Below are 113,196 nucleotides of genomic sequence, written 5' to 3' on the forward strand. Positions count from 1 at the left end.
GCCTTGGATGGGCGCAGTATCGGCGCTTGATTACCTGCTGATAAGATGGCAATCACTATCAGCAGAGTAAACCTTTGGTTGCCAATCATGGCCATGGAATCATTCAACGCGTTGGAATGCTTCATCCGCAGTGCCGAAGTCGGCAGCTTTGCCGAAGCCGCCAGGCGCCTCAGCATTACCCCGGCTGCCGTGGGCAAGCATGTTGCCCAGTTGGAAGCACGCCTGGGGGTGCGGTTGTTCCAGCGTAGTACCCGCAAGCTGACCCTGACCGAGGCAGGGCAGCGATTTCTGGGGGAGGTCAGTGACAGCTTCCGCACCATCCAGTACGCCGTGGCCAACCTGGCCCGCAGCGAAGGCCAGCCGGCCGGGTTGTTGCGGGTAAGCATGGGCACGGTTTTCGGGCGCTTGTATGTGTTGCCATTGCTGGGTGAGTTCCTGCGTCGCTACCCGGCCATTACTCCGGACTGGCATTTCGACAACCGCCAGGCCGACCTGATTGGCCAGGGCTTCGATGCGGCGATTGGCGGAGGTTTCGAGCTGCCGCCGGGGGTGGTGGCGCGCAAGCTGACCCCGGCGCACCGGGTGCTGGTGGCGGCGCCGGCGTACCTGGGGCGGCACGCGCCGATCGACGACCCGCAGGTATTGCAACGGCATGACGGTATCCTGATCCGCTCGCCGCAGACTGGGCGGGTGCGGTCATGGCCGTTGACCAGCCGTTGGCAGGTGCAGCAGCCATTGCAGTTGCGCCAGACGATGACCATGAGCGATTCGGATGCGGCTTGCGCGGTGGCCGAGCAGGGCTTGGGAATTGCCTTGGTGAGCCTGCCGTTTGCCGTGCCGTACCTGGAAGGCGGGCGGCTGCGGCGGGTGCTGCCGGACTGGTATGTGGATGATGGGCATATCAGCCTGTATTTCGCCGAGCACAAGCTGTTGCCGGGCAAGACCCGGGCGTTTGTCGATTTTGTGGTGGAGCAATTCGAGGAGCAGGGGCTGGCGCGGCGGTTCGATGCCTTGCAAACCCTTTAGAAGTGTATTGCCTGTAGCGGCCCTATCGCCGGCAAGCCAGCTCCCACAGTTACCCCGCAGTATTTGGGCTTGTGGTAATCCTGTTGGAGCTGGCTTGCCGGCGATAGGGCCGGTTCAGACAACATCAACAATGAACAATGCCTGTGCCCCCAGGTTTACCTCATCATCAACCTTCTTGCCGACCAGTTGTTGCCCCAGCGGCGAGCGCGGGGTAATCACCGTCACCAGCCCATCCCCCTCGCCAATCTTCAACCCCGCCGCCTCGGGCCCGAGGAACAGTTGGCGCTGCCCGCCATCTTCATCCTCCAGCGTCACCAGGTTGCTCACCTGCACCCCGCGTGCCGGGTCGTAATCGCGCAGCAGCAGTTGCTGGTAGGTCAGCAGCGCCTTGCGGATCTCGGCGCTGCGGCGGGCCTGGCCGGTGGCCAGGTACGAGGCCTCCAGGCCCAGGGTGTCGTACTTGTTCTCGGCGATGTTCTCTTCGGCAGTGGCGGCTTCGTACGCAGTTTGCGCTGCGCGGGTCAGCACATCCAGGTCATGTTCGAGGGTGGCGACGATCTGTGCCAGCAGGCTGGGCTTGTCCATGGTCAGTAACAGAACTCCAGCACGTTGGCCTGGCTTTTGTCGGTGGGCGCGGTGCGGTTCTGCTGCAGCCAGAACTGGCACTTGGGGCTGTTGAGGTTGCGCGGGCTGCCCTGGGCGGCCTCGGCGGCCTGTTGCAGCTCCTGCTTGTGCAGGATGTCCTTGTAGCGTTCGAACATTTCCGCCTGGGCATCCGCCGCAGGGGCTGGCGCTGGCGGCGCGGCAGGCCGGTACGCGGCGGGGGCCACGGTTTGGGCCAGTGGCTGTACCTGCTGTGGCCACAGTTGCAGGGCCAGCCACAGGCTGGCGGCGATCGCCACGGCGCCCAGCCACAGGCCAAAGGCAACGCACACGATCAACGGCAACGGCTTGAGGGTGATTTTCAATTCACGGTGGCGCGCCATGGCAGCCTCCTGGCAGGGTGTTCGGGGTGCATTGTCGCATGCGCCTGGGCATTTTTCCGCGCAGGTGCTTTTGTCAGCGACAATTTATACGCAGAATGCGCGGTTTTTCCGCTGGGCGAGGGCAGGGCACATGAAAGCCACTTGGGACATCTTCTGCAGCGTCGTCGACAACTACGGCGATATAGGCGTGACCTGGCGCCTGGCCCGGCAGCTGGTGGCCGAGCACGGCCTGGCTGTGCGCCTGTGGGTGGATGACCTCAATGCATTCACGCCCATGTGCCCCGGGGCCGATGCCACCGCCCCGCAGCAGTGGCAGCACGGTGTGGATGTGCGCCAATGGCCGGTAGCCTGGTTGCCGGTGGCGCCGGCTGATGTGGTAATCGGTGCCTTCGCCTGCCAATTGCCAGCAGCCTATGTGGAGGCAATGCGTGCTCGTGTCACGCCGCCGCTGTGGCTGAACCTCGAATACCTCAGTGCCGAGGACTGGGTGGAAGGTTGCCATGGCTTGCCTTCGCCGCAGCCCAATGGCTTGCGCAAGGTATTTTTCTTTCCGGGCTTCACCAAAAAAACCGGTGGCCTGCTGCGCGAGGGCTCGCTGCTGGCGCGGCGTGATGCGTTCCAGCAAGGCGCACGGCAGGCCTTCTTGCACGGGCTTGGCGTAAACCCTGAAGCGGGGGCGTTGCTGATTTCCCTGTTCGCCTACGAAAACCCGCAATTGGGCAACTGGCTTGAGGCCCTGGCCTCAGGCGAGCAACCTTGCCACCTGCTGGTGCCGCAAGGGCGCGTTGTCGCGGGGCTCGGCCAGTGGCTTGGCGAGGCTTCACTGCAAGTGGGCAGCGTGCGCAAGCGCGGGGCGCTGACCCTGCAGGTGCTACCTTTCGTCAGCCAGGACGACTACGACCGGTTGCTGTGGAGCTGTGATTTCAATGCCGTGCGCGGCGAAGACTCGTTCGTGCGCGCGCAGTGGGCCGGGCAGCCGATGCTGTGGCACATTTACGTGCAGGACGAGAATGCCCATTGGGAAAAGCTCGAAGCGTTTCTCGCGCATTATCGACAGGGGTTGTCAGGCGATGCCGATGCCGCCCTGCTTGGCCTGTGGCGTGCCTGGAACATGGACCGCGACATGGGCCAGGCCTGGCAGGCAGCCCGTCAGCACTGGCCGGAACTGCAGCAGCATGCCCGGCTTTGGGCGGCGCGACAGGCCGCTCAGCCGGACCTTGCCACAGCGCTAGTACACTTTTACCGAAATTCGCTATGATACGCGGCCTCGATTTTTATAAATCCATCCAGATTCGGATACTTCGTAATGAAAACTGGTAAAGAACTGAAACCCGGTACCGTCCTGCGGATCGACAACGACCCGTGGCTGGTTCAAAAAGCTGAGTTCACCAAGTCGGGCCGTAACAGCGCGATCATGAAGACCAAGCTGAAGAACCTGCTGACCGGCTACAAGACCGAAACCGTCTACGGTGCAGACGACAAGCTGGACGACGTGATCCTGGATCGCAAAGAAGCGACCCTGTCGTTCATCAACGGTGACGAATACACCTTCATGGACACCACCGACTACACCATGTACGAACTGAACGCCGAGGACATCGAAGCCGTTCTGCCGTACATCGAAGAAGGCATGGAAGACGTCTGCGAAGCCGTGTTCTTCGAAGGCCGCCTGGTATCGGTTGAACTGCCGACCACCATCAGCCGCCAGGTTGTCTACACCGAGAACGCTGCACGCGGCGACACCTCGGGCAAGGTCATGAAGCCTGCCAAGCTGAAGAACGGTACCGAGATCTCGGTTGCCGACTTCATCCAGATCGACGAGTGGATCGATATCGACACTCGCGACAACAGCTTCAAAGGCCGTTCCAAGAAGTAATCCTTCTTGTGAAACGCAAAAAACCCGGCCTAAGCCGGGTTTTTTGTGCCTGCGATTCCTGCAGATCTCGATGCGTGCTCTTGCTCTTGCTTTTGTGGGAGCGGCCTTGTGTCGCGAAAGGGCCGCAAAGCGGCCCCGGCAATATCAAGGTGTACCCGAGATTCCGGGGCCGCTTCGCGCCCCATCGCGACGCAAGGCCGCTCCCACAGCCTTACACGGTCACGTGCAGGCGCACATCCACGTTGCCGCGGGTGGCGTTGGAGTACGGGCACACCTTGTGCGCCTTTTCCACCAGCCCTTCGGCATCGGCCTGGGCCAGGCCCGGCAGGTTGATGTGCAGGTCGATGTCCAGGCCGAAACCACCTGGAATCTGGCCAATGCCCACTTTCGCGGTGATCGAGGCGTCCGCCGGCAGGGCTTTTTTCTCCTGCCCGGCCACAAACTTCAGGGCACCGATGAAGCATGCCGAGTAACCGGCGGCGAACATCTGCTCGGGGTTGGTGCCGTCACCGCCTGCGCCTCCCAGTTCCTTCGGGGTGCTCAGGCTGACTACCAGCTTGCCGTCACTGGAGCGGGATTTGCCGTCGCGCCCACCGGTGGAGGTAGCTTCTGCGATGTACAGCGGAGTGACCTTTTGCATCTTGAGCCTCGCTAATGTGCTGTGCGCTCCCCGTCTGGAGGAGGGCGCGGGTTGGTGTGGGATTTAAATTAGCGCGCAATTAGTTAGTGCGCAAGATAAATCATCACCGTTCATCTGAACGGCCATCGCACAGCATAGCTGTCAGAGGGTTTTCTGCAGGTTCTCGCGCAGCGCCAGCAGGTCGGCCTGCAGTTGTTGCAGCTGTTCCAGGCTGCGCCCGCTGGCCTTGAGGATGCACTGCGGCACTTCTTTGGCCTGCTGCTGCAAGGCGCGGCCCTTGTCGGTCAGCTGCACCAGTACCACCCGTTCGTCCTCGCGGCTGCGGTTGCGCTGCAGCAGGCCTTCGCTCTCCAGACGCTTGAGCAGCGGTGTCAGCGAACCGGGGTCGGTGAGCAGGTGCTGGCTGATCTCGCCTACGGTCAGGCCATCGTGCTCCCAGAGCACGAGCATGGCCAGGTACTGCGGGTAAGTCAGGCCCAGTGCCTGCAGCAGCGGTTTGTAGACCTTGGTCATCAGCAACGAGGTGGAGTGCAGGGCGAAACAGACCTGGTTTTCCAGCAGCAGCTCGTCACAGGAGGCTTGGGTGTCGGCGTTCATGCAGGTCCTTGAAGGTAATCAATGGGAAAGTCTGGCACGCGGATCGTTAGTGCGCGCTTTATTCGCGCAGCTCACTGCGCAAGGCCAGGTCCCAGGGTGGAATCGGGCTGAAGCGGCTCTTGAGAAATTCGAGCAGCAAACGGCTGCGAGAGTTCGTTTCATGTTCCAGGCGAAGTGCGTAAATACCGCTGGTTTCCGCTTTGGGCAAGCCACCGTCGCAAAACAACGGTATCAACTCGCCGCGCAGCAGGTATTCGCTGATCAGCCAAGTAGGCAGGTGGGCTATGCCTAAGCCTGCGAGCGCACCGAACAGCAGGGTTTCGGCGTTGTTGGCGGCCATGCGCATGCGTGAGGGGCGGTACAGGCGGGTTTGCCCGGCCACGTTGAAACGCCAGGCGAATGGTGGCGCAAGGCCGTCCCAGTCCAGGCCGTCGTGCCCTGGCAGCTCGCTGGGGCAGCTGGGCATGCCGCGGCTGGCCAGGTAGGCCGGGCTGGCGCAGGCGATGCGCACCATGTAGGCCAATGGCGTGGCGACCAGCCGGGTGTCGGCCAGGGGGCCGGCGCGCAGCACCAGGTCGACCTCGCCCAGGTGGCTGCCATGCAGGTCGACGAAGCTGTCGATCAGGCGCAGTTGCACATCCAGGCCCGGGTAGGCGACCAGGAAATCGGCGATGGCCGGGGCCAGGTGACGGCGGCCGAATGCGGCGGGGGCGTCGATGCGGATCAGGCCTTCGGGGGCATTGCTCAGCGACACCGCTTCAGCGCGGGCCAGGCGCAGTTCCTCGATGATGCGCCTGGCCCGTTCGGCAAAGGCGTTGCCGGCAGGCGTGGCGCGCACGGCGTGGGTGCTGCGGGTGAACAGGCGGCTGCCCACGGCGCTTTCCAGGTTGTCGATGCGGCGGGCCACGGCGGAAGGCGTCAGCGGGTGGCGGCGGGCGGCGGCAGAAAAACTGCCGGTTTCCAGCACATCGAGGAACAGGCTTAGCTGGTCGGTCAGGGTATCGGGGCTCATGGCTGCCTTGCTTTTGCGAAAAACGCATAGCCATTGTGCGCTGCTGTGCGTTTCCCCACCAGCCCGCAATCGATAGCATGCTCGCATTATGTGTACAGGTGGATGAGGCCCCTGATGATCGAGTGGTTGTTGTATATCGTGTTGGGCGCAGCCCTGGGGACCATGGGTGGCCTGTTCGGCATTGGCGGCGGGCTGATCGCGATTCCGGCGCTGGGCGTGCTTTTCGGCCTGGACCAGCAGTTGGCGCAGGGCACTGCGCTGGTGATGGTAGTGCCCAATGTGCTGCTGGCGCTGTGGCGTTATCACCAGCGTAATCGCATCGAGTTGCGCCATGCGGTACCGCTGTCGCTGTGCAGCTTCGGGTTCGCCTGGCTGGGGTCGATCTGGGCGGTCGGGCTGGATGCGTATTCAATGCGCCTGGGCTTCGTCGGCTTCCTGGTGGCCCTGGCGGTGTGGAACGTTGCGCGGATGTTCATGAAGGTAATGCCGCCCAGCGCCGAGTTGCGCTATGCCTGGCCTTGGCTGGGTGTACTGGGCAGCTTTGCCGGGACCATGGGCGGCTTGTTCGGGGTGGGTGGGGCCGTGGTAGCCACGCCGATTCTGACCAGTGTGTTCGGTACCACCCAGGTGGTGGCGCAGGGGCTGTCGCTGGCGCTGGCGGCGCCGAGTACCTTGGTAACCCTGGTGACCTATGGGGTGCACCACAGTGTTGACTGGGGGGTGGGGGTTCCATTGGCGGTGGGCGGCCTGCTGAGTATCAGCTGGGGTGTGAAATTGGCCCATGCGTTGCCGGAGAAGGTGTTGCGGGCGATGTTCTGTGTGTTTCTGGTGGGGTGTGCGGTGATGCTCGGGTTCGAGCTTTGAGATTTTGGGGCCGCTTTGCGGCCCATCGCGACACTAGTTACTTGAACCCTTCGACAATGTAGTCGGCCATGCAATCGGTAATCGGCGAAGGGTTCTGGGTACTGCGCACCAGCATCACATTGGCCACCGGTAACTGCGGCAACCCTTCGTTTTCGCCCAGAATGCGGATATTCCCGCCAATCAGGCTCTGCAACTGTGCGGTCACCGCCAACCCTGCGGTGACGATGGCAAAGATCGCTGCCAGGCTCGGGCTGGTATAGGCGATGCGGTAGTCGATGCCCTGGGCCTCCAGGGCATTGCAGGTCCAGGCCCGGCAGAAGCAGTCGGTGTTGAACAAGGCTACCGGCATGGGGCGTTGCTCCTGCGGGCAGAAGCCTTCCGCGGCGGCCCAGACCAGGCGTTCCTGGCGCAGCAGCTGGCCAATCTCGTTACCCGGCTCACGGGTGACGATGGTCAGGTCCAGGTCCTGGCGCAGCATCAGTTGTTTGGAGGAGTCGCAATGCACCTCCACCTGTACCAGCGGGTAGGCCTGGGCAAAGCTCGACAGGATGGTCGGCAAAAAGCGCATGGCATAGTCGTCCGGCGTGCCGATGCGTACTACCCCGACCATGTGCGGCATGCGCAGGGTGTTGAACACTTCCCCATGCAACTTGAGGATGCGCCGCGCATAGCCGAGCAGCACCTGGCCCTCGGCGGTCAAGCGCACTTGGCGGCCATCGCGCTCGAACAGCTGGCGCTGGAGGATGTCCTCTTCCAGGCGTTTCATCTGCATGCTCACCGCCGACTGGGTGCGGTTGACTACCTCGCCGGCGCGGGTGAAGCCACCCTGCTCGGCGATGGCCACGAACGTGCGCAGTACGTCCGCGTCGAGGCTCTGGTACTGGGACATTGCATCAATCTCCGAGATGCATGGCATCAGAAACATTCGTTGGATTGATCTTATGCCTGGCAGGAGACTGGAGCCATCAACACGGAGGGCTTCACGATGAAAGGTCATGTCAGCAGCATCCAGCAACCTGCCTTTTCCCTGAACCACCTGTGGCATGCCGCCCTGCAGCGCCCTGCGCGATGGCTGCAGCTATACCGCCAGCGCCAGGAACTGGCCAGCCTGAGTGATGCGACCCTGCACGACCTGGGGTTGAGCCGGGCGGATATCCAGCAGGAGGCCGAGCGGCATTTCTGGGATGATCCGTTGCGGAAATAGGCTAAGTTTGTCGGTGGAACCACTGACCTCTTCGCGGGTGAACCCGCTCCCACAGGAACTCCACATTGCCCGAGACCAATGGGATCCCTGTGGGAGCGGGTTCACCCGCGAAAGGGCCGGAACAGACACTACAAGGAGTTCAGGCTTGCCCCTCAAGCTGTCCATCAACCAGGCCCGCCGCCTGGCCCTTTCTGCCCAAGGTTTCGGCAAACAGCCAGAAACGGCGCCGACCCTGCCGGCACTCAAACGCATGCTGCAACGCCTGGGCGTGTTGCAGATCGATTCGGTCAACGCCCTGGTCCGCTCCCACTACCTGCCGCTGTTCTCCCGGCTGGGCAGCTACTCGCCTGCCGCCCTCGACCAGCTCGCCTGGGGCCGTGGTCGCCAACGCCTGTTGTTCGAGTATTGGGGGCACGAAGCCTCGCTGCTGCCGCTGAGCCTGTACCCACTGCTGCGCTGGCGCATGGCCCAGGCCGCCGATGGTCGTGGCATCTATCGCCAGCTCGCGCAGTTTGGCCGTGAACGCCAGGACGTTATCACTCGGGTACTGGCAGCGGTCCGCGAACAGGGCGCCCTTGGCGCGGGCAGCCTGTCCACCCGCGAGGAGCGGGCTGGCCCTTGGTGGGACTGGAGCGAGGAAAAGCACGCGCTGGAATGGCTGTTCGCCGCAGGGGAGGTGACGGTCGCTGGCCGGCGCGGCTTCGAGCGGCTCTACGATGTACCGGAAAAGGTCCTGCCGAGGTCGATCCTCGACCAGCCACTGCCCAGCGAGACCGAGGCGCATCAGGGCTTGATGCTGCACGCCGCCACCGCCCTGGGCGTAGCCACCGAGCGCGACCTGCGCGACTACTTCCGCCTGGACCCGGGGCAGGGCAAAGCGGCACTGGCCGAACTGGTGGCTGATGGCCGCCTGCAAGCGGTCGAGGTGCAGGGTTGGAAGCAGCTTGCCTACTGCGCCGGCGCGCCGCGCATCCCCCGGCGCATCGAGGCCAGCGCGCTGTTGTCGCCGTTCGATTCACTGGTCTGGGAACGCAGCCGTACCGAGCGCTTGTTCGACTTCCGCTACCGCCTGGAAATCTACACCCCGGCGCACAAGCGGGTGTACGGTTACTACGTGCTGCCGTTCCTGTACCGCGAACGCATCGGCGCGCGCGTGGACCTGCGCGCCGAGCGCGCCCAGGGGCAACTGGCAGTGCACGCCGTGCATGTCGAGGCAGCGGGCCTGGACGAAGAGGGTTACCAGGCCTTGGCCGGCAACCTGCTGTGCCTGGCCAGCTGGCTGGGGCTGGAGAAGGTGCAACTGAACTGCCCGCGTACCGAGGGCAGCCAGTTGCGCCAGGCGTTGCTCAGCGCCGCACCTGCTTGAGGGTTTCGGCAATCAGGAACGCCAGCTCCAGCGACTGGTCGGCATTCATCCGCGGGTCGCAGTGGGTGTGATAGCGGTCGGACAGCGCATCCTCGGTGATCGGCCGGGCGCCGCCGATGCATTCGGTGACGTTCTGCCCGGTCATCTCGATGTGGATGCCGCCGGCGTGGCTGCCCTCGGCCTGGTGCACCTGGAAGAACTGCTTCACCTCATCCAGGATCTGCGCAAAATCGCGGGTCTTGTAGCCGCTGCTGGCCTTGATGGTGTTGCCATGCATCGGGTCGGAGCTCCACAGCACCTTGCGCCCTTCGCGTTCGACCGTGCGAATCAGCCCCGGCAGGTGGTCGCCGACCTTGCCGGCACCCATGCGCACGATCAGGTTCAGGCGCCCGGGGTCGTTGGCCGGGTTCAGCGTGTCGATCAGGCGGATCAGTTCTTCGGGGTTCATGCTGGGGCCAACCTTGACCCCGATCGGGTTGTGCACGCCGCGCAGGAACTCCACATGGGCACCGTCCAGCTGGCGGGTGCGGTCGCCGATCCACAGCATGTGCGCCGAGCAGTCGTAGTAGTCGCCGGTCAGGCTGTCCTGGCGCACGAAGGCTTCTTCATAGTTCAGCAGCAGTGCTTCGTGGGCGGTGAAGAAGCTGGTTTCGCGCAGCTGCGGCGCGCTGTCCAGGCCGCAGGCGCGCATGAATGCCAGGGTTTCGTCGATGCGGTTGGCCAGCTGGTGGTACTTGTCGGCCAGCGCCGAATTGGCGATGAAGTCCAGGTTCCACTTGTGCACCTGGTGCAGGTCGGCGAACCCGCCCTGGGCGAAGGCGCGCAGCAGGTTGAGGCTGGCGGTGGCCTGGTGGTAGGCCTGCAGCAGGCGTTCCGGGTCGGGGATGCGGCTTTTCGCGTCGAAGCCGATGCCGTTGACGATGTCGCCACGGTAGGCGGGCAGGGTGATGTCGCCGATGGTTTCATCGCCCGATGAGCGCGGCTTGGCGAACTGCCCGGCCATGCGCCCGACCTTGACCACCGGGCAGCCGGCGGCGAAGGTCATGACAATAGCCATCTGCAGCAGCACCTTGAAGGTGTCGCGGATCTTCGCCGCCGAGAACTCGGCGAAGCTCTCGGCGCAGTCGCCACCCTGCAGCAGGAAGGCGCGGCCTTCGGTGACCTCGGCGAACTGCCGGCGCAGCTCGCGCGCCTCGCCCGCGAACACCAGCGGCGGGTAGCTGGCCAGGGTCTGTTCGACCTTCAGCAGGTGCGCGGCATCGGGGTAGGTCGGTTGCTGCTGGATCGGCAGGGCGCGCCAGCTGTCGGGGCTCCACGGTTGGTTCATCTCGGGCTCGGTCTTGTCGGTTGTAGGCTATGGGCCATGGTAACAGTTGGCGCTGCGCTTGTTGCATCGAGGGTGTTGGCGGACAATGCGCGTTTTTGTGCGGGTAGGTGGTGAGCATGGCGGCGGAACGGGAAGAGCGGCTACTGGCACGGGTGCAGGACGCCTTTGGCGTCATCAGCGTGTATGAAGTCGACGACTACCGCTTTCTGGAATTCGGCGATGCGATCGAGCAGAGCTGCGTGTTCACGGCCGACCCCAGCTGGCTGGAGTACGACTATACCCGCGCCATGCTGGTGGGGGCGCTGTGCCACGAGCAGCCGGAGAGCGCGCTGTTTCTCGGCCTGGGTGCCGGCACGCTGACCCAGGCCTGCATGAAGTTCCTGCCGCTGGACGACATCGAGGCAATCGAACTGCGCCCGGACGTACCGCGCCTGGCCATGGAGTACCTGGGCCTGGACGACGACCCGCGGCTGTATGTACGCATCGGCGATGCGCTGGAGCTGTTGCCCACGGCGGAGAAGGCCGACCTGCTGTTCGTCGACCTGTACACCGACCATGGGCCGGGGGTGGGCCACCTGGCGTGGAACTTCCTGGAGAACTGCCAGCAGCAACTGAACCCGGGTGGTTGGCTGGTGATCAACCAGTGGGCCACCGACGACGGCAAGCCGCTGGGCGCGGCGTTGCTGCGCGGGTTGTACCACCGGCATTACTGGGAGCTGCCGGTGAAGGAGGGCAATGTGATCCTGCTGGTGCCGGCGGACCTGGAGCAGACGCTGGACCTGGATGGGCTGAAAGCCCGGGCCCAGGCGCTGGCGCCGCGCCTGGGGTACAGCCTTGAGGGGCTGATCCGCGAGATTCGGCCGGCTACCTGAGTTGGCTTCTTCGCGGGCACGCCCGCTCCCACAGGAATATCATTGTGCTCAAGGGCGGTGAGTATCCTGTGGGAGCGGGCGTGCTCGCGAATCAGACGACGCGGTATCGCAGGCAGGAATCGTTTCAGCCGCACATTGCTGATGGCCCGACAATGGCCAGGCACCCTGAAAATATTCCTCACGTCTGCGCACGATTTCGGGTATAGTACGCGCCGGTCTTTTAGCGGACCGCAAAATCAGGTGGTGCAAACCCTCCGAGTCCAGCTTCGGCTGCACGTCCGCTAGGCGGACTTTCCCACGTTTTCTTTTTCAATCGTTTTCGCAAATCCCCGCCGCCAAAGCTGCCTGGGTGACCTGTCGGTCTTTCATGGCTTGTGCAGCTTTGGAGCATGGGTCTTTGCGGATGCACCTAGAGGCAGACCCATGACCCAGGAAACCGGCGGCTTCGCCGCTCTCGATCTCAATCCGAATATTGTTGCTGCCGTTCTGGCGACCGGCTACGAAGAGCCGTCCGCCATTCAGCAACAATCGATCCCGATCATCCTCGCCGGTCACGACATGATCGGCCAGGCGCAGACTGGCACCGGCAAGACCGCTGCCTTCGCCCTGCCGATCCTCAACAAGATCGATGTGAGCAAGCGCGAACCGCAAGCCCTGATCCTGGCGCCAACCCGTGAGTTGGCGCTGCAAGTTGCTACAGCTTTCGAAACCTACGCCAAGCAGATGCCGGGCGTGAACGTGGTCGCCGTCTACGGTGGTGCCCCGATGGGCCCACAGTTGCGTGCGATCCGCAACGGCGCGCAAATCGTCGTGGCCACCCCTGGCCGTCTGTGCGACCACCTGCGTCGTGACGAAAAAGTCCTGTCGACCGTGCAGTACCTGGTACTGGACGAAGCCGACGAGATGCTCAAGCTGGGCTTCATGGACGACCTCGAAGTGATCTTCGATGCCATCCCGGCCAGCCGCCAGACCGTGCTGTTCTCCGCCACCTTGCCGTCGTCGATCCGCTCGATCGCCGAACGCCACCTGCGCGAGCCCAAGCACGTCAAGATCCAGAGCAAGACCCAGACCGTTACCGCGATCGAGCAGGCCCACCTGATGGTCCACGCCGACCAGAAGATCCCGGCTGTGCTGCGTCTGCTGGAAGTGGAAGAGTTCGACGCGCTGATCGCCTTCGTGCGTACCAAGCAAGCCACCCTGGACCTGGCCTCCGCGCTGGAAGCCAAGGGTTACAAGGCTGCCGCGCTGAACGGCGACATCGCCCAGAACCAGCGTGAGCGCGTGATCGACTCGCTCAAGGATGGCCGCCTGGACATCGTTGTCGCTACCGACGTCGCTGCCCGTGGCCTGGACGTACCGCGCATCACTCACGTGTTCAACGTCGACATGCCGTACGACCCGGAGTCCTACGTACACCGTATCGGCCGTACCGGCCGTGCTGGTCGCGATGGCCGTGCACTGCTGCTGGTCACCCCGCGTGAGCGCCGCATGCTGCAGGTGATCGAGCGCGTAACCGGGCAGAAAGTTGCCGAAGCCCGCCTGCCGAATGCCCAGGCCGTGCTGGACGCCCGCATCAAGAAGCTGACCTCGAGCCTGGCGCCGCTGGTTGCCGAAGCGGAAGCCACCCACGGCGAACTGTTCGACCGCCTGACCGCCGACCTGGGTTGCAGCGCGCGTGCCCTGGCTGCTGCCCTGCTGCGCAAGGCCACCAATGGCCAGGCGCTGGACCTGGCCGCGGTAGAGCGTGAGCAGCCGCTGGTGCCGAGCTTCGCCCCGCGTGGTGAGCGTACCGAGCGTGGTGAGCGTGGCGAGCGCTCGGAGCGTGGTGACCGCGAGCGCCGTGCGCCGATGCCGCTGGCCGAAGGCCGTGTGCGTTGCCGTACTGCCCTGGGTGCCCGTGACGGCATCGCTGCCAAGAACCTGCTGGGCGCGATCCTCAACGAGGGTGGTCTGGCTCGTGACGCCATCGGCCGCATCCAGGTGCGCGACAGCTTCAGCCTGGTCGAGCTGCCGGAAGATGGCCTGGAGAAGCTGCTGTCCAAGCTCAAGGACACCCGCGTGGCTGGCAAGCAGCTGAAGCTGCGTCGCTACCGCGAGGATTGATCCTGGCGCAATGAAAAAATCCCCGGCTTTGGCTGGGGATTTTTTTTGCCTGTGCCGGCCTCTTCGCGGGCTTGCCCGCTCCCACAGGTGCATCACAGCTCTCAAGGCCTGTGGAGGACCTGTGGGAGCGGGCATGAACTGGCCTAATGATCCCGGACACCTCTTAAGGGCGATATGATTCGCCCAATCAGGAGGTTCCATGCAAGAACGAAAGACCTACACCCGCGAGTTCAAGCAACGTGCTGCCAGCATGGTCCTTGATGACCACTGCTCGATTCCCGACGTCTGCGCCTCAATGGACGTCGGCCCTACAGCCCTGCGCCGCTGGGTTGATCAGGTGCGTAAAGAGCGACACAAGGGCCAGCCAGTAGCCGGTACCAAAGCGATCAGCGACGAACAGCGCGAGCTCCAGCAGCTGCGAGCCAAGATCAAGCGCCTGGAGACCGAGGCTGAAATCTTAAAAAAGGCTACGGCTCTCTTGATGTCGGATCCCGATCGTTTTTCCTGATTGAGGAACTGAGAGAGTCAGGCTCGTATCCGACCAGCCTTCTTTGCAGTGCGCTGAGCGTATCCCGTAGCGCGTTTTATGACTGGCTTCGCCGTCGTTCAACACCGAATACCAAGCGTGACGAACTCAGAGAGAAAGTAGTTCAGCTGCACGTCGAAAGCAGGGGAAGCGCGGGCGCGAGAATGATCTCTGAGTACCTGAAGGCCCAGCAGCTCAAGGTGGGACGGTATCTGGCCGGAAAACTCATGGAGGAGGCAAATCTGGAAAGCAAGCAGCGTCGTCCTCATCGGAATCGCTCCAAAGGTGTTGAAGCGTTTGTGGCCAAGAACCTGCTCGAACGCAACTTTGAGCCAACAGCAATTAACCAGGTCTGGTGCGGTGACGTGACCAGTTTGATGGTCGGGAAGCGCTGGTATCACCTGGCAGTAGTGATTGACTTGTTTGCGCGTCGGATCGTTGGCTGGGCGTTTTCCCTGATCAACGACGCCAACTTGGTTAGCAAGGCACTGAGGATGGCAGTAGGGGTTAGGGGCAAGCATACAGGCTTGATGTTTCACTCGGATCAAGGCTGCCAATACACCAGCCAGCGCTTCCAGTCCGAGCTGCTTGAGCATGGCATAACGCAGAGCATGAGTCGCAGGGGACAATGCTGGGACAACGCACCAACAGAGCGTTTCTTTGGAACGCTCAAGTCAGAATGGGTGCCGCCCAAGGGCTACAAGGAAATTGAAGAAGCCAAGCAGGACATGACCAGCTTCTTCATGCGATACAACCGAATCAGGCTCCACAGCTACAACGACTACCTGTCACCAATAGCTATGGAGCAGCAGGCGGCTTGATCACCGTAACCGGTGTCCGGAAATACTTGACCAGAACAGCAAGCCCGCGAAGAGGCCCTTCAGTCGAACCGATAAATGTCCATCCCCAACGCCCCCAGGGTAAACCCCTGGTGCACCACCCCGAACTTGCCGCCAGCCCCCTGTGCAAAGAACAGCGGCAGGAAATGCTCATCACTGGGATGGTTACGCACCGCAAACGGCGCCTGCTGCCGATAACCCAGCAACGCTTCCTGGTCATTCGCCCGCAGCTTTTCCACCACCCAATCCCTGAACGCCAGTGCCCAAGGCTCGATCACATCCGGCCCGGCATGCCAGTCCAGTTCGCCCAGGTTGTGGGTAATGCTGCCCGAACCGATCAACAGCACGCCCTGATCGCGCAAACCCGCCAGCGCCTGGCCTACCTTGACCTGCAGCGCCGGCCCCATGTGGCTGGGCAGTGAAACCTGCACCACCGGAACACCCGCATCCGGGTACATCAGCGACAGCGGCACCCAGGCACCATGGTCGAACGGCCGCTGCGCGTCCAGCCGGGCTGGCAGCCCGGCAGCCTGCAGCAGTTCACTGACCTGGCCGGCCAGGGTGGGGTCACCCGGCGCCGGGTACTGCACCGCATACAGCGCCGGTGGGAAGCCGTAGAAGTCATGCCAGGTCTCTGGTTGTGCGCTGCCGGTAACCAGCAGTTCGCGGCTTTCCCAGTGCGCCGACACCACCACGATCGCTTTCGGCCGGGGCAGGGCATTGGCAAGCCCTGCCAGCGCAGGCCCGCTGGCGCCGGGTTGCAGGGCAAGCATGGGAGAACCATGGGAAATGAACAGGCTGGGCAGCATGGCGGGGTCCTGACGGTTAAGATGCAATCATCTTCGATCAACTACAGATCGAAATCCAAACCAACTTTTACCGACAAACCATCTAAAAATCAGGAGTGATCATGGAGCCAGCGTTCTGGCAGCAGAGGTGGGCCGACAACCAGATCGGCTTTCACCAGGCGCAGGTGAACCCCTATCTGCAGAGGTACTGGCCAACGCTTGGCCTGGCGCCGGGCAGCCGCGTGCTGGTGCCGTTGTGCGGCAAGAGCCTGGACCTGGCCTGGCTGGCCGGGCAGGGGTATCGCGTGTTGGGCGTAGAGTTGTCGCGGCAAGCGGTGGAGGCATTCTTCCGTGAGCATGGGCTTGAAGCCGAGGTGCAACAGCGCGGGGTTTTCGAAGTTTGGCGCAGTGGTGACGTTGAGCTCTGGTGTGGGGATTTCTTTGCGTTGAAGGTCGAGGATATTGGCGATTGCGCGGGGCTGTATGACCGGGCGGCGTTGATTGCCTTGCCGCCGCAGATGCGTGTGGCTTACATGCAGCTGTTGTCGGGCTTGCTGCCGGCGGGTTGCCAGGGGTTGGTGGTGACTCTGGATTATGACCAGGCTTTGCTGGACGGACCGCCGTTTTCGGTCGGGGATGAAGAGCTGCGGCAGGGGTTTACCGGGTGGCAGGTGGATGAGCTGGAGGCTGTGGAGGTGATTGAAGAAAGCCCGAAGTTTTCGCAGGCCGGGGTATCGAGTTTGTTGGAGCGGGTGTACCGGGTTAGCCGATGACAGGTGTGTAGCCTGCACCGGCCCTTTCGCGGGTGAACCCGCTCCCACAGGTACTGCACAATCCTCAAGGTGTGTGGTGAACTTGTGGGAGCGGGTTTACCCGCGAAGAGGCCGGCACAGGTGTACAAAAAAAGGCGACCGCAGTCGCCCTTTTGTTTTACCGATTGGATCAACCGCGACGGCGCAGGGCCTCGATACGGTCTTCCAGCGGCGGGTGGCTCATCAGCAGCCCGGCCAGGCCGTGCTTCAGGCCACCATTGATGCCGAAGGCCTTCATGGTGTCGGGCATGTGCACCGGCAGGCCTTGCTCCACGCGCAGGCGCTGCAGGGCGCCGATCATTGCTGCGGTACCGGCCAGCTGTGCACCGGCTTCGTCGGCGCGGTATTCGCGGCGGCGCGAGAACCACATCACGATCATGCTGGCCAGAATGCCCAGGATCAGCTCGGCAACGATGGTCGCTACGTAGTAGGCAATGCCCTGGCCTTCTTCGTTCTTGAAGATCACCTTGTCGACGAAGTTGCCGATGATGCGCGCGAAGAACATCACGAAGGTGTTCACCACGCCTTGCACCAGCGCCAAGGTGACCATGTCGCCGTTGGCCACGTGGCCGATCTCGTGGGCCAGCACTGCGCGCACTTCATCGGGCGAGAAACGCTCCAGCAGGCCCTGGGACACGGCGACCAGCGCGTCGTTGCGGTTCCAGCCGGTGGCGAAGGCGTTGGCCTCGTACGCCGGGAAGATACCCACCTCGGGCATCTTGATGCCCGCTTCACGGGACAGCTCTTCCACCGTTTGCAGCAGCCACTGTTCGTGGCGGGTGCGCGGCTGGCTGATGATCTGGGTACCGGTGGTCATCTTCGCCATCCACTTGGAGATGAACAGCGAGACGAGGGAGCCGGCAAAGCCGAACACGGCGCAGAACACCAGCAGGCTGCTGAGGTTCAGGTCGACCCCGTTGGCGGCCATGAACCCGTTGAAACCGAACAGGCTCAGGGTAATGCTTGCAACCAGCACCACCGCGAGGTTGGTGGCTACAAACAACAGAATGCGCATCATGGTTGTTACGTTCTCCTGACGGATGAGTTGTCGCTTACTGCGGGGTATATAAGGGGCCGGCCGTGCCGATTCAATCGGGCGACTATTTCAAACTGTGTACGGCGGAGTATGGCAGAGGATGGCGCGGGGGATGTGGGATAGAGCGTTGCAGGATGTAAGAAACATCCTGTGGGGTTTTGGGGGCTGCTTTGCAGCCCATCGCGACACAAGGCCGCTCCTACAACTGATCGCGTAACCCTGTAGGAGCGGCCTTGTGTCGCGAAAGGGGCGCAAAGCGCCCCCAGGGCCTTCACTTACTGCGAATAACCCTTCAGGAAATTCCCGATCCGGCCAATCGCCGCCTCCAGGTCATCCACCCGCGGCAAAGTGACAACGCGGAAGTGGTCCGGCCACGGCCAGTTGAACGCCGTACCTTGAACGATCAGCAGCTTTTCCGACAGCAGCAGGTCGAGCACGAACTTCTCGTCGTTGTGGATCGGGCAAACCTTCGGGTCGATCTTCGGGAATGCATACAGCGCACCCATCGGCTTCACGCAGCTAACGCCCGGGATGTCGTTCAGCAACTCGTAGGTGCGGTTGCGCTGCTCCAGCAGGCGGCCGGGCGGCAGCACCAGGTCGTTGATGCTCTGGTAGCCGCCCAGCGCGGTCTGGATGGCATGCTGGGCCGGCACGTTGGCGCACAGGCGCATGTTGGCCAGCATGTCGATGCCTTCGATGTAGCTTTGCGCGTGGTGCTTGGGCCCGGAGATGATCAGCCAGCCGGAACGGAAGCCCGCCACCCGGTACGACTTGGACAGGCCGTTGAAGGTCAGGCACAGCAGGTCGGGGGCCAGCGAGGCGGTGCTGATGTGCACGGCTTCGTCGTACAGGATCTTGTCGTAGATCTCGTCGGAGAACACCACCAGGTTGTGCTGGCGGGCCAGTTCCAGCATGCCCAGCAGCAGCTCTTTGGAGTACACCGCGCCGGTCGGGTTGTTCGGGTTGATGATCACCAGGGCCTTGGTGTTCGGGGTGATCTTGGCCTTGATGTCCTCAAGGTCTGGGAACCAGTCGGCCTGCTCGTCGCACAGGTAGTGCACCGGCTTGCCGCCGGCCAGGCTCACGGCGGCGGTCCACAGCGGGTAGTCGGGGGCAGGGATCAGCACTTCATCGCCGTTGTTGAGCAGCGCCTGCATCGACATCACAATCAGCTCGGACACACCATTACCCAGGTAGATGTCCTCGATGCCGACGCCTTCGATCTGCTTCTGCTGGCAGTACTGCATCACCGCCTTGCGCGCGCTGAACAGGCCTTTGGAGTCGCTGTAGCCCTGCGCGGTGGGCAGGTTGCGGATCACATCCTGGAGGATTTCGTCAGGCGCCTCGAAGCCAAACGGCGCCGGGTTGCCGATGTTCAGCTTGAGGATGCGGTGGCCTTCCTCTTCCAGGCGCTTGGCGTGCTTGAGCACTGGGCCGCGAATGTCGTAGCAGACATTGGCGAGCTTGTTCGATTTGCTGAACTGCATGATGGGATCCCGATTGAGAAAACGCGCTACGCCCCGCCGAAAGGTTTGAAAGGGCAGGAAGCGGGTGCCAGACTGAACGCCTGGCACACGAAGCCAACTAATATACGTGCCACCCGCGCCCCGGAAAAGACGGTGCGCAGTGAAATTCAGCCTGCCGAGGTCCCTACATGCAAAAGATCGAGAAAACCCTGGAGCAATGGCGGTCGATGCTCGACCCCGAGCAGTACCAGGTGTGCCGCCTCAAGGGCACCGAGCGGCCGTTCAGCGGCAAGTACAATAGCGAGCGCCGCGACGGCATCTACCACTGCATCTGCTGCGGCCTGCCGCTGTTCGATGCGCAGACCAAGTTCGATTCCGGCTGCGGCTGGCCGAGCTTCTACGCACCCATCGAGGAAGCCGCGATGATCGAGATTCGCGACACCTCCCACGGCATGATCCGCACCGAAGTTACCTGTGCCCGCTGCGATGCGCACCTGGGCCACGTATTCCCCGATGGTCCGCCACCGACCGGCCTGCGCTACTGCATCAACTCGGTGTGCATCGACCTGCGCCCGCGCGACTGACCGGAGCCCGACCATGGCTGGATCGATACTGGACATCCCCTGCGTGACCCTGGGCGGCGAGCACAAGAAGCTCGGCGACTTCCCCGGCAAGGCGCTGCTGGTGGTCAATACCGCCAGCCAGTGCGGCTTTACCCCGCAGTACAAGGGCCTGGAGCAACTGTGGCAGGCTTATCGCGCGCGTGGCCTGGTGGTGCTGGGCTTCCCCTGCAACCAGTTCGGCAAGCAGGAGCCGGGCGATGCACGGGAAATTGCCCAGTTCTGCCAGCGCAATTTCGGCGTGAGCTTCCCGCTGTTCCGCAAGGTCGAGGTCAACGGCCCCGGCAGCCATCCGCTGTTCGTCGAACTCAAGCAGCGCGCGCCGGGCATTCTGGGCAGCCAGAAGATCAAGTGGAACTTCACCAAGTTCCTGGTCGACCCGGCCTCTGGCCAGGTAACGCGCTACGCCCCCACCACCAAGCCGCAGGCCCTGGAAGCGGACATCGAGCGCCTGCTCAGCCGTTGACCGGCACCCAGTGGTCGACCAGCGCCAGCAACTCTTCACGGCGGAACGGCTTGGCCAGGTAGTCGTTCATGCCGGCTGCCCGGCAGCGCTCGCGCTCTTCGGGCATGGCGTTGGCGGTGAGGGCGACGATTGGCAGGTCGGGCCAGCGACCGCTTTGGCGGATACGCCGGCTGGCCTCGTAGCCGTCCATCACCGGCATGTTGCAATCCATCAGGACCAGGTCGAATTCGTCCTGTTCCAGTAGCTCCAGGGCCTCGGCGCCTTGGGTGGCCAGCTGTACCTGGCAGCCGAGCTTGGCCAGCATGCCCTTGGCCACCAGCTGGTTTACCGGGTTGTCCTCCACCAGCAAGATGCGCGCGCGGCCTTGGTCCAGTGTGATGGCCGGGGTAGCTAGCGGGTGTTCGGGCTCATGGCCCTGCAAGGTGCGGCGCAAGGTCTGGTACAGGGCGTTGCGCGCCAGCGGCCGGGCCAGTTGGTGCAGGGGGGCGAGGGCGACCGACTGTTCGCTGGGCAGGAAGTTGCCGTAGGCGGTCACCAGCAAGATCGGTGTTTTCAATGCCGGGCGCAGTTCGAACAGGTGGTCCAGGCTGTCGGTGATCAGCAGGTCGATGGCCGTGGCGTCGAGCCCCGCGCAGCTGTCATGGTGCTGGTAGGCAAGGCCCCAGGCAGGCAGCAGGTCCTGCAATAGTTCATCGAGCCCGCTGCCGGCCGTGCTCAGCGCCGCCACGCGCCCGTGCAACGGTGCTGGCGCAATGGCCTCGGTGTGCACGGCCAGTGGCAGTTCGGCGGTGAAGCGGCTGCCGAAGCCAGGGTCGGACTTGATGTGCAGGTGGCCCTGCATGGCCTTGCACAGGTTGCGTGTCAGCGCCAGGCCCAGGCCGGTGCCGCCGTACTGGCGGGTGATGCCGGCGCCGGCCTGGGTGAATGGCTGGAAGATCCGTGCCTGGGCTTCTTCGGGGATGCCGATGCCGGTGTCGCGCACTTCCAGGCGCACACCGCCGACGATGGTCGACAGGCGCACATCCACGCGGCCGAAGCGGGTGAACTTGAGGGCGTTGGACAGCAGGTTGCTGACGATCTGCCGTACCCGCGTGGGGTCGCCAAGCACGCTGCTGGGGAAGTCGCGGGCGATCAGGCAGGTCAGCTCCACGCTTTGCGCGGTGTTCTGCGACAGCAGGTTGGCAGTGTCCTCGACCATCGAGCCCATGTCGAACGGAATGCGCTCCAGCTCCAGCTGGCCGGCATCGAACTTGGACAGGTCGAGAATATCGTTGAGCAGCTCCACCAGCACCTTGCCCGAGTCATGGGCAATCGCCAGCTGCTGGCGTTGCTCGCTGGGTAGCGGGCTGTCCAGGGCGAGGGCGATCATGCCGAGCATGCCGTTGAGCGGGGTACGGATTTCGTGGCTCATGTTGGCGAGGAAGGCGGCGCGCGCCTGGGCCATGTCCAGCGCCCGGCGGCGGGCTTCTTCCAACTCCTGGTTGGACAGGCTCAGGCTGCTGTTGCTGGCCTTCAGCTCGTTGGTGCGTGCCGAGACGATATCTTCCAGCTCGTTGAGGTACTGGGTCAGGCGGTTTTCTGCGGTGCGCCGCTGATCGATCTCGGTGGCCATGCTGACGAACTGCTGGTTGGCGACCCTTACCAGTACGCCGATTTCGTCATGTTCATGTCCGGGTGGGCATTGCAGGCGGGTTTGCGTGGGTTTGCGCGGGTCGCTGCCGCTGAGCGCACCAATTACCGTCACCAGCGGCTTGGTCAGCATCATGTAGAACAGCGCCAGGAGGATGCCGGTCAGCACCAGGCTACGGGCGAAGCCGTTGAGCAGGGTGATCCCGGCACGGTCGAGAAAGCGGCTGCCGAAGGCGTAGGTGTCCACCTCCAGGTAGAGGGTGCCGAGGTTTTCCTCGGGCATGTGGGTCAGATACAGGCGTTCCTTGAACTGGCGCTGATCGCCGAACAGGAAGTCGCTGAGTGGCCGGTAGCGGTCCTCCAGGCGCGGTCGTTCGACGTCGGCCAGTACCGTTTCGTTGTTGTCGATCAGCCGCGCACGGATGATGGCCGGCGACTCCAGCAGGCCGCGAGTCAGCTCCAGCGCCAGTTCCGAGTCGATGTTGTAGGCGATGCGCGAGGCCGGGTTGTGGCTGATTTGCAGCAAGGCGCGCACTTCACGGTTGATGGACGCGTCTTCGCTGGCATAATCGATGCCGATCTGGATGAGACTGAGCAATGTTCCCAGGATGAAGCCGACCAGGACTGTCAACCGGGCTTGCTTGTATGACAGGCGATTGGTGAACTTGATATCCATGTGTCCCGAGCCGGTTTCACGTCCCTTGCGCTGCGCAAGCATAGCCGAATAGCCCCGGCTGCTGGTGGGTCTGTCACACATTCAGCCTTGATTGCTCTACTGGCTGTGCCGGCCTATTCGCGGCTAAAGCCGCTCCCACAGGTTTATCACCGCCCTTGAGACCTGTGATGTGCCTGTGGGAGCGGCTTTAGCCGCGAAGAGGCCGGCACAGCAGCCCCGAATCTGAATTTGCAGGAGCCCTGATGGACGCTCGCTTGATTGCTTTCCTGGACCGCGCCGAATCGGTACTGGCCCGCCTCGAACCCCTGTTGCCGGCCCAGCGCCCGAACATCGACTGGGCCACTACCCTGGCCGCGCGCTGGCAGCGTGATGGCCGCAGCGGCTACCTGCTGCCACTGGAAGTCAGCCTGGACATTCGCCTCAGCGACCTGATCGGCGTCGACCAGCAGCGTGACCAATTGGGCCGCAACACCCATCAGTTCATCAACGGCATGCCTGCCAACCATGCACTGCTGTGGGGCTCGCGCGGCACCGGCAAGTCGTCGCTGGTACGTGCCCTGCTGGCCGAGCACGCGGGTGCCGGCCTGCGCCTGATCGAAATCGAACGCGACCACCTGGCCGACCTGCCACGGGTGGTCGAGCAGCTGCAGAAGCTGCCGCAGCGCTTCATCCTGTTCTGCGACGACCTGTCGTTCGAAGCCGGGGAGGGCGACTACCGGGTGCTCAAGAGCGTGCTCGACGGCTCGCTCGAGCAGGCTCCGGACAACGTGCTGCTGTACGCCACCTCCAACCGCCGCCACCTGGTGCCGGAAAAGGAGAGCGACAACGAGAACTGGAAGCGCGTGGACGGCGAGCTGCACCCCAGTGAAGCGGTGGAAGACAAGATTGCCCTGTCCGACCGTTTTGGCCTGTGGCTGTCGTTCTACCCCTTCACCCAGGAACACTTCCTGAACGTGGTCGAGCACTGGATCGGCCAGCTCGCGCAAACTGCCGGCCTGGCCTGGCAGCGCAGCGAAGAACTCGACATCCTCGCCGTGCGCTGGGCCACCGGCCGCGGTAACCGTAATGGCCGTTGTGCCTATCAGTTCGCCCGCTACTGGGTCGGGCTGCAATTGCTGGAGCAAAAGTAAATGATCGACCTCAATGCCAGTGGCGCCGGCCTCGACGGTTACAACCTGCTGGCGGCGCAAGTGCAGGCGCTGTTTGCCGACGAGCGTGACTTCATCGCCAATGCCGCGCAGTTTTCGGCATTCCTCTATAACCAGGTGGACGACCTCAACTGGGCGGGGTTCTACCTCAACCGCAACGAAGAACTGGTGCTGGGCCCGTTCCAGGGCCAGGTGGCGTGCGTGCGCATCCCGTTCAGCAAGGGCGTGTGCGGGGCGGCAGCGGCCACCCGGCAGACTCAGCGGGTAGAGGACGTGCATGCGTTCCCAGGGCATATTGCCTGTGACAGTGCGTCCAACAGCGAGCTGGTAATCCCGCTGGTGAAGGAGGGCAGGTTGATTGGTGTGCTGGACCTGGACAGCCCGAAGCTTGGGCGCTTCAGTGAGGCGGATCAGGTGGGGCTGGAGCGGTTGGCGGCGATTTTTCTGGAGCTGACCGACTGCTGATGGTCGCTGCCTGTACCGGCCTCTTCGCGGCTAAAGCCGCTCCTACAAGGATCGCACCAAGCCTGAGGGCGATGCGGTCCCTGTAGGAGCGGCTTTAGCCGCGAAGAGGCCGGTACAGGTTAAAGCATCAGTCGTACATCACCTTCTTCTTCCAGGTCTCTTCCTCATCGGTCTTGAGCCCCTGGGTCAGTTCATTCTGCTCGTCCTCCGCCGGGGCCAGGCGGTCCAGCACCTGGGCGTTGGCCCGAGCCAGCAGCTTCTCCAGGTACGTCAGCTGCTCTTCATACACCTTCGGTTCCGGCTGCTTGCGCAGGTACTGCACGCCGCGCTCGAAGGCCAGGCGCGCCTGGCCTGGCTGGTTCTGCTGCAGGGCCTGCTGGCCGAGGTTGTTGAAGAACTCGATATGCAGCAGCACCAGGATATGGCGGATTTCCTTGATCCATTGCTTGGCCTCGGGCGTGGGCAGGAAGCCCTCCTGGGCGGCTCGGGTCACCTGGTTGTGCAACGCCTCCAGCAGGAAACGCACATCCTTGGCCTTGATCTCGGTCTGGATCGGGTTGGGCGGGTTGTTCACCGGGATCTGCGTACCCTGGGCAATCAGGTTTTCCAGTTCGGCGATGCGCGCCTTGATCTCGGCATTGTGCTTGTCCATCGCCAATTGACGCTGGTTGAGGTTGAGCTCCAGGCGGGTCAGCAGCAACTTCAGCGCCGGGGTCATGAACTGGCCGGGGAAGGTCTCGGTGATTTCGCCACAGCGGCGCAGGCGGTCGGCCAGCTCGATCTTCATCCGGGCGCGCTCGAGCTTGCCGTTCTCGACCACATTGTTTAGGTAGCCGATCACGATCAGCAGCGCGATACCCGCCACGATGAGCAGGGTGATCAGAAGTGGTGTCACCGTTAATGCCTCATTGAAGAAGAATTACAGCTTTGAGTGTAGTGAGTTCGGTGTGGGACGAACAGCTGCTAAATCCCTGTGCCGGCCCTTTCGCGGCTAAAGCCGCTCCCACAGGTACGGCACTGCCTTCAAGCTGCGCACGGTCCCTGTGGGAGCGGCTTTAGCCGCGAAAGGGCCGGCACAGGATTGCTTCTCTCTATATCGGCAACCCATCCCGCATCTGCACCCCAACACACCCGGAAGTCATTGATTTAAATAAATTTCTACAAAGGGGTTGACGCCTGTCCGAACCATCCATAGAATGCGCGCCACTTGCAGCGTAAAGCACACAGCGAAACGCGGCAGGGAGTGAAAGCAGGCAGTAATGCCAGCAGCGTGTCCCCTTCGTCTAGTGGCCTAGGACACCGCCCTTTCACGGCGGTAACAGGGGTTCGAGTCCCCTAGGGGACGCCAAATTGCGGGAATAGCTCAGTTGGTAGAGCACGACCTTGCCAAGGTCGGGGTCGCGAGTTCGAGTCTCGTTTCCCGCTCCAGTTTCTCCGGCAACGCTTAACTGCGGGGCAGGAAAAGAAAATCCAGGCTGAATCGTGAGGTTCAAACCTGGTGCACTGAAAAGTGTCGTGTGTCCCCTTCGTCTAGTGGCCTAGGACACCGCCCTTTCACGGCGGTAACAGGGGTTCGAGTCCCCTAGGGGACGCCATTTGCGGGAATAGCTCAGTTGGTAGAGCACGACCTTGCCAAGGTCGGGGTCGCGAGTTCGAGTCTCGTTTCCCGCTCCAGTTTAAATACTGTGGCGTCTATGCGGTGCAGTGGTGGTGAAGGTCTTCAAGGCGCTTCACGCCGATAGTGGTAAAGCTTCAAAATGCGGGAATAGCTCAGTTGGTAGAGCACGACCTTGCCAAGGTCGGGGTCGCGAGTTCGAGTCTCGTTTCCCGCTCCAAACATGTAACCAGACGCCCCGACTTGTTCGGGGCGTTTGCTTTTGTACTGAAAAAAGCTCTCCAGCCTCTCATGGCTTCATTTTCCTGGCTCCCAGGACACGGATTGCCCGCTTGGGCTGTACGTGGTGGGCGCACCCTATAACGAGAAATGCTCCCCATCTTTCGATGCGGAGCATTTTTGCGTTTTTGCTTTTCCCAAACCAACAACCTGGCAAGCAAGTTGCCAGGCCGGGTGCAAATCAGCGATAAGTGACGGTGAAATTGAGTGCTCCATTGGCCTCGCCCGGGGTTACGGTGGGCGCGGTCTGGTAATAGCGGGCCTGGAAATTCAGGGTGAGGTCGCCGGGGCTCAGCGGCATCACGGCAACTTCTTCTTCCAGCCGAAAGGGGCTGCCGTCTGCGTGCAGCACCTGGATACCGATGCCAGTAGCCCCCGAACCGCTGGACAGGCTGAATACACCCTTGTCGACGTCTATCGGTTTCGACCCATTGGCTCCGTCGAGCCGTATATAGGCCTGGGTGCCGCCTGATGCGTCGCTTTCGCAGTCGTTGAGTGTGATCCTGAAGGGGACTGCTTTCGTGAAGTCATCAGGTTTGCCGAAGTCCTTCACGTCGTGGGTGCCCAGATCTACCGGGGCCGGGCTGACGGCGTTGGCCTTCAGCGTGCATTGCGCGGTGGTCACTGTGCCATGCAAGTGCGCACGCATCACGGTGCCGACATCGCTGTAGGTGCCACTGAACAGTTGAATACCGTTGAAGGAGTGGGGGCCGGGGGCAATCGGGCCAGTCTTGATCAGCGTGATGTATGCACGCAGGTTGTTCAGTTGGATGCCGGTGGGGCCAGGGTCGTGATCGGCGTAGCCTTGCCACGGGACCGACGTCCAGTTGATGTAAGTCCAGGCATTGCTGGGGCTGCCACCTTTGCCGTGATATGGTGCGACCAGGCGCACATGAATGCCGATACCATCCACGCCGGTCTGGATCACGCGGCCGGTGAGGTCTTCGCCGTTGATCGGCGGCAGCGAACCAGTGAACAGTGGCTGGGTGTTGTTCACGTTGGCCGTAAGGGTTGGGCCTTCGGCCATGAAATTGGTACAGATTACCTGGAGGCCAGCTTCGTTGGGCCGGTTGTAGTAAGTTTCGGCCTGGCCAATGACCGACCCGATTGGCGCATCGCGGCCTACCCATTGGTGTTTGAGATCGATGTTGTGCTCCAGTTCGCCGCTGATGCCGCCGCTCCAGTCGCAGGCCGATCGTGCAAAGACCTCGCCGCTGGCCAGCAGTGCCAGGCACAGGGAAGTCAACGAGACGCGGGTGGATGGTTTCATGGGTTCAGGTCCGGGGGCTGTCTGTCGAGGATTGCGGGCATTGCAGGGTCTGAAGGCGGTAGCCTTGTTCCTCGCGCATGCTTCGAGGGGCGATGGCCAACTGGCAGGTCTGGCCGCCCCACTGCACGTGCAATGGCTGTGGTTTGTCATCGGTGGCCACCAGCGCCTGGCCGGCCTGGCCGACCACCGCCAATACCTGGCCCTGCTCATCACTGACTTGGGCGCCAAAGGGCAGCGGCTTGCCGTTGGCCTGTAGCAAGGTCAGGATCAAGCGGCTGACATTGCGTGCGGCAAAGGTTGCTTTGACGATTGCGCCGCGGCGGGGGACAACCTGGGTGCTGCCGTTGTCTATCTGTACCTGTGGCGCCAGGTCGGCGGTGTCCAGGTGCAGCGGGTTGCTGCGATAGGGGCGCAGGTGTGGTGCGATCAGGTAGCCGGCGCTGTCGGTCCTTCCGCCAGGGGTGCTCTGCACACCGAGGCCTGGTGTGCCAGGGACCTCGACAAGGGCGTTGGTTTCGCCGAGTTGGCTGCCAATGGTCAGGCCGCCCGCGTGCAGCACCATGGCGCCACTGGCGTTGGCCGAGAATGACTGATAGTCGTTGCCCTGGGTGTAGCCGGCACCGACGTTGGCCCAGGCCCCTTGATAGCCGACCGACAATGCGCCGGATGTCTGTTGCTGGATATCGCGGGTGGTCGAGGCGGTATACCTTAAACGATTGTCCAGTGCGCCGCCGCTGAGGCTGGCGCGCTGGCTCTGGCGCCCGTTGCTGGCCTGGGTGCCGATCGTGGCACTGGCACCGTTGAACCAGTCCAGGGGCAAGGTAATGTTCAGGCCGATCAGGCGGTCCTGGTGGTTGTTGCGGGTCAGCGATTGCGAGGCGAACAGGTTGAAGTTGATGTTGCGGTACTGGGTGTTGTACTGCAGCTGGTACTGCCTGCGTTGCAGGTTGTTGCGCCAGTAGTCGTCCTGGGACAGCGACAGGCTCAGCGAGCCGTAATTGCCCAGGCTCTGGTATACCGACGCTTCGAGGCGGCTGCGGCGGTTGCCGAGGTAGCCGCTGTAGGCATTGCGTTCGCGTACGGCCTCGTCGTAGTCGCGGTAACCTTCGCTGGAGTAGCGGTAGCCGGCGAATCGCAGATTGGTACCGGTGGTGAACGCCTTGCCGTAGCGGGCGGAATAACTCTGGCCCTGCACTTGGCCGAGGCGCTGGCCCAGGTCGGCGCTGGCCTGGGTGACATCCAGCGACACCGCGCCCAGGTGCCCCAGGTCGCGGGCCATGCCGAGCAGTGCGGCGCGGTAGTAATCGCCGCCCTGCACGCCGCCATACAAGGTGCTCCAACTGCCGCCGCGGGCCAGGGTCGCCTGCCACAGCAATGGATTGTCGAGGTGTTCGGCGCCATTGTAGCGGCCCAGGGTGGCGCTGTAGCGCCATACGCCCTGGCGCAGCAGGTTGGTCAGGCTGGAATACGGCTGGAGGAAGCGCCGTACCTGGCCGTCGGCCTCGGTCAGCACCACTTCCAGCTCACCGCTGCCGCCGCCAACGCCAAGGTCATCGATCACATAGGGCCCTGGGGCGACGAAGGTGGTGTAGATCGGGTAGCCGTTGAGCAGCACCTCCAGTTTCGCCCGGGTCTGGGCGACGCCACGGATGACCGGTGCATAGCTTTGCATCACATCAGGCAGCATGCCCATGTCAGAGGCCACCTGCATGCCCTTGAACGGCAGGCTGCGGAAGACTTCGCCGTGGCTGAAGGTTTCGCCGAGGGTGAAGTTGCCGCGGTTGTCGGGCAGGTCGCGTTGCACATAGGTATTGCTGCGGGTCCAGCTGCGTTCCCCTTGGCCGTCGTCGCGTAGCGCCTGGCTGCTGCGCAGGCGCCAGCTGCCCAGGTTGACGCCGCTGTTGAGCAGCAGGTCGTGGCTGGCTTGGCTGCCGTCCCGGCGGTTGAGGGCCTGGGTGGCGACCTGGTAGTTGAGGAAGGCGGCGTTGATGCCGGCGTCCCAGCGCTCGGCCGGTACCGCACCGGCAATGTCGCGGCGCAGGGCGAATTGCGGGATCGACACGGCCAGTTGCAGCTTGCCGGGGTCCAGTTCGGCACGGGCATCAGGCAGCAGTTTGACAAGGTCCTGACAGGGCATGCTGTCATCCAGCGGCTGCTCCAGGGCCTCTTCGCGCAGCCCGAATTCGCGCAACAGGTCTGCCGAGAGGCAGGCTTGCAGGCCTTGTTGGTCCAGGCTGGGCAGGAAATCCAGCTCGTGCTCGCCGAGCAGAGCCAGGTTCAGGGTAATGCTCACACGGTAACGGCCGGGTGCCAAGGCTGCACTGGCAGCGAGTGATTGTAGTGCCAGTTGTGCGGCGTCGGCCGACTCGCCGGGCGCCTGGCGCATGAAGCTGGCGTTGAACACCGGTGATGGCGGGCTGGCCTGTACCGGCCGGTAGGCACACAGCAGCAGGCTGGTGCCACCCAGCGCCAGCAACGGCGCAAGGCGCAGGCGGGATGGCATGCGTGAGCGTTGGGGGAGGGGGGGCATGGGCGGTTACCTATCGGGGGCGACGGGCCTGGCCTTTGTGCAGGTTGGCCGTGGCAGCGAGAACGAAGGACCGCACGATAGGAATTAATGGAGATTCAGGATGTAGGTGATTTCTGTTTGAGGAGGGGAATAGTTTGCAGCGGGATGGAGTGAAAAATCAGGGCCCCGAAGGGCCCTGGAGAACAGAGGTAACTTGTATTGGTAATGAATGTAGGTGTGAACTAATTAATCAGGGCGTGGTATTGGGGATACACCGTGGAACTCTCTCCTATCGAAGTTCCTGGCTCGTATTGTACGTATGTCGACATGTCGGTCAAACTGTCTAAAGTTACGTATTTGACTCATAAGGTCTTCGAGGTTTTCAGTCGAAGCAGCCCGTTGTCTAGGAGGGGCAGGCGGTTGACTTCCAGTACTTTCAGGGCCTCCTTGGGGCGTTTGTTGGACTGGTTCCGTGGAACTTGCATTTGTCGATATCTCAGGCGCGCTTACTCTGCGTACCCTGCTGTTTTCGGTAGCCGTAGTGGCTAGAGAAATGTTTTCAGGAGCTACTTGGACAGGGTTAACGACGTTAACACTGTCATTATTTGCACCACTCGCTGTCTGGACCGAATCGCTCCTCGTGCGAACTTCTCCTGATACGCTTTTTCTCGGTGTTCTAAACGCTTCGCTAACTCTCGTCCCAACTGAAGCCAAGGACATCAAACCGCCACCGAGAGCTGTCAACCCAATGCCAGCTATGGCCATAGTATTGTTATCCGTCAGTGTACCGGCCACTGCCAGACCCAAGCCAGCAGCCGTAACAACACCGCCGGCCACGGCAAATACAATGCCGATGCCTGCAGGCGGGAAGGCAAACATGAAGGCCACGCCGACAACAGCGCCTATCAGGGCGAATCCCACGTTCTGCCACTTCTCCAGGAAATTCTGCTTGGGTTCCTTCATGGGGTCTATGACGGGCGGTAGCGGATCGTTGTTGCCCTCGGCGTAATGGCCGGTGGGGTCGCGCCAGTTGACCGGGTTGCCCAATACGTACAGGTAAGGGTTGAGCCCGGATTGCTCCGGTGCGAGCGAGTCCGGGCTGTTGAAGCACATCAGCCCTGGGCTGTAGGCGCGGTAGCCGCGGCCCAGCATATACCAGCCAAAGACGGGTTCGCGTACCTCGCCTTTGAACGCCACCAGGCTGGCCAGGGACTTCTCTTCCTCGTCGTCCTTGTCCAGCGTGCGCTCTCCGTAAACACTGTAGCGGGTATTGTGCAGGCCACTTTCGGCATACTCCCCGATCACGCTGTACGCCGCATCGGTAAGTAGCAGGCGGTTATCGTGCGGCTGCCCGTCCACTTGCATGGCCAGTGCTGCCTCACCGTCGTACAGATAGCGGGTCAACACGCCTTGCTCGAGGGTGGCACTGAGGCGATAGCCCTGGTAGCGGCGTTGCACCTCAGCGGCTTCGCCGTACCTGGTTCCGACCAAGTGATCATGGCCGTCGTAACGGTACCTGGCCAACACCTCTTTATCGTCGCTGGCGCGAACTTCGGTGAGCCGGCTGCGGTCATCGTAGTGCAGCTTCCGACCCCATTCATCGTTGCGCATGTTGCCGTCTTTGTCGTACTCGAAGACCTGGTCGGCGGGGTAGTCGGGCTGCAGGGTGTGGGTCACGCGTTGGAGCTGGCAACTGCCATCGGTTTTGTAGGTAAAGCGGGCGCTGTCCGTTTCGCCATCTGCGAAGCTGGTAGAGCAGCGGGTCAGTTGGTCCCTTTCATTGAAGCGCATTACCTGAGAGGTCATGGCACGCCCGGCCGTGTTGCGGGGCAGTTGCGAACCGCTGTAGTCCACACGTTCCAGGCGGTCCAGGTCGTCGTAGGCGAAGATTTCCTCAAGCAGCAGCACGCCGGACTGATGGCGGGTCCGGATGTGCAACTGGTCATCGTCACGCCATTTCTGCTCCAGCACCTCTACCGTTCCGTTGTCCAGTGTCAGGGTGCGTTGCACCTCGCGACCGAAGCAGTCGTACTGCTGTTCGCAGGTGACCTTGCGTTTGCTGTACTGGTCTACGGTTTCGGTTTTTTTCACTCGGCCATCTTCGTCGTATTCAAAGCTGGCTTCCAGCGTACCCTGCAGGATTTTTGCCACGCGCCCCTGCGGGTCATAGCGGTAAATGGTGTTCTCGGTGTCGTCGCTACTGCGTTCCAAGGTGCGGCCCAGCAGCGAGTGGCGGTAACGGATGGTATGGTCGTCGTTGATGCGGTTGTTCGCCGTTTCGCCTGTCCAGCTTTCCTGTAGCAGGTAGCCCTGGTCGGTATAGCGGTAGGTGCGTTTGCCCTCGGGGTTACTGGCCGAAGTAATGGAGGCATCCGGGCGCTCGAATGCAAAGCTTGGGTTGTCGAGGCTTGTCGTCAGCTGCCCTTGCTCGCTGGTGAGGGTGGTGCTGATCCTGGTGGGCAAGGTCGTGACTTCTGGCTGATAGCTGTAGGTATGGGTGCGCTTGCTGGTGCGGTGAGCCGACCGCGCCGAATTCATTGCACCTGGTCCACATCGAGAGTGGCGATGCTTCGTTCTCGTTGCTCAACGGGCCGGTGGACCTAGGCGCGTTTTCCTATGCCTTGGCACAGCGTGGCAACGATTGGTTCCTTGATGGCTCGAGCAAGGTCATCAGCCCTGGCACCGCATCGGTGCTGGCGTTGTTCAATACTGCGCCGACGGTCTGGTACGGTGAGTTGACCAGCTTGCGTGGGCGCATGGGCGAATTGCGCCTGGACGAGCGCAAGGCAGGGGCCTGGGCCAGAGCTTATGGCAACCAGTACAACGTCGGCGAGCAGGCAGGTTACAAGCAGACGCAACAAGGGTTTTCCCTGGGGGCGGACACGCCGTTGCCTTGGGGCGACGGGCAGTGGTTGGCGGGGGTCATGGCCGGGCACAGTTCGTCCGATCTCAACCTGACCCGTGGCGGTTCTGCCGAAGTCAAAAGCTACTACCTCGGCCTGTATGCCACTTGGCTCGATGCAGGTAGCGGCTATTACTTCGATGGCGTGGTCAAACTCAACCGCTTCGACAACGATTCAAAGGTGACTCTGAGCGACGGCGAGCGTGCCAAGGGCAGCTACGACAACCTGGGCGTCGGTGGATCTGTGGAGTTCGGCCGTCATATCGCCTTGGGTGACGGTTACTTCGTCGAGCCATATACACAGTGGTCGGCGGTGAGCATCGCGGGCAAGGACTACAGCCTGGACAACGGTCTCAAGGCACACGGTGACGACACCCGATCACTGCTGGGCAAGGCCGGCGCCACCCTGGGGCGTACGTTCGACCTGGGTGAGGGGCGTTTCGCCCAGCCCTATCTTCGCGTCGCGTATGCCCATGAATTCGTGAGCAGTAATGAGGTGAAGGTCAATGATCATCGTTTCGACAATGACCTGGCCGGTTCGCGTGGTGAACTGGGGGTCGGAATAGCGGTGGCGCTGGACGAGCGCCTGCAAATGCATGCCGATTTCGATTACAGCAACGGTGAGCGGATCGAGCAACCGTGGGGTGCGAATATCGGCGTGAGCTATCGCTGGTAACGTTGGCAAGGGTGAGCGAGTGCTCACCCTTGGCGTTTTGGTTTTGGAGGAAGGCATCATGCCTATGGATTCATCACACGGCGCCAATTTTCTCGACCCTCCTTCGACACCAGCGGCGTTGGAGGACATCCCGGATGGCGCGCCTGGGTTGTTGCCGGTTGCAACGCTGGGCCTTCCCTTGCGGATCGAGGTTCCAATGTGGCCGATTTCCAATCCTGGGCCCGGTGGCAACCGGGAAACTCTCTCTCTTTTCTGGAATGGCGACTTCATTGATGACAAGACCTGGTACGCCGAGATCGATCCTGCTGAGTTGTTCATCGATGTACCGGCCGACTACCTGCTCAAGGAAGGCGAGGTTCTGGTTACCTATTGCGTTCGGGGCTATAACGGAATGAAGACTGAATCCAGGGCCCTGACCTTGACCATCGATCGCACTGCACCGATTCTGGGAGGAGACAGAGGACGGCTTGAATTTCCTGACCTGGGCTCACAGCCGGTAACTGACAAGTTTCTCAAGGACCATGGCGAAGTGTTGCGGGCGAGCGTGCCGGACTATCAGGGATTCATGCCGGGCGACACGATCGTCTACTACTGGGATGACGAGCCGCTGGACAACACCCAGGTAGGCGAACGCACCTTGACCGCTGCGGATGCCGGCCAGCCGGTGCTCATTGAATATGACGGCAAGATGATCCGGGAGCGCGGTGATGGTGGCCGCTATGCGCAGTATCTGCTGCGTGATCGTGCCGGAAACACCAGCATGACGTCTGTGCCCAAGGCCGTCACCGTCGATGCCAAACCTGTACCTCGTGTATTGCCCTGGCCTGAAGTGCCGCTGGCGGCTGGCAGTCAGGAGCAGGTGGTTCTGCAACTGAGCGACATGTATGAGCCACTGGAAATACGGATACCCGATTCGGCTGTCATTCATCCGGGCGAGCCGTTCACGGTGGAATGGGCACCTGGATTTTTCGGTGAGCAGTTGCTGCCGGGTGTGGAGGGGGGGCGTCGCTACTGCATTGGCGAGCGTCACGTAGTTGCCATGAGCGGCAAGACGGTACCGCTGCGTTACAAGGTAGACGCAAGCGATGGCCCTTGGGTATCGGCTGTCAGGCAGGTCATGGTACAGCCGTTTCCACGCAACATGATGACTATCCCAAAGCTATCGGGTACCGAAGGTAATACCTTCTCATTGAAGGAGCAGGCGCAGAATCCTGCGATTACCCTGGCGCCCTGGAAACTGATCGGTCTGGACCAGAGGGTTCGCATCGACGTTACTGGGGTATCCGCTGAGGGTGCCGGTAGTGCTCTGCCAGTCATGCACGATCATGCGATCACCGAGGAAGAGGTGACCTCAGGGATCGGTGCAAACGGTGATGTAACGGTGCCACTGACATTCTTGGGCAGTTTGCAGCTGGGGCAGCAATTCTCGGTAGAGGTGAGGGTCAGTTTCGACGCCGGCCAAACCTGGCCGGACTTGCCGAATTTCGAGCCGCTACATATCACCTTGCAGCCTTGAGAGTCAGTGGCTGCCGGATGACGGCAGTAGAGGCACCATAGTCGTTGAGGGTATTGAAAGTTACCTGCAGCCCTTGCAGCCTGCGGATTTGCGTCAGCCGGTAGGACTGTTGGGCGAAAGGAAGTGCCATGGCCATGGCGCTGGGTTTTTCCGATTGCCCGGCACCACTGACTTCCAGTTGGTCGAAAGTGAAGTGAAATGGTGTCGGGTTGTCGACCACCAGATACAGGGCGTCATCGCGTTGCTGCAGAAACCAGTTCAGTTGCTTGACGTTATCCTGCGGCAAGCCCTTGAGTTGGGTGGGGCGATAGAACAGCTTGATGCGGGTACGCATGGCGACGTTCAACTGGTTCCGGCCAGACGTTTCCTGCTGCGGAATTTCCTGGACATTGAAGAAGAACAGCGACTCACGGTCTTGCGGAAGGTCGTTGGGCAGTCGGTTGATCTGCACCAGTTGGTCTTTGCCAGGGTCCAGGCGGAACAGCACCGGGGTTGGCACCAACGGTACGGCGGTGAGTGTATCGTCCGCCTGGGTATTGACCCACGTCTGCACGGCGAAAGGCCTGTTGGTCGGGTTGGCGACCACGACCGAAGAGCTGCGAGCGTCGCTGGCGTGAATCACCCGGGTAGCGTTGATGGTCAGCGCGGCTTCGGCGGCTGGCAGTGAAAGGGCCAGGCACAGAGGGAGCAGGGCGCGTCGGAGGCGTTGGTATCCAGTGTTAGACATGATTTGCACAGGGCGTTGTGAAGTAGGGGCCGCGCCGCGCTCGGCGCGGCCAGGGGGCTATTTCAGGTCGAACACGAAAGGAATCGTGGCGTTGACTGGCCCGGCGGTGACAACGGCTGCGGTCGAGCGCAGGTTGGCGTAGAACAGCATGTTGCTTTCGCCGGTGTCGTTCAGGTCATATTCCTTGGATTCGGCTCCCCAAGGGATGATGGCGCCGGTGTTGTCCTTGATTGCCAGCGCTACGCCAGCGGCGCTGCCAGGGTGCAGTGCATGCAGAGCGTCGCCCGTGCCTGCCGGGCCGTCTTTGCCAGCGAAGGATACGACACCTTTCTTGCCGGTCGGGTCGCAACCGGTTCCGGCAGTGATGCTAATGCCAAAGCCCAGAGGGGTCGACTCTTTGTCAATGGCGCCCGTGAGCTTGGAAGCTTCAGCCTCAGGCAACACGATTGGGTTCAGTGTCGCACCGCTATAAGGGTCGACAATCTCGATGGAGCAGGTGTTGCCGTTGACTTTGCCGGTGAAGAGGATGGTGTCGCTGTCTGGCAAGGCATGGGCCGTACTGGCGGCCACGGCCAAGCCGAGGGCGATCAAGGTCTTTTTCATTGGAAATACCCGTTGGTCAGTTTTGAGTCCTGGTCAGCGCTGGTCAGCAATTGCAGGGCCGCATGCAGGTTAAGCAGGCCGGCACCGAGCGTCTGTAAGGCGAATCAACATGAGCACGGGGGATTGCGGTTGGCTACAGCGTCAAGTCGCGCCTCGATCAGGCGCGACTGTCGAGGTGGTCAGTGGCTGGCAGAGTCGCCTGGTAACGAGAGCAGTTGTTTTTCCTGGTGCCAGTCGAACGGCTCGTCGTTCTGCTCCGCTTCGTAGCGGCGCTCTTCAAGGCGCTGGTACAGGTCCAGCTCCTCGTCAGGCATGTAGTGCAGGCAGTCTCCCCCGAAGAACCACAGCAGGTCGCGTGGTACCAGGTGCGCGATTTGCGGGTAGCGCTGGATCACCTGGCAGATCAGGTCCTGGCCCAGATATTGGCTTTCCAGCGGATTCTGCGGCAGCAGGCTCAGCAGTTCGTCGAAACGCTCGAGGAACAGGGCGTGGCTTTCCTCTGGTACCTGCTCGGCGTCACCCAGGGCCACCAGGATGGTACGCAGGTGGTTAAGCAGTTGCAGGTGATATTCCAGGTGGGGGTTGGCCATTGGGGCGGTCCTCGGGGTGGTTGAAACGGGGGCGGAGTATACGCGGGTTACAGAAGGGGCCGCAAAACGGCCCCCTGGCTCAGCGTACCTTGCCTGGTTCGGGCAGCAACTGTGTCTTGTCGAAGGCATCCACATCGATCACTGCCCGCCGGGCGTGCTCTGCCTCCTGCAGTCGTTGCCCCTCACCAGGCTGTAGCGCACCGCTTTCCACTGCCGCATCGATTATCGACTGCCCCGTTGCAGGCCGAACCTTGCCTTCCTTGATAGCCTGGTGCAGTGCCTTGTGCAGTGGGGCCGCCCCATCCAGCAAGTCGGCGGCCCGCTGTAGTGCCGCTACCGGGTCGCCTTCGGCCTGCGGGCGGAAGCAACCTGCAAGCAGCTCCTCCAGGGCTGGGTCGCCCTTGCTGCGACCGATCAACGCCGCCACTTCGGCATCCAGTTCATCGCTTGGGCCGGTGTGGCGGCGGCCGAAGGGGAACACCAGCACGCGCAACGCACAGCCGACAAAGCGGTTGGGGAAATTGTCGAGCAACCGATCCAGGGCTGTTTCTGCCTGGCCCAGGCTTTCTTCCATCGCCCAGCGCAGCAAAGGTTGCATATGTTCCGGTGAGCCCAGGTCGTGATATCGCTTGAGCGCAGCGCTGCCCAGGTACAAGTAACTCAGCACATCCCCCAGCCTTGCGCTCAGCCGTTCGCGGCGTTTCAGTGCGCCGCCCAGCAACATCATCGACAGGTCAGCCAGCATGGCGAAGGCCGCTGCCTGGCGGTTGAGTGCACGGAAGTAGCCTTGGCTCAGGGCATCGCCGGGCACGGATTCCAGTCGCCCCAGCCCCAGGCTGAGTATCAGTGTGCTGGCCGCATTGCCGGCGGCGAACATGATGTGTTTCATCAGCAGGTCATCGAATTCCCTCAATGCCTGGTCACCGTCCTCGCGCCCGGCCAAAGCCATTTCCTTGAGCACGAACGGATGGCAGCGGATGGCGCCCTGGCCGAAGATCATCAGGTTGCGCGAAAGAATGTTGGCGCCTTCGACGGTGATGAAGATCGGCGCGCCTTGCCAGTTGCGCCCCAGGTAGTTGTTCGGGCCCATGATGATGCCCTTGCCGCCATGCACATCCATGGCGTGCTGGATGCACTCGCGGCCACGCTCGGTGAGGTGGTACTTGAGGATCGCCGACAGCACCGAAGGTTTTTCGCCCAGGTCCACGGCCTTGGCGGTCAGCAGCCGCGCGCTGTCCATCAGCCAGGCATTGCCGCCGATGCGTGCCAGCGACTCCTGGATGCCTTCGAAGGCGGCCAACGGAACATTGAACTGTTCGCGGATATTGGCATATTGGCCGGTGACCAGGCTGGTGTATTTGGCAGCGCCAGTGCCTACGGCCGGCAGGGAGATGGAGCGGCCTACCGACAGGCAGTTCATCAGCATCATCCAGCCCTTGCCGAGCATGGCCTGGCCACCGATGAGGAAATCCAGCGGCACGAATACGTCCTTGCCGCTGTTGGGGCCGTTCATGAACGCGGCGCCCAGTGGCAGGTGGCGTTTGCCGATTTCGACGCCGGGCGTGTCGGTAGGGATCAGCGCCAGGCTGATACCCAGATCTTCCTGCTCGCCGAGCAGGTGGTCCGGGTCGTAGGCCTTGAACGCCAGGCCCAGCAGGGTGGCGACGGGCCCGAGGGTGATATAGCGCTTTTCCCAGTTCAGGCGCAGGCCGATGACCTCTTCGCCGTCCCATTGCCCCTTGCAGACCACGCCGGTGTCAGGCATGGCGCCTGCGTCGGAGCCGGCCAGCGGGCCGGTGAGGGCGAAGCAGGGGATTTCATCGCCACGCGCCAGGCGTGGCAGGTAATGGTTGCGTTGTTCGTCGGTGCCGTAATGCAACAGCAGCTCGGCCGGGCCGAGCGAGTTGGGCACCATCACGGTGGAAGCCAGGTCGCCGCTGCGGGTGGCCAGTTTCATCGCCACCTGGGAGTGGGCGTAGGCTGAAAAGCCCTTGCCGCCATATTCCTTGGGGATGATCAGGGCGAAGAAGCCATTCTGCTTGATATGTGCCCAGGCTTCGGCCGGCAGGTCCATGTCCTGGCCGATCTGCCAGTCGCTGACCATGGCGCACAGTTGTTCCGTCGGGCCGTCGATGAAGGCCTGTTCTTCTTCGGTCAGCTGCGGAGCCGGGTAGGCGAGCAGGGTGCGCCAATCGGGACGGCCGCTGAACAGTTCGCCGTCCCACCATACGGTGCCTGCGTCGATCGCCTCGCGCTCGGTCTGCGACATAGGAGGCAGGGTGCGCTGGAACCAGTTGAACACGGGGCCTGTGAATACCTTGCGGCGCCATTCCGGCAGCGCCACCAGGGCGACTTTCAGGGCCAGCACTATCCAGATCAGTGTCAGCAGCCAGCCGGGAGCACTGCTGAAAATGCCCATCAGCAGTACATAAGCCGCCATGATGCCAAGAATCTGCAAGGGCGCCAGGCGCCGGTGCGTGAGGTACGCCGCGCCGATCACCAGCACTACCAACCACAACAGCAACATAATCGGTCCTCCTTGGAACCAGGGGGTAAGCCGTCCCAGACAGCTTAGACGCAACGCTGCGAACGGCCGGGTCAGAACAGTGACAGGGTATGGCGGTGGGAGTTTCAGTCCGGTGTTTGTCTGTACCGGCCTCTTCGCGGGTGAACCCGCTCCCACAGGTACTGCATCACTCTCAGGTCTGGCGCAGAACCCTGTAGGAGCGGGTTTACCCGCGAAGAGGCCGGTACAGGCGACGAAAGTCTGGAGTAGACTGCACCACCTCCGCATTCATAAGGACGTTGCCATGCTGAAGATCTGGGGCCGCAAGAATTCGAGCAATGTGCGCAAGGCGCTATGGATCGCCCACGAACTGGGCCTGGATTTCGAGTCGATCGACGCCGGCGGCGCCTTCGGCGTGGTCAACGAGCCGCACTACCGTGCCCGCAACCCCAACGGCCTGGTGCCGATGCTGGAAGACGGCGACCTGACCCTGTGGGAGTCCAATACCATCGTCCGCTACCTGTGCGCCGAGTACGGTGCGGAGCAGGGCTGGTACCTGGACGACCCGCGTCAGCGCGCCCTGGCGGACAAGTGGATGGACTGGACCACCTCGTCCTTCGCCACGCCATTCCGCCCACTGTTCTGGGGCCTGTTGCGCACCCCGGAAGACCAGCGCGACTGGGTGGCGATCAACGCTGCGCACAAGCAATGCGCCCAGCTGCTGGCCATTGCCGACGAGGCCCTGGCCAAACAGCCGTACCTTTCCGGTGACCAGATCGGCATGGGCGACATCCCACTGGGCAGCTTCATCTATGCCTGGTTCGAAATGCCCATCGAGCGCCCGGCCATGCGTCACCTGGAGGCCTGGTACGAGCGCCTCAAGGCCCGTCCTGCCTACCAGGCAGCGGTAATGACTGCGCTGACCTGATCGAACACCACGGCCACTTCGATAGTCATTATCAATACACATGACTGTACTTGTGCGGCCAGGCCAAGCACCATTGGCCGCACTCACTGCGCCAGTGCCTTTACCTGGCGTGTCCTGCACCTTTTTCTCGGTAAGTGACCCGCTATGAGTTCCGCCCTGTCCATCCGACAGCTGACCAAGACCTACGGCAACGGCTTCCAGGCCCTCAAGGGCATCGATCTGGATGTTGCCGAAGGCGACTTCTTCGCCTTGCTCGGCCCCAACGGCGCGGGCAAGTCCACCACCATCGGCATCCTCTCCACCCTGGTCAACAAGACCAGCGGCACGGTCAACGTGTTCGGCCACGATCTGGACCGCGAGCCGTCGGCGCTCAAGCGTTGCCTGGGCGTGGTGCCGCAGGAGTTCAACTTCAACCAGTTCGAGAAAACCTTCGACATCGTCGTGACCCAGGCCGGTTACTACGGCATCCCGCCCAAGGTGGCCAAGGAGCGTGCCGAGCAGTACCTGACCCAGCTCGGCCTGTGGGACAAGCGTGACGTGCAGTCGCGTTCGCTGTCGGGGGGCATGAAGCGCCGCCTGATGATTGCCCGCGCGCTGATCCACGAGCCGCGCCTGCTGATTCTCGATGAGCCCACCGCCGGTGTGGACATCGAACTGCGCCGTTCGATGTGGAGCTTCCTCACCGAGCTGAACCAGAAGGGCATCACCATCATCCTCACCACCCACTACCTGGAAGAGGCCGAGCAGCTGTGCCGTAACATCGGCATCATCGACCACGGCACCATCGTCGAGAACACCAGCATGCGCCAGTTGCTGGGCAAGCTGCATGTCGAAACCTTCGTCCTCGACCTCAGGCAGGACCTGGCCACTGCACCGGTGCTGCAGGGCTACCCGTGCCGGTTGCTGACCCCGCACACCCTGGAAGTGCAGGTGGACAAGGACATCGGCATCACTGCGCTGTTCGGCCAGCTGGCGCTGCAGAACATCGAGGTGCAGAGCCTGCGCAACAAGACCAACCGACTCGAGGAGCTGTTCGTGTCCCTGGTGGAAAAAAACCTGTCGAAGGTGGCCGTATGAGTGTGGAACTGCGCACCAACTGGGTCGCCCTGAACACCATCGTCTACCGCGAAGTGCGGCGCTTCCTGCGTATCTGGCCGCAGACCCTGCTGCCGCCGGCGATCACCATGGTCCTGTACTTCGTCATCTTCGGTAACCTGATCGGCCGGCAGATCGGCGACATGGGTGGCTTCACCTACATGGAATACATCGTGCCGGGGCTGATCATGATGTCGGTGATCACCAACTCCTACGGCAACGTGGTGTCGAGCTTCTTCGGCAGCAAGTTCCAGCGCTCCATCGAAGAGCTGATGGTGTCGCCGGTATCGCCACACACCATCCTCGTCGGTTATGTGCTGGGTGGCGTGCTGCGTGGCTTGGCGGTGGGCGTGATCGTGACTTTCCTGTCGCTGTTCTTCACCCACCTGCAGGTGCACCACCTGGGCGTGACCGTGGTCGTGGTGCTGCTGACCGCCACCATCTTCTCGCTGCTGGGCTTCGTCAACGCGGTGTTCGCGCGCAACTTCGACGACATCTCGATCATCCCGACCTTCGTGCTGACGCCGCTGACCTACCTGGGCGGGGTGTTCTATTCGATCAACCTGCTGCCGCCGTTCTGGCAGACCGTGTCGTTGGCCAACCCGGTGCTGCACATGGTCAACTCGTTCCGCTACGGCATCCTAGGGGTGTCGGATATCAGCATTGGCACGGCGATTACCTTCATGCTGGTCGCCACCGCGGTGCTCTACCTGGTGTGCGTTCGCCTGCTGGTCAGCGGCCGCGGCATGCGTGCCTGAAGCCTTGCACCGGCATTGGCGCAGACGCCACTGCCGGCCCACCCACCAGCGCCAGTAGAGCATGGTGGTGAAGTAGCCAAGGATGCCCAGCACCACACCGCACACTACCGAGCCGAGCAGGAAGGGTTGCCACAGCGTCGACAACTGGTCGGTGATCCACTGGAAAGTCAGTTCGTCGGGCAGGGTGCGCGGCGGTACCTGCATCAGCCAGGCGCCGGCCATGTAAGTGACGAAGAACACCGGTGGCATGGTCAGCGGGTTGGTCAGCCAAACCAGGCTGACCGCGATCGGCAGGTTGCCGCGTAGCGGAATGGCCAGCGCGGCAGCCAGCAGCATTTGCGCCGGCATCGGGATCAGCGCCGCGAACAGGCCAACGCCCATTGCCCTCGCCACCGAATGGCGGTTCAGGTGCCAGAGGTTCGGGTCATGCAGCAACTTGCCGAAAAAGCGTAAGGACTTGTGTTCCCGAATACTGGTCGGGTCCGGCATGTAGCGTTTGAAAAGTCGGCGCGGCATGTAGGCTCCCGGAGCGTTGATCCGGGCAGTATGCCCTGATTCCCGCTCAGTCTCGTTTAGAGTTTGTGACAATTGTTGAGCAAGCACTGGCGGCAATTGGGCTATGCCTCAGAAGGTGATTTCGCTTCTGGAGCTCTACTTCATGCGCACAGGGATGTTTGCGCTCGCGCTCGGGCTGTTGTGCCTGGGCTTTCTCCCCGCATTGCCATCTGTCGGATGGCTAGTGCTGCTGGCTGTAGCCGGTGGCCTCGGCCTGTTCACGCGGCTGTGGCCGCTGGGCTGTTTTCTGTTGGGCCTGTGTTGGGCCTGCTGGTCTGCGCAGCAGGCCCTGGATGACCGCCTGGCCACCGGGCTGGATGGTCGCACCTTGTGGCTTGAGGGCCGGGTGGTCGGCCTGCCGACCCGGACTGCGCAGGGTGTGCGCTTCGAGCTGGACGCGGCCCGCTCGCGGCGGGCAGAGCTGCCGCAGCGCCTGCAACTGAGCTGGTTCGACGGCCCGCCGCTGCGCGCGGGCGAGCAGTGGCGGCTGGCGGTGACCTTGCAGCGCCCGGCCGGGCTGCTCAACCCGCATGGGCCGGACCGTGAGGCGCAATTGCTGGCGCGGCGGGTCGGTGCGACCGGTACGGTCAAGGCCGGGCAGTTGCTGGCGCCGGTTGCCGGCGGCTGGCGCGACACGCTGCGCCAGCGCCTGCTGGCAGTGGACGCCAATGGCCGGCAGGCAGCGTTGGTGGCGCTGGTGCTTGGCGACGGCGCGGGCCTGGCCCGGGAGGACTGGCAAACGTTGCAGGCCACCGGCACGGTGCACCTGCTGGTGATCTCCGGCCAGCACATCGGCTTGGTTGCCGGCTTGCTGTATGGCCTGGTTGCCGGGCTGGCGCGTTGGGGGCTGTGGCCCGCTCGTCTGCCGTGGCTGCCCTGGGCGTGTGGCTTGGCCATGGCTGCTGCACTGGCCTACGGTTGGTTGGCTGGTGGCGGTGTACCGGTGCAGCGTGCCTGCCTGATGCTGGCCGTGGTGTTGCTCTGGCGCCTGCGTTTTCGCCAACTGGGTGCGACCTTGCCGTTGTTGCTGGCGCTGGTTGCCGTACTGTTGCTGGAACCGTTGGCCGCGCTGCTGCCCGGGTTCTGGCTATCGTTCGCGGCCGTGGCCACGCTTGTCTATTGCTTCAGTGCCCGCCTGGGCAACTGGCGGCCCTGGCAGGCCTGGACGCGGGCGCAATGGGTGATTGCGATCGGCTTGTTGCCGGTACTGCTGGCTACGGGCTTGCCGGTGAGCTTGAGTGCGCCGCTGGCCAACCTTGTTGCGGTGCCGTGGGTCAGCTTGGCAGTGCTGCCATTGGCGTTGCTGGGCACTTTGCTGCTGCCGTTGGGCGGGGTAGGGGAGGCGCTGCTCTGGCTGGCGGGTGGTTTGCTTGATGTGCTTTTCCGGCTGCTGGCGCTGGCGGCCCAGCAGCCGGCGTGGCTGCCACCAGCCGTGCCGTTGTGGGCCTGGCTGCTGGTGTGCCTGGGTGCGCTGCTGGTTTTGATGCCCCGTGGCGTACCACTGCGCGGGTTGGGTGGCGTAATGCTGCTGGCGCTGTGGGTACCCCGGGAGACGGTGCCGTTCGGCCAGGTCGAGGTCTGGCAGCTGGACGTCGGCCAGGGGCTGGCGGTGCTGTTGCGCACTCGGCATCACAACCTGCTGTACGACGCCGGGCCGGCCAGGGGAGAGAGCGACCTGGGCGAGCGGGTGGTGTTGCCGACCTTGCGCAAGCTGGGGGTGGGCAGCCTGGACTTGATGCTGGTCAGCCACGCCCATGCCGACCACGCCGGTGGTGCTGGTGCAATCATACGTGGCCTGCCGGTCAAGCGGGTAATCGGCGGCGAAGTGCTGGATGAAATGCGACTGCAACCTTGTGCCAGTGGCGAGCAATGGACGTGGGATGGCGTGCGCTTTTCGCTGTGGCGCTGGGCTGATGGACAGAGCAGCAATGACCGCTCCTGTGCGTTGCTGGTCGAGGCGCAGGGTGAGCGGTTGTTGCTGGCGGGAGATATGGAAGCCGGTGCCGAACGGGCCTGGCTGGCGGCCACAGAAGCGCCGCGGATCGACTGGCTGCAGTCGCCGCACCATGGCAGCCGCAGTTCGTCCAGCGAGGCCTTCATCCGCGCCACGGCGCCGCGCGAGGTACTGATTTCGCGCGGGCGCAACAACAGCTTCGGGCACCCGCATGCGCAGGTGGTCGAACGTTATCGGCGGCATGGGGTGGTGATGCATGACACGGCGGAGCAGGGGGCGTTGCGGTTGGTGCTGGGGAGGCTGGGGGAGGTCGAGAGTGTGCGCCGACAGCGGCGTTTCTGGAGGGATGCGGGCGGTGGCTGAGCAGGCCCTTTCGCGGGTAAACCCGCTCCCACAGGTACTGCACTGAACCTGAGGATGGTACAAAACCTGTGGGAGCGGGTTCACCCGCGAAAGGGCCAGTTCAGCCACCCGACAGCTCAAGGTTGAAACCGGGGTAGGCCAATTCCCTGACCTCCGGCAGATGAGCCCCCGGCGCGCCTATGGTAGAGTGGCGGCCTTTTTCCGAAGGGGCGTTTACTGTGTGGGAATTGGTCAAGTCCGGTGGTTGGATGATGCTGCCGATCATTCTGAGCTCCATCGCTGCCATGGCTATCGTCGTCGAGCGCCTGTGGACCCTGCGCGTCAGTCGCGTCACCCCGCCGCACCTGCTCGGCCAGGTGTGGATATGGATCAAGGACAAGCAACTGACCAGTGACAAGCTCAAGGCCCTGCGTGCTGATTCGCCATTGGGCGAAATCCTTGCCGCCGGCCTGGCCAACTCGCGCCATGGTCGCGAAATCATGAAGGAATGCATCGAGGAGGCCGCCTCGCGCGTCATCCACGAACTGGAACGCTACATCAGCACCCTCGGCACCATCGCCGCCATGGCCCCGCTGCTGGGCCTGCTGGGCACCGTGCTGGGCATGATCGACATCTTCAGCGCCTTCATGGGCTCGCAGATGACCGCCAACGCCGCAGTGCTGGCCGGTGGTATCTCCAAGGCCCTGGTCACCACCGCGGCCGGCCTGATGGTCGGTATCCCGGCGGTATTCTTCCACCGCTTCCTGCTGCGCCGTATCGATGAGTTGGTGGTGGGCATGGAGCAGGAAGCGATCAAGCTGGTGGAAGTGATCCAGGGCGACCGCGAAGTGGAAGTGGCCGGAGGCAAGGCGTGAAGTTCCGGCGCAATCGCCAGCGGGAGAACGTCGACATCAACCTGGCGTCGCTGATCGACGTGGTGTTCGTCCTGCTGCTGTTTTTCGTGGTCACCACCACCTTCACCCGCGAGACCCAGCTGCGCGTCGAGCTGCCTGAAGCCGCCAGCGCCGAACCGGCGGCGCCCGACCAGGGCAAGCTCGTGGAAATCACCATCAGCGCCGAAGGCGTGTACTCGGTGAACAACCACCTGCTGCCCAAAAGCGACCTGGCCACCCTGAGCGAAGCGATCGAGCGTGAGTCGGGCGGCGACAACAAGCTGCCGCTGGCCATCAGCGCCGACGGCAAGACCCCGCACCAGGCCGTGGTCACTGCGATGGATGCCGCCGGCAAGCTCGGTTTCAGCCAGTTGCGCATGACCACTGTCGAGGCGGCCCAGGGCACACCTTGATGGCCTTCGCCGACCGTCTGCTCGCCGCCTGGTACGCCGGGCACCCGGCCCTGGCGCTGCTGCGCCCGCTGGAGGCGCTGTATCGCCGCGTGGTCACGCGCAAGCGGGCGCGTTTTCTCAGTGGCGAAAGTGCCAGCTACCGGGCCCCGGTGCCGGTCATCGTGGTGGGTAACATTACTGTGGGTGGTACCGGCAAGACGCCGATGATCCTCTGGCTGATCGAGCACTGCCGCAAGCAGGGTTTGAAGGTGGGCGTGGTCAGCCGTGGCTATGGCGCCAAACCGCCGCAGCTACCCTGGCGCGTGCAGCCCGATCAGGTGGCCGGGCAGGCCGGCGACGAACCGCTGCTGATCGTGCAGCGCACCGGCGTGCCGCTGATGATCGACCCCGACCGCTCCCGCGCCGTGCAGGCATTGCTGGCCAGCGAACCCCTCGACCTGATCCTGTGTGACGACGGCATGCAGCACTATCGCCTGGCGCGCGACCTGGAGCTGGTGCTGATCGATGCCGCACGCGGCCTGGGCAATGGCCGCTGCCTGCCGGCGGGGCCACTGCGTGAGCCCGCCGAGCGCCTGCACGAGGCTGACGCAGTGCTGTTCAACGGCGCCAGCGCAGACCGCGCCGATGGTTTCGGCTTCCGCCTGCAGCCGTCCGCCCTGGTCAACCTGCGCAGTGGCGAGCGCCGTGCGCTTGACCATTTTCCCGCAGGCCAGCGCCTGCACGCGGTGGCCGGTATCGGCAACCCGCAACGTTTCTTCAATACCCTGCTGGGGCTAAACTGGCAGCCGGTGCCGCATCCCTTTGCCGACCATGCGCAGTTCAGCGCCCGGAGCCTGGCCTTCAGCCCGCCGCTGCCGCTGGTCATGACCGAGAAGGATGCGGTGAAATGCCGGGCCTTCGCCGCTGACGACTGGTGGTACCTGGCCGTCGAGGCGCAGCCCACGCCGGCTTTCAGCGCCTGGTTCGACAACCAGTTGCAACGCTTGCTGCGCAAGCCCTGAGCCCTTTTTCAATTCCCGGCCACCTGGCCTAAAGGAAGCCTCAAATGGACACCAAACTGCTCGATATCCTGGCCTGCCCGATCACCAAAGGCCCGCTCAAGCTCAGTGCTGACAAGACCGAGCTGATCAGCAAGGGCGCCGGCCTGGCCTACCCGATCCGCGACGGCATCCCGGTCATGCTGGAAAGCGAGGCGCGCACCCTGACTGATGAAGAGCGTCTGGACAAATGAGCCTGGATTTCACCGTGGTGATCCCCGCCCGTCTGCGCTCCACACGACTGCCGGGCAAGCCATTGCTGCTGATCGCTGGCAAGCCGATGGTGCAGCACGTGTGGGAACAGGCCCGCAAGAGCGGCGCGGGCCGCGTAGTCATCGCCACCGATGACGCCAGCATTCTGGAGGCCTGTCAGGCCTTCGGAGCTGAAGTGCTGATGACCCGTGCTGACCATGAGTCCGGCACCGATCGCCTGGCCGAAGTGGTCGCACACCTGGGGCTGCCGGCCGATGCCATCGTGGTCAACGTACAGGGCGACGAGCCGCTGATCCCGCCGGTGATCATCGACCAGGTGGCAGCCAACCTGGCGGCGCATCCGGAAGCCGGCATCTCCACCCTGGCCGAACCGATCCATGAGCCGGAAACCGTGTTCAACCCCAATGCGGTCAAGGTGGTCAGCGACAAGAACGGCCTCGCCCTGGCCTTCAGCCGTGCGCCGCTGCCCTGGGCCCGCGATGCTTTTGCCAAGGACCGCAACCTGTTGCCAGAAGGCGTGCCATATCGCCGCCACATCGGCATGTACGCCTACCGCGTCGGCTTCCTGCAGGACTTCGTCAGTTGGGGCCCATGCTGGCTCGAGCAGACCGAAGCGCTGGAGCAGCTGCGTGCCTTGTGGCATGGCGTGCGCATCCACGTCGAAGACGCCATCGAGGCGCCTGCCGTGGGCGTGGATACCCCTGAAGACCTGGAGCGCGTACGGCGCTTGCTGGAGGCCTGATGCGCGTCCTGTTCGTCTGCCTCGGCAATATCTGTCGCTCGCCCACCGCCGAAGGCGTGCTGCGCCATCAATTGCGGGCTGCCGGGCTTGCCGACCGGGTGCATGTGGCCTCGGCCGGCACCGGCGACTGGCACGTCGGCAATGCGCCTGACAGCCGCACCTGCAAGGCAGCGCTGGCGCGTGGCTATGACCTCTCGCAGCAACGCGCCCAGCAGGTCAAGGCGGCGCACTTTGCCGAATATGACCTGATCCTGGCCATGGACGAAAGCAACCTCGGCCATTTGCGTGCGATGCGCCCGCACACGGCAGTGGGCGAGCTCGACCTGTTCCTGCGCCGTTATGGCGCAGCGCTGGATGAAGTGCCGGACCCGTACTACGGTGGCGCCGACGGCTTCGAGCAGGTGCTCGACTTGGTTGAAGCGGCGTGCCAGGCACTGGTCCTGGAAATCAAGGGGCGGCTATGACAGTGCAGTGGCAGGAGCAGGTATCGCTCAAGCCGTACAACACCTTTGGCATCGACGTGAAGGCGCGGTATTTCACCCAGGCACATGATGACCAGGAGGTGCGCCTGGCGCTGGCCCAGGCGCGGCAAGGCGGCGTGCCGGTGCTGGTGATTGGCGGTGGCAGCAACCTGCTGCTGACCCGCGATATCGATGCGCTGGTGCTGCATATGGCCAGCCGTGGTCGGCGCGTGCTCAGCGACGATGGCGAACGTATCGTGGTCGAGGCCGAGGCCGGTGAGCCGTGGCACCCGTTCGTGCAGTGGACACTGGCGCAGGGCTATTGCGGGCTGGAGAACCTCAGCCTGATCCCTGGCACCGTGGGCGCCGCGCCGATGCAGAACGTGGGCGCCTATGGCGTGGAGATCAAGGACGTATTTGTCGGCTTGACCGCCCTGGACCGCGAGACCGGCGAGTTGCGTGACTTCGGCCTGGCTGAATGTGCCTTCGGGTATCGCGACAGCCTGTTCAAGCGCAACCCTGGGCGTTGGTTGATCCTGCGTGTGCGCTTTGCCTTGAGCCGTACGCTACAGGCTCACCTGGACTACGGCCCGGTGCGCCAGCGCCTGGCGGAACAGGGCGTGACCGAGCCGACCGCGCAGGCGATCAGCGAGGCGATCTGCAGCATTCGTCGCGAGAAGCTCCCAGACCCGGCAGAGCTGGGTAATGCCGGGAGCTTCTTCAAGAACCCGGTGGTCTCGGCGGAGCTGGTCGAGCGTATCCGTGCGCAGTACCCGGGAGTGGTGGCGTATCCGCAGGCCGATGGCCAGGTGAAGCTGGCGGCAGGCTGGTTGATCGAGCAGGCTGGCTGGAAGGGCCACCGCGAGGGGGATGCGGGGGTGCATCGTTTGCAGTCGTTGGTGCTGGTCAACTACGGCCAGGCGAGCGGGGCGCAGATGCATGCACTGGCGCGGCGGATCCAGGCCGATATCCTCGAGCGGTTCGGGGTCGAGCTGGAGATGGAGCCTAACCTCTACTGATTCAGTGCCTGGGCTGGCCCTTTCGCGGCTGAAGCCGCTCCCACAGGGACTTCATAGGGCCTGAGGGTGGTGGGCACTGTAGGAGCGGGTTTACCCGCGAAGAGGCCGGTACAGGAAAAACGCCCAGCCAAGAAAAAGCCCCGCCAGTGCGAACTGGCGGGGCTTTTTCATTCAGCCTTGGCTATCAACCGTGATGAGGCTTTTGCTCATCGCTGGCTTCCAGGGCTGGCTCCTCGGTGGCTGCGGCAGCTTCCTGTGCGGCCTTGGCGGCAGCCTCGGCCTCACGCTTGCGGCGACGCACTTCACGCGGGTCGTTCGGCGCACGGCCGTTGGCCAGCATGACAGTGGCAGGTTCCACCGCCGCAGGGGCTTCGACCGGTGCAGGCTCGACCGCCACTGGGGCAGGCTCGGCCACCACTTCTGGCTGGGCTTCGACAACCGGGGCAGGTTGCTCGGCAACCGGAGCGGCTTCGATCACGGCCGGGGCCTGCTCGATTTCACCGGCCTCGACGGCAGGCGCTTCTACCGGTGCTTCGGCAACCACTACCGGTTCGGCAGCAGGTGCTTCGTCGACCACTGGTTGCGGAGCGATTTCGACCACTGGCTCGGCAGTTGCCTCGACCACGGCTACAGGCTCGCTGACCGGCTGCTCGACCACTGGGGCCTCGGCCACTTCTTCAGCCTTGGCGGCAGCTTCGATCTGCTCGAACTTCTCAGCCTGCTCGACCTGCTGGGCGACTTCGGCGGTGGCAAGCTCGGCCTGCTGGTTGGCCTGGGCTTCGGCGTCGGCACTGATGTTGCTGCTGGCGACAGCGGCAGTCACGGCCAGGCCGGCGGCCAGTTCGGCACCCAGCTCGGTGGCCTGGTGCTGTTGTGGCTGCTCTTCGCTGCCTTCTTCCTCGCTGCCATCGATCAGCTCGCCGTTGGCGTTGCGCTGACGCTCACGACGGTTGCTGCGACGACGCTGGCCACGGGAACGGCGGCGCGGGCGCTCGCCATCGGTGCCTTCCTGTTCGTCCTGCAGCAGCTCTTCGTTCGGCAGTTGCTCTTCGGCCAGCTCGGCAGCCTGCTCGGCGGCTTCTTCGGCTACGCGTGGCTGACGTTCTTCGCGTGGTGGGCGAGGGGCGCGTTCTTCGCGTGGAGCACGTTCTTCACGAGGTGCGCGCTCTTCACGAGGAGCACGTTCTTCGCGAGGTGCGCGTTCTTCACGTGGAGCACGTTCTTCACGAGGTGCGCGCTCTTCACGTGGTGCGCGTTCCTCGCGAGGTGCACGCTCTTCACGCGGGGTACGTTCTTCACGGGCTACACGTTCCTCGCGCTGCTGACGTTCTTCACGCTCGGCAGGGGTGGCGTCCAGTGGCTCGCGCAGTTCGCGCACGCGCTCTTCGCCACGGTTGCCGCGGCGGTCTTCGCGTGGCTGGCGTGGAGCACGCTCTTCGCGTGGAGCACGTTCTTCACGCGGTGCACGCTCTTCGCGTGGGGCGCGTTCTTCACGTGGTGCACGCTCTTCGCGTGGGGCGCGTTCTTCACGTGGTGCGCGTTCTTCGCGCGGGGCACGTTCTTCACGAGGTGCGCGCTCGGCACGTTCTTCACGCGGCTTGCGTTCTTCGTCGCGACGGCCGTTGCGGTTGCGGCTTTGCTGGCGGCCGTTGCGGCGTTCTTCGTTGCGTGGGCTGCGCTCGGCGGCCGGCTTCTCGGCGGCAGTGACAACCGGCGCTGCGGCAGGCTCTTCCTTGCCGGCGAACAGGCTTACCAGCGACTTCACCAGGCCCTTGAACAGGCTTGGCTCCGGAGCGACCGGGGCAGGGGCGACCGGTGCGGCAGGCTGCGGTTCTTCGACAGTGGCCGGTACCGGCGCGTTGGCGCGGGCCGGGGCGGTCTTGACTGCGGCTTCCTGGCGAACCAGGGTGCGGGTGGCGGTCGGCTGCGGCGCTTCTTCGGCTTCGGCGGCGGCGATCTCGTAGCTGGACTGGTTGCTCAGCACTTCCGGATTGTCGTCGCGCAGGCGCTGTACTTCGAAGTGAGGAGTTTCCAGGTGATCGTTCGGCAGGATGATGATGCGCGCACGGGTGCGCAGTTCGATCTTGGTGATCGAGTTGCGCTTCTCGTTGAGCAGGAAGGCAGCCACCGGGATCGGCACCTGGGCGCGAACTTCGGCGGTGCGGTCCTTCAGGGCTTCTTCTTCGATCAGGCGCAGGATGGCCAGCGACAGCGATTCGACGTCACGGATGATGCCGGTGCCGGAGCAGCGTGGGCAGACGATGCCGCTGCTTTCGCCCAGCGAAGGGCGCAGGCGCTGACGGGACATTTCCAGCAGGCCGAAGCGCGAGATGCGGCCGACCTGGACGCGGGCGCGGTCGGCTTCCAGGCACTCGCGAACACGTTCTTCGACGGCGCGCTGGTTTTTCGCCGGGGTCATGTCGATGAAGTCGATGACGATCAGGCCACCGATGTCACGCAGGCGCAGCTGGCGGGCGATTTCCTCGGCCGCTTCCAGGTTGGTCTGCAGGGCGGTTTCTTCGATGTCGCTGCCTTTGGTGGCACGCGCCGAGTTGATGTCGATCGACACCAGGGCTTCGGTCGGGTCGATCACGATCGAACCGCCGGACGGCAGGTCGACCACGCGCTGGAAGGCGGTCTCGATCTGGCTTTCGATCTGGAAGCGGTTGAACAGCGGCACGCTGTCTTCGTACAGCTTGACCTTGCTGGCGTACTGCGGCATGACCTGGCGGATGAAGGTCAGGGCTTCTTCCTGGGCATCGATGCTGTCGATCAGCACTTCGCCGATGTCCTGGCGCAGGTAGTCGCGGATGGCGCGAATGATGACGTTGCTTTCCTGGTAGATCAGGAATGGCGCGGCGCGGTCCTGGGACGCTTCCTTGATGGCGGTCCACAGTTGCAGCAGGTAGTCGAGGTCCCACTGCATTTCTTCGCTGCTGCGGCCAAGGCCGGCAGTACGCACGATCAGGCCCATGTCGCCCGGCACGGTCAGGCCGTTCAGGGCTTCACGCAGTTCGTTGCGCTCTTCGCCTTCGATGCGGCGGGAGATGCCACCGGCGCGCGGGTTGTTCGGCATCAGCACCAGGTAGCGGCCGGCCAGGCTGATGAAGGTGGTGAGGGCGGCGCCTTTGTTGCCACGCTCTTCCTTCTCGACCTGGACGATGACTTCCTGGCCTTCGCTCAGTACTTCCTTGATGTTGACCCGCCCTTCGGGGGCTTTCTTGAAGTATTCGCGGGAGATTTCTTTCAGCGGCAGGAAGCCGTGACGTTCGGAGCCGAAGTCGACGAAGGCGGCTTCGAGGCTGGGTTCGATGCGGGTGATCTTGCCTTTGTAGATGTTGGCCTTTTTCTGCTCGCGCGCGCCGGACTCGATGTCCAGGTCGTAGAGACGTTGGCCGTCCACCAGGGCTACACGCAACTCTTCGGGTTGAGTCGCGTTAATCAGCATTCTTTTCATGTTGTACCGTCGGTTTCCGGGCTGCCGGAAACGGCGTTCGGCACACACGACGTCTCATGGTCGGTGCCAAGGTGCGCAAAGGGTGGCCGGGCCACCCCCGTGTCGAGCAACGTTCGGCACCAGCCGGTTGCCCAGCCTGCCGTTGTCGCGACGACGCGTCCTGTTTGCTGCGGTGCCAACAAGGCCCCGGTGGCTTCGAATTGGAATCCGAATCAACCAAGCGGGCCTTGTGCACTCAGTCAGGAGGAGGAATCAACCGTCAGCCGTGGACGCCCGGGGGCATCTGTTCAGGACCTTATCCGCTCGCCAGCCGTTCAGTGGGCTGGTGGGCCGGACGCGGTGCTACACGGTCCGAGGGCTGTGCATCTCCACCCTGCACGTATCCCTGATAATTCGGGTGCTGCCGCGCGCTGAATCCGCAACGGGTTGCATTTTTCGCCAGCGCAGGTACTGCGCTGGCGCCATTCATGTCCAAGGCAGGTATTTCCGAAGCATTCGCCGGGCGTTGCGTGGAAGCGACGGGGCGGGCAGAGGTGCAGCGAAAAGAATCGGGTAAGCAGGTGAAACACCGCACTTGTCGTTTTTTTTCGGTCTTCTCTACACAGCGCTGGTGGCGATTCCAGGCAATTCGGTAAACTGGCGAAAACCCCGTAGGACGGCCTCGCGTCCTGGAGAATTGCGTTGGTCAGGGACCGGCTAGGAGCCTGGTGCCGCTGGCCTGCCGCTTTTGGCGGCGTTCGCGACTATAGCAGCAATGATTAAGTGCTTCAATTCCATAAAAAATTGTTATGATCCCGCCATGACGACCAATACCCCTCCGACTTCCGGCGTTCAGCTGATCGAAGTCGCGCCGGAGCTTGCCGGCCAACGCATCGACAATTTCCTCATCACGGCCCTCAAGGGCGTGCCCAAGACCCTGGTTTACCGCATCCTGCGCAAGGGTGAAGTACGGGTCAACAAGGGCCGCGTCAAGCCGGAGTACAAGATCCAGGCCGGCGACATCGTGCGGGTACCGCCCGTCCGCCTGCCGGAACGTGACGAGCCGGCGCCGGTAGCCCAGGGCCTGTTGCAGCGCCTGGAAGCGGCCATCGTCTACGAAGACAAGGCGCTGATCGTGATGAACAAGCCGGCCGGCATCGCCGTGCATGGCGGCAGCGGCCTGAGCTTCGGCGTGATCGAGGCGCTGCGCCAGTTGCGCCCGGACGCCAAGGAGCTGGAGCTGGTGCACCGCCTGGACCGCGATACCTCCGGCCTGCTGATGATCGCCAAGAAGCGCAGCATGCTGCGCCACCTGCACGCCGCGCTGCGCGGCGACGGTGTCGACAAGCGTTACATGGCGCTGGTGCGCGGCCACTGGCCGACCTCGAAGAAGCAGGTCAGCGCGCCGTTGCTCAAGAGCAACCTGCGCTCCGGCGAGCGCATGGTCGAGGTGAACGACGAGGGCAAGGAGGCACTGACCCTGTTCCGTGTGCTGCGCCGCTTCGGCGAGTTCGCCACCATTGTCGAGGCGCGCCCGATCACTGGCCGTACCCACCAGATCCGTGTGCACACCCTGCATGCCGGGCATATGATCGCTGGCGACAGCAAGTACGGTGACGAAGACTTCAGTCGTGAAATTCGCGACTTGGGCGGCAAGCGCCTGTTCCTGCATGCCTACGCACTGACCGTGCCGCTGCCGGACGGTGGCGAGCTGAAGCTCGAGGCGCCGGTGGATGAAGTCTGGGCGAAAACCGTTGAGCGTCTGAGTGCGTCCTGATCTATGAAAAAAGGCTATGAGCTACTGATCTTCGACTGGGACGGCACCCTGGCCGACTCGATCGGGCGTATCGTCGAGGCCATGAACGCCGCCGCCGAGCGTGCCGGTGAGGCGCAAAGCAGCGAGGATGCGGTCAAGGGCATCATCGGCCTGGCCCTGGGCGAGGCGATCCACACCCTGTACCCGCACCTGGCGCCTGCTCAGGTCGAAAAGTTTCGTCAGCACTATGCCGATATCTACATGGCCCTGGACCAGCAGCCCTCGCCGCTGTTCGAGGGTGTGGTCGAGTCGCTGGATGCCTTCCGTGCCGAGGGTTACCGCCTGGCGGTGGCCACCGGCAAGGCGCGTCGCGGGCTGGACCGGGTGCTCAAGGCCAATGGCTGGGAGCAGTTCTTCGACATCACTCGCGCCGCCGACGAAACTCGCGGCAAGCCGCACCCGCTGATGCTCGAGGAAATTCTCGGGCATTGCGGTGTCGAAGCAGGGCGTGCGCTGATGGTTGGCGATTCGGCATTCGATCTGCAGATGGCCAGCAATGCCGGCATGCATTCGGTGGCCGTGGGCTATGGTGCCATGTCGCTGCAGGCACTGGCCGAGTTTGGTCCGCAGGTGTGCATCGATCATTTTTCCCAGTTGCGTGAGTGGCTGGGTGGTTCCGCAATTCCATTTCCAAGGTAGGTAAGCATGGCAGACGAATGGAAAGCCCCCGAGGCCGAACCCGAGGAGCGCGAAGAGCGCAAGAGCTGGAAACTGCTGGAAAAGACCCTGCTGGCAGGCGTTCAGGAGCAGCGCCGGGCGCGACGCTGGGGGATCTTCTTCAAGTTGCTGACCTTCGTCTACCTGTTCGGCATCCTGATCCTGTTCACGCCGTTGATGGACATGGACAAGGCAGCGTCGCGCAGTGCCAGCCATACCGCGCTGGTCGAGGTGCGCGGGGTGATTGCCGACCAGGAGCCAGCCAGCGCCGACAATATCGTCAAGAGCCTGCGCGAGGCGTTCAAGGACAGCAAGACCAAGGCTGTGGTGATGCGCATCAACAGCCCGGGAGGCAGCCCGGTGCAGTCGGGTTACGTGTATGACGAAATCCGCCGTCTGCGGGCCGAATACCCGGCCATCAAGCTGTATGCGGTCATCGCCGACCTTGGCGCTTCCGGTGCCTACTACATCGCCAGTGCGGCGGACGAGATCTATGCCGACAAGGCCAGCCTGGTGGGCTCGATTGGTGTGACGGCGGCCGGTTATGGCTTTGTCGGCACCATGGAGAAGCTGGGTGTGGAGCGGCGTACCTACACTGCAGGCGAGCACAAGGCCTTCCTCGATCCGTTCTCGCCGCAGAAGCCGGAAGAGACCGAGTTCTGGCAGGGCGTACTGAATACCACGCACCAGCAGTTCATTGCCATGGTCAAGCAGGGGCGGGGTGAGCGCCTGAAGGACAAGGAGCATCCGGAGCTCTTCAGTGGCCTGGTCTGGTCGGGCGAGCAGGCCAAGGAGCTGGGCCTGGTGGATGGGCTGGGCAGTGCCAGCTATGTGGCGCGCGAGATCGTGGGCGAGAAGGAGTTGGTGGACTTCACCGTGCAGGAGTCGGCGCTCGATCGCTTCTCCAAGCGCGTTGGCGCCAGCGTGGCTGAGCGCTTGGCGATGTGGATGGGCTTCCAGGGGCCGCAGTTGCGCTGATCCGGGATTGCCGGGGGCGCTTTGCGCCCCTTCGCGGGCATGCCCGCTCCCACAGGGATCGTGCAAGGCCCGCAGGTTGCGACACGCCTGTGGGAGCGGGCGTGCCCGCGAAGGGCCGCAGCGCGGCCCCAAAATCTCAGGGAATCACCACCCCTTCTCTGGTCAACATATCCACCAATCTAATCAGCGGCAGCCCGATCAGGCTGGTCGCATCGCACCCGTGCGTGCTCTGGAACAGGCTCACTCCCAACCCCTCGGCCTTGAAGCTGCCGGCGCAGTCCAGCGGCTGCTCCGCCGCCACATAGCGCTCCACCCGCTGCCGGTCCAGTTCGCGCAGGGTCACGGTAAACGACACGCAGTCCACCTGGCAGTGCCCGGTGGCGCTGTTCAGCAACGCCAGCCCGGTCAGGAAGCTCACCTGCTGCCCGCTGCACTCCAGCAGCTGCTCGCAGGCCCGCTCGAAGGTATGCGGCTTGCCCAGTACCTGCTCGCCCAGCACCGCAACCTGGTCCGAACCAATGATCAGGTACCCGGGGTGGCTGCCTGCCAGGGCCTCGGCTTTTTGCCTGGCCAGCCGCCGCACCAGCTCCGCCGCCGGTTCGTCATCCAGGCGTCGCTCGTCTATATCGGGGCTTGCCCAGGTGAAGGGCAGGCGCAGGCGTGCAAGCAGTTCGCGGCGGTAGGCAGAGCTGGAAGCCAGTAACAGAGGAAGCATGGTAGACTCCTGAATCGGTTGAACAAATTCTATCACGCACGATGCCGCCGAATTTCCTTTGACAGGGGCGGGGGGCATCCCTAGAATGCTGCGCCTATGTTGAATGACCCGATTCCACCTCACGTTGACCCGCGCAAATTAGCCGATCGTGGCGTAACCCTTAACGGTTCGCTGCAGCTCGCTGATTTGGAAAGACTCTGCGACCCGCTTTCCGACAATGTCGGTACGGTGCAGGCGAAGTTCGATTTTGAACGAGATGAACAGCACGTGGTGGTTATCCACAGCGAGCTGGACGTCGAGGTCAAGATGGTTTGCCAGCGTTGTCTTGAGCTGGTCACCCTGCCGATCCACAGCGAATGTACATACGCCGTGGTGAAGGAGGGTGCGAATACCCAGTCGTTGCCGAAAGGCTATGACGTGCTGGAACTGGGCGAAGATCCTTTGGATCTGCAGGCATTGATCGAGGAGGAGCTTCTGCTCGCCTTGCCAATCGTGCCTGCTCATCATCCGGAAGAATGCCAGCAGCCGGCGGGCGCAGACGAGCCCGAATCGAGCAAGGACGAGGTATCGCGGTCCAACCCGTTCAGTGTTTTGGCGCAGTTAAAGCGTGACCCAAACGTTTAGGAGTTAATCAATTATGGCTGTTCAGCAGAACAAAAAATCCCGCTCTGCCCGTGACATGCGCCGTTCGCACGACGCCCTGTCGGAAAACGCGCTGTCGGTAGAGAAAACCACCGGTGAAGTACACCTGCGTCACCACGTTTCGCCAGAAGGCGTATACCGTGGTCGCAAAGTGGTCGACAAGGGCGCTGACGAGTAATCCTTGTCCGCTCAGATCATCGCGATCGACGCAATGGGCGGGGACTTCGGTCCCCGCAGCATTGTCCAGGCTAGCATTGCCTGCCTTTCGGCTACCCCCTCGCTGCACCTGACCCTCGTCGGTCAACCCTCTCTCCTCGAAGATCTTGTCAGCGGCCTTGCGGCTGCGGATCGCGCGCGCCTGCAAATCGTGGCCGCCAGCGAGGTAATCGGTATGGACGAGCGGCCATCCCAGGCGCTGCGCGGCAAGCCGGACTCGTCGATGCGCATCGCCCTCGAACTGGTGCGCGACGGCAAGGCTCAGGCCTGCGTCAGCGCTGGCAATACCGGGGCGCTGATGGCGCTCTCGCGTTTCGTGCTCAAGACACTGCCGGGTATCGACCGGCCGGCCATGGTGGCGGCGATCCCGACCCAGACCGGTTACTGCCAGTTGCTCGACCTTGGCGCCAACGTCGACTGCAGCGCCGAGAACCTCTACCAGTTCGCCGTGATGGGCTCGGTGGCCGCCCAGGCCCTGGGTGTGCAGCGGCCGCGCGTGGCGCTGCTTAACATCGGTACCGAGGACATCAAGGGCAACCAGCAGGTCAAGCTGGCGGCCAGCCTGTTGCAGAACGCTCGCGGGCTCAACTACATAGGCTTCGTCGAAGGTGACGGGTTATATCGCGGCGAAGCCGATGTGGTGGTGTGCGACGGGTTCGTCGGCAACATCCTGCTCAAGTCGAGCGAGGGGCTGGCGACGATGATCGGTGCGCGCATCGAGCAGCTGTTCAAGGGTGGTGTGTTGTCGCGGGCGGCCGGGGCTGTGGCCATGCCGCTGCTCAAACGCCTGCAGGCCGATTTGGCACCGGCGCGGCACAATGGCGCGAGTTTCCTGGGGTTGCAGGGCATCGTCATCAAGAGCCATGGCTCGGCGGGGGTGCAGGGCTTCCAGAGTGCCATCCAGCGGGCGTTGATCGAGATCCAGGAAAACCTGCCGCAGCGCTTGCATGGGCGGCTCGAGGACCTGCTGTTGTAGCCTGTGCCGGCCTCTTCGCGGGTAAACCCGCTCCCACAGGTGCCCCATAACCTTCAGGTCTGTGGTGCCCATGTGGGAGCGGGTTTACCCGCGAAGAGGCCGGTGCTGAAGGAATAAAGACCTTAGGCATATCGCCGCTGAAGTGCTTAAATGTGACCGCTTGGTCTGTGTATCCATCCAAGCTTTCAGATTCCGCGCCTGGTCCAAAGCCGGCGCACCCTATCCGACGACAAGATCATAAGGGCTTGTTCAATGTCTGCATCTCTCGCATTCGTCTTTCCCGGTCAAGGTTCCCAGTCGCTGGGCATGCTCGCCGAGCTCGGCGCCGAGAAGCCAGTGATCATCGAAACCTTCAAGGAAGCGTCCGAGGCACTCGGTTACGACCTGTGGAAGCTGGTCCAGGAAGGCCCGGAAGAGCAACTCAACCAGACCGACAAGACCCAGCCGGCCATTCTCACCGCCTCCATCGCGCTGTGGCGCCTGTGGCTGGAGGAGGGTGGTGCCAGGCCGGCCTTCGTCTCCGGTCACAGTCTGGGTGAATACAGCGCCCTGGTTGCCGCCGGCAGCCTGAGCCTGAAAGATGCCGTGCGCCTGGTTGAGCGCCGGGGCCAGCTGATGCAGGAAGCCGTGCCGGCCGGACATGGCGCCATGGCCGCCATTCTTGGCCTGGACGACGCCGTGGTCGTGGAAATCTGCGCCGAAGCGGCCGAAGACCAGGTGGTCAGCGCGGTCAACTTCAACTCGCCAGGCCAGGTGGTCATCGCCGGCAACAAGGCCGCCGTCGATCGCGCCATCGAGCTGTGCAAGGCCAAGGGTGCCAAGCGCGCCCTGCCGCTGGCGGTCAGCGTGCCGTCGCACTGCGCGCTGATGAAGCCGGCTGCCGAGCGCTTTGCCGAGTCGGTCAACGCCATTGAGTGGCACGCCCCGCAAATTCCTGTGGTGCAGAACGTGACCGCTGCCGTTGCCGCTGACCTCGATGCCCTCAAGCACGACCTGCTGGCGCAGCTGTACCAGCCAGTGCGCTGGGTCGAATGCGTGCAGACCCTGGCCGCTAACGGTGCGGTCAACCTGGTCGAGTGCGGCCCGGGCAAGGTCCTGGCCGGCCTGAACAAGCGTTGCGCCGATGGCGTGACCACCTACAACCTCAATACCCCTGACGCCGTCGCCGCCACCCGCGCGGCACTGGCCTGATTTGGAGAAGCTTGCATGAGCCTGCAAGGTAAAGTTGCACTGGTCACCGGCGCCAGCCGTGGCATTGGCCAGGCCATCGCCCTCGAGCTGGGCCGCCAGGGCGCGACCGTGATCGGCACCGCCACTTCGGCCTCCGGCGCCGAGCGCATTGCTGCCACCCTGAAAGAACACGGCATCACCGGTACCGGCATGGAACTGAACGTGACCAGCGCCGAATCGGTTGAAGCTGTGCTGGCCGCCATCGGCGAGCAGTTCGGCGCACCGGCCATCCTGGTCAACAACGCCGGTATCACCCGTGACAACCTCATGCTGCGCATGAAGGACGACGAGTGGTTCGACGTGATCGATACCAACCTGAACAGCCTCTACCGTCTGTCCAAGGGTGTGCTGCGTGGCATGACCAAGGCACGTTGGGGCCGTATCATCAGCATCGGCTCGGTCGTCGGTGCCATGGGCAACGCCGGCCAAGCCAACTACGCGGCCGCCAAGGCCGGCCTGGAAGGCTTCAGCCGCGCCCTGGCGCGTGAAGTGGGCTCGCGTGGCATCACCGTCAACTCGGTGACCCCGGGCTTCATCGACACCGACATGACCCGCGAGCTGCCAGAAGCGCAGCGCGAAGCCCTGCAGACCCAGATCCCGCTGGGCCGCCTGGGCCAGGCCGACGAAATTGCCAAGGTGGTTTCGTTCCTGGCATCCGACGGCGCAGCCTACGTAACCGGCGCTACCGTGCCGGTCAACGGCGGGATGTACATGTAACACTGCAACTCAATGTGACGGATTTCGTAAAAAAAGAGTCATACTGCGAGCCTAAAATCCGTTATAAAGCTGCAACCAGATTCCAGGCAGCGGGTGTGGTGACTGGTGTGAAGGTGCGTTGAGCTTGAAAAGCGAACGTCTTTCTATAAAATTAGCCACCGGCCAGCTGCCTGACATATGTCCATTAGGAGTGAAAACTAGGTATGAGCACCATCGAAGAACGCGTCAAGAAAATCGTCGCCGAGCAACTGGGCGTCAAGGAAGAGGAAGTGACTCTCGAGAAGTCCTTCGTCGATGACCTGGGTGCCGATTCGCTTGACACCGTTGAGCTGGTGATGGCTCTGGAAGAGGAATTCGAGACCGAAATCCCTGACGAAGAAGCCGAGAAGATCACTACCGTTCAAGCTGCTGTAGACTACGTCAAAGCCCACCAGGCCTAAGACGCTGTAGTCGACGCTTCTTGTCGGGAAAAACCGCACTGCCTTTGCCGGCGTGCGGTTTTTTCTTTGCGAGCACCCTGCGTTTTGCAGGATGGTCTCGTTCACCGGGTATCAAGAGCTTGTTGCCATTTCATTCCATCGCTTGAATGCAATGGCAAGAAACTCTGTCATTAGAAAAGGAGAGTACTGTGTCGCGTAGACGCGTCGTGGTCACCGGTATGGGTATGCTGTCGCCACTGGGTACTGATGTACCGAGCACCTGGCAGGGCATTCTGGCTGGCCGCAGTGGCATCGGTCCGATCGAACACACGGATCTGTCTGCCTACTCCACCCGTTTTGGCGGCTCGGTGAAAGGCTTCGAGGTCGAGCAATACCTGTCGGCCAAAGAGGCCCGCAAGCTCGACCTGTTCATCCAGTACGGCCTGGCGGCCGGGTTCCAGGCAGTGCGTAATGCCGGCCTGGAAGTCACCGACGCCAACCGCCAGCGTATTGGCGTGGCCATGGGCTCGGGTATCGGCGGCCTGACCAATATCGAAGAAACCAGCCGCACCCTGCACGACTCGGGGCCGCGTCGTATTTCGCCTTTCTTCGTGCCTGGCTCGATCATCAACATGATCTCCGGCTTCCTGTCGATCCACCTGGGGCTTCAAGGGCCGAACTACGCCATCGCCACCGCGTGCACCACTGGTACCCACTGCATCGGCATGGCTGCGCGCAACATCGCCTACGGTGAAGCCGACGTGATGATCGCCGGCGGTGCCGAAATGGCTGCCTGCGGCCTGGGCATGGGCGGCTTCGGCGCCTCCCGCGCACTGTCCACTCGCAACGACGAGCCGACCCGTGCCAGCCGCCCGTGGGACAAGGGCCGTGACGGCTTCGTGCTGTCCGACGGTGCTGGTGCCCTGGTGCTCGAAGAACTGGAGCATGCCAAGGCCCGCGGCGCGACCATCTATGCCGAACTGGTCGGGTTCGGCATGAGCGGTGACGCTTACCACATGACTTCGCCGCCCGACACTGGTGAAGGTGCTGCCCGTTGCATGGCCAACGCCTTGCGCGATGCCGGCATCCAGCCGGAAGAGGTCAGCTACATCAACGCCCATGGCACCTCGACCCCTGCTGGCGACGTGGCCGAAGTGGCGGCGATCAAGCGCGTGTTCGGTGAGCATGCCTACAAGCTGGCGGTCAGCTCGACCAAGTCGATGACCGGCCACCTGTTGGGCGCCGCCGGTGCCGTAGAAGCGATCTTCAGCGTGCTGGCAATCAACAGCCAGATGGCTCCGCCCACCATCAACCTGGACGAGCCGGACGAAGGCTGCGACCTCGACTTCGTGCCGCACCAAGCGCGCAGCATGCCGATCGATGTGGTGCTGTCCAACTCGTTCGGCTTTGGCGGTACCAACGGTTCGCTGGTATTCCGCCGGTTCGCCGGTTGATGCAAAGCTGGATCGATGGCCAGCCGGCGGCTGCAGTCAACCTGCAGAACCGCGGCCTGGCCTACGGCGATGGGCTATTCGAGACCATCGCCGTGCGCGACGGCCGGCCCAGCCTGCTGGACGGCCACCTCGCACGCCTGGCGCTGGGTTGCCAGCGCCTGGCGATCAGTACCGACCTGGCGCTGGTACGCGACGAACTCCTGCGCTATGCCAGCCAGCTCGGTGATGGTGTAGCCAAACTCATCCTTACTCGTGGTGACAGCCAGCGCGGTTACGCACCGGTTGCCGGTGCCGCGCCGCGGCGTATTCTGCAGGGCAGCCCGTTGCCCAGCTATCCTGTCGACAATGCCGAGCAGGGCGTGCGACTGTTTCCGTGCCAGACCCGGCTTGGGGAACAACCGCTGCTGGCCGGCCTCAAACACCTCAACCGCCTGGAGCAGGTGCTGGCCCGTGCCGAATGGCAGGACAGCGAACATGCCGAAGGCCTGATGCGTGATGGGCAGGGCAGGGTGATCGAAGGTGTGTACAGCAATCTGTTCCTGGTGCGCGATGGCGCGCTGTTCACGGCTGACCTCAGCCGCTGTGGCGTCGCTGGCGTGATGCGGGGCGCGTTGCTGGAACAGGCAGTGCTGCAGGGCATCCCGGTGCAGGTCTGCGATCTGCCGTTCGACGCTCTGGAGCAGGCAGATGAAGTATTTGTCTGCAACAGCGTCTACGGTGTCTGGCCCGTGCGAGGCGTTGCCGAGCTAAACTGGTCGCCGGGCCCGCTCACCCGTAAACTGCAGGCCGTTGCCCGTACGTTACTGGAAACCTGAATTCGTGAGACGTAAATTCCTGCTGCTGCTGGAAATGGGCTTGATCCTCGCCGGCCTTGCCGTGGGCTGGTCGGCCTGGAAGGTCAACTCGGTCCTGGAGCAGCCTCTGCACGTGACGCAGGAGCGCCTGCTGGACGTGCCCAATGGCACCACCCCCAACCGCATGTTCTATCGCATGCAGAACGAAGGGTTGCTCGACGACGCCGTCTGGTTGCGTCTGTACTGGCGTTTCAACATGGCTGGCACCCCTCTGCACACCGGTGAGTATCGCCTGACCCCCGGCATGACCGTGGAGCAGCTGTTCGATGCCTGGCGTCGGGCCGACGTGGTGCAGTACAACCTCACCCTGGTCGAAGGCTGGACCTTCCGCCAGGTGCGCGCGGCCGTGGCCAAGCATGAAAAGATCAAGCACACCCTGGACGGGCTGTCCGATTCGGAAGTGATGGACAAGCTCGGCCATACCGGTGTGTTCCCTGAAGGGCGCTTCTTCCCGGACACCTACCGCTTCGTGCGCGGCATGAGCGACGTCGAGTTGCTGCAGCAGGCCTACATGCGCCTGGACGAAGTGCTGGCCAAGGAGTGGGCCGAGCGCACCACCGACCTGCCATACCGCGACCCGTACCAGGCGCTGATCATGGCTTCGCTGGTAGAGAAGGAGACCGGCATTCCCCAGGAGCGCGGGCAGATCGCCGGCGTTTTCGTGCGGCGCCTGCGCCTGGGCATGATGCTGCAGACCGACCCGACGGTGATCTACGGCATGGGTGAGCGCTACAACGGCAAGATCACCCGCGCCGACCTGCGCGAGCCGACGCCCTACAACACCTACACCATCACCGGCCTGCCGCCGACCCCGATCGCCATGGTCGGTCGCGAAGCGATTCACGCGGCGCTCAACCCGTCCGATGGCACCAGCCTGTACTTCGTTGCCCGTGGCGATGGCAGCCACGTGTTTTCCGACGACCTCGACGACCACAACTCGGCGGTGCGCGAGTTCCAGCTCAAGCGCCGTGCGGACTACCGCTCCAGCCCCGCGCCGCAATCGCAGCCAGAGCCACAACCACAATCAGGTACCGACGAGGCCGAACAACCCGAAGCCCCTGCCGACGAGTCTACCGCGCAGCCAGCGCCCGACCAGCCGCCTGTGCAGGACGCCCCTGCCGGCGGCGCGCAAGCGGCCGAACGGCCGATGCCTGACGAACAACATTAAGGACTGCCTGTGAGCGGCTTGTTTATTACTTTGGAAGGCCCGGAAGGTGCGGGCAAGAGCACCAACCGCGACTACTTGGCTGCGCGCCTGTGCGAGCAGGGCCTGGACGTAGTGTTGACCCGTGAGCCCGGCGGCACGCCGCTGGCCGAAAAGGTGCGTGAGCTGCTGCTGGCGCCCAGCGATGAAAGCATGGCGGCCGACACCGAACTGTTGCTGGTGTTCGCTGCGCGTGCCCAGCACCTGGCGCAGGTGATCCGGCCGGCGCTGGCCCGCGGGGCCGTAGTCTTGTGTGACAGGTTTACCGATGCGACATACGCCTACCAGGGCGGCGGGCGTGGTTTGCCAGTCGAGCGTATCGCCATCCTGGAGCAATTCGTCCAGGGCGACCTGCGCCCGGACCTGACTCTGGTCTTCGATCTGCCGGTCGAAGTGGGCCTGGCCCGCGCCGCCGCCCGCGGCCGCCTGGACCGTTTCGAGCAGGAAGGCCAGGCGTTCTTCGAAGCAGTGCGCCAGGCCTACCTGCAGCGCGCCGGCCGCGAACCACAGCGCTATACCCTGCTTGATGCCGCCCAGCCTCTGGAGGCCGTGCAGCGCTCCATCGATGCGTTGCTACCAGGCATCGTGGAGCGTTGCCGTGGCTGAGGCCTATCCCTGGCAGCAGGCCCTCTGGCAGCAGCTGGCCGGCCGCAGCCAGCACGCTCACGCCTACCTGCTGCATGGGCCGCAGGGTATCGGCAAGCGGGCCTTGGCCGAGCGCCTGATGGCCCGCCTGCTGTGCCAGCAGCCCCAGGCCCTGGAGGCCTGTGGCGCGTGCAAGTCCTGCCTGCTGCTCAAGGCCGGCAGCCACCCGGACAACTTCGTACTCGAGCCCGAAGAAGCTGACAAGCCTATCAAGGTAGATCAGGTACGCGAGCTGGTGGCCTTCGTGGTGCAGACCGCGCAGCTGGGTGGGCGCAAGGTGGTACTGATCGAGCCGGTGGAGGCGATGAACGTCAACGCCTCCAACGCCCTGCTCAAGAGCCTCGAAGAACCCTCCGGTGATACCGTGTTGCTGCTGGTCACCCACCAGCCCAGCCGTCTGTTGCCGACCATCAAGAGCCGTTGCCAGCAGGTCGCCTGCCCGCAGCCCAGCCTGGCCCAGAGCCAAGCCTGGCTGGCCGGCGCGCTGCCCGACAGTGACGAGACCGAGCGCGACGAGTTGCTGACCCTGGCTGCCGGTTCGCCGCTGATGGCGGTCAGCTTGCAGGCGCAAGGCGTGCGAGAGCAGCGTGCGCTGGTCACCGACGGGGTGAAGAAGCTGCTCAAGCAGCAGCAATCGCCCAGCCAGCTGGCCGATGCCTGGAACGGTGTGCCGTTGTTGCTGCTGTTCGACTGGTTCTGCGATTGGGCGCACCTGATTCTGCGCTACCAATTGACCCAGGACGAGGAAGGGCTAGGCTTGGCCGATATGCGCAAGGTGGTGCAGTACCTGGCGCAGAAGAGCCACCAGGCCAAGGTGCTGGAGGTGCAGGCATGGATCCTGGAGCAGCGCCAGAAGGTGCTGGGCAAGGCCAACCTCAACCGCGCCCTGCTGCTTGAATCGCTGCTGGCCCACTGGCTGCAGTTGCCGGGCGCCCGCTGATTTTCATTTTATCATGTGTGTCGTTATCCCATGCTCGTAGATTCCCATTGCCACCTCGACCGTCTTGACCTGAGCGCCCATCAGGGCTCCCTCGATGCTGCCCTGCAGGCGGCGCGTGAGCGCGGGGTCGGGCATTTCCTGTGTATTGGCGTCAGTGCCGAGAATGCTGGTGCGGTGAAGGCGCTGAGCGAGCGTTACGCCGATGTCGATTGCTCGGTGGGCGTGCACCCGCTGGACCTGGCGCCGGGCGAAACGCCGGCGCTGGAATGGCTGCTGCGCGAGCTGGCTCACCCGCATGTGGTGGCGATTGGCGAAACCGGGCTGGATTACCACTACGAGCCGGAAGCAGCCGAGTTGCAGCAAGCCTCGTTCCGCCTGCACCTGGAGGCCTCGCGGCAGACCGGCAAGCCGGTGATCGTGCATACCCGTGCGGCGCGTGCCGATACCCTGGCGCTGCTGCGCGAGGCCAACCTGCCGCAGGCCGGCGTGCTGCACTGCTTCACCGAAGACTGGGACATGGCCAAGGCGGCGCTGGACCTGGGGTATTACATTTCGTTGTCTGGCATCGTTACCTTCCGCAATGCCGATGCCCTGCGTGAAGTGGCGCGGCAGGTGCCGGTCGATCGTTTGCTGGTGGAAACGGATTCGCCGTACCTGGCGCCGATTCCGTATCGCGGCAAGCCGAATTTGCCGCAGTATGTGCGTGAGGTGGCGGAGTACGTGGCTTCGTTGCGCGGGGCCAGTTATGAGCAGTTGGCCGAACAGACCACTGCCAACTTCAAGCGCTTGTTCCCGTTGGCGCGGGTGGCCTGACTCGAAGGGGTGGCGGGCGCCTGGTGTTCCTCATGCAATCCCCACCAACCCCAAACCTGAACCCCCGGCTTCATTTCCCCTCGAAACACCCAAAAAAAACCCGGGTTCTGGGGGGGGAATCCGGGTTAAGACCATTAGGAGTAAAACAAAGGTACGCGGTCCCTGAGCACCTTTATCGGCGCGCCACTTGGGGGGGATGCGCCGCGCCAACACTTCAAGTATTAGTCAGCTTTGGCGCAGTGCCAGTGCATATTGATCGATTTTTAAACAAATTTGGAATACGTCCACGTTTCATTCCTCCCGCAGCGCATGGCCATAAGCATCGTGAAACACAGACATGCTTGGATGATCCGTGCAATTTCTTGCAAGTTAGGCATAATAAACCGCTTCGATTGTCATCCAGTCCTTCCTATGCAGAAAGAACCTCGTAAGGTCCGTGAGTTTCGCCGTCGCGAACAGGAAATCCTCGACACCGCGCTCAAGCTGTTTCTCGAACAGGGGGAAGACAGCGTCACCGTCGAGATGATCGCCGACGCCGTGGGCATCGGCAAAGGCACGATCTACAAGCACTTCAAGTCCAAGGCGGAGATCTACCTGCGCCTGATGCTCGACTACGAGCGCGACCTGAACGGGCTGTTGCATTCGGCCGACGTCGATCGCGACAAGGAAGCCCTGTCGCGAGCCTACTTCGAGTTCCGCATGCGCGATCCGCAGCGTTACCGGCTGTTCGACCGCCTGGAAGAAAAGGTGGTCAAGGGCAACCAGGTACCGGAAATGGTCGAACAGCTGCACAGCATACGTGCCTCCAACTTCGACCGCCTGACCCAGCTGATCAAGGGCCGTATCAGCGAAGGCAAGCTCGAAGACGTGCCGCCGTATTTCCACTATTGCGCCGCCTGGGCGCTGGTGCACGGCGCCGTGGCGCTTTACCACTCGCCGTTCTGGAGCAATGTGCTGGAGGACCAGGAAGGCTTCTTCCAGTTCCTGATGGACATTGGCGTGCGCATGGGCAACAAGCGCAAGCGCGACCCGGAACCTTCGAACTGAAGCATCCGCGTTCAGGTAATACGCAGTACCGGTAGCAGCAGCCTTGTGCTGCGAAAGGCTGCTCCTACCTATTTCGGCGATGTGCAGGGCTTGCAAAAACCTGATTTATGAGTCAGGTTTTGCCAGCCCCCATCATCCATGCCGGAGTCATTCATGATCGTCGATCGTCAAGGCAGGCGTTTTCGCAACCTGCGCGTCAGCCTGACGGCTGCCTGTAACTATGCCTGCACCTACTGCGTGCCAGACGGCAAGCGCCTGGTGGCAGCACAGGACGAACTGTCGGCGGAGGCACTGGCTCGTGGCGTGGCCTACCTGATCGAAGCCGCCGGCATCGAACGCTTGCGCATCACCGGCGGTGAGCCATTGGTCAGTCCGCGTCTGGATGCTTTCCTGGCTGCCGTGGCCAAGCTCGACCTTGACGATATCTCGATGACTACCAATGGCCAGTTGCTGGCGCGCAAGTTGCCCCAGTTGCAGGCGGCAGGTATCCGCCGATTGAACGTTTCCCTCGACACCCTCGACCCTCAGGCGTTCCGCCGTATTGCCCGGGGCGGCGACCTGGCCAGCGTGCTGGCGGGGATGGAGCGGGCCAGCGCCATGGGCATGCAGATCAAGGTGAACATGGTGCCGATGCGCGGGCACAACCTCGATCAGGTGCTGCCGCTGCTGGATTATTGCCTTGAGCGCGGCTTCGAACTGCGCTTCATCGAGCTCATGCGCATGGGCCACCTGGCGCGTGACCAAAACGTCTTTCTGCAGCAGTTCGTCGGCCTCGACCAACTGCTCGCACTGATTGCTGGCAAGCATGCCTACGTTCAGGTCGATGCTCCGCTGGACGCCACTGCCTTGCGTTATCAGGTGCCCGGCAGAGGCCACTTCGGCGTGATCGCCAACGAAAGCGTACCGTTCTGCCGCACCTGCTCGCGGCTGCGCCTGTCTTCCACGGGCTGGCTGCATGGCTGCCTGTCGTCGGGCAATCGTCATTTCGTCGGCGACCTTCTGGAAAAACCGCGCCATCAGGCGCTGCCGGCGCTGCAGCGCTTGCTGGTCAAGGCCTTGGCAGACAAGCAGGACCTGGCGTTCTCCGGCGATGTGATGGTGATGAAGGTGATTGGCGGCTGAAGCTGGCGCAAAAGCTGCATCCGCCAGCTATTCGCCGGTTTTTCGTCGCCGGCCACTGGAGGAAAGATGCGTAGCCTGGTTTTGCTGCTGGCGCTGATGGCGTTGGGCGGTTGCATGAATGTCAGCGATATGGGCGAGGGCGTCCGTTACCACATGAGCGATGCCGGTCTGCTGGACCACAGCGATACCCGTCGCACCCTGTCGATCCGCCTGCAGCCCGATTCGTTCATCTTCATCGGCCAGGGCGCGTTCGTGCCTCCGGGCAAGGGACCGGTGCCGCGGCAGAACGCGGTGGCCGAGCAGGCTTACAAGAGCTTCGTCGAATATTTCCCGCTGGTACGTCGCGCCCAAGGGCCACTGGGCCTGGAAGAGGCCATTGCCCAGGCGCGTTCGGTGGGTGCCGACTACGTGCTGTACACCCGCTTCGCGCGCACCGACGACCGTATCGGCAATGGCGACGAGTGGTATGACGAACAAGCGGTCGACCGCCTGGGCTGGGACACCGGCGTGGTGCAGATGATGCTCATCGAAACCAGCACCCGCTACCTGATCGACACTGCACGTATCAAGAGTCGTGGCGGTTTGTTGACGTTCCACGATAAAACTCCGGAGGATTTGCTAGGCGCGCCGATGCGCGAGTACGCTCGTAGCCTTCTGGGTGTGAGTGAATGAGGCAAGCGTGATGAGCGATTCCGGCAAGGCCAATGATCTTCTGGCGCAGATTCCCAAGGCCAAGGGCCTGCCGCCGGTACATCTGTGGAACCCGGACTTCTGCGGTGACATCGACATGCGCATCGCCCGTGATGGCACCTGGTATTACCTGGGAACGCCGATCGGTCGCAAGCCGATGGTGCGGCTGTTTTCCACCATCATCCGCCGCGATGGCGATGACTACTTCCTGATTACCCCGGTAGAGAAGGTGGGCATCCGCGTCGACGATGCGCCGTTCGTGGCTGTGGCGTTGGATGTGGAAGGTGAGGGTGAGCAGCAGGTGCTGCGCTTCACCAGCAATGTCGAGGACCAGGTCGAAGCCGGGCCGGCCAACCCGCTGCGCGTGGTGATCGACCCGGTCACGCAGGAGCCATCGCCGTATGTGCTGATGCGCAGCAACCTCGAGGCGCTGATTCATCGCAATGTGTTCTACCAGTTGGTAGAGCTGGCGGTGCCGCGTGAGATCGACGGGGAAGAGTGGCTTGGGGTCTGGAGCCACGGTGAGTTTTATCCCATCGGGCGTAGCAGCTGAGATATCTGGTGCCTGCACCGGCCTTTTCGCGGGATCGCCCGATCCCACAGGGTTTTCTGGAGGCTTCAGGGACTGCGCCGTACCTGTGGGAGCGGGCAAGCCCGCGAAGAGGACGGCACAGGCAATGATCGGCCTCTTGGTTTTTCCCCGAATTGGTCATTTGTCTCTCTGCCCCACAGGCCTAACCTGCAGGCAATTGCCATCCAGGAGAAGCCCCCATGAAACCCTTTAGCATCATCCTTCTTGCCCTGTTCGTCGCTCAAACCCCTGCCTGGGCGCACGGCGACGCTGCCGACCAAGTCAAGGTCCTGCAGCAGCAACAACCCTCGAACGCCCCCGGCAAGAGCGCCGTGATGCTCACCGTCAGCTACGCCCCCGGCCAGGCATCACCCGCGCATCAGCACCCGGGCGCAGTGATGGCCTACGTGCTGGAAGGGGCAGTGGTATCGAAGCTCGATAACGAGCCGGAGAAAACCTACAAGGCCGGTGAATATTGGTACGAGGCCCCGGGTACCGTGCACAGCGTGTCGCGCAACGCCAGTCAGAAGCAGTCAGCCAAGTTGCTGGTCTGGAGCCTGGTGGATGAAGGCAGTGCGGTCACATTGCCCTATCCGGCAGCAGGCTCGGAGCGCTGAGCCTGCCCCAGCCGGGTTGTAACTTCCTGCATCAGGTTCGGGTCCAGTACCTGGCAAGGCGCGACCTGCACGTTGCTCGTGTAGAACGGCGGCAGATTCTGCGCCAGTCGCGCAACATCCTTGGCAGTGCAGCCTGTTGGCAGCAATACATATTGCAGGCTTGAGGGGAAGGACGGCGCGGTGTGCCGTTCCATGGTGGAGCCATACGCGCCAAGGGTCATGACCGCCTCGCTGCCGGCTGGGTCCGGAAAACGGAGCAGGACGAATGTGCAGTAACGGGGGTGGGTGAGATGCTGGTGTGCTTCGTCGCGGACCTGTGGGTCGTCATGGTTCATCAGGTTCCAGCGCAGCGCGGCGTAGCTGCGAGTGGTCTCCATGAACGCAGTGCGAATGGGGGAGCGCGTTTCGTCACCGCCCAGGCAGGACAGCAGATTGCCGAATGGGTCCAGCAAGGCTACGGCGTTGCACGTATCTGCCGCGAGAGCTGTGTCGACCAATGGCGCGGCCAGTTCGATGCCGGGCAGGCGAGGATCTGCACTTTTGCTGCGCAGGCTCCATGGGCTCAAGCCCGCCAGGGCCTGGCGTACCAGGCTCCGGCTGGGTAGGGTGATCGGGTCTTTCAGGGCAGATGGCGGGAGGCCGGCGTTGCTGCTTTCGTCGTGCACGTGGTTCACGCTGGCCTCGAACAACGAACGGGTAAGGCACATCGTTGCGGCGTCGATGCGTTCGCCAGCGTAGACCGGCCCTTGCGGCGGCCCGACATAGTCGCGATCAAAAGGGTTGCCGACAGCATAGTAGCCCCACGTGGCTTGCGCGCGCAGACGAAGTGCGGCCGGCAGGCCGGGGAATTCGAAACGGCCGTCATGATTGACGCCGGCAAAGGTGTCGAGCGCACTTACGGCAACATTGAAGCCGGCAGTCAGCAAGGCACCTGCGCACATGGCGCAGGGGTCGAGCGTGGTGATGACGGTCAGTTCATGCGTGGGGGGGAGGGCAAGGCGCTGCTGGTTGTCGAAATACCAGTCGACCAGCCGGCGCTCACCATGCCCCGTTGGGTCGCGGAGCCTGAATGCGGGTTGCGCCTGGCTGGCAGAGGGCTCCAGCACGCGGTTGTGCAGGGCGATCAGTACCTTGCCAGTGGCATTTTCGATGATGCAGCCACCCACGGCGAACGTTGCTTGTCGGCTTGCCAAGAGGGCCTGGTTGGCGGCGATTGCTACCGCTTGCTGAGCGTTCTGGGTGAAATCGTTGGCTTTCATGCTTGCCTGTGCTCGTCGAGGGATCTCGGACGATACAGCAGCCGTGCGCTGGCATGAGGGGATAAGTGCAACAAAAAACCTCCAGTGCTTGCGCATCTGGAGGTTTTCAAATTTTGGCTCCGCGACCTGGACTCGAACCAGGGACCCAATGATTAACAGTCATTTGCTCTACCGACTGAGCTATCGCGGAATCTGTGCGTATCTTACTGATTGCCCAGGGGAAGTCAAGCCACCCCTAGGCAAAACAATGAGTTACAGCACCTGCACGATAGCTTTGGTCACTACGTGGATGTTGCTCTGGTTCAGCGCGGCCACGGCGATGCGGCCGGTGTCCAGCGCATAGATGCCGAACTCGTTCTTCAGGCGGGCGACCTGTTCGACGGTCAGGCCCGAGTACGAGAACATGCCAACCTGGCGGCCAACGAAGCTGAAGTCGCGGTTGGCGCCATATTCGGCCAGCAGCGAAACCATCTGCTTGCGCATGCCGTGGATGCGCTCGCGCATTTCGGCCAGCTCGGTTTCCCACATCTGGCGCAGTTCGGCGCTGTTCAGCACGGTGGCAACGATGGTTGCACCGTGGGTCGGCGGGTTGGAGTAGGTGGTGCGGATCACGCGCTTGACCTGCGACAGCACGCGGGTGCTCTCGTCCTTGGAGGCGGTGACGATCGACAGCGCACCGACGCGCTCGCCGTACAGCGAGAACGACTTGGAGAATGAGCTGGACACGAAGAACTCCAGGCCCGACTCGGCGAACAGGCGCACGGCGAAGGCGTCTTCGGCGATGCCGTCACCGAAGCCCTGGTAGGCCATGTCGAGGAATGGCACGTGGCCCTTGGCCTTGACCACTTCCAGGACGTTTTTCCAGTCGTCCAGGTTCAGGTCGACGCCGGTCGGGTTGTGGCAGCAGGCGTGCAGCACCACGATCGAGCCGGACGGCAGGTTGTTCAGGTCTTCGAGCATGCCGGCGCGGTTGACGTCGTTGGTCGGCGCGTCGTAGTAGCGGTAGTTCTGCACCGGGAAGCCGGCCGATTCGAACAGCGCACGGTGGTTTTCCCAGCTCGGGTCGCTGATGGCAACCACGGCGTTTGGCGACACACGCTTGAGGAAGTCGGCGCCAATCTTCAGTGCGCCGGTACCGCCGACGGCCTGCACAGTAACCACGCGGCCAGCGGCCAGCAGTGGCGACTCGGCGCCGAACAGCAGCTTTTGTACAGCCTGGTCGTAGGTGGCGATACCGTCGATCGGCAGGTAGCCGCGCGAGGCGTGCTGGGCGGCACGCTGGGTCTCGGCTTCGATCACGGCGCGCAGCAGCGGAATGCGGCCTTCCTCATTGCAATATACGCCCACGCCCAGGTTGACCTTGTCGGTACGTGGGTCGGCGTTGAATGCTTCGTTGAGGCCCAGAATAGGGTCGCGGGGTGCCAGCTCGACAGCGGAAAACAGGCTCATTGTTACCTTGGCTCTGATTGGAGTGTGATAGGACGTACACGCTCCAGCCCGAATGCACTGAAGCGGTGCACAAACGGGGAGTCAGTATAGTGATACCGACCGGTCACCGCGACAGTCCGGCATCGCTTTTCAGGTCATTTGCGCAAATATTTTTCGACCATTGGTCTAATTGCCGGGTCCACCGTAACAAGCGCTCACAGCTGTGCCTTGAAACTGCCCCCCGGCGGGCGCATTTGGGTATAGACTACTGGCTAAATTTACAGTTGCTGCAACACCGCGAGGTCCGTCATGTCCGAGTTCCAGCTCGTCACCCGTTTCCAGCCGGCCGGCGACCAGCCCGAGGCCATCCGCCAGATGGTCGAAGGTATCGAGGCGGGGCTGTCGCACCAGACGCTGCTCGGGGTGACTGGCTCGGGCAAGACCTTCAGCATCGCCAACGTCATTCAGCAGGTGCAGCGGCCTACCCTGGTGCTTGCGCCGAACAAGACCCTGGCCGCGCAGCTTTATGGCGAATTCAAGGCATTCTTCCCCAACAATGCGGTGGAGTACTTCGTTTCCTACTACGACTACTACCAGCCTGAAGCCTACGTACCGTCGTCCGACACCTTCATCGAGAAGGACGCTTCGATCAACGACCACATCGAGCAGATGCGCCTGTCAGCGACCAAGGCATTGCTGGAGCGGCGTGACGCGATCATCGTCACCACCGTGTCGTGCATCTACGGCCTGGGCAGCCCCGAGACCTACCTGAAAATGGTCCTGCACGTGGACCGCGGCGACAAGCTCGACCAGCGCGCGCTGCTGCGCCGCCTGGCCGACCTGCAATACACCCGCAACGAGATGGACTTTGCCCGCGCCACCTTCCGCGTGCGCGGCGATGTGATCGACATCTTCCCGGCCGAATCGGACCTCGAGGCCATCCGCGTCGAACTGTTCGATGACGAGGTGGAGAACATCGCAGCCTTCGACCCGCTGACCGGCGAGGTCTTCCGCAAACTGCCGCGTTTCACCTTCTACCCCAAGAGCCACTACGTCACCCCGCGGGAAACCCTGCTGGAGGCGGTGGAAGGCATCAAGGAAGAGCTCAAGGACCGCCTGGAGTACCTACAGAAGGCCAACAAGCTGGTCGAGGCCCAGCGCCTGGAGCAACGCACCCGCTTCGATCTGGAGATGATCCTGGAGCTGGGCTACTGCAACGGCATCGAGAACTACTCGCGCTACCTGTCCGGGCGCCCGGCCGGGGCGCCGCCGCCCACCCTGTACGACTACCTGCCGCCCGATGCGCTGCTGGTGATCGACGAATCCCACGTCAGCGTTCCGCAGGTCGGCGCCATGTACAAGGGCGACCGCTCGCGCAAGGAAACCCTGGTCGAGTACGGCTTCCGCCTGCCTTCGGCGCTGGACAACCGGCCGATGCGTTTCGACGAGTGGGAGGACGTCAGCCCGCAGACCATCTTCGTCTCCGCCACCCCGGGCCCCTATGAGGCCGAGCACGCCGGGCGCGTGGTAGAGCAGGTGGTACGCCCCACCGGCCTGGTCGACCCACAGGTGGAAGTACGCCCGGCGCTTACCCAGGTGGATGACCTGCTGTCGGAAATCCGCAAGCGCGTGGCACAGGGCGAGCGGGTGCTGGCCACCACGTTGACCAAGCGCATGGCCGAAGACCTCACCGACTACCTGGCCGACCACGATGTGCGGGTGCGTTACCTGCACTCGGACATCGACACCGTCGAGCGGGTGGAGATCATCCGCGACTTGCGCCTGGGTACCTTCGACGTGCTGGTGGGCATCAACCTTCTGCGTGAGGGCCTGGATATGCCCGAGGTGTCGCTCGTGGCGATCCTCGATGCCGACAAGGAAGGTTTCCTGCGCTCCGAGCGTTCACTGATCCAGACCATCGGCCGTGCTGCGCGTAACCTCAATGGCCGGGCCATCCTGTATGCCGACAACATCACCGGTTCCATGCAGCGCGCCATCGACGAGACCGAGCGTCGTCGCGAGAAGCAGATCGCCTTCAACCAGGCCAATGGAATCGTGCCCAAAGGCGTGGTCAAGGACATCACCGATATCATGGAAGGCGCGACCGTGCCCGGCGCGCGCAGCAAGAAGCGCAAGGGCATGGCCAAGGCAGCGGAGGAGAGCGCCCGTTACGAGGCCGAGCTGCGCACGCCGGGCGAGATCACCAAGCGCATCAAGCAGCTGGAAGAGAAGATGATGCAGTTCGCCCGCGATCTGGAGTTCGAGGCCGCGGCGCAATTGCGCGACGAGATTGCCCAACTGCGCGAGCGGCTGATCACCAGCTGATTTCTTTACTGCCTGCACTGGCCTCTTCGCGGGTAAACCCGCTCCCACAGGATCGTTGTAATCCTTGAGCTCTGCGCAGTACCTGTGGGAGCGGGTTTACCCGCGAAGAGGCCGGCTCAGGCGACAACCCCATTCAGTGGGCCTCCCCAGCCTTCAGCCCCTCCGGCAACTTGCGGGTCAACAACACCGCCACCATGCTCACCGCCAACCCGATCCCCACAAAGTGGAACGCATCGTTATAGGCCATGATCAACGCCTGCTGGTGAGTGATCTCGCTCAACTTGCCCAGCGCCGCATTGTCATTGCCCAGCCGCTCCGCCAGTTGCGCCAATCGTTCCGCCACCTGCGGGTTGCTCGGCACCACTGCCTCCCTCAGGTAATCGAAATACACCTTGGTCCTTGCATCCAGCAGCGTGGCCAGCAGCGCAATGCCGATCGCACCGCCCAGGTTACGCAGGATATTGAACAGGCTCGACGCCGAACCCGCATCCTGCGGCTGTATATACGCCGTGGCGATCAGCGAAATGGTCACCATGATCATTGGCTGGCCGATGGCACGGATGATCTGGATATGGTTGAACTGCGACCCTGCAAAATCCGGGTTGAGCACCCCCGAGCCGAAACTGGCGGCGCCGAACAGGCAGAACCCCAGGGCACACAACACCTTGGGCGACACCACTTTCATCAGTTGCGGCACCAACGGGATCAGGAACAGCTGCGGGATACCCATCCACATGATCACCTCGCCGATCTGCAAGGCGTTGTAGCCCTGCACCTGCGCCAGGTACAGCGGCAGCAGGTAGATCGACCCGTACAAGCCCACCCCCATGCCAAGGCTGGCGATGCTCGACAGGCCAAAGTTGCGGTTGCCGAGGATGCGCAGGTTGATCAGCGGGTGTGGCTTGGAAAACTGCAGGATGACGAAGGTGATCAGGCTGACCAGGGCGATGCTGCCCAGGCCGACGATCAGCTGCGATTCCAGCCAGTCCTTGCGGTGGCCTTCCTCCAGGAACACCTGCAGGCAGCCAAGCCCCAGGCCCAGGGTGAGGATGCCGGCGTAATCGGTGCTTTTCAGCAGTTCCCAGTGCGCGTCCTTCTTTTCCAGCCCGTACAGCAGGCCGGCGATCATCACCAGGCCCGGTGGGATATTGATGTAGAAAATGTACTCCCAGCCCCAGTTCTCGGTCAGCCAGCCGCCCAAGGTGGGGCCGATGGAGGGGGCGAAGGTGGCGGTCATGGCGAACATGGCCATGCCCTTGGCGCGGTGGTGTTCGGGCAGCTTGATCAGGGTCAGGGTGAAGGCCAGCGGGATCAGCGCACCGCCGGTAAAACCTTGCAGGGCGCGGAACAGGATCATGCTCTCCAGGTTCCAGGCCATCGAACATAACAGCGACGACAACAGGAAGCCGCCGGATACCCACACGGCCAGGCGCCGCGCCGACAGCAGCTGCACCAGCCAGGCGGTGAGCGGGATCATGATGATTTCCGCGACCAGGTAAGAGGTGGAAATCCACGAGCCTTCCTCCAGCGTCGCCGACAGTGCGCCCTGGATGTCCTTGAGCGACGAGTTGGTGATCTGGATGTCCAGCACCGCCATGAAGGCGCCGAGCATCACGCTCATTACCGCGATCCAGTCCCGCCGTGTCGGCTCCGCGGTTGGCCTGAGCAGCTGGTCACCGGCCATTGTGGCCTTCGTCTTCGCTGCGCAGGTCGACGGTGGCGGTCACCGACATGCCAGGGCGGATGCGCCCGTGCAGCGGGTTGTCAGCGCGGAAGGTCAGCTTGACCGGAATACGCTGCACCACCTTGGTGAAGTTGCCGGTGGCGTTGTCGGGCGGCAGCAGGCTGAACTGCGCGCCGGAGGCGGCGAAAAGGCTGTCGACCCGGCCTTCTATCGGTGTGTCGGGGTAGCTGTCGAACAGCAGCTCGGCACGCTGGCCGGGCTGCATGCGGCCGATCTGGGTTTCCTTGAAGTTGGCCTGCACCCAGATGTCTTCGTCCGGCACGATCGACAGCAGGTAGGCACCGGCCTGTACCACCTGGCCATTACGCGCGTTGCGCTGGCCGATACTGCCACTGATCGGTGCGCGGATTTCGCAGCGGGTCAGGTTCAGTTCGGCTTGTGCCAGGTCGGCGCGGGCGTTGGCGATCTGCGCGTCGAGGCGCTTGAGTTCGGCGGTCAATGCGTTGACTTGCTGGCGCTGGCTTTGCAGGTCGGCACGGGCCTTGTCGACCTGCGAGCCGGCGACATGGCTGTCCGCGGACAGGGTGGTGACCCGTTCTTCCGATACGAAACCTGGTTTGCGCAGCTTCTCGGCACGGCTCAGGTCCAGGCGCGAGCGGTCAAATGTAGCCTGGTTGGCCGCCACCTGGGCCTGGCCGGCGGCGATCAGGCTGGCTTGCTGGGTCAGGCGGCTTTGCGCCTGCACCTGCTCGGCTTCGCGGGTAGCCAGGGCGGCGCGGGCGCGTTGCACGGCCAGTTCGAAGTCGGCGGCCTCCAGGCGCACCAGCAGGTCGCCTTTTTTGACGTGCTGGTTGTCCTCGACCCGCACCTCGTCGATGCGTGCGCCCAACTGGCTGGAAATGCGGGTGATCTCGCCCTGTACGTAGGCGTTGTCGGTGCTTTCGTAGAAGCGGCCCTTGAAGTACCAGTGGCCCAGGAAGGCGAGGGCGATGACGGCCACCAAGGTGAAGAAGACCAGCAGGCGGCGTTTGAGTTGGGCAGGCATGAGGACTATCGTTCCAGAAATGTAAATAAATTTAACAGCGGCACATGGCCAGTCGACAAGTGACGTTCGCGCCATTGCTGGAGCCCGGTGCCTGCCTCCTGCTAACATCCCGCCTTTGTTTCATCTTTCGTTCGAGACTCTCCATGACCACCGTACGCACGCGTATCGCGCCATCGCCTACCGGCGACCCCCATGTCGGCACTGCCTACATCGCCCTGTTCAACTACTGCTTTGCCAAGCAGCACGGCGGTGAGTTCATCCTGCGCATCGAAGACACCGACCAGCTGCGCTCCACGCGCGAGTCGGAGCAGCAGATCTTCGATGCCCTGCGCTGGCTCGGCATCGAATGGAACGAAGGTCCGGACGTCGGCGGCCCGCACGGCCCTTACCGGCAGAGCGAGCGTGGCGAAATCTACGCCAGGTACGCCAAGGAGCTGGTTGACGCCGGCCATGCCTTCTACTGCTTCTGCACCGCCGAAGAGCTGGAGCAGATGCGCGCCGAGCAGCAAGCCCGTGGCGAAACCCCGCGCTACGACGGCCGCGCGCTGCTGCTGAGCGCCGAGGAAGTGCAGCGCCGCCTGGACGCTGGCGAGCCGCACGTTATCCGCATGAAAGTGCCGAGCGAAGGCGTGTGCGTGGTACCGGACATGCTGCGTGGCGATGTCGAGATCCCGTGGGACCGCATGGACATGCAGGTGCTGATGAAGAACGACGGCCTGCCGACGTACTTCCTGGCCAACGTGGTCGACGACCATCTGATGGGCATCACCCACGTGCTGCGCGGCGAAGAGTGGCTGCCATCGGCACCCAAGCTGATCAAGCTGTACGAATACTTCGGCTGGGAACAGCCCAAGCTGTGCTACATGCCGCTGCTGCGTAACCCGGACAAGTCCAAGCTGTCCAAGCGCAAGAACCCGACCTCGGTGACTTTCTACGAGCGCATGGGCTTCATGCCCGAGGCGATGCTCAACTACCTGGGCCGCATGGGCTGGTCGATGCCAGACGAGCGCGAGAAGTTCTCGCTGGCCGAGATGGTCGAGCACTTCGACCTGTCGCGTATCTCGCTGGGCGGCCCGATCTTCGACATCGAGAAGCTGTCCTGGCTGAACGGCCAGTGGCTGCGCGAACTGCCGGTCGAGGAGTTCGCCGCGCGCCTGCAGAAGTGGGCGTTCAACAGCGACTACATGATGAAGATCGCCCCACACGTGCAAGGCCGGGTGGAAACCTTCAGCCAGGTTGCCCCGCTGGGCGGGTTCTTCTTCGAAGGCGCGCTGAAGCTGGACGTCAAGCTGTTCGAAAGCAAGAAGCTGTCGGCCGACCAGGTACGCCAGGTGATCCAGCTGATCCTGTGGAAGCTCGAAAGCCTGCGTCAGTGGGAAAAAGAGCGCATCACCGGTTGCATCCAGGCGGTGGTCGAGGCGCTGGAGCTGAAGCTGCGTGATGCCATGCCGCTGATGTTTGCCGCCATTACCGGCCAGGCCAGCTCGGTTTCGGTACTGGACGCGATGGAAATCCTTGGCCCGGACCTGACCCGCTACCGCCTGCGCCAGGCCCTGGACCTGCTGGGTGGTGTGTCGAAGAAAGAAAACAAAGAGTGGGAAAAGCTGCTGGCCTCTATCGCCTGACAGTGGTCCCGAGGCCACAAGCCGAACTTGTGGGAGCGGGCTCACCCGCGAATACGATGGTGCGTTTTCCGTCGCATTCGCGGGTAAACCCGCTCCCACAGGGCTCACTGTTCGGTTTTGGCAAGGGGAGGGCGGTAAGTGATTGTTATCTGTGAAAAATTTTTTGAATATTTTGAAAAATTCGTTTGACAGCCCTGCAATCCGATCTTAATATGCGCCCCGTCCACAGCGATGAACGAAAACGAAACGCCAGGCACCCAGCCAGCGCTTCGGTTCAAAGCGACATTGTGGGGCTATAGCTCAGCTGGGAGAGCGCCTGCATGGCATGCAGGAGGTCAGCGGTTCGATCCCGCTTAGCTCCACCAAATTCCGTCTGGCAGCCAAGGCTGTCGGGCAAGACCGGGTCCAGCAACCGGGTCTTGAAGGTAAGAAGGTTCGTCCCCTTCGTCTAGTGGCCTAGGACACCGCCCTTTCACGGCGGTAACAGGGGTTCGAGTCCCCTAGGGGACGCCAGTTTTGCACAAGCGATGTTTCAGAATGTCGCTGGGCCGAGAGGCTAGAAATCCGGGGCTATAGCTCAGCTGGGAGAGCGCCTGCATGGCATGCAGGAGGTCAGCGGTTCGATCCCGCTTAGCTCCACCAATTTGCCGCGGTTCGCGAAAGCGGATCGGCACGAAGGTTACGTCCCCTTCGTCTAGTGGCCTAGGACACCGCCCTTTCACGGCGGTAACAGGGGTTCGAGTCCCCTAGGGGACGCCACTTTTCCTGCGTTTTGCAGGGCTTTAAAGGCTCGTCGATTACTGATGAGCCTTTTGTTTCGGGGCTATAGCTCAGCTGGGAGAGCGCCTGCATGGCATGCAGGAGGTCAGCGGTTCGATCCCGCTTAGCTCCACCATTTCTGCCGCGGTTCGCGTAAACGGATCGGCGCGAAGGTTACGTCCCCTTCGTCTAGTGGCCTAGGACACCGCCCTTTCACGGCGGTAACAGGGGTTCGAGTCCCCTAGGGGACGCCACGTTTACCCGCGTTTTGCGGGACTTTGAAGGCTCATTCGATTATTGAATGGGCCTTTTGTTTTTCTCCCCTAATCAAAATTTCGCGACCGACAGGCGGCTACAGATTCTGCTTGCCAAAAAATATTATGCGAATAATATTTCGATCATCATATTTTGATCGGCGAGTGGCCTGATGAGCGACAAGAAGAGCAGAACCCGCGAGCGCATTCTCGAGGCGGCGCGAAGTGCGTTGATCCAGCACGGCCCGGCCGAGCCCAGCGTCAGCCAGGTCATGGGTGCGGCAGGCCTGACCGTCGGTGGTTTCTACGCCCACTTCGACAGCAAGGACGAGTTGATGCTCGAAGCGTTCCGCCAGTTGCTGGGCGAGCGCCGCGCCTTGCTCGCACAGATCGACCCCAGCCTCGATGGTGCCGGACGGCGGGCGTTGGCCAGTGCTTTCTATCTGTCGCGCAAGCACCGTGATGCCGAAGTGCATGCCTGCCCGCTGCCCAATTCGCTGGGCGAGATGCAGCGCCTGCCAGAGGCCTTCCGCGAGGTTCTGGCCGAGCACATCGAGTTGATGGCAGCCGCCATGGTCGACCGCCCCGAGGACGCCGACAAGGCATTGGCCGACCTGGCCCTGATGGTTGGTGGCCTGGCGCTTGCCCGTGCCCTGGGCACCAGCGAACTGTCCGATCGTATTCTGCGCGCCGCCAAATCGGCGGTGCTTTGAGCCTGGAGCATGGCGATGACTACCCTGAGCTGGATTCGTGGTGTCAATGGAACCTTGGGCCGCCTGGCCCCCGAGCATGTTGCGGGCAGGATGCGCCGTGCCTTCATGACCCCTCGCAACCTGCCGCCACGGGATTGGGAGTTGCCCGTGCTGGCCAGCGCCGAGCGCATCACTTTGCGCTTCGGCTTGTCGGCCTTGCGCTGGGGCAAGGGGCCGACCGTGCTGATGATGCACGGCTGGGAGGGGCGCCCGAGCCAGTTTGCCGCGTTGATCGAAACCTTGGTCCAGGCGGGGCACACGGTGGTGTCGCTGGAGGGGCCGGGGCATGGCCGTTCGCCTGGCGAACAGGCAAATGTGGTGTTGTTTGCCCGAGCGCTGCTGGAAGCTGCCGCCGAGCTGCCGCCGCTGCGCGCGGTTATTGGCCATTCCATGGGCGGCGCCAGTGTATTGCTGGCCTTGCAGATGGGGCTGCGTACCGAGGCAGCGGTCAGCATCGCTGCCCCGGCGCGGCTATTGGGCGTACTGCGTGGCTTTGCCCATCGTCTGGGGCTGCCGGCGCGGGCGCGGGCTGCATTCATTCGTCAGGTGGAGCGGGATGTGGGCATGCAGATTGCGCGGCTGGATGTGACGGGTTACCAGTTGGAGTTGCCCGGGCTGGTGGTGCATGCCGCCGATGATGCCTTGGTCGCAGCCGATGAGGCCCGGGTTATCCACAAGGCCTGGTTCGATAACCGCCTGATGCTGCTTGAGGCGGGTGGCCACCAGCGCGTGCTGTCCGACCCGCGCCTGAGTGAAGCGGTGCTGGAGCTGCTGGCCCGGGCTGGCGCACCAGCGCGGCAAAGTGCCTGATGATGTTGCCTGTACTGGCCTCATCGCCGGCAAGCCAGCTCCCACAGGTACAGCGCAAGCCTTTGAACCAGCGCAGACCCTGTGGGAGCTGGCTTGCCGGCGATGAGGCCGGTAAATCCTCCACAAGGGCTGGACTTTTTTCTGCAGGGCCCTGCTAAATCCACTTTTGCTCCAAGGAAGCGAACATGAGCTGGGACCTGGCAACACCTTTCGTCATCGACCTGCGCGTCGGCAACGAGGATATCGACGGCCTCGGCCACGCCAACAACGCGGTCTACGTTACCTGGCTGGAGCGCTGCGCCTGGCGCCACTCCCAACGCCTGGGCCTGGACCTGGCCGAATATCGCCGACTGGACCGGGCCATGGCCGTGGTGCGCCACGAAATCGACTACCTGGCCGCTGCCTACGAGGATGACGAGTTGCAACTGGCCACCTGGATCATCAACTGGGACCAGCGCCTGCGCATGACCCGGCGCTTCCAGCTCAAGCGCCCGCGCGACGGCGTGACTTTGCTGCGCGCCCAGACCACCTTTGCCTGCATCGAGCTGTCCAGCGGCAAGCCCAAGCGCATGCCGGCGGAGTTCCTCGACGGTTACGGCCCGGCGCTGATCGGCGCCTGAAACACCGGCAATTTTTGTTAGACTGCCGGCTTTTTCCGCCGAGAACCTGACATGCAAATTGCCCTGGCCCCCATGGAGGGGCTGGTCGACAACATCCTGCGCGACGTGCTGACCCGCGTGGGCGGTATCGACTGGTGCGTCACCGAGTTCATTCGCGTGTGCGACCGCCTGCTGCCGCCTTCCTCGTTCGACAAGCTGGCGCCCGAGTTGCGCAATGGCGCACGGACCGCTGCAGGGGTACCAATGCGCGTGCAGTTGTTGGGTTCGGACCCTGTGTGCCTGGCGGAAAACGCCGCGCTGGCCTGCCAGTTGGGCGCGCCGGTGATAGACCTGAACTTTGGTTGCCCGGCCAAGACCGTGAACAAGTCGCGCGGTGGAGCGGTGCTGCTCAAGGAGCCGGAGCTGCTGCACGCTATTGTGCGTGAAGTGCGCCGTGCCGTGCCCGCACATATCCCGGTCACCTCGAAGATGCGCCTGGGTTTCGACAGCCCCGATGGCGCGCTGGAGTGTGCCACGGCGCTGGCCGAAGGTGGTTCGGCGCACCTGGTGGTGCATGCGCGGACGAAGGTCGAGGGCTACAAGCCCCCGGCCCACTGGGAGTGGGTGGCGCGGGTGCAGGATGTGGTCAAGGTGCCAGTGTTCGCCAACGGCGAGATCTGGACCGTGGACGACTGGCGGCGCTGTCGTGAGGTCAGTGGCGCCGAAGACATCATGCTGGGTCGTGGGCTGGTTTCGCGCCCCGATCTTGGGCTGCAGATTGCCGCGGCGCGTGACGGGCGGGAGTACCAGCCGATGAGCTGGGACGACCTGCTGCCGTTGCTTCGCGAGTTCTGGCGTCAGGCCCAGGCCAAGTTGTCGCCGCGCTATGCACCGGGGCGGATGAAGCAGTGGCTGGCGATGCTGACCCGCAGTTATCCCGAAGCGGTTGTGCTGTTTGCCGAATTGCGGCGGGAAGATGACTGTGCGCGGATCAGCCGGTTGCTGGGGGTTGAGGCGGTTTCCTTGGAGGCTTGTGTTGCCTGATCCGGCCCTTTCGCGGGTAAACCCGCTCCCACAGGTTCGGCGCAGGTTTTGGAATGTGTGAGCTCCCTGTGGGAGCGGGTTTACCCGCGAAGAGGCCGTCAAGCCCAACGCAGGAATCCAGATTTTTTCTGCTCCCCCCTTGAAAGCATTTCCCCCGGCCATATCTCTTGAGTACGCGATGCCGAAGTCGGGTCGCGTAATGACTTACTTGCTGAATCTCAGGAGTTCATGACCATGACTACCGCTTTCTCTCTCGCTCCACTGTTCCGCCATTCCGTTGGTTTCGACCGTTTCAACGACCTGTTCGAATCCGCGGCACGTAACGAGGCCGGTAGCAGCTACCCGCCCTACAATGTGGAAAAGCATGGCGATGACCACTACCGTATCGTGGTTGCTGCAGCCGGTTTCCAGGAAGAGGACCTCGACCTGCAGGTTGAAAAAGGTGTCCTGACCGTGACCGGTGGCAAGCGCGACAATGGCCCTGCTGAAGTGACCTACCTGCATCAGGGTATCGCGCAACGCGCCTTCAAGCTGTCGTTCCGCCTGGCCGACCATATCGAAGTCAAGGCCGCCGGCCTGGCCAATGGCCTGCTCAGCATCGACCTGCTGCGCATCGTGCCTGAAGAGGCCAAGGCCAAGCGCATTCCGATCAACGGCGACAAGCCAGCGCTGAACTGATCGTGTAGATGTGAAAAAGGGCACCCCCAGGGGTAATGCCAGTCAGTTAAGACTGACGCTTTGAGCTTTAGCCCGTAGGCCGCAAAATCCGATGCTTGGAAACGAGCATCGGATTTTTTATGCGCCTGTCACAAGCCCTCTCCCTCACTCACGAAATGGCATCGCGGCCACATGCCCTCGAGGGGCTGGGGGCGTTGCTCGATCCTGATCTTGTGCAACAAGCTTTTGAGACGGCAGGTGTCGCGACCATTCGCAAGCGACGCCTCCCGCTTGAGAGCCTGGTGTGGTGCATCATCGGCATGGCGCTGTTCCGCCGTATGTCGGCTTGGGATGTCGTAAACCACATGGACATCATGCTGCCGGGCAAGAGGCCTCTGGTGGCCCCCAGTGCTGTTGTACAAGGGCGGCAGCGACTGGGCAGTGAAGCTGTACGTGAAGTTTTCACGCTCACTCAGCAGCGGTGGCACGAAGAAACCAAGCACCCGCACTGGTTGGGCTTGACGCTGCTTGGTGTGGACGGTGTTGTCTGGAGTACGCCTGACACAGCTGAAAACCGTGCGTTTTACGGGGGCGCTACCAATCAGCATGGGGATGGCGGTTTTCCTCAGGTTAGGATGGTCTGCCAGATGGAGCTGACCAGCCACTTACTGATAAACAGCACTTTCGAGAGCTACCACAGTAGTGAAATGAAGCTGGCAGAGCAGCTGATCGCGACCACGCCGAACCACTCGCTGACCCTGTTCGATAAAGGTTTCTATTCGTTGGGCTTGCTGCACCACTGGCAGTCACAAGGTGAGCATCGACACTGGCTGATCCCTGTGAAAAAGGGCACTCAGTACGAGGTGGAACACACGCTAGGACGCAACGATGCCGTGGTCGTCCTGCGCACATCGCCCCAGGCCCGCAAGCAATGGCCAGGCTTGCCGCTGGAAATGCGGGCACGACTGCTGAGCAAAACAATCAAAGGAAAGGTTGTGAGTGTCTTGACCTCAATGACCGATGCGCAGCGCTTCCCTGGCGATGAGATCGTTGATCTTTACAGTCAGCGCTGGGAAATCGAGCTGGGTTATCGGGAGATCAAACAAGGACTTCTGGGGGGCGAATACACCCTGAGAAGCAAGACGCCGGAGATGATTGCGCAAGAGCTGTGGGGCGTGCTGTTGGGCTACAACCTATTGCGTTATCAGATGGTGCAGATGTCGAGACAGTGCCCAGGCGTGTACCCATGCGAGATGAGCTTTACCGCTTGTAGCTGGGCGATTCTGGGCTTGCTGCATGGCACGTCATTAAACCATCCCGGCAACTTGCCAGGTTTTTTGGCAGATCTGCAGGCGTCAGCGGCTCAGTATGTCCTACCCCATCGGCGACCCGATCGATGGTTCCCCAGAGTGGTGAAGCAGCGCCCTGCAAAATATCCGACCCGAAAATGAAAATGCCAGTCAGCTTAACTGACTGGCATTACCCCCAGGGGTGCCCTTTTTATTGTGATCGCCTGAAGGCCGCTCCCACAGGAATCGCATCTGCATCGGTTTCAGTAATCCGCCGGCGCCTCCAGCAACATCTGCCGGAATTCCGGCAACGGCAGCGGTCGGCTGTGCAAGTACCCCTGGTACAGGTGGCACCCCAGCCGTTCAAGGAACTCCAGCTGTTCGGTCAGCTCCACCCCTTCGGCAATCACCGTCAGATCCAGGCTGCGAGCCATGGCGACGATGGCGCGGACGATTTCGGCGTCGTTGGGGTCTTCCGGCGCATCGCGCACGAAGGTCTGGTCGATCTTCAGCGCATCCACTGGCAGGCGTTTCAGGTAGGTCAGCGAGGAATAACCGGTGCCGAAGTCATCCATGGCAAAGCTCACCCCGTAGCGCTTCAGCTCGCGCATCTTGCTGATGGTGTCCTCCAGGTTCTGGATGACGATGCCTTCGGTAATTTCCAGCGTCAGCATTCGCCGTGGCAGGCGGTAATCGTCCAGGCTGCGCAGCACCCGCCCGACAAAGTCGTTCTGGCGGAACTGCCGTGGGCTGATGTTCACGCACAAGCTGAAATCATCGGCGTCGATCAGCCCGTCGCCGAGCATGCGTGCGCAAGCATCGCAAGCTTCGTCGAGGATCCAGCTGCCAACCTCCAGGATCAGGCCGCTTTCTTCCAGCACCTGAATGAATTGCGCCGGTGGTTGCTGACCCAGTTGCGGATGATGCCAGCGCAGCAGCACCTCGGCACCGACGATGCGGTTGTCGCGCGCATCCACCTGCGGCTGGAAGTGCAGCGCCAACTCGCCGCGGGCCAAGGCCAGGCGCAGGTCGTTCTCCATGCGCAGGCGCTCGCTGGCAGCTTTCTGCATGGTGGTATGAAACAGCTGGGTGGTGTTGCGCCCGGAATCCTTGGCACGGTACAGGGCGATATCGGCACGCTTGAGCAGGTCGGCCGGGGTGGCGCCGTGGTCAGGGATCAGCGCCACGCCGATGCTGGGTGTTACCTGCAGGCGCTGGCCATCCAGCGACATCGGCTCGGCCAGCAGTTCGCGCAGGGTATCGGCCAGCCCGCGGACTTTCTCTTCGACCAGCTCGCGGCTGCCTTCCAGGCCGCTGAGCAATACCACGAACTCATCGCCACCCAGGCGCGCCACGGTGTCTTCCAGGCGCACACTGGCTTCCAGCCGCGCTGTGATGATCTTCAGCACCGTGTCGCCCACCGGGTGGCCCAGCGAGTCGTTGATGTGCTTGAAGTGGTCGAGGTCGAGGAACAGCAGGGCGCCGCGCAGGTTGTGGCGCCTGAGCAGGGCGATCTGCTGGCTCAGGCGGTCCATCAGCAGGGCGCGGTTGGGCAGGTTGGTCAGCGGGTCGTGGTAGGCCAGGTGGCGAATCTGTGCCTGGGCGTTTTTCAGCTGGCTGACATCGCGGGCGGTCACCAGCAGGCAGTCCACCTCATTGAGGGTGATCGGCTCCACCGACACCTCCACAGTGAGGATGTCACCGCGCTTGTTGCGCCCGAGCATCTCGCGATGATGCACCCGGCCACGCTCGCGCAACTCGGCCAGCAGGGCGCTGCGCTGCTTGTCGTCGGCCCAGATGCCGATCTCGTACACCGTGCGGCCGACCACGTCGGCGGCGTTGTAGCCGGTCAGGCGGCAGAAACCGTCGTTGATTTCCAGGTAGCGACCGCTGTAGCGTTCGGTGATGGTGATGGCGTCAGGGCTGGAGTGGAAGGCCTTGGCAAACTTCTCCTCGCTGGACTTCAGCGCCGCCTCGGCGCGCTGCTGCTGGGTGATGTCACGCAGGGTGGTAACACTGCAAGGCTGGTCATCGACGGTGATCAGGCGGCTGGAAATCACGCAGGTCAGCGGTGCCCCATTGCGGTGGTTGACCACTACGGCGACGTTGCTAAGGGCCTGTTCGCGGATTACCCGCTCTATGCGTTGCGCGCGCTCGATGGACTCCGCCCACAGGCCGATTTCCTCGGCGGTGCGGCCGATTACCTGCTCGGTGCTCCAGCCGAAGGTCTGGGTGAACGCCGGATTGATCTCGATGAACTGCCCGGTGTCCTGGCGGGTGACACAGATTGGGTCGGGGCTTACCTGGAACAGGCTGGCGAACTTCTCTTCCGAAGCGCTCAGGCGCTGTTCGCGCTCCACCTGGTCGGTGATGTCGAGCAAAGTGCCAGCCATGCGCAGCGGGTTGCCCTGCTCGTCGCGGTACAGCCGGGCGCGGCTTTCGATGTAGCGCGAAATGCCGTTTTCCAGCTGTACCCGGTAGGTGATCTGGTAGTTGCCGGCAGGTCCTTCGCGCAGGCTACGGTAGGCCTGGCGCATCGAATTGCGCTCTTGCTCCGGGACCCCTTCGAAAAACGCGTCGAACGATTCGTGAAACGGGATGGGCGGCAGGCCGTGCAGCTGTGCGGCGCGCGCCGAACCGTACAGCATGCCGCTGGGAATATGCCAGTCCCAGGTGCCCAGCTGTGCCGAATCCAGGGCCAGGTCCAGGCGCTCCTGGCTGTCCTTCAAGGCCTGCTCGGCACGTTTGCGCTCGGTGGTGTCGATAAAGGTGCTGAGCAGGAAGGTTCCGCCCTCCAGTTCGATGCCCTGGGTACAGAGGATGCCGTCATGCACCTTGCCGCTGGTAGCGCGGAACTGTACTTCCATTATCAAAGGGCCAGTGTTGCCACGGGTCGACTCCAGCAACTGGTGGCGCTGTTCGGGGTTTGCCCACAGGCCAAGCTCCAGGCTGGTCTTGCCGATCACCTGGCTACCGGGCCAGCCGAACATGTCTTCGAAGTGCTGGTTGACCTCGAAGATCATGCCGTCGTGGCGTCGGGTGAGCAAAATGGCATTGGGGCTGAGGTGGAACAGGGTAGCGAAGCGTTTTTCCGAATTGATCAACGCCGTTTCCCGCTCGCGCTGGCGGGTGATTTCACGGATCACCCCGATCATCTGCGGCCGGCCGTTCGGGTCGTGGGTCAGGCTGCCGTTGATCTCCAGCCAGTGCAGGCTGCCGTCCGGCCAGCGGATACGGTGGCGCATGGCCTGTTCCACCGGTTCGCCGTTGAACACTGCCTGGAACACCTGGCGTGTGCGCGCACGGTCTTCCTCCGGCAGCAGGTCGAGGTAGTCGATATCCGCGGGGAGCGGGCGCTGCGGGTCGAAGCCGAACAGGGCCTGGGTGCCCCGTGACCAGCTCACCCGGCCGCTGTCGATATCCCATAGCCAGGCACCCAGCCGCGCGCCGTTGAGTGCGGCCAGCAACTGTGGGGCGTTCTGCCAGGCCTGTTCCGACTCCTGAGGGTCGGCCGCTGGTATGCGCGGCAGGCGCAAAAAGCGATTCGCTGATTTGGGCATCGGTACCAGACCTTTGGCGTATGACGCGTCCTTGGAGGTGGCAATACCGGGCTGACGACCGGTCAAGCGGGCCCCGCGTGGCTGTCGAGCAGGGCCATGAATGCCCTGGCCGCGTTCGAAAGCGTACGCTCCGTGTGCAAAATGTAGCCTAGCTGGCGAGACAGCTGTATGCCCGGCAATGCGATGGGTGCAACCTGTTCGTCGAGCATGGTGCGCGGCAGCACGCTCCAGGCCAGGCCGATGGACACCATCATTTTGATGGTTTCCAGATAGTTGGTACTCATGGCGATGTTCGGCGTCAGGCCCTGGCTTTCGAATAGGCGCTGAACAATGTGGTGGGTAAAAGTGTTGCCGCCGGGGAACACGGCCGGGTGGCGGGCGACGTCGGCCAGGCTGACCGCTTGGTTGTTGGCCAGCGGGTGCTCGGGAGCGGCGACGAAGTCCAGGGCGTCGTCCCATACCGGCACGGCCTTGACCAAGTGGTGCGGCTCGGGTGCCAAGGTGATAACGGCAATCTCCGCGCGGCCATGGAGGATTTCGTCGTAGGCCGCTTCCGAATCCATGAACTGAATATCCAGCGCCACTGCAGGGTATTCCCGGGTGAAGGCCCGCAGCAGCGGGGGAAGGCGGTGCAAGCCGATATGGTGGCTGGTGGCAAGGGTCAGCCGACCACTCACTTCCCCGGTCAAATTGGTCAGCGCGCGCCGGGTATCATCGAGGACGTTGAGGATCTGGTAGGCGCGGGGAAGCAGGGCGCGGCCCGCCTCGGTCAGGGTCACCTCGCGGCCCAGCCGGTCGAACAGGCGCACATCCAGTTGCTGTTCCAGTCCGGCGATGCGTTTGCTGACGGCCGGTTGAGTCAGGAACAGGCGGTCGGCCGCCCCGGAAAAACTACCGGTTTCGGCAATCGCGATGAAGGCGCTAAGGTTGGCCAGATCCATGGGGTCGCATTCCTGTTGGTTATCCAAAGCATAAAAATTATGAATTTGAGTTATTCAATCTAACCCCCTAGCATCGACCGCACAAGCCAAGGGGTCTTTGGCATAGAAAGACGCTGATGAGGAACAGTCTGATGGCTGGCAAAACGCTCTACGACAAACTCTGGGAAGCCCATGAGGTCAAGCGCCGTGATGACGGCTCGTCCTTGATCTACATCGACCGTCACATCATCCACGAAGTGACGTCGCCCCAGGCCTTCGAAGGCCTGCGCCTGGCCAACCGCAAACCTTGGCGCATCGACGCCAACATCGCCACGCCTGACCACAACGTGCCGACCACGCCAGAGCGCAAGGGCGGTATCGAGGCCATCGTCGACCAGGTGTCGCGCCTGCAGGTGCAGACCCTCGACGAGAACTGTGACGAATACGGCATCGTCGAATTCAAGATGAATGACGAGCGTCAAGGCATCGTCCACGTCATCAGCCCGGAGCAGGGTGCCACCTTGCCTGGCATGACTGTGGTCTGCGGTGACTCGCACACCTCTACCCACGGCGCCTTCGGTGCCCTGGCCCACGGCATCGGCACCTCCGAAGTGGAGCACGTGCTCGCTACCCAGTGCCTGGTCGCCAAGAAGATGAAGAACATGCTGGTGCGCGTGGAAGGCCAGTTGCCTGCCGGCGTAACCGCCAAGGACATCGTCCTGGCCGTGATCGGCAAGATCGGTACCGCCGGTGGTAACGGCCACGCCATGGAATTTGCTGGCAGCGCCATCCGCGAATTGTCGATGGAAGGCCGCATGACCATCTGCAACATGTCCATCGAAGCCGGTGCCCGCGTAGGCCTGGTGGCGGTGGACGACACCACTGTTGCCTATGTCGAAGGCCGCCCGTACGCGCCGAAGGGCGAGCAGTGGAAGCAGGCGGTCGAAGCCTGGAAAGGCCTGGTCTCCGACGCTGACGCGGTGTTCGACACCGTGGTCGAGCTCGACGCTGCGCAAATCAAGCCGCAGGTCAGCTGGGGCACTTCGCCGGAGATGGTCCTCGCTGTCGACCAGCGCGTGCCGGACCCGGCTGCCGAGCCTGACCTGATCAAACGTGGTTCGATCGAGCGTGCCCTCAAGTACATGGGCCTCGCCGCCAACCAGGCGATCACCGATATCAAGCTCGACCGCGTGTTCATCGGTTCGTGCACCAACTCGCGTATCGAAGACCTGCGCGCTGCCGCCGAAATCGCCAAGGGCCGCAAGGTCGCTGCCAACGTCAAGCAGGCGCTGGTGGTGCCGGGCTCGGGCTTGGTCAAGGCCCAGGCCGAGCGCGAAGGCCTGGACAAGATCTTCCTCGAGGCCGGTTTCGAATGGCGTGAGCCAGGCTGCTCGATGTGCCTGGCGATGAACCCGGACCGCCTGGAGAGCGGCGAGCACTGCGCGTCCACCTCCAACCGCAACTTCGAAGGCCGTCAGGGTGCCGGTGGCCGTACCCACCTGGTCAGCCCGGCCATGGCCGCCGCCGCCGCGGTGACCGGCCACTTCATCGATGTCCGCGAGTTGATCCAAGGGAGCGCAGCATGAAAGCCTTTACCCAGCACACTGGCCTCGTCGCACCGTTGGACCGTGCCAACGTCGACACCGACCAGATCATCCCCAAGCAGTTTTTGAAGTCGATCAAGCGCACCGGCTTCGGCCCCAACCTGTTCGACGAGTGGCGTTACCTGGATGTGGGCCAGCCTTACCAGGACAACAGCAAGCGCCCGCTGAACAAGGAGTTTGTGCTCAACCACGAACGCTACCAGGGTGCCAGCGTGTTGCTGGCGCGCGAGAACTTCGGTTGCGGCTCCAGCCGTGAGCACGCCCCGTGGGCGCTGGACGAGTACGGCTTCCGCAGCGTGATCGCGCCGAGCTTTGCCGACATCTTCTTCAACAACAGCTTCAAGAACGGCTTGCTGCCGATCATCCTCAGCGACGAGGAAGTAGACGAGTTGTTCAAGCAGGTCGAAGCCATCCCGGGCTATCAGCTGACCATCGACCTGCAGGCGCAGGCGGTGACCCGTCCGGATGGCAAGGTGCTGCACTTCGAGATCGATGCGTTCCGCAAGCACTGCCTGCTCAACGGCCTGGACGACATCGGCCTGACCCTGCAGGACAGCGATGCGATCAAAGCCTTCGAGGGCAAGCACCGCGCCGGGCAGCCTTGGCTGTTCCGTGATGCCTGAAGTTTGCAGGTGACAGTACCGGCCTCTTCGCGGGCACGCCCGCTCCCACAGGTACAGCGCAGGATTCGAAACCTGTAGAGGTCCTGTGGGAGCGGGTTTACCCGCGAAAGGGCCGGTACAGGCAGCAGAAAGACCAAAAGGATCGAGACATGACCAGCACCCAGCACACCGATGTGGTCCAACGCCAGTTCGGCGAACAGGCCAGCGCCTATCTCAGCAGCGCCGTGCACGCCCAAGGCAGTGAATTCGGCCTGCTGCAAGACGCGCTGGCAGGGCGGGGCCATGCCCGCTTGCTCGACCTTGGTTGCGGTGCCGGTCATGTCAGTTTCCATGTCGCCCCTCTGGTTGCCGAAGTGGTCGCCTACGACCTCTCGCAAGCCATGCTCGACGTGGTCGCCAGTGCCGCCGCCGAGCGCGGCCTGGCCAATATCACCACCGAGCGCGGTGCTGCCGAACGCCTGCCGTTTGCCGACGCCTCGTTCGACTTCGTCTTCAGCCGCTACTCGGCCCACCACTGGAGCGACCTGGGCCTGGCCTTGCGCGAAGTGCGCCGAGTGCTCAAGCCGGGTGGCGTGGCGGCGTTCATCGACGTCATGTCGCCGGGCAGCCCGCTGCTCGACACCTACCTGCAAACGGTCGAAGTACTGCGCGACACCAGCCACGTGCGCGATTATTCCGCTGCCGAATGGCAACGCCAGGTCAGCGAGGCTGGCCTGCATGTGCGCAGCCACACTCGCCAGCCGCTGCGCCTGGAGTTTTCCAGCTGGGTCGAGCGCATGCGCACCCCCGAGCCAATGCGCGTGGCAATTCGCCAATTGCAGCAAGCCATGGGTGAAGAAGTACGGCAGTATTACCAGATCGAGGCCGATGGTTCGTTCAGCACCGATGTGCTGGTGTTGTGGGCCGAGCGTTAAGAACTTTTCGGTGGGGCCCGCTTGGCCGCACCGCGTGATTGGATAGAGGAAAGCATGAGCAAGCAGATTCTGATTCTCCCAGGTGACGGTATCGGCCCGGAAATCATGGCCGAGGCGGTCAAGGTGCTGGAGCTGGCCAACGACAAGTTCCAGCTCGGCTTCAGCCTGGAGCACGATGTGATCGGTGGCGCCGCCATCGACAAGCACGGCGTGCCGCTGGCCGACGAGACCCTGGAGCGTGCGCGCAAGGCCGATGCCGTGCTGCTGGGCGCCGTGGGCGGGCCGAAGTGGGACAAGATCGAGCGTGACATTCGCCCCGAGCGCGGCCTGCTGAAAATCCGTTCGCAACTGGGCCTGTTCGCCAACCTGCGCCCGGCCATCCTCTACCCGCAACTGGCCGATGCCTCGTCGCTCAAGCCAGAGATCGTTTCCGGCCTGGACATCCTCATCGTCCGTGAGCTGACCGGCGGTATCTACTTCGGTGCCCCGCGTGGCCAGCGCGAGCTGGAAGGCGGCGAGCGCCAGGCCTACGACACCCTGCCGTACAGCGAAAGCGAAGTGCGCCGCATTGCCCGTGTCGGTTTCGACATGGCCCGCGTGCGCGGCAAGAAGCTGTGCTCGGTGGACAAGGCCAACGTCCTGGCTTCCAGCCAGCTGTGGCGTGAAGTGGTCGAGGACGTGGCCAAGGACTACCCGGATGTTGAACTGAGCCACATGTACGTCGACAACGCCGCCATGCAGCTGGTGCGTGCGCCCAAGCAGTTCGATGTGATGGTGACCGACAACATGTTCGGTGACATTCTGTCGGATGAAGCTTCCATGCTGACCGGTTCCATCGGCATGCTGCCTTCGGCGTCGCTGGATGCCGACAACAAGGGCATGTACGAGCCGTGCCACGGCTCGGCCCCGGACATCGCAGGCCTTGGCATCGCCAACCCGCTGGCGACCATCCTGTCGGTGTCGATGATGCTGCGTTACAGCTTCAATCAGTCGGCTGCCGCCGAGGCGATCGAGAAGGCCGTGAGCCTGGTCCTGGACCAGGGGCTGCGCACCGGCGACATCTTCTCGGAAGGCTGCCGCAAAGTTGGTACGCAGGAAATGGGCGACGCAGTAGTCGCAGCGCTGCGGAATCTGTAATCTCTCTGGCCCGCCACCCAAAATTCCCGGTGGCGGCCCACTTTTAGCAAAGGTGTAGTTGCGATGAAACGTGTAGGTCTGATCGGTTGGCGCGGTATGGTCGGTTCCGTGCTCATGCAGCGGATGCTGGAGGAGCAGGATTTCGACCTCATCGAGCCGGTGTTCTTCACCACCTCCAATGTTGGCGGCCAGGGCCCGAACGTGGGCAAGGATACAGCTCCGCTCAAGGATGCTTATTCGATCGAAGAACTCAAGACCCTCGACGTTATCCTGACCTGCCAGGGCGGCGACTACACCAACGAGGTCTTCCCCAAGCTGCGTGAAGCCGGCTGGCAGGGTTACTGGATCGACGCCGCCTCGTCCCTGCGCATGCAGGATGACGCGGTGATCATCCTCGACCCGGTCAACCGCAAGGTCATCGACCAGCAGCTGGACGCGGGTACCAAGAACTACATCGGCGGCAATTGCACCGTCAGCCTGATGCTGATGGGCCTGGGTGGCCTGTTCGAAGCCGGCCTGGTCGAGTGGATGAGCGCCATGACCTACCAGGCGGCCTCGGGTGCCGGTGCGCAGAACATGCGCGAGCTGATCAAGCAGATGGGTGCTACCCATGCTGCCGTCGCCGATGACCTGGCCAACCCGGCCAGCGCCATCCTCGACATCGACCGCAAGGTTGCCGAGACCATGCGCAGCGAAGCGTTCCCGACCGAGAACTTTGGCGTGCCACTGGCTGGCAGCCTGATCCCGTGGATCGACAAGGAACTGCCGAACGGCCAGAGCCGTGAAGAGTGGAAGGCCCAGGCCGAGACCAACAAGATCCTCGGCCGCTTCAAGAGCCCGATCCCGGTCGACGGCATCTGCGTGCGCATCGGCGCCATGCGTTGCCACAGCCAGGCGCTGACCATCAAACTGAACAAGGACGTGCCGCTGGCCGATATCGAAGGCATGATCAGCCAGCACAACCCTTGGGTGAAGCTGGTACCTAACCAGCGTGAAATCAGCATGCAGGAGCTGACACCGACCAAGGTTACCGGCACCCTGAACATCCCGGTTGGCCGCCTGCGCAAGCTGAACATGGGGTCCCAGTACCTGGGCGCGTTCACCGTAGGTGACCAGCTGCTGTGGGGCGCGGCCGAGCCGCTGCGCCGCATGCTGCGGATTCTGTTGGAGCGTTGATCGCTCCGGTTTGACCGAAAACCCGCGCTGGCGACAGCGCGGGTTTTTTTATTTCCGATCCATCCTGGCCGGCCCGGCTCTTCTCTGCTTTCGCTTTCGCTTTTGCTTCTAGGCGCGCGCCGCCGTCGCGAATGAATGCCTTCTCGATGTGAATGCCCACATCCAAAAGGCCAAAAGGCCAAAAGGCCAAAAGGCCAAAAGGCCAAAAAGCCAAAAAGCCAAAAAGCCAAAAAGCCAAAAAGCCAAAAAGCTTAAGCGTAAGCGTCCGGCGAACTCACCTTCCGAACTCCAGCTTTAAGGGTGATGGTGTCCGCGTATTTTTAAGCGGACGCGATCACCCTTATCGCCAGGATTTCCATGCGCCAGCGAAGCTCTTATCCGAAACCGTTCAAAGCCCAGGTCGTTCAAGAATGCCTGCAACCTGGCGCAACTGTGTCCAGTGTCGCCATCAGTCACGGCATAAATGCCAACGTCATCCGCAAATGGCTGCCGCTATATCGAGATCAGCCCACAGCGGCTTCACTACCGGCATTCGTCCCGCTAAAAGCCGCGCCTAAACGGCCAGTCGAAGCGTCAGTGATTATCGAGTTGCCCATGGCCGGGCAAGTGATCACGGTGAAATGGCCAACCTCAGATCCCGACGGCTGCGCGCAATTTATCAGGGCTGTCGCTCAATGATCCGCATTGATGCGATCTGGCTGGCCACCGAGCCGATGGATATGCGCGCCGGTACCGAAACGGCATTGGCCCGAGTGATCGCGGTGTTCGGTGCGGCGAAGCCGCACTGCGCTTATCTGTTCGCCAATCGCCGGGCTAACCGGATGAAAGTGCTGGTGCACGATGGCGTGGGTGTCTGGCTTGCCGCGCGGCGCCTGAATCAAGGCAAGTTTCACTGGCCCGGCATTCGTCATGGTTGCGAGGTCGAACTCGATAGTGAACAACTCCAGGCCTTGGTGCTGGGCTTGCCGTGGCAGCGCGTTGGCGCAGGCGGTGTGATCAGCATGCTGTAACCGCCGTGCATTTGGCCGGTCTACGTGTCGTCGTCACGTGCCTGCTCTGGCACAATCGGCGGCATGACTTCCTCGCCCAACCTCGACCAGATGACCCCGGAACAGCTTCGTGCCTTGGCGGCACAGGCGTTGCTGTTGCAGTCCCAGGTCGAGGCGATGAGCAAGAAGATCCAGAACGATGAAATCCTCATCGAACAGTTCAAGTTCGAAATCGCCCTGCTCAAGCGCCACAAGTTTGCCAAGCGCAGCGAACAAATCAGCCCGGCGCAAGGCAGCTTGCTGGATGACCTGCTCGATACAGACCTTGAAGCTATCGAGGCAGAGCTAAAACAGCTTCTTCCCGCTTCGTCACAGGCCGAGTCGCGGCAATCGCCCAAGCGTGCGCCATTGCCGCCGCAGTTTCCGCGCACCGTGATTCGTCACGAACCCGAAAACACTCAGTGCGCCTGTGGCTGCCAGCTTCAGCGCATTGGCGAAGATGTCAGCGAGAAGCTGGATTACACGCCGGGCGTGTTTACCGTCGAGCAACATGTGCGTGGTAAATGGGCCTGCCGTCAGTGCGAAACCCTGATTCAGGCGCCGGTTCCGGCGCAAGTTATCGACAAAGGTATCCCGACCGCAGGCCTGCTGGCTCACGTGATGGTGGCCAAGTTTGCCGATCACTTGCCGCTCTACCGGCAGGAGAAAATCTTTGGCCGTGCCGGGCTGGCCATTGCTCGCTCGACCTTGGCCCAGTGGGTAGGGCAAACCGGCGTGCAGCTCCAGCCGTTGGTCGATGCACTGCGTGAAGCGGTGCTGAGCCAAGGCGTAATTCACGCCGATGAAACACCGGTGCAAATGCTTGCGCCAGGCGAGAAGAAAACCCACCGGGCCTATGTATGGGCCTACAGCACGACGCCGTTTTCAGCGCTGAATGCGGTGGTGTATGACTTCAGCCCAAGCCGCGCAGGCGAACATGCGCGCAACTTCCTGGACACCTGGAATGGCAAGTTGGTCTGCGATGACTTCGCGGGCTACAAAGCCGGTTTTGAGCAAGGCATCACTGAAATCGGCTGCATGGCTCATGCTCGCCGCAAGTTCTTCGACCTGCATGTCGCGAACAAAAGTCAGCTGGCCGAACAGGCGCTGCACTCGATTAGCGGTTTGTACGAGGTTGAACGCCAGGCTCGGGATATGAGCAACGAAGACCGTTGGCGAATACGTCAGGAAATGGCGGTACCGATCAGCAAAAAACTGCATGGCTGGATGTTGGCCCAGCGCGACCTGGTGCCGAACGGATCAGCCACGGCCAAAGCCCTCGATTACAGCCTGAAACGCTGGGTAGCGCTAACGCGCTACCTGGACGATGGGGCTGTGCCCATCGACAACAATCAGGTCGAGAACCAGATACGGCCATGGGGGCTCGGGCGCTCGAACTGGTTGTTTGCCGGGTCGCTGCGCAGTGGCAAACGGGCCGCGGCGATCATGAGCCTGATCCAGTCGGCGCGCATGAATGGGCATGATCCGTATACCTATCTCAAAGATGTGCTGACGCGGCTGCCGACGCAACGGGCCAGTGAGATCGGGCAGCTGCTGCCGCATCAGTGGGTGCCAGCCTGACTTACGCAAGGAGAGTTCGCCGGACGCTTACGCTTAAGCGACGGTTTTGATATGGCGAACAGTCCGTTTGCGATGATGACGCATACTCACCTTTTCGCCCTTACGGCCATCCCTTTCAAGGTCTTCGGTAGAATTCGCTGAAATCCAGTCAGGAAGACCCGAGCAATGTGGGCTGATGTACTAGCGCGATTCGAGAAAAAAGCACCCGCCAGCGTAATGGCCAAACTTGCGTTGGAGCAGGCCATTGCGCCGGAGTGGGTCGATCAGGTTTTCGAGGAGCACCGGCAGCGGCAGTATTCTCGCGAGCTGCTGTTCTCGACCATCATCAAGTTGATGTCGCTTGTTTCATTAGGCTTGAAGCCATCGCTGCATGCTGCGGCAAGACAACTGGACGACCTTCCCGTCAGCCTGGCAGCCCTGTACGACAAGATCAGTCGAACTGAACCTGCCCTGTTGCGTGCCCTGGTAACAGGCTGCGCGCAGCGCTTGGCGCCGACAATTCATGAGTTGGGCTGCTCAGCCATGCTTCCTGATTGGCAAGTTCGGGTGGTCGATGGCAGCCACTTGGCTTCTACCGAAAAGCGTCTTGGCGCACTGCGCCAAGAGCGCGGGGCGGCTCGCCCCGGGTTTTCGGTGGTGGTTTACGACCCCGATCTGGATCAGGTGATTGATCTCCAACCGTGCGAAGACGCCTACGCAAGTGAGCGAGTCTGTGTCTTGCCATTGCTGGCTGAGGCAAAGGCCAATCAGGTTTGGATCGCTGACCGTCTCTACTGCACGCTGCCTGTAATGGAGGCGTGCGAACAGGTGCACACATCGTTTGTCATTCGCCAGCAGGCCAAGCATCCACGCTTGATCCAGGAAGGTGAGTGGCAAGCACCGATGCCGGTCGCCACAGGCACTGTGCGCGAGCAATCCATCGAAGTAAAAGGCGGGCACCGCTGGCGACGTGTCGAGTTAACGCTTCATTCACCAAACGACTCAGGTGATAACAGCTTGATGTTCTGGAGCAACCTGCCCGAGAGCATCAGTGCGCAACAGATCGCAGACTTCTACCGGCGCCGCTGGAGCATTGAAGGGATGTTCCAGCGGTTGGAAGCAATTCTGGAAAGTGAAATTGAAACTCTCGGCAGCCCGCGAGCCGCCTTGCTTGGATTCACCACTGCCGTGCTGGCATACAACGTTCTGGCCTTGCTCAAGCGAAGTGTTGAACAGGCTCACCGCGATGCCTTACCCGAGAATTGGGAGGCGTCGACCTATCACTTAGCGGTTCAGATCAGAGGTGGATATGAGGGCATGCAAATTGCCCTCCCATCCGAATACATGCCGGTTGTCTCTATGGAAGACCTGGCCCAGCGGCTACTTGAACTGGCCAGAAACATCCAGCCCAAGCAAGTCGCTAAAAGCCCCCGAGGCCCCAAGGTGCCCAAGCCCAAAGCCTGGGTGCAAGGGACTGCTGTACATGCCCACGTTTCGACGGATCGGGTCATCAAGGCTGCCAAAATCAAAAGACCTTGAAAGGGATGGCCCTTACGGCGAGTCACTTTTTGCCAAACGCGGCAAAAAGTAACCAAAAAACGCTGCGCTCCCATCATCCGGCCCCTACGCTGCGCTCCGGGGTTCCCTCGCGCCGGTCTTGCTCCCGGGAGTACGCGCTGCAGGCCCCATCCATGGGGCCTCAGCGCTTGACGGGCATCCATGCCCGTCACCTCCCTCCGCAAGACCTCTGCTCGGCCTCCTGAAGTCGCGAAGATCAAGATCAAGATCAAGATCAAGATCAAGATCAAGATCAAGATCAAGATCAAGATCAAGATCAAGAGCAAGAGCAAGAGCAAGAGCAAGAGCAAGAGCAAGAGCAAGAGCAAGAGCAAGAGCAAGAGCAAGAGCAAGAGCGGCGCAGCGCAGCGCAGCTCTAGATTTGGGCCAGCACAGACAAAACTCTACAATCCGAGTAAAGTGCCGCCCCCCGCCGTTTTCAGCAAAAGGATCCCTTCCATGACACACCCTTTGGACATCGCCGTCGTCGGCGCCACCGGCAGCGTCGGTGAAGCCCTGGTGCAGATCCTCGAAGAGCTGGATTTCCCGGTTGCCACCCTGCACCTGCTGGCCAGCATGGAATCGGCGGGCAGTAGCGTGATGTTCGCCGGCAAGAAGCTGAAGGTACGTGAGGTGGACAGCTTCGACTTTGCCCAGGCCAAGCTGGCCTTTTTCGCCGCAGGCGCCGCAGTAAGCCGAAGCTTTGCCAGCAAGGCGCTGCAGGCAGGTTGCACGGTCATCGACCTGTCCGCTGGTCTGGACGACGCCCTGGCCCTGGTGCCCGAAGCCAACGCCGAACGCCTGGTTGACCTGGCATTGCCCGCGCGCATCGTCAGCCCGTGCTCGGCCGCGGTTGCCCTGGCCGTTGCTCTGGCACCGCTCAAGCGCCTGCTGGATATCGAACGGGTGCAGGTGATGGCCGCGCTGGCGGTGTCCGCACAAGGTCGGGAAGCTGTCAACGAACTCGCCCGGCAAACTGCCGAGCTGCTCAATGCCCGGCCCCTGGAACCGCGCTTCTTCGATCGCCAGGTGGCGTTCAACATGTTGGCGCAGGTCGGTGCCGCCGATGAGCAAGGCCACACCGCCCTGGAGCGCCGCCTGGTCGGCGAGCTGCGTGTGCTGCTGGGCCTGCCTGAACTGAAGATTTCCGTGAGCTGCGTTCAAGTCCCGGTGTTTTTCGGCGATAGCTTCAGTGTGGCGGTACAGAGCCGTCGCCCGGTCGACCTGGAGGCGGTCAACCAGGCCCTCGAGGCGGCTGACAGCGTCGAACTGGTGGAGCGCGACGATTATCCGACTCCGGTAGGCGACGCAGTAGGCCAGGACGTGGTCTATGTTGGTCGTGTACGGCATGGTGTTGATGAAGACCAGCAGCTCAACCTCTGGCTGACCACCGACAACGTGCGCAAAGGCGCCGCGCTCAATGCCGTGCAAGTGGCGCAATTGTTGATTAAACACATGCCGTAAAAGATACTGGCGAGCACTATTGTCCTGCTCCGCATGCAGGTTTCAGGACGCTTCATACAAGGGAAGAGGTCATGCTTCGAATTCGCAAACTGGTTCTGGCCATGGCTGCAGCATCGGCGCTGTCGTCGGGCATGGCGAATGCCCTGGGCCTGGGGGAACTGACCCTCAAATCGGCACAGAACCAGCCCCTGGACGCCGAGATCGAACTGCTCGACGTGCGCGACCTCACCGCTGCCGAAGTGGCACCGAGCCTGGCGCCGCCGGAAGATTTCAGCAAGGCCGGGGTGGCATTCCCAACCTACCTTGAAGACCTAACCTTCACACCGGTGATCAACCCCAACGGCAAGAGCGTGCTGCGTGTTACCTCCAGCCAGCCGCTACCGGAGCCGGTGGTAAAGTTCCTGGTCCAGGTGATGTGGCCGCAGGGCCGCCTGCTGCGTGACTACAGCGTGTTGCTCGACCAGGCCAAGGCCCAGGGCGACAAGCCTGCGGCAGGCAATGTCGCGCCAGCGGTGACCGCTGCCGGCAGCTATACCACCCAGCGCCGGGACACCCTGTGGCAGATTGCCGCGCGCAATACCCAGGGCGGCTCGATCCAGCAGACCATGATCGCGATTCAGGCCCTGAACCCGGACGCGTTCATCGGCAATAACATCAACCAGCTGAAGGTTGGCCAGGTGTTGCGCCTGCCCGACCAGCAGCAGATCCAGAACATCCCGCAGGGCGAGGCGACCGCCGAGGTGGCCGAGCAGTATGCTGCCTGGCGTGAAGGCCGTCGCCTGGGCCCGCGTGCCCGCCAGCTGGACGCCACTCGCCGCGGTGCCGCCGAGGCAGCTCCGGCGCGTATCGCCCAGGGCGACAACCTGCGACTGGTCAGCCCGGGCAACCAGGCCGGTGCTGGCCAGGCCAAGGCCCTTAATGACAAGCTGGCGGTGGCCCAGGAAAGCCTGGACACCAGTCGTCGCGACAACGAAGAGCTCAAGAGCCGCATGGCCGACCTGCAGAGCCAGCTGGACAAGCTGCAGCGTCTGATCGAGTTGAAGAACAACCAGCTGGCCCGCCTTGAAGCGCAGGGGGCGGCTGCACCGGCCGAACCGGTCGTTAAGCCTGCGCCTGACGCCGTCGATACCTCCCCCAAACCGGTGTCTACCGCCGAAGCTGCACCTGTCGCCGGCCAGCCAGGTAGCGTCGTCGACGAAATCATGGGCAACCCGCTGCTGCTCGGGCTGATTGCCGGTAGTGCCTTCCTCGTACTGTTGCTTCTGCTGCTGTTGCTGGCGCGCAAGCGCAAGGCCCAGCAGGAGGCTGAAAAGCACCTGCGCATGGCGCGGGCGCTGGAAGAAGAGCAGGGCGCAGGCTTTGACAGCGATAGCGCAAGCTTCGATGGCGTAGAAGTCTCGGCGCCGAGCGTGACCCTGTCGCCGGCCGTGGTCGCCGCTTCGGCTGCCGCCGCCACCGCCGCGGAAAAAACGGCGGCACCCGCCTCCGAAGCGCAACCTGAACCGCAAGCCGACCCCCATGCCGCGCTGCTGGCGGAAGTCGAGCAATGCGTGGCCGAAGGCCGCCTGAACCGCGCTACCGACCTGTTGGAACCTGCCGTGGCCGCCGCGCCGCAGCGTGACGACCTGCGCCTGAAACTGATGGATGTGTACGCCCGCCAGGGTGACCAGAGCGCGTTCGTCGAGCAGGAGCGCAAGTTGCCGGCCAGTGAGCAGAACAGTGAAGCGGTTGCCGGGCTGAAAGAGCGCTACCCGGCCATGCTCGGCCTGGCCGCTGCCGGCCTGGGCGCGGCGGCCCTGGCTGCCGAGATGGATGAGCAGTACGTGCAGGAGCTGTTGCAGGATCAGCCTGATACGCCAGTGGTTGCCGATGTGGCGCCGGAGGAAGTGCCTGCGGTCGAGCCAGAGGTGGCGATTGAACCAGAGGCCGTTGCCCTGGCGGAACCTGAAGCAGCGCTCGAACCCGAAGTTGATCTGGATGCTGAGCTGGATGCCTTCGATGAAGTGCCGACCCTCGATGCGCCGGGCCTGGACGAGCAGGACCTGGACAGTGCCTTCGACCTGAGCCTGGGTGACGACCTGCCCGAGCAAGACCCGCTGGCAGCGCCGCTGCTGGACGAATCTGTGGCCCAGCAACCTGTAGTCGAAGAGCCGGTACTGGATGAACCTGTGCTGGAATCGGTTCAGCCGGAAGACGAGCCGTTTGCGGTGGACGCCGAGCTACAGGCCGACGCTGACGCCGAATTCGAGGCCATGCTGGCACAGGCCGAGCCACAGCCCGCTGTGGACCTGTCCGACTTCGACCTCGACATCAGCGAGCCGGTTGCCCCGGCCGCCCCGGCTGCGGTCGACGAAACCCCGGTGGATGTCGCCGCCGAGTTGGCTGCCTTCGACAGCGAGCCAGCGTTCGACCCGCTTTCCGAGTTCGATCTGCCATCCGACTTCGATCTTTCGCTGTCGCTGGAAGACGATTCGCCGGCAGCCAAGAGCTTTACCTCGGAGCTGGATGACGTCAACGCTGAGCTGGACAAGCTGTCGCAGAGCCTCGAGTCACCGTCGCTGGAGCCGCATTTCACCAGCGAGGATGCGGCTGCCCAGCCCGAGCCCGAGCCACTGGACGACCTGGACTTCGACTTCTTCTCCGGTAGCGACGAAGTGGCCACCAAGCTTGACCTGGCCCGCGCCTATATCGACATGGGCGACAACCAGGGCGCACGCGACATCCTCGATGAAGTGGTCAAGGATGGCGACGACAGCCAGCGTCAGGAGGCCGAGGACATGCTCTCCCGGTTGGTCTGATGTAAGCAGGGCCGGCCTCTTCGCGGGCTTGCCCGCTCCCACAGGATCTCCACACATTTTCGACCTTGTGAGTAACCTGTGGGAGCGGGCGAGCCCGCGAAGAGGCCCTCAAATGCGGTGCATATTCAACGGCAGCCCTACACGGCTGCCGTTGTCGTTATAATCCCCGCCATTCCGTACACCCCCACAGGTTTCATGCTCTTGGACATCATCGACACCGCCGCCGCCGAGTCCGCGGCCGAAGGCTACTCCCGCATCGCCCTGGGCGTGGAATACAAAGGCGCGCGCTACCGTGGCTGGCAGCGCCAGGCCAGTGGCGTGCCCAGTGTCCAGCAGGCCCTGGAGCAGGCGCTGTCCAAGGTGGCCAACGAGCCCATCTCGGTAATCTGCGCCGGGCGCACCGACGCCGGTGTGCATGGCTGCGGGCAGATCGTGCACTTCGACACCCGCGCCGTGCGCGATGAGCGCGCCTGGACCATGGGCACCAACTTCAACCTGCCCCATGACATCAGCGTCGTCTGGTCGCGGCCGATGCCGGCCGACTTCCATGCCCGCTTCAAGGCCTGCGCCCGGCGTTACCGCTACGTCATCTACAACGACCCGATCCGCCCGGCCCATCTGGCCGAGGAAGTTACCTGGAACCACCGCCCGCTGGATGTCGAACGCATGGCCGAAGCCGCGCAGTACCTGCTTGGTACCCATGACTTCAGTGCCTTCCGCGCCAGCCAGTGCCAGGCCAAGTCGCCGATCAAGCACATCTACCATCTGCGCGTCACCCGCCATGGCCAGATGATCGTGCTGGACGTGCGCGCCACGGCTTTCCTGCACCACATGGTGCGGAACATTGCCGGTGTACTGATGACCATCGGTGCCGGAGAGCGCCCGGTCACCTGGGCGCGTGAGGTGCTGGAAGGGCGCAACCGCCGCGAAGGTGGGGTCACGGCGCACCCATACGGCCTCTACCTGGTACAGGTGGAGTACCCCGAGGAGTACGCGCTGCCCAAGCGTTACATCGGTCCACACTTTTTGACCGGTTACGAAGCATTGGCAGACTGACGGGCGAAAAGTCATTTGCTAACATCCGGCCTTTCACCGTAACAAGCAGGGTTCGCTGTCCATGAGCAATGTTCGCAGCAAGATCTGCGGGATTACCCGCATCGAAGACGCACTGGCCGCTGCCGAAGCGGGGGCCGATGCCATCGGCTTCGTCTTCTATGCCAAGAGCCCGCGCGCCGTGGACGTGCGCCAGGCGCGGGCGATCATTGCCGAGCTGCCGCCGTTCGTGACCACGGTCGGTTTGTTCGTCAATGCTTCGCGCTGCGAGCTGAACGAGATCCTCGAAGTGGTTCCGCTGGACCTGCTACAGTTCCACGGCGACGAAACCCCACAGGACTGCGAAGGCTACCACCGCCCCTGGATCAAGGCCCTGCGCGTACGCCCGGGCGACGACTTGGAGGCGGCCTGCCGGCTTTACGCTGGTGCCCGCGGCATTCTGCTGGACACCTACGTGCCGGGCGTACCCGGAGGCACCGGTGAAGCGTTCGACTGGTCGCTGGTGCCTGCGCGCCTGAGCAAGCCGATCATCCTGGCCGGCGGGCTGTCTGCCGACAATGTCGGCCAGGCCATCGCCCAGGTGCGGCCATATGCGGTGGATGTCAGTGGCGGCGTGGAGCAAGCCAAGGGCATCAAGGACGCGGCGAAGATCGAGGCCTTCATGCGTGCGGTGAAACAGGCGTGATGGCAGATGTGACGGCTGGCTGCGCGCCATCGTCCATAGCTTTCGCAGCCCTGCGGGGCAGCCGCCTGAGCCTGTGGCGGCAACACAACACATTAGCGGTGGGGTGGCGCGCTGGTAGTCCCGGCGGCCGGTCCATCATCGTTTCATAAAGATTTTGAGCTCAAGGGCAGGGTAGGGCCGGCGACACCGGACCACGCCTGCCAATACTGGAGAAAGAAAGCATGAGCAACTGGTTAGTCGACAAACTGATCCCTTCGATCATGCGTTCCGAGGTGAAGAAGAGCTCGGTGCCTGAAGGCCTGTGGCACAAATGCCCGGCCTGCGAGGCCGTGCTGTATCGTCCGGAGCTGGAAAAGACCCTGGATGTCTGCCCCAAGTGCAACCACCACATGCGCATCGGCGCACGTGCGCGCATCGACATCTTCCTCGACGCCGATGGCCGTGCCGAACTGGGCGCCGACCTGGAGCCGGTCGACCGCCTGAAGTTCCGTGATGGCAAGAAGTACAAGGACCGCCTGGCTGGCGCGCAGAAGCAAACCGGCGAGAAGGACGCCCTGATCTCCATGAGCGGCACCCTGATGGGCATGCCGATCGTGGTCAGCGCCTTCGAGTTCTCGTTCATGGGCGGCTCCATGGGTGCCATCGTCGGCGAGCGCTTCGTGCGCGCGGCCAACTATGCCCTGGAGCACCGCTGCCCGATGGTCTGCTTCTCCGCCTCGGGCGGTGCACGCATGCAGGAAGCGCTGATCTCGCTGATGCAGATGGCCAAGACCTCGGCCGTGCTGGCGCGCCTGCGCGAAGAAGGTATCCCGTTCATCTCGGTACTGACCGATCCTGTATACGGTGGTGTTTCCGCCAGCCTGGCCATGCTCGGTGACGTGATCGTCGGCGAGCCGAAGGCACTGATCGGCTTCGCCGGCCCGCGCGTGATCGAGCAGACCGTGCGCGAGAAGCTGCCGGAAGGCTTCCAGCGCAGTGAGTTCCTGCTGGAGCACGGCGCCATTGACCTGATCATCTCTCGTGGCGAGCTGCGCCCGCGTCTGGCCCGCCTGCTGGCGCAGATGACCGGCCAGGAAACCCCGGAGCAAGCGCGTGAGGCGGCTGCCGTCGCGTGATGAAACAACGATCCCTGGGCGAATGGCTCGCCTACCTCGAGCAGTTGCACCCCTCGGCCATCGACATGGGCCTGGAGCGGTCGCAGAAGGTGCTTGCCCGGCTGGCGCTGGGCAAGCTGGCGCCACGTGTGGTAACGGTGACCGGCACCAACGGCAAGGGCTCGACCTGTGCCTTCGTGGCCTCGCTGCTGCGTGCCCAGGGGTTGAAGGTTGGCGTGTACAGCTCGCCGCACCTGTTGCGTTACAACGAGCGGGTGCTGATCGATGGCCAAGAGGCCAGCGATGAGCGCCTGTGCGAAGCCTTCGCCGCCGTCGAGGCGGCGCGGGGCGAAATTTCCCTGACCTACTTCGAGATGGGCACTCTGGCCGCGTTCTGGTTGTTCTACCAGTCGCAGCTGGATACCGTGGTACTGGAAGTGGGGCTTGGTGGCCGCCTGGACACCGTGAACGTGGTGGATGCCGACCTGGCCCTGGTGACCAGCATCGGCGTCGATCATGTCGATTACCTGGGTGATACCCGCGAGCTGGTGGCCTTCGAGAAGGCAGGCATCTTCCGTCAGGGCAAGCCGGCACTGTGCGGTGACCTGGATCCGCCTCAGCCGCTGCTGGATAAGGCCGCCGAACTGGCTGCGCCGCTGTTCCTGCGTGGTCGTGACTTCGACCTGGCCATTGCCGATGGCAGCTGGAACTGGCGGGGTACTGCGGCTGATGGAGCGCCGGTAGAGCTGCTTGGCCTGCCTTTGCTCGACCTGCCCATGGAAAACGCCACGCTGGCCCTGCAGGCCTACCTGCTGATGGGGCTGCCCTGGGACGCCGGGCAGATTCGCCAGGCGCTGCTGGATACCCGCATCACGGGTCGCCTCGACCGTCGTCAGCTGAGCTGGCAGGGCAAGCCGGTGGAACTGTTGCTGGATGTCGGGCACAACCCGCACGCCGCGGAATATCTGGCCCGGCGCCTGGCGGCCCGGCCGCTGAAGGGGCGCCGCCTGGCGGTGTTCGGCCTGCTCGCCGACAAGGACCTGGAAGGTGTTGTCGCGCCGCTGCAGGGGCTGGTCGACGACTGGGCAGTGGCGCCACTGGATACCCCGCGCAGCCGCCCGGCTGCGGAGCTGGCCACGGCCTTGACGAACGTCGGCGCCGCGGTGAAGTCTTATGCCAGCGTCGATGCTGCCCTTGAAGGGCAATGCGCGCAGGCAACGGCGGATGACCAGATCTTGCTGTTCGGTTCGTTTTTCTGTGTTGCCCAGGCACTGGAATGGCTGGAGCGGCACGCCCAGGAGGGTGGAGTAGATGGCAGTGCTGGATAAAGGGATGAAACAGCGCATGGTGGGTGCGTTGGTGCTGGTGGCGCTGGCGGTAATTTTCCTGCCGATGCTGTTCACCCGCGAGGACGAGATGCGTCAGGTGCGCGTCGATGCCCCGCAGGCGCCGGCCATGCCAAGCCTGCCGGAAGTGAAGGTGGAGCCGGTCGCGGTGCCGGAGCCGCAGGCCATTGCGCAAGAGCCGCAACAGCCACCGGTGGTGGTGGACGAGTCCACCGCGCCGGCGAGCACGCCCAGCCAGCCGATTACACCGTCACCGCAGACCCAGCCTCAAGTGCAGGTGCAGCCCCAGCCTCAGCCTGCCAAGCCGCAGGCGCCTGTGGCCAAGGTCGAGCCTCAGCCGGCAGCCAAGCCGGCCGCACCGGCGGCGCCATCGAAGATCGACGTCAATGGCCTGCCGGTCAGCTGGTCGATCCAGTTGGCCAGCCTGTCCAACCGTGCCGGGGCCGAAAAGCTGCAGCAAACCTTGCGTAGCCAGGGTTACAACGCCTATATCCGCTCGGCGGGTGGCATGAACCGGGTGTACGTGGGGCCGCTGATCGAGCGGGCCGAGGCCGAGCGCGTGCGCGACGCCATCAACCGCCAGAACAGCCTCAAGGGCTTCGTGGTGCGCTTCCAGCCTGAGCGCAGCTGATAACCCGGGGGGGCGGCTTTGCCGCTCATTCGCGGGTTCTTTATAGGTCTTGCAGCGGCGCGGTCCATGTGGAAGCGGCCTTGTGTCGCGAAAGGGCCGCGAAGCGGCCCCAAGATCTCAACGACACAGCCAGAATCGCCGGGACCGCTTTGCGGCCCTTTCGCGACACAAGGCCGCTCCCACAAAGATCGCGTAAGCCCGGGTAGCGCTAATCACCTGACATTCCGCTTACCCAAGCCCCCGCCGCTCTGTTAAAATGCGCCGCCTCAAACGTCTGCAGGCAGCACCGTGGCATTTACCTTGGTTGATTGGGCGATCATCGCGATCATCGCCGTCTCCACACTGATCAGTCTCAAGCGCGGCTTCGTCAAGGAAGCCTTGTCCTTGCTCATCTGGATCATTGCCGGTGCGGTTGCCTGGATGTTCGGCGGTTCGCTCTCGGTGTATCTTGAAAGCTACATCCAGACGCCGTCGATGCGCGTCATCGCCGGCTGCGCCATTCTTTTCGTCGCCACCTTGCTGGTGGGGGCCATGATCAACTTCCTCATCGGCGAGCTGATTCGCGTGACCGGGCTGTCCGGCACCGATCGTTTCCTGGGCATGGCCTTCGGCGCCGCGCGCGGGGCCTTGCTGGTGGTGGTGGCCATCGGGCTGATCAGCCTGGGGCCGGTTCAACAAGACACCTGGTGGCAGGAATCACGCCTGATACCACAATTTCTCTTGGTCGCCGACTGGTCGAAAAACCTGATCCTGGGTTTTACCGGCCAGTGGACACCTAGTGGGCTGATCGGCACTCCAGCTGATCTTCCGTTCAAGGAACAGTTGCTCGGGCCGGCAAAGCCCTGAGCACTATTCACTCAAGTTTCGTCAAAGTAGGGGTTGCGTCGCATGTGTGGCATCGTCGGTATCGTCGGTAAGTCGAACGTCAATCAGGCGCTGTATGACGCGCTTACGGTCCTCCAGCACCGCGGCCAGGACGCTGCCGGTATCGTGACCAGCCATGACGGCCGGTTGTTCCTGCGCAAGGATAATGGCCTGGTGCGCGACGTGTTCCAGCAGCGCCACATGCAGCGCCTGGTCGGCAGCATCGGTATCGGCCACGTGCGCTACCCGACGGCGGGCAGCTCGACCTCGGCCGAGGCGCAGCCGTTCTACGTCAACTCGCCGTATGGCATCACCCTGGCACACAACGGCAACCTGACCAACGTCGAGCAGCTGGCCAAGGAAATCTACGAGTCCGACCTGCGCCACGTCAACACCAACTCCGACTCGGAAGTACTGCTGAACGTGTTCGCCCATGAGCTGGCGGTGCGTGGCAAGCTGCAGCCGACCGAAGAAGACGTGTTCGCCGCGGTTTCCCACGTGCACAGCCGCTGCGTTGGCGGTTACGCCGTGGTGGCGATGATCACCGGCTACGGCATCGTCGGCTTCCGTGACCCCAACGGCATCCGCCCGGTGGTGTTCGGCCAGCGTCACACCGACGAAGGCGTGGAATACATGATCGCCTCGGAAAGCGTGGCCCTGGACGTGCTCGGCTTCACCCTGATCCGCGACCTGGCGCCGGGCGAAGCGGTGTACATCACCGAAGAAGGCCAGCTGTACACCAAGCAGTGCGCCGAAGCACCAAAACTGCAGCCGTGCATCTTCGAGCATGTCTACCTGGCCCGTCCGGACTCGATCATGGATGGCGTGTCGGTGTACAAGGCCCGTCTGCGCATGGGTGAAAAACTGGCCGACAAGATCATGCGCGAACGTCCCGAGCATGACATCGACGTGGTCATCCCGATCCCGGACACCAGCCGCACCGCGGCCCTGGAGCTGGCCAACCGTCTGGGCGTGAAGTTCCGCGAAGGTTTCGTCAAGAACCGCTACATCGGGCGTACCTTCATCATGCCAGGCCAGGCCGCGCGCAAGAAATCGGTACGCCAGAAGCTCAATGCCATCGAACTGGAGTTCCGCGGCAAGAACGTGATGCTGGTGGACGACTCGATCGTGCGCGGTACCACCTGCAAGCAGATCATCCAGATGGCCCGCGAAGCCGGCGCCAAGAACGTCTACTTCTGCTCCGCAGCTCCTGCGGTGCGCTACCCCAACGTCTACGGCATCGACATGCCGAGTGTTCACGAACTGATCGCCCACAACCGTACCACCGAACAGGTGGCCGAGTTGATTGGCGCCGACTGGCTGGTCTACCAGGACCTGCCGGACCTGATCGACTCGGTCGGTGGCGGCAAGATCAAGATCGATCAGTTCGATTGTGCGGTGTTCAACGGTGAGTATGTCACTGGTGATATCGACGAAGCCTACCTCGACCGCATCGAGCAGGCTCGTAACGACCTGGCCAAGGCCAAGAACCAGGCGGTCAGTGCGATCATCGACCTCTACAACAACTGATTTCGGGAGCGACGGCTTGACGGATCAATGGGATGCCGGACGACTGGACAGTGACCTCGAGGGTGTCGGTTTCGACACCCTGGCGGTGCGCGCCGGTCAAAACCGTACACCGGAGGCCGAGCACAGCGAAGCGCTGTTCCTGACCTCCAGCTATGTGTTCCGCACGGCTGCCGATGCCGCCGCGCGCTTTGCTGGCGAAACGCCGGGCAACGTCTATTCGCGCTACACCAACCCGTCTGTGCGTGCCTTCGAGGAGCGCCTGGCGGCCATGGAAGGCGCCGAGCAGGCTGTGGGCACCTCCACCGGCATGGCGGCGATCCTCGCCGTGGTGATGTCGCTGTGCAGTGCCGGTGACCATGTGCTGGTTTCGCAGAGCGTGTTCGGCTCGACCATCAGCCTGTTCGAGAAGTACTTCA

General features: G+C 62.9%; 102 protein-coding genes, 12 tRNA genes and 2 pseudogenes (1 of these 116 cut by a window edge). 86 read left to right on the forward strand and 30 right to left on the reverse strand.

Annotated features, from left to right (window positions below; all coding sequences use genetic code 11):
• The first annotated feature begins 87 nt into the window (after positions 1-87).
• A complete protein-coding gene (locus tag KDB76_RS08225) occupies positions 88-1,026 on the forward strand; it encodes a LysR family transcriptional regulator (RefSeq protein WP_038409115.1) in 939 nt (312 codons plus the stop codon).
• Positions 1,027-1,140: 114 nt separating this feature from the next.
• Here KDB76_RS08225 and KDB76_RS08230 read toward each other — a convergent pair whose 3' ends face one another.
• Both KDB76_RS08230 and KDB76_RS08235 read right to left on the reverse strand, forming a co-directional pair.
• Complete coding sequence (locus KDB76_RS08230; RefSeq protein WP_038409116.1) at positions 1,141-1,611, reverse strand: GreA/GreB family elongation factor; 471 nt, start codon at positions 1,609-1,611, stop codon at positions 1,141-1,143.
• Positions 1,612-1,613: 2 nt separating this feature from the next.
• A complete protein-coding gene (locus KDB76_RS08235; protein WP_038409118.1) occupies positions 1,614-2,012 on the reverse strand; it encodes a hypothetical protein in 399 nt (132 codons plus the stop codon).
• Positions 2,013-2,142: 130 nt separating this feature from the next.
• On the opposite strand from KDB76_RS08235, the gene earP reads away from it, so the two are divergent.
• Positions 2,143-3,270 carry an elongation factor P maturation arginine rhamnosyltransferase EarP gene (gene earP / locus KDB76_RS08240; protein WP_013971529.1) on the forward strand — a complete coding sequence of 376 codons (1,128 nt, stop codon included), beginning with the start codon at positions 2,143-2,145 and terminating at the stop codon, positions 3,268-3,270.
• A gap of 48 nt (positions 3,271-3,318) precedes the next feature.
• Positions 3,319-3,888, forward strand: a complete 570-nt coding sequence (efp, locus tag KDB76_RS08245; protein ID WP_013971530.1) for an elongation factor P — start codon at positions 3,319-3,321, stop codon at positions 3,886-3,888.
• Positions 3,889-4,099: 211 nt separating this feature from the next.
• Here efp and KDB76_RS08250 read toward each other — a convergent pair whose 3' ends face one another.
• The 3 genes from KDB76_RS08250 to KDB76_RS08260 all read right to left on the reverse strand — a co-directional run bounded on the left by KDB76_RS08250 (position 4,100) and on the right by KDB76_RS08260 (position 6,137).
• Positions 4,100-4,528 carry an organic hydroperoxide resistance protein gene (locus KDB76_RS08250; RefSeq protein ID WP_013971531.1) on the reverse strand — a complete coding sequence of 143 codons (429 nt, stop codon included), beginning with the start codon at positions 4,526-4,528 and terminating at the stop codon, positions 4,100-4,102.
• A 141-nt stretch (positions 4,529-4,669) separates the two neighbouring features.
• Positions 4,670-5,125: a MarR family transcriptional regulator gene (locus KDB76_RS08255; RefSeq protein ID WP_013971532.1), complete on the reverse strand. Its 456-nt coding sequence runs from the start codon at positions 5,123-5,125 to the stop codon at positions 4,670-4,672.
• Between the two features lie 58 nt (positions 5,126-5,183).
• Positions 5,184-6,137 carry a LysR family transcriptional regulator gene (locus KDB76_RS08260; RefSeq protein ID WP_013971533.1) on the reverse strand — a complete coding sequence of 318 codons (954 nt, stop codon included), beginning with the start codon at positions 6,135-6,137 and terminating at the stop codon, positions 5,184-5,186.
• A 114-nt stretch (positions 6,138-6,251) separates the two neighbouring features.
• Here KDB76_RS08260 and KDB76_RS08265 point away from each other — a divergent pair, with 114 nt between their 5' ends.
• Positions 6,252-7,001, forward strand: a complete 750-nt coding sequence (locus KDB76_RS08265; RefSeq protein WP_013971534.1) for a sulfite exporter TauE/SafE family protein — start codon at positions 6,252-6,254, stop codon at positions 6,999-7,001.
• 37 nt (positions 7,002-7,038) lie between these two features.
• Here the strand turns inward: KDB76_RS08265 and KDB76_RS08270 are convergent, their stop codons facing one another.
• Positions 7,039-7,890 carry a LysR substrate-binding domain-containing protein gene (locus tag KDB76_RS08270; protein ID WP_015269374.1) on the reverse strand — a complete coding sequence of 284 codons (852 nt, stop codon included), beginning with the start codon at positions 7,888-7,890 and terminating at the stop codon, positions 7,039-7,041.
• Positions 7,891-7,986: 96 nt separating this feature from the next.
• Here KDB76_RS08270 and KDB76_RS08275 point away from each other — a divergent pair, with 96 nt between their 5' ends.
• A complete protein-coding gene (locus KDB76_RS08275) occupies positions 7,987-8,205 on the forward strand; it encodes a DUF1127 domain-containing protein (RefSeq protein WP_013971536.1) in 219 nt (72 codons plus the stop codon).
• 145 nt (positions 8,206-8,350) lie between these two features.
• Entirely contained in the window at positions 8,351-9,571 is a 1,221-nt protein-coding gene (locus tag KDB76_RS08280; RefSeq protein WP_038409119.1) for a crosslink repair DNA glycosylase YcaQ family protein, read from the forward strand.
• Here the strand turns inward: KDB76_RS08280 and KDB76_RS08285 are convergent.
• Entirely contained in the window at positions 9,552-10,898 is a 1,347-nt protein-coding gene (locus KDB76_RS08285; RefSeq protein ID WP_003247094.1) for a 3-deoxy-7-phosphoheptulonate synthase class II, read from the reverse strand. The genes KDB76_RS08280 and KDB76_RS08285 overlap by 20 nt on opposite strands.
• 116 nt (positions 10,899-11,014) lie before the next feature.
• On the opposite strand from KDB76_RS08285, the gene KDB76_RS08290 reads away from it, so the two are divergent.
• From KDB76_RS08290 to KDB76_RS08300, 4 genes and pseudogenes are all read left to right on the forward strand, one after another.
• Positions 11,015-11,770: a spermidine synthase gene (locus KDB76_RS08290; RefSeq protein WP_015269377.1), complete on the forward strand. Its 756-nt coding sequence runs from the start codon at positions 11,015-11,017 to the stop codon at positions 11,768-11,770.
• A gap of 389 nt (positions 11,771-12,159) precedes the next feature.
• Positions 12,160-13,873: pseudogene (locus tag KDB76_RS08295) on the forward strand (DEAD/DEAH box helicase).
• Positions 13,874-14,072: 199 nt separating this feature from the next.
• A complete protein-coding gene (locus KDB76_RS29710) occupies positions 14,073-14,381 on the forward strand; it encodes a transposase (RefSeq protein WP_024086157.1) in 309 nt (102 codons plus the stop codon).
• Between the two features lie 8 nt (positions 14,382-14,389).
• Positions 14,390-15,220, forward strand: a complete 831-nt coding sequence (locus tag KDB76_RS08300) for an IS3 family transposase (RefSeq protein WP_230491506.1) — start codon at positions 14,390-14,392, stop codon at positions 15,218-15,220.
• Between the two features lie 59 nt (positions 15,221-15,279).
• Here the strand turns inward: KDB76_RS08300 and KDB76_RS08305 are convergent, their stop codons facing one another.
• A complete protein-coding gene (locus KDB76_RS08305; protein ID WP_038409121.1) occupies positions 15,280-16,047 on the reverse strand; it encodes a class III extradiol ring-cleavage dioxygenase in 768 nt (255 codons plus the stop codon).
• Positions 16,048-16,148: 101 nt separating this feature from the next.
• On the opposite strand from KDB76_RS08305, the gene KDB76_RS08310 reads away from it, so the two are divergent.
• On the forward strand, positions 16,149-16,799 hold the full coding sequence (locus tag KDB76_RS08310; protein WP_024086512.1) for a thiopurine S-methyltransferase: 651 nt from the start codon (positions 16,149-16,151) through the stop codon (positions 16,797-16,799).
• 169 nt (positions 16,800-16,968) lie between these two features.
• Here KDB76_RS08310 and htpX read toward each other — a convergent pair whose 3' ends face one another.
• Positions 16,969-17,856, reverse strand: coding sequence for a protease HtpX (gene htpX, locus KDB76_RS08315; protein WP_003259721.1), 888 nt, complete (start codon positions 17,854-17,856; stop codon positions 16,969-16,971).
• 293 nt (positions 17,857-18,149) lie between these two features.
• Complete coding sequence (locus KDB76_RS08320; RefSeq protein WP_013971543.1) at positions 18,150-19,361, reverse strand: pyridoxal phosphate-dependent aminotransferase; 1,212 nt, start codon at positions 19,359-19,361, stop codon at positions 18,150-18,152.
• 167 nt (positions 19,362-19,528) lie between these two features.
• Between KDB76_RS08320 and msrB the strand changes: the two genes are divergently transcribed.
• Together msrB and KDB76_RS08330 are read left to right on the forward strand one after the other, a co-directional pair.
• A complete protein-coding gene (gene msrB / locus KDB76_RS08325) occupies positions 19,529-19,924 on the forward strand; it encodes a peptide-methionine (R)-S-oxide reductase MsrB (protein WP_038409123.1) in 396 nt (131 codons plus the stop codon).
• 13 nt (positions 19,925-19,937) lie between these two features.
• Complete coding sequence (locus KDB76_RS08330) at positions 19,938-20,426, forward strand: glutathione peroxidase (protein WP_013971545.1); 489 nt, start codon at positions 19,938-19,940, stop codon at positions 20,424-20,426.
• Here the strand turns inward: KDB76_RS08330 and KDB76_RS08335 are convergent.
• The gene (locus tag KDB76_RS08335) at positions 20,416-22,773 is read right to left on the reverse strand and encodes a response regulator (protein WP_024086513.1); all 2,358 of its coding nucleotides are present in this window, start codon (positions 22,771-22,773) and stop codon (positions 20,416-20,418) included. The genes KDB76_RS08330 and KDB76_RS08335 overlap by 11 nt on opposite strands.
• A 200-nt stretch (positions 22,774-22,973) precedes the next feature.
• Between KDB76_RS08335 and KDB76_RS08340 the strand changes: the two genes are divergently transcribed.
• Entirely contained in the window at positions 22,974-23,861 is an 888-nt protein-coding gene (locus KDB76_RS08340; RefSeq protein ID WP_013971547.1) for an ATP-binding protein, read from the forward strand.
• Positions 23,862-24,344, forward strand: coding sequence for a GAF domain-containing protein (locus tag KDB76_RS08345; RefSeq protein ID WP_003260813.1), 483 nt, complete (start codon positions 23,862-23,864; stop codon positions 24,342-24,344).
• Positions 24,345-24,471: 127 nt separating this feature from the next.
• Here the strand turns inward: KDB76_RS08345 and KDB76_RS08350 are convergent, their stop codons facing one another.
• Positions 24,472-25,239: a hypothetical protein gene (locus tag KDB76_RS08350; RefSeq protein ID WP_013971548.1), complete on the reverse strand. Its 768-nt coding sequence runs from the start codon at positions 25,237-25,239 to the stop codon at positions 24,472-24,474.
• A 377-nt stretch (positions 25,240-25,616) separates the two neighbouring features.
• On the opposite strand from KDB76_RS08350, the gene KDB76_RS08355 reads away from it, so the two are divergent.
• From KDB76_RS08355 to KDB76_RS08375, 5 genes are all read left to right on the forward strand, one after another.
• Positions 25,617-25,692, forward strand: a tRNA-Glu gene (locus tag KDB76_RS08355).
• A 4-nt stretch (positions 25,693-25,696) separates the two neighbouring features.
• Positions 25,697-25,772, forward strand: a tRNA-Gly gene (locus KDB76_RS08360).
• 91 nt (positions 25,773-25,863) lie between these two features.
• Positions 25,864-25,939 (forward strand) — tRNA-Glu (locus KDB76_RS08365).
• Between the two features lie 3 nt (positions 25,940-25,942).
• Positions 25,943-26,018: transfer RNA gene (locus KDB76_RS08370), tRNA-Gly, on the forward strand.
• An 85-nt stretch (positions 26,019-26,103) separates the two neighbouring features.
• A tRNA-Gly gene (locus KDB76_RS08375) sits at positions 26,104-26,179 on the forward strand.
• A gap of 240 nt (positions 26,180-26,419) precedes the next feature.
• On the opposite strand, the gene KDB76_RS08380 is transcribed toward KDB76_RS08375, so the two are convergent.
• From KDB76_RS08380 to KDB76_RS30150, 3 genes are all read right to left on the reverse strand, one after another.
• A complete protein-coding gene (locus KDB76_RS08380; RefSeq protein WP_024086514.1) occupies positions 26,420-27,508 on the reverse strand; it encodes a fimbrial protein in 1,089 nt (362 codons plus the stop codon).
• Between the two features lie 4 nt (positions 27,509-27,512).
• Positions 27,513-30,038 carry a fimbria/pilus outer membrane usher protein gene (locus KDB76_RS08385; protein ID WP_038409124.1) on the reverse strand — a complete coding sequence of 842 codons (2,526 nt, stop codon included), beginning with the start codon at positions 30,036-30,038 and terminating at the stop codon, positions 27,513-27,515.
• Between the two features lie 225 nt (positions 30,039-30,263).
• Positions 30,264-32,555 (reverse strand): RHS repeat-associated core domain-containing protein, encoded by a 2,292-nt coding sequence (locus tag KDB76_RS30150; protein ID WP_144241755.1) that lies wholly within the window; start codon positions 32,553-32,555, stop codon positions 30,264-30,266.
• Here KDB76_RS30150 and KDB76_RS08395 point away from each other — a divergent pair.
• Both KDB76_RS08395 and KDB76_RS08400 read left to right on the forward strand, forming a co-directional pair.
• Positions 32,555-33,595 carry an autotransporter outer membrane beta-barrel domain-containing protein gene (locus tag KDB76_RS08395; protein WP_341801939.1) on the forward strand — a complete coding sequence of 347 codons (1,041 nt, stop codon included), beginning with the start codon at positions 32,555-32,557 and terminating at the stop codon, positions 33,593-33,595. The genes KDB76_RS30150 and KDB76_RS08395 overlap by 1 nt on opposite strands.
• Before the next feature lie 58 nt (positions 33,596-33,653).
• Positions 33,654-35,111 carry a hypothetical protein gene (locus KDB76_RS08400; RefSeq protein WP_049798437.1) on the forward strand — a complete coding sequence of 486 codons (1,458 nt, stop codon included), beginning with the start codon at positions 33,654-33,656 and terminating at the stop codon, positions 35,109-35,111.
• On the opposite strand, the gene KDB76_RS08405 is transcribed toward KDB76_RS08400, so the two are convergent.
• From KDB76_RS08405 to KDB76_RS08420, 4 genes are all read right to left on the reverse strand, one after another.
• The gene (locus tag KDB76_RS08405) at positions 35,095-35,838 is read right to left on the reverse strand and encodes a molecular chaperone (protein WP_031324438.1); all 744 of its coding nucleotides are present in this window, start codon (positions 35,836-35,838) and stop codon (positions 35,095-35,097) included. The two genes, KDB76_RS08400 and KDB76_RS08405, sit on opposite strands and share 17 nt — an antisense overlap.
• 57 nt (positions 35,839-35,895) lie before the next feature.
• Positions 35,896-36,441 (reverse strand): fimbrial protein, encoded by a 546-nt coding sequence (locus KDB76_RS08410; protein WP_013971556.1) that lies wholly within the window; start codon positions 36,439-36,441, stop codon positions 35,896-35,898.
• Positions 36,442-36,620: 179 nt separating this feature from the next.
• A complete protein-coding gene (locus tag KDB76_RS08415) occupies positions 36,621-37,031 on the reverse strand; it encodes a PA2817 family protein (RefSeq protein WP_013971557.1) in 411 nt (136 codons plus the stop codon).
• A 79-nt stretch (positions 37,032-37,110) separates the two neighbouring features.
• Positions 37,111-39,558, reverse strand: a complete 2,448-nt coding sequence (locus KDB76_RS08420; protein WP_024086518.1) for an acyl-CoA dehydrogenase — start codon at positions 39,556-39,558, stop codon at positions 37,111-37,113.
• Between the two features lie 283 nt (positions 39,559-39,841).
• On the opposite strand from KDB76_RS08420, the gene KDB76_RS08425 reads away from it, so the two are divergent.
• The 3 genes from KDB76_RS08425 to KDB76_RS08435 all read left to right on the forward strand — a co-directional run bounded on the left by KDB76_RS08425 (position 39,842) and on the right by KDB76_RS08435 (position 42,318).
• Positions 39,842-40,465 carry a glutathione S-transferase gene (locus KDB76_RS08425; RefSeq protein WP_024086519.1) on the forward strand — a complete coding sequence of 208 codons (624 nt, stop codon included), beginning with the start codon at positions 39,842-39,844 and terminating at the stop codon, positions 40,463-40,465.
• A gap of 144 nt (positions 40,466-40,609) precedes the next feature.
• On the forward strand, positions 40,610-41,542 hold the full coding sequence (locus tag KDB76_RS08430) for an ABC transporter ATP-binding protein (protein ID WP_013971560.1): 933 nt from the start codon (positions 40,610-40,612) through the stop codon (positions 41,540-41,542).
• On the forward strand, positions 41,539-42,318 hold the full coding sequence (locus KDB76_RS08435) for an ABC transporter permease (RefSeq protein WP_003260104.1): 780 nt from the start codon (positions 41,539-41,541) through the stop codon (positions 42,316-42,318). Before KDB76_RS08430 ends, KDB76_RS08435 begins: the two co-directional genes overlap by 4 nt.
• A 9-nt stretch (positions 42,319-42,327) precedes the next feature.
• On the opposite strand, the pseudogene KDB76_RS08440 reads toward KDB76_RS08435, so the two are convergent.
• Positions 42,328-42,834: pseudogene (locus KDB76_RS08440) on the reverse strand (DUF2062 domain-containing protein); the annotation flags it as partial.
• A gap of 142 nt (positions 42,835-42,976) precedes the next feature.
• Between KDB76_RS08440 and KDB76_RS08445 the strand changes: the two are divergent.
• Complete coding sequence (locus KDB76_RS08445) at positions 42,977-45,190, forward strand: DNA internalization-related competence protein ComEC/Rec2 (protein WP_038410377.1); 2,214 nt, start codon at positions 42,977-42,979, stop codon at positions 45,188-45,190.
• A 100-nt stretch (positions 45,191-45,290) separates the two neighbouring features.
• Here KDB76_RS08445 and KDB76_RS08450 read toward each other — a convergent pair whose 3' ends face one another.
• Positions 45,291-45,455 (reverse strand): hypothetical protein, encoded by a 165-nt coding sequence (locus tag KDB76_RS08450; RefSeq protein ID WP_212632291.1) that lies wholly within the window; start codon positions 45,453-45,455, stop codon positions 45,291-45,293.
• Between KDB76_RS08450 and KDB76_RS08455 the strand changes: the two genes are divergently transcribed.
• Genes KDB76_RS08455 through murB form a run of 7 tightly spaced genes read left to right on the forward strand, consistent with a single transcriptional unit; the run spans position 45,409 to position 49,947 of the window.
• Entirely contained in the window at positions 45,409-46,044 is a 636-nt protein-coding gene (locus tag KDB76_RS08455; protein WP_003259970.1) for a MotA/TolQ/ExbB proton channel family protein, read from the forward strand. The genes KDB76_RS08450 and KDB76_RS08455 overlap by 47 nt on opposite strands.
• Positions 46,041-46,475, forward strand: coding sequence for a biopolymer transporter ExbD (locus KDB76_RS08460; RefSeq protein WP_013971564.1), 435 nt, complete (start codon positions 46,041-46,043; stop codon positions 46,473-46,475). Before KDB76_RS08455 ends, KDB76_RS08460 begins: the two co-directional genes overlap by 4 nt.
• Positions 46,475-47,476, forward strand: coding sequence for a tetraacyldisaccharide 4'-kinase (gene lpxK / locus KDB76_RS08465; RefSeq protein ID WP_013971565.1), 1,002 nt, complete (start codon positions 46,475-46,477; stop codon positions 47,474-47,476). Before KDB76_RS08460 ends, lpxK begins: the two co-directional genes overlap by 1 nt.
• Before the next feature lie 44 nt (positions 47,477-47,520).
• The gene (locus KDB76_RS08470) at positions 47,521-47,706 is read left to right on the forward strand and encodes a Trm112 family protein (protein ID WP_011532874.1); all 186 of its coding nucleotides are present in this window, start codon (positions 47,521-47,523) and stop codon (positions 47,704-47,706) included.
• Positions 47,703-48,467 (forward strand): 3-deoxy-manno-octulosonate cytidylyltransferase, encoded by a 765-nt coding sequence (gene kdsB, locus KDB76_RS08475; RefSeq protein WP_013971566.1) that lies wholly within the window; start codon positions 47,703-47,705, stop codon positions 48,465-48,467. The genes KDB76_RS08470 and kdsB overlap by 4 nt, the downstream gene beginning before the upstream one ends.
• A complete protein-coding gene (locus tag KDB76_RS08480) occupies positions 48,467-48,931 on the forward strand; it encodes a low molecular weight protein-tyrosine-phosphatase (RefSeq protein ID WP_013971567.1) in 465 nt (154 codons plus the stop codon). Before kdsB ends, KDB76_RS08480 begins: the two co-directional genes overlap by 1 nt.
• The gene (gene murB / locus KDB76_RS08485; protein ID WP_023662429.1) at positions 48,928-49,947 is read left to right on the forward strand and encodes a UDP-N-acetylmuramate dehydrogenase; all 1,020 of its coding nucleotides are present in this window, start codon (positions 48,928-48,930) and stop codon (positions 49,945-49,947) included. The genes KDB76_RS08480 and murB overlap by 4 nt, the downstream gene beginning before the upstream one ends.
• A 184-nt stretch (positions 49,948-50,131) precedes the next feature.
• Here the strand turns inward: murB and rne are convergent, their stop codons facing one another.
• Entirely contained in the window at positions 50,132-53,404 is a 3,273-nt protein-coding gene (gene rne, locus KDB76_RS08490; protein ID WP_024086521.1) for a ribonuclease E, read from the reverse strand.
• Between the two features lie 799 nt (positions 53,405-54,203).
• On the opposite strand from rne, the gene rluC reads away from it, so the two are divergent.
• The 3 genes from rluC to sppA are packed head-to-tail and all read left to right on the forward strand — an operon-like array spanning position 54,204 to position 56,834.
• Positions 54,204-55,160 carry a 23S rRNA pseudouridine(955/2504/2580) synthase RluC gene (rluC, locus tag KDB76_RS08495; RefSeq protein WP_013971570.1) on the forward strand — a complete coding sequence of 319 codons (957 nt, stop codon included), beginning with the start codon at positions 54,204-54,206 and terminating at the stop codon, positions 55,158-55,160.
• 3 nt (positions 55,161-55,163) lie between these two features.
• The gene (locus KDB76_RS08500) at positions 55,164-55,838 is read left to right on the forward strand and encodes an HAD family hydrolase (RefSeq protein WP_013971571.1); all 675 of its coding nucleotides are present in this window, start codon (positions 55,164-55,166) and stop codon (positions 55,836-55,838) included.
• A gap of 6 nt (positions 55,839-55,844) precedes the next feature.
• Positions 55,845-56,834: a signal peptide peptidase SppA gene (gene sppA, locus KDB76_RS08505; RefSeq protein ID WP_013971572.1), complete on the forward strand. Its 990-nt coding sequence runs from the start codon at positions 55,845-55,847 to the stop codon at positions 56,832-56,834.
• A gap of 136 nt (positions 56,835-56,970) precedes the next feature.
• Here sppA and KDB76_RS08510 read toward each other — a convergent pair whose 3' ends face one another.
• On the reverse strand, positions 56,971-57,549 hold the full coding sequence (locus tag KDB76_RS08510; RefSeq protein ID WP_038409128.1) for a nucleoside triphosphate pyrophosphatase: 579 nt from the start codon (positions 57,547-57,549) through the stop codon (positions 56,971-56,973).
• Positions 57,550-57,645: 96 nt separating this feature from the next.
• On the opposite strand from KDB76_RS08510, the gene KDB76_RS08515 reads away from it, so the two are divergent.
• The 17 genes from KDB76_RS08515 (at position 57,646) to KDB76_RS08595 (ending at position 71,706) form a co-directional block, all read left to right on the forward strand.
• On the forward strand, positions 57,646-58,173 hold the full coding sequence (locus tag KDB76_RS08515; protein ID WP_012313431.1) for a YceD family protein: 528 nt from the start codon (positions 57,646-57,648) through the stop codon (positions 58,171-58,173).
• Between the two features lie 13 nt (positions 58,174-58,186).
• Positions 58,187-58,369, forward strand: coding sequence for a 50S ribosomal protein L32 (gene rpmF, locus KDB76_RS08520; RefSeq protein WP_003247154.1), 183 nt, complete (start codon positions 58,187-58,189; stop codon positions 58,367-58,369).
• Between the two features lie 33 nt (positions 58,370-58,402).
• Positions 58,403-59,383: a phosphate acyltransferase PlsX gene (plsX, locus tag KDB76_RS08525; RefSeq protein ID WP_024086524.1), complete on the forward strand. Its 981-nt coding sequence runs from the start codon at positions 58,403-58,405 to the stop codon at positions 59,381-59,383.
• Between the two features lie 252 nt (positions 59,384-59,635).
• Positions 59,636-60,574, forward strand: coding sequence for an ACP S-malonyltransferase (fabD, locus tag KDB76_RS08530; protein WP_023661404.1), 939 nt, complete (start codon positions 59,636-59,638; stop codon positions 60,572-60,574).
• Positions 60,575-60,589: 15 nt separating this feature from the next.
• The gene (fabG, locus tag KDB76_RS08535; protein WP_003247160.1) at positions 60,590-61,330 is read left to right on the forward strand and encodes a 3-oxoacyl-ACP reductase FabG; all 741 of its coding nucleotides are present in this window, start codon (positions 60,590-60,592) and stop codon (positions 61,328-61,330) included.
• A 203-nt stretch (positions 61,331-61,533) separates the two neighbouring features.
• The gene (acpP, locus tag KDB76_RS08540) at positions 61,534-61,770 is read left to right on the forward strand and encodes an acyl carrier protein (protein WP_013971576.1); all 237 of its coding nucleotides are present in this window, start codon (positions 61,534-61,536) and stop codon (positions 61,768-61,770) included.
• Positions 61,771-61,958: 188 nt separating this feature from the next.
• Positions 61,959-63,203 (forward strand): beta-ketoacyl-ACP synthase II, encoded by a 1,245-nt coding sequence (gene fabF, locus KDB76_RS08545; protein WP_015269411.1) that lies wholly within the window; start codon positions 61,959-61,961, stop codon positions 63,201-63,203.
• Positions 63,203-64,018: an aminodeoxychorismate lyase gene (gene pabC / locus KDB76_RS08550; protein WP_013971578.1), complete on the forward strand. Its 816-nt coding sequence runs from the start codon at positions 63,203-63,205 to the stop codon at positions 64,016-64,018. The genes fabF and pabC overlap by 1 nt, the downstream gene beginning before the upstream one ends.
• Positions 64,019-64,022: 4 nt before the next feature.
• Entirely contained in the window at positions 64,023-65,225 is a 1,203-nt protein-coding gene (gene mltG / locus KDB76_RS08555) for an endolytic transglycosylase MltG (protein WP_013971579.1), read from the forward strand.
• A gap of 9 nt (positions 65,226-65,234) precedes the next feature.
• Positions 65,235-65,867 carry a dTMP kinase gene (tmk, locus tag KDB76_RS08560; RefSeq protein ID WP_023661450.1) on the forward strand — a complete coding sequence of 211 codons (633 nt, stop codon included), beginning with the start codon at positions 65,235-65,237 and terminating at the stop codon, positions 65,865-65,867.
• Positions 65,860-66,846 carry a DNA polymerase III subunit delta' gene (locus KDB76_RS08565; protein WP_013971581.1) on the forward strand — a complete coding sequence of 329 codons (987 nt, stop codon included), beginning with the start codon at positions 65,860-65,862 and terminating at the stop codon, positions 66,844-66,846. The genes tmk and KDB76_RS08565 overlap by 8 nt, the downstream gene beginning before the upstream one ends.
• A 30-nt stretch (positions 66,847-66,876) precedes the next feature.
• On the forward strand, positions 66,877-67,659 hold the full coding sequence (locus KDB76_RS08570; protein ID WP_013971582.1) for a TatD family hydrolase: 783 nt from the start codon (positions 66,877-66,879) through the stop codon (positions 67,657-67,659).
• Positions 67,660-68,070: 411 nt separating this feature from the next.
• On the forward strand, positions 68,071-68,706 hold the full coding sequence (locus KDB76_RS08575) for a TetR/AcrR family transcriptional regulator (protein WP_013971583.1): 636 nt from the start codon (positions 68,071-68,073) through the stop codon (positions 68,704-68,706).
• Positions 68,707-68,859: 153 nt separating this feature from the next.
• On the forward strand, positions 68,860-69,828 hold the full coding sequence (locus tag KDB76_RS08580) for a radical SAM protein (RefSeq protein ID WP_015269416.1): 969 nt from the start codon (positions 68,860-68,862) through the stop codon (positions 69,826-69,828).
• Between the two features lie 66 nt (positions 69,829-69,894).
• Positions 69,895-70,500 (forward strand): DUF4823 domain-containing protein, encoded by a 606-nt coding sequence (locus tag KDB76_RS08585; protein ID WP_013971585.1) that lies wholly within the window; start codon positions 69,895-69,897, stop codon positions 70,498-70,500.
• Between the two features lie 10 nt (positions 70,501-70,510).
• Positions 70,511-71,071: a DUF1285 domain-containing protein gene (locus tag KDB76_RS08590; RefSeq protein ID WP_023661447.1), complete on the forward strand. Its 561-nt coding sequence runs from the start codon at positions 70,511-70,513 to the stop codon at positions 71,069-71,071.
• 218 nt (positions 71,072-71,289) lie between these two features.
• Positions 71,290-71,706, forward strand: a complete 417-nt coding sequence (locus tag KDB76_RS08595) for a cupin domain-containing protein (protein ID WP_013971587.1) — start codon at positions 71,290-71,292, stop codon at positions 71,704-71,706.
• Here KDB76_RS08595 and KDB76_RS08600 read toward each other — a convergent pair.
• The 3 genes from KDB76_RS08600 to KDB76_RS08610 all read right to left on the reverse strand — a co-directional run bounded on the left by KDB76_RS08600 (position 71,679) and on the right by KDB76_RS08610 (position 74,414).
• Entirely contained in the window at positions 71,679-72,965 is a 1,287-nt protein-coding gene (locus tag KDB76_RS08600; RefSeq protein WP_023661446.1) for a cytosine deaminase, read from the reverse strand. The two genes, KDB76_RS08595 and KDB76_RS08600, sit on opposite strands and share 28 nt — an antisense overlap.
• Positions 72,966-73,079: 114 nt before the next feature.
• Positions 73,080-73,155: transfer RNA gene (locus KDB76_RS08605), tRNA-Asn, on the reverse strand.
• Between the two features lie 62 nt (positions 73,156-73,217).
• A complete protein-coding gene (locus KDB76_RS08610) occupies positions 73,218-74,414 on the reverse strand; it encodes an amino acid aminotransferase (protein ID WP_013971589.1) in 1,197 nt (398 codons plus the stop codon).
• A 288-nt stretch (positions 74,415-74,702) separates the two neighbouring features.
• Here KDB76_RS08610 and uvrB point away from each other — a divergent pair, with 288 nt between their 5' ends.
• Positions 74,703-76,718: an excinuclease ABC subunit UvrB gene (uvrB, locus tag KDB76_RS08615; protein WP_013971590.1), complete on the forward strand. Its 2,016-nt coding sequence runs from the start codon at positions 74,703-74,705 to the stop codon at positions 76,716-76,718.
• Positions 76,719-76,851: 133 nt separating this feature from the next.
• Here the strand turns inward: uvrB and KDB76_RS08620 are convergent, their stop codons facing one another.
• Together KDB76_RS08620 and KDB76_RS08625 are read right to left on the reverse strand one after the other, a co-directional pair.
• Complete coding sequence (locus KDB76_RS08620; protein ID WP_024086525.1) at positions 76,852-78,402, reverse strand: MDR family MFS transporter; 1,551 nt, start codon at positions 78,400-78,402, stop codon at positions 76,852-76,854.
• Positions 78,392-79,447 carry an HlyD family secretion protein gene (locus tag KDB76_RS08625; RefSeq protein WP_013971592.1) on the reverse strand — a complete coding sequence of 352 codons (1,056 nt, stop codon included), beginning with the start codon at positions 79,445-79,447 and terminating at the stop codon, positions 78,392-78,394. The genes KDB76_RS08620 and KDB76_RS08625 overlap by 11 nt, the downstream gene beginning before the upstream one ends.
• Positions 79,448-79,590: 143 nt before the next feature.
• Here KDB76_RS08625 and gltX point away from each other — a divergent pair, with 143 nt between their 5' ends.
• The 13 genes from gltX (at position 79,591) to KDB76_RS08690 (ending at position 87,398) form a co-directional block, all read left to right on the forward strand.
• Complete coding sequence (gene gltX / locus KDB76_RS08630; RefSeq protein WP_013971593.1) at positions 79,591-81,072, forward strand: glutamate--tRNA ligase; 1,482 nt, start codon at positions 79,591-79,593, stop codon at positions 81,070-81,072.
• A 289-nt stretch (positions 81,073-81,361) separates the two neighbouring features.
• Positions 81,362-81,437, forward strand: a tRNA-Ala gene (locus KDB76_RS08635).
• A 72-nt stretch (positions 81,438-81,509) separates the two neighbouring features.
• A tRNA-Glu gene (locus KDB76_RS08640) sits at positions 81,510-81,585 on the forward strand.
• A gap of 53 nt (positions 81,586-81,638) precedes the next feature.
• A tRNA-Ala gene (locus tag KDB76_RS08645) sits at positions 81,639-81,714 on the forward strand.
• 41 nt (positions 81,715-81,755) lie between these two features.
• A tRNA-Glu gene (locus tag KDB76_RS08650) sits at positions 81,756-81,831 on the forward strand.
• A gap of 60 nt (positions 81,832-81,891) precedes the next feature.
• A tRNA-Ala gene (locus KDB76_RS08655) sits at positions 81,892-81,967 on the forward strand.
• 42 nt (positions 81,968-82,009) lie between these two features.
• Positions 82,010-82,085, forward strand: a tRNA-Glu gene (locus KDB76_RS08660).
• 173 nt (positions 82,086-82,258) lie between these two features.
• Positions 82,259-82,798, forward strand: coding sequence for a TetR/AcrR family transcriptional regulator (locus KDB76_RS08665; RefSeq protein ID WP_013971594.1), 540 nt, complete (start codon positions 82,259-82,261; stop codon positions 82,796-82,798).
• A gap of 15 nt (positions 82,799-82,813) precedes the next feature.
• A complete protein-coding gene (locus KDB76_RS08670) occupies positions 82,814-83,647 on the forward strand; it encodes an alpha/beta fold hydrolase (protein ID WP_038409130.1) in 834 nt (277 codons plus the stop codon).
• Positions 83,648-83,832: 185 nt separating this feature from the next.
• Positions 83,833-84,267 carry a thioesterase family protein gene (locus KDB76_RS08675; RefSeq protein WP_013971596.1) on the forward strand — a complete coding sequence of 145 codons (435 nt, stop codon included), beginning with the start codon at positions 83,833-83,835 and terminating at the stop codon, positions 84,265-84,267.
• 51 nt (positions 84,268-84,318) lie between these two features.
• Positions 84,319-85,290, forward strand: coding sequence for a tRNA-dihydrouridine synthase (locus tag KDB76_RS08680; RefSeq protein ID WP_023660793.1), 972 nt, complete (start codon positions 84,319-84,321; stop codon positions 85,288-85,290).
• 234 nt (positions 85,291-85,524) lie between these two features.
• A complete protein-coding gene (locus KDB76_RS08685) occupies positions 85,525-85,968 on the forward strand; it encodes an Hsp20 family protein (protein ID WP_003260273.1) in 444 nt (147 codons plus the stop codon).
• A 119-nt stretch (positions 85,969-86,087) separates the two neighbouring features.
• Positions 86,088-87,398, forward strand: coding sequence for an IS4 family transposase (locus KDB76_RS08690; protein WP_024086280.1), 1,311 nt, complete (start codon positions 86,088-86,090; stop codon positions 87,396-87,398).
• Between the two features lie 101 nt (positions 87,399-87,499).
• On the opposite strand, the gene KDB76_RS08695 is transcribed toward KDB76_RS08690, so the two are convergent.
• Positions 87,500-90,796 carry a PAS domain S-box protein gene (locus KDB76_RS08695; RefSeq protein ID WP_023660792.1) on the reverse strand — a complete coding sequence of 1,099 codons (3,297 nt, stop codon included), beginning with the start codon at positions 90,794-90,796 and terminating at the stop codon, positions 87,500-87,502.
• Positions 90,797-90,858: 62 nt separating this feature from the next.
• Positions 90,859-91,737: a LysR family transcriptional regulator gene (locus KDB76_RS08700; RefSeq protein ID WP_003260272.1), complete on the reverse strand. Its 879-nt coding sequence runs from the start codon at positions 91,735-91,737 to the stop codon at positions 90,859-90,861.
• Positions 91,738-91,868: 131 nt separating this feature from the next.
• Between KDB76_RS08700 and leuC the strand changes: the two genes are divergently transcribed.
• From leuC to KDB76_RS08795, 19 genes are all read left to right on the forward strand, one after another.
• Positions 91,869-93,302 (forward strand): 3-isopropylmalate dehydratase large subunit, encoded by a 1,434-nt coding sequence (gene leuC / locus KDB76_RS08705; protein WP_013971600.1) that lies wholly within the window; start codon positions 91,869-91,871, stop codon positions 93,300-93,302.
• Positions 93,299-93,943, forward strand: coding sequence for a 3-isopropylmalate dehydratase small subunit (gene leuD, locus KDB76_RS08710; RefSeq protein ID WP_015269431.1), 645 nt, complete (start codon positions 93,299-93,301; stop codon positions 93,941-93,943). The genes leuC and leuD overlap by 4 nt, the downstream gene beginning before the upstream one ends.
• Before the next feature lie 149 nt (positions 93,944-94,092).
• The gene (locus tag KDB76_RS08715; RefSeq protein ID WP_023660791.1) at positions 94,093-94,857 is read left to right on the forward strand and encodes a class I SAM-dependent methyltransferase; all 765 of its coding nucleotides are present in this window, start codon (positions 94,093-94,095) and stop codon (positions 94,855-94,857) included.
• Positions 94,858-94,911: 54 nt separating this feature from the next.
• A complete protein-coding gene (leuB, locus tag KDB76_RS08720; protein WP_013971603.1) occupies positions 94,912-95,994 on the forward strand; it encodes a 3-isopropylmalate dehydrogenase in 1,083 nt (360 codons plus the stop codon).
• 63 nt (positions 95,995-96,057) lie between these two features.
• A complete protein-coding gene (gene asd, locus KDB76_RS08725; protein ID WP_023660790.1) occupies positions 96,058-97,170 on the forward strand; it encodes an aspartate-semialdehyde dehydrogenase in 1,113 nt (370 codons plus the stop codon).
• Between the two features lie 357 nt (positions 97,171-97,527).
• Complete coding sequence (locus KDB76_RS08730) at positions 97,528-97,848, forward strand: transposase (RefSeq protein ID WP_096010317.1); 321 nt, start codon at positions 97,528-97,530, stop codon at positions 97,846-97,848.
• Positions 97,845-98,180: an IS66 family insertion sequence element accessory protein TnpB gene (gene tnpB / locus KDB76_RS29720; RefSeq protein WP_004575513.1), complete on the forward strand. Its 336-nt coding sequence runs from the start codon at positions 97,845-97,847 to the stop codon at positions 98,178-98,180. Before KDB76_RS08730 ends, tnpB begins: the two co-directional genes overlap by 4 nt.
• A 63-nt stretch (positions 98,181-98,243) precedes the next feature.
• On the forward strand, positions 98,244-99,779 hold the full coding sequence (locus KDB76_RS08740) for an IS66 family transposase (RefSeq protein ID WP_212632263.1): 1,536 nt from the start codon (positions 98,244-98,246) through the stop codon (positions 99,777-99,779).
• A 216-nt stretch (positions 99,780-99,995) separates the two neighbouring features.
• Entirely contained in the window at positions 99,996-101,297 is a 1,302-nt protein-coding gene (locus tag KDB76_RS08745; protein ID WP_212632279.1) for an IS4 family transposase, read from the forward strand.
• Between the two features lie 477 nt (positions 101,298-101,774).
• The gene (locus KDB76_RS08750) at positions 101,775-102,779 is read left to right on the forward strand and encodes an aspartate-semialdehyde dehydrogenase (protein WP_038409132.1); all 1,005 of its coding nucleotides are present in this window, start codon (positions 101,775-101,777) and stop codon (positions 102,777-102,779) included.
• Between the two features lie 71 nt (positions 102,780-102,850).
• Entirely contained in the window at positions 102,851-105,577 is a 2,727-nt protein-coding gene (locus tag KDB76_RS08755) for a FimV/HubP family polar landmark protein (protein WP_024086530.1), read from the forward strand.
• A gap of 201 nt (positions 105,578-105,778) precedes the next feature.
• Positions 105,779-106,633 carry a tRNA pseudouridine(38-40) synthase TruA gene (gene truA, locus KDB76_RS08760; protein ID WP_015269436.1) on the forward strand — a complete coding sequence of 285 codons (855 nt, stop codon included), beginning with the start codon at positions 105,779-105,781 and terminating at the stop codon, positions 106,631-106,633.
• Positions 106,634-106,694: 61 nt separating this feature from the next.
• Positions 106,695-107,315, forward strand: a complete 621-nt coding sequence (locus KDB76_RS08765; protein WP_013971608.1) for a phosphoribosylanthranilate isomerase — start codon at positions 106,695-106,697, stop codon at positions 107,313-107,315.
• 221 nt (positions 107,316-107,536) lie between these two features.
• Entirely contained in the window at positions 107,537-108,430 is an 894-nt protein-coding gene (gene accD / locus KDB76_RS08770; RefSeq protein ID WP_013971609.1) for an acetyl-CoA carboxylase, carboxyltransferase subunit beta, read from the forward strand.
• Positions 108,430-109,737: a bifunctional tetrahydrofolate synthase/dihydrofolate synthase gene (gene folC / locus KDB76_RS08775; RefSeq protein WP_038409134.1), complete on the forward strand. Its 1,308-nt coding sequence runs from the start codon at positions 108,430-108,432 to the stop codon at positions 109,735-109,737. Before accD ends, folC begins: the two co-directional genes overlap by 1 nt.
• Positions 109,721-110,386: an SPOR domain-containing protein gene (locus KDB76_RS08780; RefSeq protein ID WP_013971611.1), complete on the forward strand. Its 666-nt coding sequence runs from the start codon at positions 109,721-109,723 to the stop codon at positions 110,384-110,386. The genes folC and KDB76_RS08780 overlap by 17 nt, the downstream gene beginning before the upstream one ends.
• A gap of 288 nt (positions 110,387-110,674) precedes the next feature.
• Complete coding sequence (locus KDB76_RS08785) at positions 110,675-111,232, forward strand: CvpA family protein (protein ID WP_013971612.1); 558 nt, start codon at positions 110,675-110,677, stop codon at positions 111,230-111,232.
• Between the two features lie 42 nt (positions 111,233-111,274).
• The gene (gene purF / locus KDB76_RS08790) at positions 111,275-112,780 is read left to right on the forward strand and encodes an amidophosphoribosyltransferase (protein ID WP_013971613.1); all 1,506 of its coding nucleotides are present in this window, start codon (positions 111,275-111,277) and stop codon (positions 112,778-112,780) included.
• A gap of 16 nt (positions 112,781-112,796) precedes the next feature.
• Positions 112,797-113,196, forward strand: the beginning of a protein-coding gene (locus KDB76_RS08795) for an O-succinylhomoserine sulfhydrylase (RefSeq protein WP_003258500.1). The gene runs 812 nt beyond the window's last position; the window shows 400 of its 1,212 coding nt (coding positions 1-400); the start codon lies at positions 112,797-112,799; the stop codon falls past the right edge of the window.

Source organism: Pseudomonas sp. JS425, assembly GCF_018223845.1.
In the GTDB taxonomy this organism is placed as follows: domain Bacteria; phylum Pseudomonadota; class Gammaproteobacteria; order Pseudomonadales; family Pseudomonadaceae; genus Aquipseudomonas; species Aquipseudomonas asiatica.

Coding starts and splice junctions, on each gene's coding strand:
- uvrB (WP_013971590.1), top strand. CDS start 74,703: ATGTCCGAGTTCCAGCTCGTCACCCGTTTCCAGCCGGCCGGCGACCAG.
- KDB76_RS08675 (WP_013971596.1), top strand. CDS start 83,833: ATGAGCTGGGACCTGGCAACACCTTTCGTCATCGACCTGCGCGTCGGC.
- KDB76_RS08610 (WP_013971589.1), bottom strand. CDS start 74,414: ATGAGCCTGTTTTCCGCTGTCGAGCTGGCACCCCGCGACCCTATTCTG.
- htpX (WP_003259721.1), bottom strand. CDS start 17,856: ATGATGCGCATTCTGTTGTTTGTAGCCACCAACCTCGCGGTGGTGCTG.
- accD (WP_013971609.1), top strand. CDS start 107,537: ATGAGCAACTGGTTAGTCGACAAACTGATCCCTTCGATCATGCGTTCC.
- KDB76_RS08230 (WP_038409116.1), bottom strand. CDS start 1,611: ATGGACAAGCCCAGCCTGCTGGCACAGATCGTCGCCACCCTCGAACAT.
- KDB76_RS08310 (WP_024086512.1), top strand. CDS start 16,149: ATGGAGCCAGCGTTCTGGCAGCAGAGGTGGGCCGACAACCAGATCGGC.
- KDB76_RS08780 (WP_013971611.1), top strand. CDS start 109,721: ATGGCAGTGCTGGATAAAGGGATGAAACAGCGCATGGTGGGTGCGTTG.
- KDB76_RS08305 (WP_038409121.1), bottom strand. CDS start 16,047: ATGCTGCCCAGCCTGTTCATTTCCCATGGTTCTCCCATGCTTGCCCTG.
- KDB76_RS08400 (WP_049798437.1), top strand. CDS start 33,654: ATGCCTATGGATTCATCACACGGCGCCAATTTTCTCGACCCTCCTTCG.
- KDB76_RS08570 (WP_013971582.1), top strand. CDS start 66,877: ATGCTCGTAGATTCCCATTGCCACCTCGACCGTCTTGACCTGAGCGCC.
- KDB76_RS08580 (WP_015269416.1), top strand. CDS start 68,860: ATGATCGTCGATCGTCAAGGCAGGCGTTTTCGCAACCTGCGCGTCAGC.
- KDB76_RS08275 (WP_013971536.1), top strand. CDS start 7,987: ATGAAAGGTCATGTCAGCAGCATCCAGCAACCTGCCTTTTCCCTGAAC.
- KDB76_RS08340 (WP_013971547.1), top strand. CDS start 22,974: ATGGACGCTCGCTTGATTGCTTTCCTGGACCGCGCCGAATCGGTACTG.
- tnpB (WP_004575513.1), top strand. CDS start 97,845: ATGATCCGCATTGATGCGATCTGGCTGGCCACCGAGCCGATGGATATG.
- KDB76_RS08250 (WP_013971531.1), bottom strand. CDS start 4,528: ATGCAAAAGGTCACTCCGCTGTACATCGCAGAAGCTACCTCCACCGGT.
- leuB (WP_013971603.1), top strand. CDS start 94,912: ATGAGCAAGCAGATTCTGATTCTCCCAGGTGACGGTATCGGCCCGGAA.
- fabG (WP_003247160.1), top strand. CDS start 60,590: ATGAGCCTGCAAGGTAAAGTTGCACTGGTCACCGGCGCCAGCCGTGGC.
- KDB76_RS08740 (WP_212632263.1), top strand. CDS start 98,244: ATGACTTCCTCGCCCAACCTCGACCAGATGACCCCGGAACAGCTTCGT.
- KDB76_RS08320 (WP_013971543.1), bottom strand. CDS start 19,361: ATGCAGTTCAGCAAATCGAACAAGCTCGCCAATGTCTGCTACGACATT.
- KDB76_RS08330 (WP_013971545.1), top strand. CDS start 19,938: ATGGCTGGATCGATACTGGACATCCCCTGCGTGACCCTGGGCGGCGAG.
- sppA (WP_013971572.1), top strand. CDS start 55,845: ATGGCAGACGAATGGAAAGCCCCCGAGGCCGAACCCGAGGAGCGCGAA.
- msrB (WP_038409123.1), top strand. CDS start 19,529: ATGCAAAAGATCGAGAAAACCCTGGAGCAATGGCGGTCGATGCTCGAC.
- KDB76_RS08450 (WP_212632291.1), bottom strand. CDS start 45,455: ATGATCGGCAGCATCATCCAACCACCGGACTTGACCAATTCCCACACA.
- murB (WP_023662429.1), top strand. CDS start 48,928: ATGACAGTGCAGTGGCAGGAGCAGGTATCGCTCAAGCCGTACAACACC.
- KDB76_RS08515 (WP_012313431.1), top strand. CDS start 57,646: ATGTTGAATGACCCGATTCCACCTCACGTTGACCCGCGCAAATTAGCC.
- KDB76_RS29710 (WP_024086157.1), top strand. CDS start 14,073: ATGCAAGAACGAAAGACCTACACCCGCGAGTTCAAGCAACGTGCTGCC.
- lpxK (WP_013971565.1), top strand. CDS start 46,475: ATGGCCTTCGCCGACCGTCTGCTCGCCGCCTGGTACGCCGGGCACCCG.
- earP (WP_013971529.1), top strand. CDS start 2,143: ATGAAAGCCACTTGGGACATCTTCTGCAGCGTCGTCGACAACTACGGC.
- KDB76_RS08600 (WP_023661446.1), bottom strand. CDS start 72,965: ATGAAAGCCAACGATTTCACCCAGAACGCTCAGCAAGCGGTAGCAATC.
- KDB76_RS08260 (WP_013971533.1), bottom strand. CDS start 6,137: ATGAGCCCCGATACCCTGACCGACCAGCTAAGCCTGTTCCTCGATGTG.
- KDB76_RS08235 (WP_038409118.1), bottom strand. CDS start 2,012: ATGGCGCGCCACCGTGAATTGAAAATCACCCTCAAGCCGTTGCCGTTG.
- KDB76_RS08625 (WP_013971592.1), bottom strand. CDS start 79,447: ATGCCTGCCCAACTCAAACGCCGCCTGCTGGTCTTCTTCACCTTGGTG.
- KDB76_RS08445 (WP_038410377.1), top strand. CDS start 42,977: ATGCGCACAGGGATGTTTGCGCTCGCGCTCGGGCTGTTGTGCCTGGGC.
- KDB76_RS08690 (WP_024086280.1), top strand. CDS start 86,088: ATGCGCCTGTCACAAGCCCTCTCCCTCACTCACGAAATGGCATCGCGG.
- KDB76_RS08620 (WP_024086525.1), bottom strand. CDS start 78,402: ATGGCCGGTGACCAGCTGCTCAGGCCAACCGCGGAGCCGACACGGCGG.
- KDB76_RS08430 (WP_013971560.1), top strand. CDS start 40,610: ATGAGTTCCGCCCTGTCCATCCGACAGCTGACCAAGACCTACGGCAAC.
- rne (WP_024086521.1), bottom strand. CDS start 53,404: ATGAAAAGAATGCTGATTAACGCGACTCAACCCGAAGAGTTGCGTGTA.
- KDB76_RS08470 (WP_011532874.1), top strand. CDS start 47,521: ATGGACACCAAACTGCTCGATATCCTGGCCTGCCCGATCACCAAAGGC.
- acpP (WP_013971576.1), top strand. CDS start 61,534: ATGAGCACCATCGAAGAACGCGTCAAGAAAATCGTCGCCGAGCAACTG.
- leuD (WP_015269431.1), top strand. CDS start 93,299: ATGAAAGCCTTTACCCAGCACACTGGCCTCGTCGCACCGTTGGACCGT.
- KDB76_RS08685 (WP_003260273.1), top strand. CDS start 85,525: ATGACTACCGCTTTCTCTCTCGCTCCACTGTTCCGCCATTCCGTTGGT.
- KDB76_RS08290 (WP_015269377.1), top strand. CDS start 11,015: ATGGCGGCGGAACGGGAAGAGCGGCTACTGGCACGGGTGCAGGACGCC.
- KDB76_RS08270 (WP_015269374.1), bottom strand. CDS start 7,890: ATGTCCCAGTACCAGAGCCTCGACGCGGACGTACTGCGCACGTTCGTG.
- KDB76_RS08385 (WP_038409124.1), bottom strand. CDS start 30,038: ATGCCCCCCCTCCCCCAACGCTCACGCATGCCATCCCGCCTGCGCCTT.
- KDB76_RS08665 (WP_013971594.1), top strand. CDS start 82,259: ATGAGCGACAAGAAGAGCAGAACCCGCGAGCGCATTCTCGAGGCGGCG.
- KDB76_RS08435 (WP_003260104.1), top strand. CDS start 41,539: ATGAGTGTGGAACTGCGCACCAACTGGGTCGCCCTGAACACCATCGTC.
- KDB76_RS08335 (WP_024086513.1), bottom strand. CDS start 22,773: ATGCTTGCGCAGCGCAAGGGACGTGAAACCGGCTCGGGACACATGGAT.
- KDB76_RS08405 (WP_031324438.1), bottom strand. CDS start 35,838: ATGTCTAACACTGGATACCAACGCCTCCGACGCGCCCTGCTCCCTCTG.
- KDB76_RS08730 (WP_096010317.1), top strand. CDS start 97,528: ATGCGCCAGCGAAGCTCTTATCCGAAACCGTTCAAAGCCCAGGTCGTT.
- fabD (WP_023661404.1), top strand. CDS start 59,636: ATGTCTGCATCTCTCGCATTCGTCTTTCCCGGTCAAGGTTCCCAGTCG.
- efp (WP_013971530.1), top strand. CDS start 3,319: ATGAAAACTGGTAAAGAACTGAAACCCGGTACCGTCCTGCGGATCGAC.
- gltX (WP_013971593.1), top strand. CDS start 79,591: ATGACCACCGTACGCACGCGTATCGCGCCATCGCCTACCGGCGACCCC.
- plsX (WP_024086524.1), top strand. CDS start 58,403: ATGGGCGGGGACTTCGGTCCCCGCAGCATTGTCCAGGCTAGCATTGCC.
- KDB76_RS08745 (WP_212632279.1), top strand. CDS start 99,996: ATGGCCAAACTTGCGTTGGAGCAGGCCATTGCGCCGGAGTGGGTCGAT.
- KDB76_RS08590 (WP_023661447.1), top strand. CDS start 70,511: ATGAGCGATTCCGGCAAGGCCAATGATCTTCTGGCGCAGATTCCCAAG.
- KDB76_RS08380 (WP_024086514.1), bottom strand. CDS start 27,508: ATGAAACCATCCACCCGCGTCTCGTTGACTTCCCTGTGCCTGGCACTG.
- purF (WP_013971613.1), top strand. CDS start 111,275: ATGTGTGGCATCGTCGGTATCGTCGGTAAGTCGAACGTCAATCAGGCG.
- rpmF (WP_003247154.1), top strand. CDS start 58,187: ATGGCTGTTCAGCAGAACAAAAAATCCCGCTCTGCCCGTGACATGCGC.
- KDB76_RS08225 (WP_038409115.1), top strand. CDS start 88: ATGGCCATGGAATCATTCAACGCGTTGGAATGCTTCATCCGCAGTGCC.
- KDB76_RS08765 (WP_013971608.1), top strand. CDS start 106,695: ATGAGCAATGTTCGCAGCAAGATCTGCGGGATTACCCGCATCGAAGAC.
- KDB76_RS08420 (WP_024086518.1), bottom strand. CDS start 39,558: ATGTTGCTGTTGTGGTTGGTAGTGCTGGTGATCGGCGCGGCGTACCTC.
- KDB76_RS08750 (WP_038409132.1), top strand. CDS start 101,775: ATGACACACCCTTTGGACATCGCCGTCGTCGGCGCCACCGGCAGCGTC.
- folC (WP_038409134.1), top strand. CDS start 108,430: ATGAAACAACGATCCCTGGGCGAATGGCTCGCCTACCTCGAGCAGTTG.
- KDB76_RS08410 (WP_013971556.1), bottom strand. CDS start 36,441: ATGAAAAAGACCTTGATCGCCCTCGGCTTGGCCGTGGCCGCCAGTACG.
- asd (WP_023660790.1), top strand. CDS start 96,058: ATGAAACGTGTAGGTCTGATCGGTTGGCGCGGTATGGTCGGTTCCGTG.
- KDB76_RS08510 (WP_038409128.1), bottom strand. CDS start 57,549: ATGCTTCCTCTGTTACTGGCTTCCAGCTCTGCCTACCGCCGCGAACTG.
- pabC (WP_013971578.1), top strand. CDS start 63,203: ATGCAAAGCTGGATCGATGGCCAGCCGGCGGCTGCAGTCAACCTGCAG.
- KDB76_RS08265 (WP_013971534.1), top strand. CDS start 6,252: ATGATCGAGTGGTTGTTGTATATCGTGTTGGGCGCAGCCCTGGGGACC.
- KDB76_RS08670 (WP_038409130.1), top strand. CDS start 82,814: ATGACTACCCTGAGCTGGATTCGTGGTGTCAATGGAACCTTGGGCCGC.
- rluC (WP_013971570.1), top strand. CDS start 54,204: ATGACGACCAATACCCCTCCGACTTCCGGCGTTCAGCTGATCGAAGTC.
- KDB76_RS08285 (WP_003247094.1), bottom strand. CDS start 10,898: ATGAACCAACCGTGGAGCCCCGACAGCTGGCGCGCCCTGCCGATCCAG.
- kdsB (WP_013971566.1), top strand. CDS start 47,703: ATGAGCCTGGATTTCACCGTGGTGATCCCCGCCCGTCTGCGCTCCACA.
- KDB76_RS08700 (WP_003260272.1), bottom strand. CDS start 91,737: ATGGATCTGGCCAACCTTAGCGCCTTCATCGCGATTGCCGAAACCGGT.
- leuC (WP_013971600.1), top strand. CDS start 91,869: ATGGCTGGCAAAACGCTCTACGACAAACTCTGGGAAGCCCATGAGGTC.
- KDB76_RS08595 (WP_013971587.1), top strand. CDS start 71,290: ATGAAACCCTTTAGCATCATCCTTCTTGCCCTGTTCGTCGCTCAAACC.
- KDB76_RS08755 (WP_024086530.1), top strand. CDS start 102,851: ATGCTTCGAATTCGCAAACTGGTTCTGGCCATGGCTGCAGCATCGGCG.
- KDB76_RS08680 (WP_023660793.1), top strand. CDS start 84,319: ATGCAAATTGCCCTGGCCCCCATGGAGGGGCTGGTCGACAACATCCTG.
- KDB76_RS08480 (WP_013971567.1), top strand. CDS start 48,467: ATGCGCGTCCTGTTCGTCTGCCTCGGCAATATCTGTCGCTCGCCCACC.
- KDB76_RS30150 (WP_144241755.1), bottom strand. CDS start 32,555: ATGAATTCGGCGCGGTCGGCTCACCGCACCAGCAAGCGCACCCATACC.
- KDB76_RS08715 (WP_023660791.1), top strand. CDS start 94,093: ATGACCAGCACCCAGCACACCGATGTGGTCCAACGCCAGTTCGGCGAA.
- KDB76_RS08255 (WP_013971532.1), bottom strand. CDS start 5,125: ATGAACGCCGACACCCAAGCCTCCTGTGACGAGCTGCTGCTGGAAAAC.
- KDB76_RS08585 (WP_013971585.1), top strand. CDS start 69,895: ATGCGTAGCCTGGTTTTGCTGCTGGCGCTGATGGCGTTGGGCGGTTGC.
- KDB76_RS08425 (WP_024086519.1), top strand. CDS start 39,842: ATGCTGAAGATCTGGGGCCGCAAGAATTCGAGCAATGTGCGCAAGGCG.
- KDB76_RS08500 (WP_013971571.1), top strand. CDS start 55,164: ATGAAAAAAGGCTATGAGCTACTGATCTTCGACTGGGACGGCACCCTG.
- KDB76_RS08415 (WP_013971557.1), bottom strand. CDS start 37,031: ATGGCCAACCCCCACCTGGAATATCACCTGCAACTGCTTAACCACCTG.
- KDB76_RS08695 (WP_023660792.1), bottom strand. CDS start 90,796: ATGCCCAAATCAGCGAATCGCTTTTTGCGCCTGCCGCGCATACCAGCG.
- KDB76_RS08345 (WP_003260813.1), top strand. CDS start 23,862: ATGATCGACCTCAATGCCAGTGGCGCCGGCCTCGACGGTTACAACCTG.
- KDB76_RS08575 (WP_013971583.1), top strand. CDS start 68,071: ATGCAGAAAGAACCTCGTAAGGTCCGTGAGTTTCGCCGTCGCGAACAG.